Annotated in this window: 98 protein-coding genes, 2 tRNA genes and 3 pseudogenes (2 of these 103 cut by a window edge); 44 read left to right on the top strand and 59 right to left on the bottom strand. The window is 56.7% G+C overall.

What is annotated here, in order from left to right; translation table 11 throughout:
• The 9 genes from RUA4292_RS15750 to RUA4292_RS15710 all read right to left on the bottom strand — a co-directional run.
• Window positions 1-1,301 carry the 5' portion of an adenylate/guanylate cyclase domain-containing protein gene (locus RUA4292_RS15750; protein ID WP_058278464.1) on the bottom strand. 436 nt of this gene lie to the left of the window's left edge, so only the first 1,301 of its 1,737 coding nucleotides appear in the window; the start codon lies at window positions 1,299-1,301; the stop codon falls past the left edge of the window.
• Between the two features lie 347 nt (window positions 1,302-1,648).
• Entirely contained in the window at window positions 1,649-2,911 is a 1,263-nt protein-coding gene (locus RUA4292_RS15745) for a carbohydrate porin (protein WP_058278463.1), read from the bottom strand.
• Window positions 2,893-3,816: an HlyD family secretion protein gene (locus RUA4292_RS15740; RefSeq protein ID WP_058278462.1), complete on the bottom strand. Its 924-nt coding sequence runs from the start codon at window positions 3,814-3,816 to the stop codon at window positions 2,893-2,895. Before RUA4292_RS15740 ends, RUA4292_RS15745 begins: the two co-directional genes overlap by 19 nt.
• Window positions 3,813-4,076, bottom strand: a complete 264-nt coding sequence (locus RUA4292_RS15735; protein WP_058272161.1) for a DUF3302 domain-containing protein — start codon at window positions 4,074-4,076, stop codon at window positions 3,813-3,815. Before RUA4292_RS15735 ends, RUA4292_RS15740 begins: the two co-directional genes overlap by 4 nt.
• Window positions 4,077-4,136: 60 nt before the next feature.
• Window positions 4,137-5,513, bottom strand: coding sequence for a metal-dependent hydrolase family protein (locus tag RUA4292_RS15730; protein WP_158507044.1), 1,377 nt, complete (start codon window positions 5,511-5,513; stop codon window positions 4,137-4,139).
• A 43-nt stretch (window positions 5,514-5,556) separates the two neighbouring features.
• Complete coding sequence (locus RUA4292_RS15725) at window positions 5,557-5,952, bottom strand: GYD domain-containing protein (RefSeq protein ID WP_058272163.1); 396 nt, start codon at window positions 5,950-5,952, stop codon at window positions 5,557-5,559.
• Window positions 5,953-5,967: 15 nt separating this feature from the next.
• Window positions 5,968-7,140 carry a cytochrome-c peroxidase gene (locus tag RUA4292_RS15720; protein WP_058278461.1) on the bottom strand — a complete coding sequence of 391 codons (1,173 nt, stop codon included), beginning with the start codon at window positions 7,138-7,140 and terminating at the stop codon, window positions 5,968-5,970.
• Entirely contained in the window at window positions 7,130-7,615 is a 486-nt protein-coding gene (locus RUA4292_RS15715; RefSeq protein ID WP_058272165.1) for a FixH family protein, read from the bottom strand. The genes RUA4292_RS15720 and RUA4292_RS15715 overlap by 11 nt, the downstream gene beginning before the upstream one ends.
• A gap of 52 nt (window positions 7,616-7,667) precedes the next feature.
• A complete protein-coding gene (locus RUA4292_RS15710; protein ID WP_058278460.1) occupies window positions 7,668-8,909 on the bottom strand; it encodes a dipeptidase in 1,242 nt (413 codons plus the stop codon).
• A gap of 241 nt (window positions 8,910-9,150) precedes the next feature.
• On the opposite strand from RUA4292_RS15710, the gene RUA4292_RS15705 reads away from it, so the two are divergent.
• A complete protein-coding gene (locus RUA4292_RS15705; RefSeq protein WP_058278459.1) occupies window positions 9,151-10,140 on the top strand; it encodes an AraC family transcriptional regulator in 990 nt (329 codons plus the stop codon).
• 1,673 nt (window positions 10,141-11,813) lie between these two features.
• Here RUA4292_RS15705 and RUA4292_RS15690 read toward each other — a convergent pair.
• The gene (locus RUA4292_RS15690) at window positions 11,814-12,317 is read right to left on the bottom strand and encodes a hypothetical protein (RefSeq protein WP_058278456.1); all 504 of its coding nucleotides are present in this window, start codon (window positions 12,315-12,317) and stop codon (window positions 11,814-11,816) included.
• Window positions 12,318-12,703: 386 nt separating this feature from the next.
• Window positions 12,704-13,654, bottom strand: coding sequence for a GlxA family transcriptional regulator (locus RUA4292_RS15685; RefSeq protein ID WP_058278455.1), 951 nt, complete (start codon window positions 13,652-13,654; stop codon window positions 12,704-12,706).
• A 137-nt stretch (window positions 13,655-13,791) separates the two neighbouring features.
• Here RUA4292_RS15685 and RUA4292_RS15680 point away from each other — a divergent pair, with 137 nt between their 5' ends.
• Genes RUA4292_RS15680 through RUA4292_RS15665 form a run of 4 tightly spaced genes read left to right on the top strand, consistent with a single transcriptional unit; the run spans window position 13,792 to window position 18,264 of the window.
• Entirely contained in the window at window positions 13,792-14,502 is a 711-nt protein-coding gene (locus RUA4292_RS15680) for a GntR family transcriptional regulator (protein WP_058278454.1), read from the top strand.
• A gap of 7 nt (window positions 14,503-14,509) precedes the next feature.
• Complete coding sequence (locus RUA4292_RS15675) at window positions 14,510-15,427, top strand: dihydrodipicolinate synthase family protein (protein WP_058278453.1); 918 nt, start codon at window positions 14,510-14,512, stop codon at window positions 15,425-15,427.
• A gap of 3 nt (window positions 15,428-15,430) precedes the next feature.
• Window positions 15,431-16,927: an aldehyde dehydrogenase gene (locus RUA4292_RS15670; protein WP_058278452.1), complete on the top strand. Its 1,497-nt coding sequence runs from the start codon at window positions 15,431-15,433 to the stop codon at window positions 16,925-16,927.
• On the top strand, window positions 16,924-18,264 hold the full coding sequence (locus RUA4292_RS15665; protein WP_058278451.1) for an NAD(P)/FAD-dependent oxidoreductase: 1,341 nt from the start codon (window positions 16,924-16,926) through the stop codon (window positions 18,262-18,264). Before RUA4292_RS15670 ends, RUA4292_RS15665 begins: the two co-directional genes overlap by 4 nt.
• A 4-nt stretch (window positions 18,265-18,268) precedes the next feature.
• Here RUA4292_RS15665 and RUA4292_RS15660 read toward each other — a convergent pair whose 3' ends face one another.
• From RUA4292_RS15660 to RUA4292_RS24830, 6 genes are all read right to left on the bottom strand, one after another.
• A complete protein-coding gene (locus RUA4292_RS15660) occupies window positions 18,269-19,003 on the bottom strand; it encodes an SDR family NAD(P)-dependent oxidoreductase (RefSeq protein WP_058278450.1) in 735 nt (244 codons plus the stop codon).
• Window positions 19,000-19,731 carry an SDR family NAD(P)-dependent oxidoreductase gene (locus tag RUA4292_RS15655; protein WP_058278477.1) on the bottom strand — a complete coding sequence of 244 codons (732 nt, stop codon included), beginning with the start codon at window positions 19,729-19,731 and terminating at the stop codon, window positions 19,000-19,002. The genes RUA4292_RS15660 and RUA4292_RS15655 overlap by 4 nt, the downstream gene beginning before the upstream one ends.
• A gap of 11 nt (window positions 19,732-19,742) precedes the next feature.
• Window positions 19,743-20,846: a mandelate racemase/muconate lactonizing enzyme family protein gene (locus RUA4292_RS15650; protein ID WP_058278449.1), complete on the bottom strand. Its 1,104-nt coding sequence runs from the start codon at window positions 20,844-20,846 to the stop codon at window positions 19,743-19,745.
• A gap of 76 nt (window positions 20,847-20,922) precedes the next feature.
• On the bottom strand, window positions 20,923-22,470 hold the full coding sequence (locus tag RUA4292_RS15645) for a trimethylamine methyltransferase family protein (RefSeq protein WP_058278448.1): 1,548 nt from the start codon (window positions 22,468-22,470) through the stop codon (window positions 20,923-20,925).
• A gap of 156 nt (window positions 22,471-22,626) precedes the next feature.
• A complete protein-coding gene (locus tag RUA4292_RS15640) occupies window positions 22,627-24,453 on the bottom strand; it encodes a BCCT family transporter (protein ID WP_058278447.1) in 1,827 nt (608 codons plus the stop codon).
• A gap of 275 nt (window positions 24,454-24,728) precedes the next feature.
• The gene (locus RUA4292_RS24830) at window positions 24,729-24,914 is read right to left on the bottom strand and encodes a hypothetical protein (protein ID WP_058278446.1); all 186 of its coding nucleotides are present in this window, start codon (window positions 24,912-24,914) and stop codon (window positions 24,729-24,731) included.
• 95 nt (window positions 24,915-25,009) lie between these two features.
• Between RUA4292_RS24830 and RUA4292_RS15630 the strand changes: the two genes are divergently transcribed.
• The 7 genes from RUA4292_RS15630 (at window position 25,010) to RUA4292_RS15600 (ending at window position 32,709) form a co-directional block, all read left to right on the top strand.
• Complete coding sequence (locus RUA4292_RS15630) at window positions 25,010-25,915, top strand: LysR substrate-binding domain-containing protein (RefSeq protein WP_058278445.1); 906 nt, start codon at window positions 25,010-25,012, stop codon at window positions 25,913-25,915.
• A gap of 99 nt (window positions 25,916-26,014) precedes the next feature.
• Window positions 26,015-27,169, top strand: coding sequence for an aromatic ring-hydroxylating oxygenase subunit alpha (locus RUA4292_RS15625; RefSeq protein WP_058278444.1), 1,155 nt, complete (start codon window positions 26,015-26,017; stop codon window positions 27,167-27,169).
• A gap of 59 nt (window positions 27,170-27,228) precedes the next feature.
• Window positions 27,229-27,468: a hypothetical protein gene (locus RUA4292_RS15620; RefSeq protein WP_058278443.1), complete on the top strand. Its 240-nt coding sequence runs from the start codon at window positions 27,229-27,231 to the stop codon at window positions 27,466-27,468.
• Window positions 27,469-27,578: 110 nt separating this feature from the next.
• Window positions 27,579-29,999, top strand: coding sequence for a GcvT family protein (locus RUA4292_RS15615; RefSeq protein ID WP_058278442.1), 2,421 nt, complete (start codon window positions 27,579-27,581; stop codon window positions 29,997-29,999).
• Window positions 30,000-30,102: 103 nt separating this feature from the next.
• Window positions 30,103-31,572: a flavin-containing monooxygenase gene (locus tag RUA4292_RS15610; RefSeq protein WP_058278441.1), complete on the top strand. Its 1,470-nt coding sequence runs from the start codon at window positions 30,103-30,105 to the stop codon at window positions 31,570-31,572.
• A gap of 4 nt (window positions 31,573-31,576) precedes the next feature.
• The gene (locus tag RUA4292_RS15605; protein ID WP_058278440.1) at window positions 31,577-32,551 is read left to right on the top strand and encodes an alpha/beta fold hydrolase; all 975 of its coding nucleotides are present in this window, start codon (window positions 31,577-31,579) and stop codon (window positions 32,549-32,551) included.
• An 81-nt stretch (window positions 32,552-32,632) separates the two neighbouring features.
• Window positions 32,633-32,709 (top strand) — tRNA-Met (locus RUA4292_RS15600).
• 75 nt (window positions 32,710-32,784) lie between these two features.
• Here the strand turns inward: RUA4292_RS15600 and RUA4292_RS15595 are convergent.
• The 5 genes and pseudogenes from RUA4292_RS15595 to RUA4292_RS24120 all read right to left on the bottom strand — a co-directional run.
• Window positions 32,785-33,087, bottom strand: a complete 303-nt coding sequence (locus RUA4292_RS15595) for a hypothetical protein (protein ID WP_058278439.1) — start codon at window positions 33,085-33,087, stop codon at window positions 32,785-32,787.
• The gene (locus RUA4292_RS15590; protein ID WP_058278438.1) at window positions 33,071-33,415 is read right to left on the bottom strand and encodes a hypothetical protein; all 345 of its coding nucleotides are present in this window, start codon (window positions 33,413-33,415) and stop codon (window positions 33,071-33,073) included. The genes RUA4292_RS15595 and RUA4292_RS15590 overlap by 17 nt, the downstream gene beginning before the upstream one ends.
• A complete protein-coding gene (locus RUA4292_RS15585) occupies window positions 33,415-34,020 on the bottom strand; it encodes a hypothetical protein (protein ID WP_058278437.1) in 606 nt (201 codons plus the stop codon). The genes RUA4292_RS15590 and RUA4292_RS15585 overlap by 1 nt, the downstream gene beginning before the upstream one ends.
• A 153-nt stretch (window positions 34,021-34,173) precedes the next feature.
• Complete coding sequence (locus RUA4292_RS15580) at window positions 34,174-34,422, bottom strand: hypothetical protein (RefSeq protein WP_233493462.1); 249 nt, start codon at window positions 34,420-34,422, stop codon at window positions 34,174-34,176.
• A gap of 659 nt (window positions 34,423-35,081) precedes the next feature.
• A pseudogene (locus tag RUA4292_RS24120) lies at window positions 35,082-35,457 on the bottom strand (IS5 family transposase); the annotation flags it as partial.
• A 339-nt stretch (window positions 35,458-35,796) separates the two neighbouring features.
• Here RUA4292_RS24120 and RUA4292_RS15570 point away from each other — a divergent pair.
• The 3 genes from RUA4292_RS15570 (at window position 35,797) to RUA4292_RS15560 (ending at window position 40,958) form a co-directional block, all read left to right on the top strand.
• Complete coding sequence (locus RUA4292_RS15570; protein WP_058278434.1) at window positions 35,797-36,096, top strand: hypothetical protein; 300 nt, start codon at window positions 35,797-35,799, stop codon at window positions 36,094-36,096.
• A 161-nt stretch (window positions 36,097-36,257) separates the two neighbouring features.
• Entirely contained in the window at window positions 36,258-36,875 is a 618-nt protein-coding gene (locus tag RUA4292_RS15565; RefSeq protein WP_058278433.1) for a hypothetical protein, read from the top strand.
• Window positions 36,876-37,685: 810 nt separating this feature from the next.
• Entirely contained in the window at window positions 37,686-40,958 is a 3,273-nt protein-coding gene (locus tag RUA4292_RS15560; protein ID WP_082637143.1) for an autotransporter outer membrane beta-barrel domain-containing protein, read from the top strand.
• A 117-nt stretch (window positions 40,959-41,075) separates the two neighbouring features.
• On the opposite strand, the gene RUA4292_RS15555 is transcribed toward RUA4292_RS15560, so the two are convergent.
• The 6 genes from RUA4292_RS15555 to RUA4292_RS15540 form a co-directional block, all read right to left on the bottom strand.
• Window positions 41,076-41,309, bottom strand: coding sequence for a hypothetical protein (locus RUA4292_RS15555; RefSeq protein WP_058278431.1), 234 nt, complete (start codon window positions 41,307-41,309; stop codon window positions 41,076-41,078).
• 128 nt (window positions 41,310-41,437) lie between these two features.
• Complete coding sequence (locus RUA4292_RS25335; RefSeq protein ID WP_058278430.1) at window positions 41,438-41,683, bottom strand: hypothetical protein; 246 nt, start codon at window positions 41,681-41,683, stop codon at window positions 41,438-41,440.
• A 631-nt stretch (window positions 41,684-42,314) separates the two neighbouring features.
• Window positions 42,315-44,891, bottom strand: a complete 2,577-nt coding sequence (locus tag RUA4292_RS15545; RefSeq protein WP_058278429.1) for a DUF3987 domain-containing protein — start codon at window positions 44,889-44,891, stop codon at window positions 42,315-42,317.
• 129 nt (window positions 44,892-45,020) lie between these two features.
• Complete coding sequence (locus tag RUA4292_RS24820; protein ID WP_158507042.1) at window positions 45,021-45,167, bottom strand: hypothetical protein; 147 nt, start codon at window positions 45,165-45,167, stop codon at window positions 45,021-45,023.
• 64 nt (window positions 45,168-45,231) lie between these two features.
• Window positions 45,232-45,465 carry a hypothetical protein gene (locus RUA4292_RS24535; protein WP_145974975.1) on the bottom strand — a complete coding sequence of 78 codons (234 nt, stop codon included), beginning with the start codon at window positions 45,463-45,465 and terminating at the stop codon, window positions 45,232-45,234.
• Between the two features lie 138 nt (window positions 45,466-45,603).
• Complete coding sequence (locus RUA4292_RS15540; RefSeq protein ID WP_058278428.1) at window positions 45,604-46,776, bottom strand: tyrosine-type recombinase/integrase; 1,173 nt, start codon at window positions 46,774-46,776, stop codon at window positions 45,604-45,606.
• Window positions 46,777-47,598: 822 nt separating this feature from the next.
• Between RUA4292_RS15540 and RUA4292_RS15535 the strand changes: the two genes are divergently transcribed.
• Both RUA4292_RS15535 and RUA4292_RS15530 read left to right on the top strand, forming a co-directional pair.
• Window positions 47,599-49,386: an FAD-dependent oxidoreductase gene (locus RUA4292_RS15535; protein ID WP_158507041.1), complete on the top strand. Its 1,788-nt coding sequence runs from the start codon at window positions 47,599-47,601 to the stop codon at window positions 49,384-49,386.
• A gap of 33 nt (window positions 49,387-49,419) precedes the next feature.
• On the top strand, window positions 49,420-52,701 hold the full coding sequence (locus RUA4292_RS15530) for an adenylate/guanylate cyclase domain-containing protein (protein WP_058278426.1): 3,282 nt from the start codon (window positions 49,420-49,422) through the stop codon (window positions 52,699-52,701).
• On the opposite strand, the gene RUA4292_RS15525 is transcribed toward RUA4292_RS15530, so the two are convergent.
• From RUA4292_RS15525 to RUA4292_RS15510, 4 genes are all read right to left on the bottom strand, one after another.
• Window positions 52,702-53,637 (bottom strand): polyprenyl synthetase family protein, encoded by a 936-nt coding sequence (locus RUA4292_RS15525; RefSeq protein ID WP_058278425.1) that lies wholly within the window; start codon window positions 53,635-53,637, stop codon window positions 52,702-52,704.
• Window positions 53,634-54,110, bottom strand: coding sequence for a hypothetical protein (locus RUA4292_RS15520; RefSeq protein WP_058278424.1), 477 nt, complete (start codon window positions 54,108-54,110; stop codon window positions 53,634-53,636). The genes RUA4292_RS15525 and RUA4292_RS15520 overlap by 4 nt, the downstream gene beginning before the upstream one ends.
• Before the next feature lie 473 nt (window positions 54,111-54,583).
• Window positions 54,584-55,708, bottom strand: coding sequence for a M20 aminoacylase family protein (locus RUA4292_RS15515; RefSeq protein WP_058278423.1), 1,125 nt, complete (start codon window positions 55,706-55,708; stop codon window positions 54,584-54,586).
• Window positions 55,701-56,711, bottom strand: a complete 1,011-nt coding sequence (locus RUA4292_RS15510) for a pyridoxal-phosphate dependent enzyme (protein ID WP_058278422.1) — start codon at window positions 56,709-56,711, stop codon at window positions 55,701-55,703. Before RUA4292_RS15510 ends, RUA4292_RS15515 begins: the two co-directional genes overlap by 8 nt.
• An 87-nt stretch (window positions 56,712-56,798) precedes the next feature.
• On the opposite strand from RUA4292_RS15510, the gene RUA4292_RS15505 reads away from it, so the two are divergent.
• Complete coding sequence (locus RUA4292_RS15505; RefSeq protein ID WP_058278421.1) at window positions 56,799-57,278, top strand: Lrp/AsnC family transcriptional regulator; 480 nt, start codon at window positions 56,799-56,801, stop codon at window positions 57,276-57,278.
• Window positions 57,279-57,395: 117 nt separating this feature from the next.
• On the opposite strand, the gene RUA4292_RS15500 is transcribed toward RUA4292_RS15505, so the two are convergent.
• Genes RUA4292_RS15500 through RUA4292_RS15490 form a run of 3 tightly spaced genes read right to left on the bottom strand, consistent with a single transcriptional unit; the run spans window position 57,396 to window position 59,764 of the window.
• Window positions 57,396-58,307 (bottom strand): NAD(P)-dependent oxidoreductase, encoded by a 912-nt coding sequence (locus tag RUA4292_RS15500; protein WP_082637142.1) that lies wholly within the window; start codon window positions 58,305-58,307, stop codon window positions 57,396-57,398.
• 30 nt (window positions 58,308-58,337) lie between these two features.
• A complete protein-coding gene (locus RUA4292_RS15495) occupies window positions 58,338-58,886 on the bottom strand; it encodes an isochorismatase family protein (protein ID WP_058278419.1) in 549 nt (182 codons plus the stop codon).
• An 11-nt stretch (window positions 58,887-58,897) separates the two neighbouring features.
• Complete coding sequence (locus RUA4292_RS15490) at window positions 58,898-59,764, bottom strand: HalD/BesD family halogenase (RefSeq protein ID WP_058278418.1); 867 nt, start codon at window positions 59,762-59,764, stop codon at window positions 58,898-58,900.
• 119 nt (window positions 59,765-59,883) lie between these two features.
• On the opposite strand from RUA4292_RS15490, the gene RUA4292_RS15485 reads away from it, so the two are divergent.
• Window positions 59,884-60,753 carry a LysR family transcriptional regulator gene (locus RUA4292_RS15485; RefSeq protein ID WP_058278417.1) on the top strand — a complete coding sequence of 290 codons (870 nt, stop codon included), beginning with the start codon at window positions 59,884-59,886 and terminating at the stop codon, window positions 60,751-60,753.
• Window positions 60,754-60,843: 90 nt separating this feature from the next.
• Here the strand turns inward: RUA4292_RS15485 and RUA4292_RS15480 are convergent, their stop codons facing one another.
• Window positions 60,844-61,119 carry a hypothetical protein gene (locus tag RUA4292_RS15480; protein ID WP_145974974.1) on the bottom strand — a complete coding sequence of 92 codons (276 nt, stop codon included), beginning with the start codon at window positions 61,117-61,119 and terminating at the stop codon, window positions 60,844-60,846.
• A gap of 16 nt (window positions 61,120-61,135) precedes the next feature.
• Window positions 61,136-62,101, bottom strand: a complete 966-nt coding sequence (locus RUA4292_RS15475; RefSeq protein WP_058278476.1) for an NAD(P)-dependent oxidoreductase — start codon at window positions 62,099-62,101, stop codon at window positions 61,136-61,138.
• Window positions 62,102-62,235: 134 nt separating this feature from the next.
• On the opposite strand from RUA4292_RS15475, the gene RUA4292_RS15470 reads away from it, so the two are divergent.
• Window positions 62,236-63,129, top strand: a complete 894-nt coding sequence (locus RUA4292_RS15470) for a LysR family transcriptional regulator (protein ID WP_058278415.1) — start codon at window positions 62,236-62,238, stop codon at window positions 63,127-63,129.
• 537 nt (window positions 63,130-63,666) lie between these two features.
• Window positions 63,667-63,864 (top strand): hypothetical protein, encoded by a 198-nt coding sequence (locus tag RUA4292_RS15460; RefSeq protein WP_058278413.1) that lies wholly within the window; start codon window positions 63,667-63,669, stop codon window positions 63,862-63,864.
• An 84-nt stretch (window positions 63,865-63,948) separates the two neighbouring features.
• Here the strand turns inward: RUA4292_RS15460 and RUA4292_RS15455 are convergent, their stop codons facing one another.
• Window positions 63,949-64,818, bottom strand: coding sequence for a LysR family transcriptional regulator (locus tag RUA4292_RS15455; protein WP_058278412.1), 870 nt, complete (start codon window positions 64,816-64,818; stop codon window positions 63,949-63,951).
• Window positions 64,819-64,915: 97 nt separating this feature from the next.
• On the opposite strand from RUA4292_RS15455, the gene glyA reads away from it, so the two are divergent.
• Window positions 64,916-66,223 carry a serine hydroxymethyltransferase gene (gene glyA / locus RUA4292_RS15450; RefSeq protein ID WP_058278411.1) on the top strand — a complete coding sequence of 436 codons (1,308 nt, stop codon included), beginning with the start codon at window positions 64,916-64,918 and terminating at the stop codon, window positions 66,221-66,223.
• A gap of 106 nt (window positions 66,224-66,329) precedes the next feature.
• On the opposite strand, the gene RUA4292_RS15445 is transcribed toward glyA, so the two are convergent.
• Complete coding sequence (locus RUA4292_RS15445) at window positions 66,330-66,857, bottom strand: ZrgA family zinc uptake protein (protein WP_058278410.1); 528 nt, start codon at window positions 66,855-66,857, stop codon at window positions 66,330-66,332.
• A gap of 231 nt (window positions 66,858-67,088) precedes the next feature.
• Between RUA4292_RS15445 and RUA4292_RS15440 the strand changes: the two genes are divergently transcribed.
• The 10 genes and pseudogenes from RUA4292_RS15440 (at window position 67,089) to speB (ending at window position 78,155) form a co-directional block, all read left to right on the top strand.
• Window positions 67,089-68,357 (top strand): imelysin family protein, encoded by a 1,269-nt coding sequence (locus RUA4292_RS15440; protein WP_058278409.1) that lies wholly within the window; start codon window positions 67,089-67,091, stop codon window positions 68,355-68,357.
• A 140-nt stretch (window positions 68,358-68,497) separates the two neighbouring features.
• Window positions 68,498-68,791: a (2Fe-2S)-binding protein gene (locus RUA4292_RS24115; protein WP_082637141.1), complete on the top strand. Its 294-nt coding sequence runs from the start codon at window positions 68,498-68,500 to the stop codon at window positions 68,789-68,791.
• Window positions 68,739-69,224 (top strand): annotated as a pseudogene (gene bfr / locus RUA4292_RS15435) (bacterioferritin). The gene RUA4292_RS24115 and the pseudogene bfr overlap by 53 nt, the downstream one beginning before the upstream one ends.
• Window positions 69,184-70,731: a di-heme oxidoreductase family protein gene (locus RUA4292_RS15430; RefSeq protein ID WP_199520016.1), complete on the top strand. Its 1,548-nt coding sequence runs from the start codon at window positions 69,184-69,186 to the stop codon at window positions 70,729-70,731. Before bfr ends, RUA4292_RS15430 begins: the two are co-directional and overlap by 41 nt.
• A 3-nt stretch (window positions 70,732-70,734) precedes the next feature.
• The gene (locus tag RUA4292_RS15425; protein WP_058278408.1) at window positions 70,735-71,745 is read left to right on the top strand and encodes an imelysin family protein; all 1,011 of its coding nucleotides are present in this window, start codon (window positions 70,735-70,737) and stop codon (window positions 71,743-71,745) included.
• A 3-nt stretch (window positions 71,746-71,748) separates the two neighbouring features.
• The gene (locus RUA4292_RS15420) at window positions 71,749-72,834 is read left to right on the top strand and encodes a DUF1513 domain-containing protein (protein ID WP_058278407.1); all 1,086 of its coding nucleotides are present in this window, start codon (window positions 71,749-71,751) and stop codon (window positions 72,832-72,834) included.
• Window positions 72,835-72,935: 101 nt separating this feature from the next.
• On the top strand, window positions 72,936-74,825 hold the full coding sequence (gene speA, locus RUA4292_RS15415) for a biosynthetic arginine decarboxylase (RefSeq protein ID WP_058278406.1): 1,890 nt from the start codon (window positions 72,936-72,938) through the stop codon (window positions 74,823-74,825).
• A 22-nt stretch (window positions 74,826-74,847) separates the two neighbouring features.
• Complete coding sequence (locus RUA4292_RS15410) at window positions 74,848-76,071, top strand: saccharopine dehydrogenase family protein (RefSeq protein WP_058278405.1); 1,224 nt, start codon at window positions 74,848-74,850, stop codon at window positions 76,069-76,071.
• 75 nt (window positions 76,072-76,146) lie between these two features.
• The gene (gene nspC, locus RUA4292_RS15405; protein ID WP_058278404.1) at window positions 76,147-77,316 is read left to right on the top strand and encodes a carboxynorspermidine decarboxylase; all 1,170 of its coding nucleotides are present in this window, start codon (window positions 76,147-76,149) and stop codon (window positions 77,314-77,316) included.
• Window positions 77,313-78,155, top strand: coding sequence for an agmatinase (speB, locus tag RUA4292_RS15400; protein ID WP_058278403.1), 843 nt, complete (start codon window positions 77,313-77,315; stop codon window positions 78,153-78,155). The genes nspC and speB overlap by 4 nt, the downstream gene beginning before the upstream one ends.
• On the opposite strand, the gene RUA4292_RS15395 is transcribed toward speB, so the two are convergent.
• Window positions 78,152-78,742, bottom strand: a complete 591-nt coding sequence (locus RUA4292_RS15395) for an HD domain-containing protein (RefSeq protein ID WP_058278402.1) — start codon at window positions 78,740-78,742, stop codon at window positions 78,152-78,154. The genes speB and RUA4292_RS15395 overlap by 4 nt on opposite strands.
• A 100-nt stretch (window positions 78,743-78,842) precedes the next feature.
• On the opposite strand from RUA4292_RS15395, the gene RUA4292_RS15390 reads away from it, so the two are divergent.
• Window positions 78,843-79,673: a LysR family transcriptional regulator gene (locus RUA4292_RS15390; RefSeq protein ID WP_158507040.1), complete on the top strand. Its 831-nt coding sequence runs from the start codon at window positions 78,843-78,845 to the stop codon at window positions 79,671-79,673.
• Here the strand turns inward: RUA4292_RS15390 and lptF are convergent.
• Both lptF and RUA4292_RS15375 read right to left on the bottom strand, forming a co-directional pair.
• Complete coding sequence (gene lptF / locus RUA4292_RS15385) at window positions 79,670-80,809, bottom strand: LPS export ABC transporter permease LptF (protein ID WP_058278400.1); 1,140 nt, start codon at window positions 80,807-80,809, stop codon at window positions 79,670-79,672. The genes RUA4292_RS15390 and lptF overlap by 4 nt on opposite strands.
• An 806-nt stretch (window positions 80,810-81,615) precedes the next feature.
• Window positions 81,616-81,691 (bottom strand) — tRNA-Trp (locus tag RUA4292_RS15375).
• A 143-nt stretch (window positions 81,692-81,834) separates the two neighbouring features.
• Between RUA4292_RS15375 and RUA4292_RS15370 the strand changes: the two genes are divergently transcribed.
• Complete coding sequence (locus tag RUA4292_RS15370) at window positions 81,835-82,542, top strand: lysophospholipid acyltransferase family protein (protein ID WP_058278398.1); 708 nt, start codon at window positions 81,835-81,837, stop codon at window positions 82,540-82,542.
• On the opposite strand, the gene RUA4292_RS15365 is transcribed toward RUA4292_RS15370, so the two are convergent.
• From RUA4292_RS15365 to RUA4292_RS15345, 5 genes are all read right to left on the bottom strand, one after another.
• Window positions 82,539-82,784, bottom strand: coding sequence for a MoaD/ThiS family protein (locus RUA4292_RS15365; RefSeq protein ID WP_058278397.1), 246 nt, complete (start codon window positions 82,782-82,784; stop codon window positions 82,539-82,541). The two genes, RUA4292_RS15370 and RUA4292_RS15365, sit on opposite strands and share 4 nt — an antisense overlap.
• Entirely contained in the window at window positions 82,777-85,032 is a 2,256-nt protein-coding gene (locus tag RUA4292_RS15360; RefSeq protein WP_058278396.1) for a xanthine dehydrogenase family protein molybdopterin-binding subunit, read from the bottom strand. Before RUA4292_RS15360 ends, RUA4292_RS15365 begins: the two co-directional genes overlap by 8 nt.
• A complete protein-coding gene (locus tag RUA4292_RS15355; protein WP_058278395.1) occupies window positions 85,032-85,511 on the bottom strand; it encodes a (2Fe-2S)-binding protein in 480 nt (159 codons plus the stop codon). Before RUA4292_RS15355 ends, RUA4292_RS15360 begins: the two co-directional genes overlap by 1 nt.
• Window positions 85,508-86,374, bottom strand: a complete 867-nt coding sequence (locus RUA4292_RS15350; RefSeq protein WP_058278394.1) for an FAD binding domain-containing protein — start codon at window positions 86,372-86,374, stop codon at window positions 85,508-85,510. The genes RUA4292_RS15355 and RUA4292_RS15350 overlap by 4 nt, the downstream gene beginning before the upstream one ends.
• 129 nt (window positions 86,375-86,503) lie before the next feature.
• On the bottom strand, window positions 86,504-89,716 hold the full coding sequence (locus tag RUA4292_RS15345; protein WP_058278393.1) for a reductive dehalogenase: 3,213 nt from the start codon (window positions 89,714-89,716) through the stop codon (window positions 86,504-86,506).
• A 76-nt stretch (window positions 89,717-89,792) separates the two neighbouring features.
• Between RUA4292_RS15345 and RUA4292_RS15340 the strand changes: the two genes are divergently transcribed.
• On the top strand, window positions 89,793-90,695 hold the full coding sequence (locus tag RUA4292_RS15340) for a LysR family transcriptional regulator (RefSeq protein ID WP_058278392.1): 903 nt from the start codon (window positions 89,793-89,795) through the stop codon (window positions 90,693-90,695).
• On the opposite strand, the gene RUA4292_RS15335 is transcribed toward RUA4292_RS15340, so the two are convergent.
• A complete protein-coding gene (locus tag RUA4292_RS15335) occupies window positions 90,686-91,537 on the bottom strand; it encodes a LysR substrate-binding domain-containing protein (RefSeq protein ID WP_058278391.1) in 852 nt (283 codons plus the stop codon). The genes RUA4292_RS15340 and RUA4292_RS15335 overlap by 10 nt on opposite strands.
• Window positions 91,538-91,640: 103 nt before the next feature.
• Between RUA4292_RS15335 and RUA4292_RS15330 the strand changes: the two genes are divergently transcribed.
• Window positions 91,641-92,342: an SDR family oxidoreductase gene (locus RUA4292_RS15330; protein ID WP_058278474.1), complete on the top strand. Its 702-nt coding sequence runs from the start codon at window positions 91,641-91,643 to the stop codon at window positions 92,340-92,342.
• Between the two features lie 2 nt (window positions 92,343-92,344).
• Here the strand turns inward: RUA4292_RS15330 and RUA4292_RS15325 are convergent, their stop codons facing one another.
• From RUA4292_RS15325 to RUA4292_RS15310, 4 genes are read right to left on the bottom strand one after another with little or no spacing between them, the layout of a single operon-like run.
• A complete protein-coding gene (locus RUA4292_RS15325; protein WP_058278390.1) occupies window positions 92,345-93,616 on the bottom strand; it encodes an NAD(P)/FAD-dependent oxidoreductase in 1,272 nt (423 codons plus the stop codon).
• A gap of 39 nt (window positions 93,617-93,655) precedes the next feature.
• Window positions 93,656-94,690 (bottom strand): hypothetical protein, encoded by a 1,035-nt coding sequence (locus RUA4292_RS15320; RefSeq protein WP_058278389.1) that lies wholly within the window; start codon window positions 94,688-94,690, stop codon window positions 93,656-93,658.
• Window positions 94,687-96,879: a dehydrogenase E1 component subunit alpha/beta gene (locus RUA4292_RS15315; protein WP_058278388.1), complete on the bottom strand. Its 2,193-nt coding sequence runs from the start codon at window positions 96,877-96,879 to the stop codon at window positions 94,687-94,689. Before RUA4292_RS15315 ends, RUA4292_RS15320 begins: the two co-directional genes overlap by 4 nt.
• Before the next feature lie 24 nt (window positions 96,880-96,903).
• Window positions 96,904-98,070 (bottom strand): pyridoxal phosphate-dependent aminotransferase, encoded by a 1,167-nt coding sequence (locus RUA4292_RS15310; protein ID WP_058278387.1) that lies wholly within the window; start codon window positions 98,068-98,070, stop codon window positions 96,904-96,906.
• A gap of 96 nt (window positions 98,071-98,166) precedes the next feature.
• Here RUA4292_RS15310 and RUA4292_RS15305 point away from each other — a divergent pair, with 96 nt between their 5' ends.
• Window positions 98,167-99,057 carry a LysR substrate-binding domain-containing protein gene (locus RUA4292_RS15305; RefSeq protein ID WP_058278386.1) on the top strand — a complete coding sequence of 297 codons (891 nt, stop codon included), beginning with the start codon at window positions 98,167-98,169 and terminating at the stop codon, window positions 99,055-99,057.
• 159 nt (window positions 99,058-99,216) lie between these two features.
• Here the strand turns inward: RUA4292_RS15305 and RUA4292_RS15300 are convergent, their stop codons facing one another.
• Both RUA4292_RS15300 and RUA4292_RS15295 read right to left on the bottom strand, forming a co-directional pair.
• A complete protein-coding gene (locus RUA4292_RS15300) occupies window positions 99,217-100,374 on the bottom strand; it encodes an acyl-CoA dehydrogenase family protein (RefSeq protein WP_058278385.1) in 1,158 nt (385 codons plus the stop codon).
• A gap of 126 nt (window positions 100,375-100,500) precedes the next feature.
• Entirely contained in the window at window positions 100,501-101,064 is a 564-nt protein-coding gene (locus tag RUA4292_RS15295; RefSeq protein ID WP_058278384.1) for a TetR/AcrR family transcriptional regulator, read from the bottom strand.
• 301 nt (window positions 101,065-101,365) lie between these two features.
• On the opposite strand from RUA4292_RS15295, the gene RUA4292_RS15290 reads away from it, so the two are divergent.
• From RUA4292_RS15290 to RUA4292_RS15265, 6 genes and pseudogenes are all read left to right on the top strand, one after another.
• Window positions 101,366-101,830: a nuclear transport factor 2 family protein gene (locus RUA4292_RS15290; RefSeq protein WP_058278383.1), complete on the top strand. Its 465-nt coding sequence runs from the start codon at window positions 101,366-101,368 to the stop codon at window positions 101,828-101,830.
• Between the two features lie 11 nt (window positions 101,831-101,841).
• Window positions 101,842-102,462, top strand: coding sequence for a pyridoxamine 5'-phosphate oxidase family protein (locus RUA4292_RS15285; protein WP_058278382.1), 621 nt, complete (start codon window positions 101,842-101,844; stop codon window positions 102,460-102,462).
• A 307-nt stretch (window positions 102,463-102,769) separates the two neighbouring features.
• Window positions 102,770-105,250, top strand: a complete 2,481-nt coding sequence (locus RUA4292_RS15280; protein WP_058278381.1) for a heavy metal translocating P-type ATPase — start codon at window positions 102,770-102,772, stop codon at window positions 105,248-105,250.
• On the top strand, window positions 105,247-105,636 hold the full coding sequence (gene cueR / locus RUA4292_RS15275) for a Cu(I)-responsive transcriptional regulator (RefSeq protein ID WP_058278380.1): 390 nt from the start codon (window positions 105,247-105,249) through the stop codon (window positions 105,634-105,636). Before RUA4292_RS15280 ends, cueR begins: the two co-directional genes overlap by 4 nt.
• A 94-nt stretch (window positions 105,637-105,730) precedes the next feature.
• Window positions 105,731-106,606, top strand: a pseudogene (locus tag RUA4292_RS15270) (NAD(P)-dependent oxidoreductase); the annotation flags it as partial.
• Window positions 106,607-106,621: 15 nt separating this feature from the next.
• The gene (locus RUA4292_RS15265) at window positions 106,622-109,687 is read left to right on the top strand and encodes an aminotransferase class III-fold pyridoxal phosphate-dependent enzyme (protein ID WP_058278378.1); all 3,066 of its coding nucleotides are present in this window, start codon (window positions 106,622-106,624) and stop codon (window positions 109,685-109,687) included.
• A gap of 51 nt (window positions 109,688-109,738) precedes the next feature.
• Here the strand turns inward: RUA4292_RS15265 and RUA4292_RS15260 are convergent, their stop codons facing one another.
• Together RUA4292_RS15260 and hemP are read right to left on the bottom strand one after the other, a co-directional pair.
• Window positions 109,739-110,215 (bottom strand): hypothetical protein, encoded by a 477-nt coding sequence (locus RUA4292_RS15260; RefSeq protein ID WP_058278377.1) that lies wholly within the window; start codon window positions 110,213-110,215, stop codon window positions 109,739-109,741.
• Window positions 110,212-110,379: a hemin uptake protein HemP gene (gene hemP, locus RUA4292_RS24110; protein ID WP_082637147.1), complete on the bottom strand. Its 168-nt coding sequence runs from the start codon at window positions 110,377-110,379 to the stop codon at window positions 110,212-110,214. Before hemP ends, RUA4292_RS15260 begins: the two co-directional genes overlap by 4 nt.
• A gap of 225 nt (window positions 110,380-110,604) precedes the next feature.
• On the opposite strand from hemP, the gene gph reads away from it, so the two are divergent.
• Complete coding sequence (gene gph / locus RUA4292_RS15255; RefSeq protein WP_058278376.1) at window positions 110,605-111,264, top strand: phosphoglycolate phosphatase; 660 nt, start codon at window positions 110,605-110,607, stop codon at window positions 111,262-111,264.
• A 615-nt stretch (window positions 111,265-111,879) separates the two neighbouring features.
• Here gph and RUA4292_RS15250 read toward each other — a convergent pair.
• The 3 genes in view from RUA4292_RS15250 to RUA4292_RS15240 are tightly spaced (at most 33 nt apart) and all read right to left on the bottom strand, a layout consistent with a single transcriptional unit that may run on beyond the window.
• Window positions 111,880-113,400, bottom strand: a complete 1,521-nt coding sequence (locus tag RUA4292_RS15250; protein ID WP_158507039.1) for an adenylate/guanylate cyclase domain-containing protein — start codon at window positions 113,398-113,400, stop codon at window positions 111,880-111,882.
• A gap of 33 nt (window positions 113,401-113,433) precedes the next feature.
• A complete protein-coding gene (locus RUA4292_RS15245) occupies window positions 113,434-113,799 on the bottom strand; it encodes a response regulator (protein ID WP_058278374.1) in 366 nt (121 codons plus the stop codon).
• Window positions 113,800-113,817: 18 nt separating this feature from the next.
• Window positions 113,818-115,343 carry the 3' portion of a hybrid sensor histidine kinase/response regulator gene (locus RUA4292_RS15240; protein WP_058278373.1) on the bottom strand. The gene runs 1,180 nt beyond the window's last position, so 1,526 of the gene's 2,706 nt are visible here — the last part of the coding sequence; the start codon falls outside the window, past its right edge; the stop codon is at window positions 113,818-113,820.

Below are 115,343 nucleotides of genomic sequence, written 5' to 3'. Positions count from 1 at the left end.
ACGCCTTTTGCGTAATCACTTTCGAAATAGCGCAGGCGGCTCATAAGCCGGTGAATGTGAGCAGAACGCGGATAGCGGTGCATTAGATCGATCATTTCGTTGAGGGTGAACTCGAGTGCATCTGCTCGCGTTGACGGCCAGCCACCGGCCAGTTCTATGGCATATGTCCAGCAAAGGCAGAGCTTGGGCCAAAGCCCCTTGGGATCTGATTGCAATACGTTCTCGAAGTGGCCTCTGGCGACTTCGTTGTCTTTGGGATTGACCCGGTGAAGGAGCTGAAGACCGCGCACAACCTGCTCATGAGGCGAGAGCTCGGAATCCGGTTTCTCGGCAATCGCCTTCGCCTGCTCCTCACCGACCGCATCGCTCATTGTGGATGCGACCAACGCGGTGATGTCATCCTGAAGCTCAAAGACATCATCAAGGCTGCGGTCGAGTGTGTCGGACCAAACCCGTTGACCATTGGAGACTTTCACAAGCTGCACACTTATGCGTGCCTTTTGAACCGCAACCTGTACCATGCCTTCTAGCGCGAATTCGGCTCCAAGCCGTCGACCGACTTCTAGAGCTCCGGAGTTTGCGATGGCCTGCTTAGCACTACTGGGATCTATGAGTTCGAACTCCTCAAAATGGGCAAGCGCCGAGCCCAGGGTTTCAGTCAGCCCTGAGGCCAGGCTTTCTGCGTCAATGCTGGCACCCTGGTGTCGAAACGGTGAAAGGAGAACGGTGGGAGGCTTCCAGGTCGAATTTGAATCGTTGCGTCGTGCTGCCATTTGCAGTTCATCGGGGAAAGCGCGCACACCGGATGTCAGGCGATACACACGCACTGGTTCAGCTATATTTTTTAGGTGCTTGGCACCAAGATCCTCAAACTGTGCCTCAACTTTTCCTTTCGATTGACGCCATGCATCCTCGGAAAGACAAATTCCACCCGGTTCCGCAAGTGACTCCAGGCGGGCAGCGACGTTGATCCCTTCACCAAACAAGTCATTATCTTCGACAATTACGTCACCCAAGTTGATGCCTATGCGAAACACCAGCGGGCCTTCCATTTGGTCCTGCCATTCAATCGCGCATTGCACGGCTGAAACAACGCTCGGAAATTCAACGAGATATCCATCTCCCATCTTCTTGACGATGCTTCCGAGGTAATTGGCGACGGTGGGTTGGATCAGCTTTCTCTCGCAATCCTTCAGATGAGCAAGCGTACCTGCTTCGTCTTCGCCCATCATTTTCGAATAGCCAATGACGTCAGCGGCCAGAATGGCCGCAAGTCGCCGCTTCGGTTTGCTGTATTCCATGAACCTCAGATTAGCCCAGGGTTAATTTCAAAGCTATGTCTCAGACGACAAGCGGACGCCACAATCTCAGGAGCGATGAAGCGAGCCTGCTAAGCAATCAAATATCGCATCGGGTTGAACGCATGCTTTGGGTCCACTATAGCCGTTTTCTTCCACTCGCGTCAGCAAAAGGTCGCAGCCCCGAAGCGGACCTTCAAAACTAGTCTTTGCAGTTTCCGAGACGCGGGACAAAACGGCCGTTCTCATAAGGCACGGGAACGACTGGTAGCAGACCCTTTCGGACGCTCCCGCCCATAGCGTCGAACGGCTTTCTGATTTTCGCTGCGCTCGCCGACTAGGTCCGCTTTTCAAAGGTTGAACCTCAACCTCAAACCAAACACCAACGGGTTTTCGGTATTGAGCCCAGGGTTTTTGAGGTATTGAACGTCAGCCGTCAGCGCCAGGTTGTCGGAGACGTCCAGGCGGTAGAAGGCTTCGAATGTGGTTTGATTCTCCAACCCGGCAGTCACTGGTTCTGCCCATGTTACAGCGACGCCGATCAGATCATCATAGAACCCCGGTCGCCAGATCAACCCGCCGGTCGCCCCCTTTTTGGCAATAGGGTCATTGCCGTCGGACCATCCAAGCCGCCCAAACACCATCAGATCGTTTTCAAACGTGTAGTTGCCCGACAGGACGAGCCCTGAACTGGACGGCAGGCCTTTGTCCTCTCGGGCGTCGATGTGATATGCGCCGAGGTGGATATTGGTTAGGTAGCGTTGGTTCCGGGCCGGCGTCCAGCCGATCTCGGCGTATTTGTAGAACTCGGCGCCTCCCGGAAACCAGTCAACATCCGTCAAGGAACCGTTCGCATCCGAGACGATCCCAAGCACATAGATTTGATCCGTCAAGTGAACACCACCACCAATCCCGAAGCCGGGGTCCGGGATCGTCAGCACCGGATTGTAGTTGATGGCGAAGTTCTGGAAGCCGGTGCGAGGGTTCACATAGCCCAGGATGTCGGTGTAATCACCGGGATCAATCCGGCCCGCAACTATGCCGCCTCGCCCACCCATGATCGCCTGAGACCAGTAAGCTACGGACAAGCTGTAGCCGGTGTCTCCGAAAGTCAGGCCGGTGAGCCCGACATAGCCGATTTCTCCTGCCAGACCGGTAGGTGTCTGGTCCAGACCCAGCTTGTGACGGTTCTCCAGGATGAAGACAAAGCTGCCGGGATTGCTCCCGCCGCGATCTGCGAGCGTCCATGTCCCCAGAATCCTAGCCTGTCCCGATGCGCCTTCATCGACACCGGAAACGGTGGTGTCGGATCTCTGGAAAAGCGCCTGATAGTCAAACGACAGGGCAAGGTCGGTGTCCTTCCGCAGCCTCTCTTTCCAGGATTCGACGGGATCGATAGTTCGATCAAATCCGGGCCATCGTGAGGTTTGTAACCTGCGCAACCGGTCCTGTTCTTGCTGCGCTTCTGCGTTGGCGGGGCCGCCAATTGAGGTTGTCGCAGCGGCTTCAAGCCGATCACGAGGACCGAATTCCTGAGCAACCACAGATGAAGCAAGACTTGCCATCGAGGCAGCCGATAAGATGCGACGCCACATCAGAAAAAGTTCATCCATGTGGTCATGCGCAGGGTCAGCTGATTGATGAACTGGAACTTTGTCCCTTGGTCCGTCAGCACCAGCCCCTGGCCGGATGATCCTGGCGGCAGGGCTTCCCCTTGGGTGTCCAGTTCCAGCACCACAACATAGGTCGTATCGGTGATCGTGGGTACTTCGGGGGTGGCCCCATCCAGATCATATTCGGCATCCGGTGAGGAAAGGAACAATCCCGACACGGTTCCCTGGAACGTCTGCCCGGGGAAGGCTTTGAACACCGCTTCGGCCTTCTGCCCCGTCTTCACGTTGCGGATCTGGTTTTGGCTGAGAACCAGGTTGATAACGGGGTTGTTCACATCGAGGAACGCCAGCACCGGCACATTGGGACTGACCCGGTTGCCCGATAGAAGAGTCATGGCGGGAACCATGCCGTCAAAGGGGGCTCGCACGGTTGTGTTGGAAAGATCGACTTCGGCGAGGGTCACGGCAGCTTCGGCCACAGCTACATTGGCACGCAAGGCTTCGACCTCTGCTACCGCGACCGTGTCGCGCGATAGCAGTTCCTCTTTTCGCGCCAATTGGTCCTGCGCCAGCGCCAGTTGTGCCTGAGCTTGCTGCAAGGCAGCGGTGTAAGGCGTCTTGTCGATCTCGAACAGAACCTCACCTTCGGAGATCGGCGTGCGCGACTTGGCGACAACCTCGGTCACCGGCCCCGCAACCGCTGGCTTGATTCCGACAGAGCCCACCGTGACCATGGAGCCGCCCATGGGGGCATTCCAATTGAGCGGGAGAAAGATGCTCATGAAAGCGATCATCCAAACAGCAACTGGCGAGACTTTCATCCAGCCGTACCATTTCGGGAAGACGCCGACCTTGACCAACACCCAAAGCAGCCCGACGTAGCCTCCAACCAGCACCATGATCATGCGGCACCGCCTTTTGCGACATCCGCCGCAGCTACTTCAGCATCAGTGGAGCCTGCATAGGCCCAGATCAACACCAAGGGAAACAGGACACCTCCGGCTATCAGGGTGACCCATCCACCGATGGAAACCGCTGATCGATAGGGATGCCGGCGCTTTGCAGCCACCCGACCGGGCCACCCCCCGAGAAAGACTAGGACCCCTATACCGAGGCCCGCCATGAACAGAATCATGCCGATAGCTATGTAGTCGAGTGCGGTCATGAGAACTCCCTTACTTCAAAGTTCGCCACCAGACGGCGTGAGACACCTGCTTTTTTGGTATCAGTTCAGCGTATTTTTGTAGATCACGCCGTCTTTCATGATCACGACAAGGTTCTTGCCCGGGTCAGTCAATAGTGCGAGGTCTTCCAAAACGTTACCGTCGACCAAAAGTAGATCAGCATATGCACCTTCGGCGACGACACCTTTTGCACCTTCCTGATAGGGATCATTTGGCCCCATAAGGTCGATGACTTCTGCTGCCGTTGACGTTGCCGCGCGTAGCGCGCCAGCCGCACCAAGATATTTCTCCAATTGCAGCAATTCGAGGGCCGCAGTCTTGTCGAACGCGAGTGTTTGGTTCCATTGAGACAGAAGGTCGGTGCCAAACACGATCTTCACCCCATGCTTGATCGCCGCCTCCATGGCCACAGGGTATTCATCGTAGATCGATTTCCACTTTGCAAAGGATGCTGGCGACAAGAATGCGGCTGCGTTCTCTTCGGTAAGCCCGAGAACCGCTTCCAGATTTGGTTGCATATAGACACCCTTTTCCCCCATCAGCTTAGCGGTGTCTTCGGTGATCAGTGGCGCGTGAAGGATATGGGGAACACCGGCTTCAACTGCCATACGAACGGATTCATCGGTGTATGCGTGCACAGTAACAAAGGTCTTCATGTTTCGCGCCACTTCCACAGCTGCCGCAATTTCCTCGGGTGAGCCTTGCAAACCATGCAGTGGATCAAACCGGCTGGAAACACCGCCGCCGACCATCATCTTTAAATGGGTCGCACCTTTGCGAAAATTCTCTCTGCCACAGCGCCGGATTTCGGTTACGCCGTCGGCAATGCAAGCCGTGTAGTATTCATACCAACTTCTAATACCTCCGGAATTGTTGGGGTTGTACTCCATCCGCGTGCGAAAATCCCCATGTCCGTTAGTTTGCGTAATGAAGGCCTCGGCGGAATAGATGCGCGGCCCAAAAAAACCAGCGTCTCCGTCGATCAGGTCCTTTAGATAAATCGCCGGCCCGCCGACGTCCATGACAGTGGTAAACCCATTCATGAGCATGCCTTCAGCCCGCTTCATCGCAATTGCGCCATGTGCAAGAGGGCTAAGCTCGTGACGCGCCGTTGATAATTCCCGCACAATAGACAAATGCGTATGCATATCCATCAGGCCGGGCATCAATGTGCGTCCCTCTCCGTTGATGACAGTCGCCCCGCCTGCGCTAATTGCAGCGGTCGAGACGGTCTTGATCAGGTTTCCCTCAACCAACACGTTTGCGTTTTCGAGCAACCCGTCATTGACACCATCGAACACATTGACATTCGTAAACAATGTCTGCGCAGGAGCCTCATCGGCTACTGCCGTTGTCCCCGAAACACCGACCACGGCGAACGCAATGAACAACATCCTGATGAATGCAATTGTACTCATTTTCTCATTCGTCCTCTCTGTTTTCTCTGCCCAGGATGCAAGGTCACTCGCTGGGGCCCCCATAGGCACCCGAAATCTTTTGGGCCGCCTTAGCCACGTCAACCATTTCTGCTGTGGTCACAATTGGTGTTGCTGTGGCCGTGTCGACTGTGCCAGCCCCGAACATGATAATTTGAATTGGGCTGATATCGACTGACTTGGGGCACTGGATGACAACGTAACTCTTGTAGTTGAACATACCAAAGTAATAGTCGATCAGCTCGCATCCTGCGGCGTTCATGAGCGCCTCAGCATTGGCGCCACGATCCTGAGGATTTGCAAGAACTGCACCCCAAGTCGAAGGCTCTGCGATACCTTCCAGCATATAGCGGGTCGTTTCTTCGGCATGTGCCGTGGTCGCAAGTATTGAGAATGCAGTCACCAGAGCCGTAATTTTCATCGAGTTTCCCCTGAGCTAGTTGTGAACATCGTTGGAGTTTGACGACAAGGTTCCCAAGAAAGCCTCAAGATCGTTCAGATCCCGATCCGTCAGGTCACCGTGGGAAACCTCGTCCGCGAGCGTCGACCCAGACACGGCACGGTAGTTGTTCAGGACCTGTGCCAGCGAGGTAAAAGTGCCGTTGTGCATATACGGAGGACGATCCGACGCGCCACGCAAAGTAGGTGTCTTGAATGTACCGACGTACTTGCGCGTATCCCGGTCCAGAAACCGGATATGATCACCGTCTGCTTCCGGGTCCGCGTCGCTCCATTTACCAAAGAACCCGAACTCCGTGGCCTCAAGCTCTAGAAATGCAGTGCCGCGCCCCGGATCCAGTTCTCCGGCATCCGGGGTTCCTGAGTGGTGAAACTCTCCGTTCGTGAACATGGGGCCATTGTGGCAATTGATACATTTGGCCTTTCCGACAAACAGCCTCAGACCACGCGTTTCCGCTTCTGTCAGGATACCGGTTTCTTTGCTGTCACTCTGCAATGCGTGGGCATACAAATCAAACCGGGTCTTTTCTGGCAGCAATGTGCGAACATGTGCTGCCAGCGCCTTTCCTGTGTTTGCAAAGACTTGGTCCACCGGCTGGTTTGTGGCGTCGTCTTCAAAAACCTGCTGATAGGGCTGAGAGTAATGCGCCAGCACAAGCTGCTGCACCTGATGCCGGTCAATCCCGTGCTCAACGGGGTTTTCCAGCGGGCCAAGCGTTTGCGACCAGAGCGAATCCGCCCGACCGTCCCAAAAGAACCATTTCTGATAGGCCATTCCGACAATTGGCATGGTCCGGCGACTGGCGAGGCCAATACCAAGACCTTTGGGAAGATCATCGGTGAACCCATAGTCCTGCCGGTGGCAAGTCGCACAGCTTACCTCGCCGTTGGCACTGAACCGGCTGTCGTGGAAAATCGCACGACCCAAAGCCGCTGCCTCCGGGTCATCGGCGTATTTGTTCGAGGGTGAGGACGGTGGAGGTAGCAATTGGGATAAAGAAAGGGATTGGATCAGAGCCAGTTCTCGAGCGCTCCAATCAAAGAGATCAGCGTCAGCACCTTTGCTCGGGTTGGAAAGAACAACGCAAAAGCTGAAAGCGGTCAGCAATAGGCCGATTGCTTTTGACGAGCCGAGTGGTTCAGCTTTCATCCGCTTTCCTCCCCTCCGGGGCGCGTTGGCTTTCACCGACAATCAGGTTGAAACGCAAAAGATGGCGGCTGCCTGCTCCTGAGATGTCAAGAGTGACCTCCCAATACCCCGGCATGTGGAAATTCATTCCACGAACAAGATACAAACCCGGTGTATCAGACTCCTGAATTAGCGGTGTGGTGGTCATGCCGTGCAGATGCTCGGGCATGTCCGCTGTCAGATCTATGTCCGCGCCGACAACCGGCAGGCCGTTCTTGTCCTGCAAGGACAATCGCCAAGTGTGCACGCTATTCAGAGGAAGTTCTGGAAAATCGGTCTCATAAGACGCTTGGAGCGTTCCATATCGCGTGGCCACAGTCGTTGAAGCGTCCAGATCCGCTGGGCGTTCCCGGCGCACCTTGCCAATCGCATCCATTGCGCCTGCCGTATCCGGCAGGGCGAAGATTGAGAGCAATACCAAGAGCAACCAATGCATGATGTTGTGCCAGCCAGAGGCGTATGATGCTTCCGGCTTCCTTTCCGCTGGTCTAGCCGATGGTGTCTTTGATCACCCGTAGGAAGTTTCCACCCATGATCTTGGCGATGTCCTCATCCGAATAGCCACGCTGGATCAGACCGCGGGTCATGTTCGGATAGGCCGAGTTATTTTCCCAGCCCACATGCCCGTCGGACCAAGGCCAAACCTCGAACTCTCCGATGTTTGCAACAACTTCCTCGTCCCATTCCGGAGCAGACAAAATTTGTTCGAATGTCGCGGGGATAATGAAATCAGAGCCAAATCCCACACCATCAATACCTGCAATGTTAACCGCGTGATCGACGTTATCGAGCATATCCTCGACTGTGCATTTATCGCTTCCGGCAATGGCTGTTGGCGTGCTGATAACCCCCATCACGCCGCCTTTGTCAGCAACTGCCCTGATGGCCTCATCCGTTGTCGCCCGTGTCTGATTGACCTTTGACAACATCCCGGCATGGGAAATGACGATGGGCTTGGTCGAGACTTCCGCTGCACGCATCTGAGTTTCGGGCGAGCTGTGGCCAGTATCGACCAACAATCCGACTTCGTTCATCCGCTCAACCACCATGTGACCCAAGCGGCTGAGACCAAAGCGATTTTCCGGTGCTTCTGCACTGCCGGCACCTACGGCGTTGGTGGCATTATAGGTTATCTGGATAATCCGCAGCCCTTTACGATGCATCTCGTCCAGGCGATTTACAGCGTCATCCAGAAACTTGGTGTTCTGCGTTCCCGGCATAAAACCGACCTTTCCGGTCTTCTTTGCCTCCAGAATGTCAGCATGGTTCAATGTCATCATCGCGTCATCCCGGAACAGGTGCATCATGCGATAAAGCGCATCCAGATCCCTGTTCAGCGCTTCCCAACTCCACCATTCCTGCGGTTTGAACACAGTGTCCGGGGTCCAACGCAACATGTCCGAGATCCCAATCGAGAAATTGCCCGATGTTCCACTGCCGCGTTTCATGTTGGCGATGAACTCAGGGTAAAACGTACATTCGGACAGACCGTCAAAGATGATCAGGGACTCGTGCAGTTCCTTGGCGTGATCTTCCTGTTCCGGTGTCAGGCCAAAATCATAGACCGTTGCCGGGGCGCTGATGTATTTGAAATTCTTGTTGCCGCTGAACCCACCATATTCATCCAGTTCACGGGCTAAGACCGGGGTGCCGAGAAGCGGAAGGGCAGCGGCAGATTGCGCCGCCATGGCCATCATTTCGCGGCGGGAAAACTTGTTCTTGTTTGACATGGTGTGTCCTCTTCAATGACGACGCCCGGATTGCGTGGGCGATCCGTAGCTGCGGCTGGCGATAAAATTCTCTAATCCGCGAAGCCTTTGCGCGTGTTGGAGAAAATAAGGCGAAGGCAGCTTATCTATGTTCGAAGCTAGTTTGGAAAAATGTGGCTGTCTTATCCCCTGAATACAAAAACATCATATTGCTGTCCTTGAATGAATGACAACACCAAGCTGATTGATCTAGATTAGGAGGATGCCCGATAGCTCACCCCCACTGGTTCGCACTGCGCTCCTGATGCCGCTCATACATCACTTCGAAGAGCATGGAGGGGATGTCGACCTCTTGTTGGCCGACATGCAGATTTCCAATGCCATCAGAACGGATTTTGATCGGCTCATTCCAGTAAAAGCCATCTACGAGACCATTGATGAGATCGCCACTCGGCTTGGTGATCCGTTTTTAGGGGCCACAGTCGGGCGCGACATGGCACGAAATGCGATGGGTCCGGTGACAAAGCATCTGACCCGCGAGCAAACGGTGGGTAACCTGCTGGATCGTTTTCTGATTTCTGTCGGATCCTATGGAAATTCCACCAACTACAGGCTGGAGAATGATGGGCAAAACGCTACTCTGAAAATGACTCGAAAAGCCCAACCCGACGCCAATCCGGCCCACCCGGATGCCCTTACGCTGGCACTTCTTGTAGAGCAAATTCGGCCACGTGTAGGCCAAAGCTGGGATCCAAAGAATGTGCTTGCCGTGGTCGTAGACGAAACTGTCGTGCCCGATTGGTTGCTCCCCCGTTCTTCTTTGATAACCGGCTCAAAGATGGGTCTGACATTGCGTTTTCCCTCGCTATGGATGGTTCTGAACCAGGCGTATTCGCCCGGCGACACTCCTTTGGGTGAGACGAACAAGGAGTATGGCACCCTAGCGGAAGCGGTTCGGAGCTTCTGCAAAGAACATATGAGTGACCCCAAGCTCGACATCACAAAAACCGCCCGCGCTTGCCGCCTTCATCCCAAGGCGCTGAGCCGAAAGCTGTCCAACGAAGACACATCCTTCAAAGCAATTCTGGATGACCAACGGCGGCAATTCGCAATCGCAGCAATCGGCCAAGGTAAGATGACGGTGACAGAAATTGCCCTTCGCACCGGCTTTACTCAAGCATCTAATTTTACACGGGCTTACCGACGCTGGACGGGTGAAGCGCCCTCGGACGCCCGGTCGAAACAAAGATGAATTGAATCCGGTTTCACGCTCTGGGCGTAGTCGAAGCTGGGAGGATAGGCGTCTTCCGCAATTTGATGTGACTTCATCCGGAGTAGGCCACCCACTCGATTTGAATTCGCCGTGTCTAGTCGATCCTGCCCGTTCGCGTCCTTTGAAATTTGGCCGGGCTTGATCCAGACCAGCACTTGGCCTTTTGCTCACCTTGCTCGCCTGCGAATTCTCATCAAAAGCAATGAAAGTATATAGCGAGCTGGTCACGGCCTGTACGCATTGGTTGGTTTAGGACAAAGCAGACATTGCGACGGGAGCAACCGAAGCTCAACGTAGGTCCATTCACTCGACTTCGCAAAGTCGGGTTGCCATTCGGTAGCGAGGCAGGTCTCTTTTATGTACCTAGAGGATCAGGAGGACGGGCATTCCGGGAATGGATTTCCCAGCTGAACTGTGATCGCCTTCCCAGCTGCCACCAAAGTCACTTGCATTCTTCGAGTTCGGAAAGCATTCCCTCCCACCGGCTCTGGGCTTCAATCCTTCGTTCAAGGATCGTGGATTTGTCGTAGATCCCAGAAAGACCGGGGCGCTTGTGCGCGATCAGAGGTTCGGCGTTTCCCAACCTGTTTCGTTCGACCTCAACGTTTAACAGATGCCGCATGGCTTCCGCAGGAATCGTGTTGGAGTACAGATTGCACATAATTTGGACGGTAAGGGGCAATATCTGTTTGGACAAGCCTACTATGTTCTGTATTTGTTCTCATCGACTGATTGGCCTAACCGAATCCCATTTGACCTTCACGCGGACTTGGAATCCCACTCCGAGGGCGAATGGGAAACTGTCCTTCGCGCTTGGGCCAAGCGTCATGGCATTAAACTTAAGATTCAGTGGTATCTGCCTTTGCAACAAACGATTGAGGATCTGCACTCACGTAGATATGTCGCCAAACCTCAGGATCATTGGGCAGCCATAAAGGAATGGTCGGAGCGACATGACGTTCCTGCGCCAGACAAGCTACCTAAGGGCCAGAACAAGATTAGAGGTTGGCAGAGGGGGTACAGGCCAACCCCTATTCTTGTCTCGGAGGGGGGGGGGTAAAGTAATTCTTAATTTAGAATACGTATTCGCGATTTCGTTACCATTATGAAAATCCCGTTAAAATGCAAGTTTTTTTGGAAACCGACTATTTCCTATTCGAAAACGAAGGGGCTCAAGAAGAAATGTGGACACATTTTTTCTAAAATGCGCTACGTTTAATGTGGGTGGCGCGTCTTGTTACTAGTATATTCTAGTTTTTACTGGATTTGAGGGGGTTACTTAGTGCGGCGTGTCGCCTCACGAATTCCAAGTCAACTACAAAGAACCACGCATTACGGTAATTAAGTGTCAGGGCAGCACGTTGTCAGACAGGTGGCAGTGGCTGGCCGCGTAGAGGGGTGGACGTATCAAGCCCCGGTGGTGCGGTTCGAATTGCGCGTGACGTATTGAGTTTACTTTGGACCATTCAGCTCAACGCCTTGTTCGCGGAGTATGAATACAACCATCCTGAAACGGGGGGACTTGACGTTTGTAAGCCCCACTTGCCGGGATAAACTTGAATTTGTCGATCCACTCTCCCACTGAGAGACCGACAGTGCGTTGAATTATTTTTTGTCGAAATTACCCAGCGCGTGTGGGATCTCTGGTCGCGTCAAATACGCCGTTCCGACGCTGACAATGCGCCCGCAAGCGAGCTCTTGATCTCTGACGGGATGCCCCGACCTTGCTGATTCAGCTTTGCGGCGATCCAGCCCGCAGAATGTCCACGGCATCCGATCTTGTTCAAGCGCGCCGCGGCCGGTGTTGTCACTTCACCCTGAACCAGGGCCATGGATGCCTCAACCTCTGTTTCCGGCAGGACCATTCTAACGGCGCTGAACACGTCCATCGAGACCTGTAAAGTCTGACGCTCTAGCCGATGGGCGGCGTTGGTCAGCAATCGCGTGCAATAAGCCGACAAGAAATACCAACGGAACACCTGAAAAACCTGACCGTTGGGCGCCGCCATATCCGGCGCGCGACCCGCAACAGCGGTCAGTTCGGAAAAAGCAGCTTCGGCCAATTTGGCCGCATCGCAAATCTGACGCTCGCGACTGGCACGAGAAACCGCGCCGTTGGCGAAGCGGGAGCCAGATTTACCGATTTCCAAGTGCATTGATATCCTCCACCGTCAATTTGTGATGAAGATGTAAAATCTGACAGCATCGCCGGCATGGGAATTGCGGTCAGAATTTCCCGATTTGTCGTCTTTTTTGGCCAACTTCAGAGTCTGTCTATACATTTCACCCTATCAGTTGGCCTGTTTTGAGCCATTTGGTCAACTGGTGAACACCGCAAACGTTAATGTTTTAAACAAAAAAGCACACATATCTGACACGATCTTGTAATAGTTATGCCCACTTCGATATGTATGAATACTCAATCCTGCTGACCAGTTTACCAGTAAAGTTTTAACGAGGGGGTACGAAGCAGGATCAGGGGGTGAGCGCCTGTTCAGCATGGCTCGCCTTAGGACAGAGACGCTCCCCCCGTCCTTATCACTTAGTCTATCTTGTTCTTTTGGGCATGTGGCGTCACACCAAAACTCGACCGGTAAACGCGCGAAAAATGTCCCGGATTTTCGAACCCGCAGGCCATTGCCACTTCGGTCACGGATGCCTCGGTTTGCAATAACAGCTTCTGGGCGCGCTCCAGCCGAAGCTCCATAAAGTACTTCTTGGGCGACGTGTTGAGGTATTTGCCGAACAACCGTTCCAACTGGCGCGTTGAAATCCCCAGGTCCCCGGCAATATCAGACGGGGAAACCGGTGCCTCAATGCAGTCCTGCATGATATGAATTGCCTTGGCGAGATGCGCGTTTCGCATCCCGTTGCGCGATTGAAGGGATACGCGCTGTTTGGCCGTGGCATTGCGAACGGCGTTGTAGACCATCTGGTCAGCAACCGCGATGGACAACTCTTCGCCGTGGTCCCTTTCAATCAGGTGCAACATCAGGTCGGCGGTCGCCGTGCCACCCGAGGCGGTGATGTGCTTTTCATCGGCGACAAAGACACTGCGCACCAGATTCACCTCGGGAAAGGCCTCCATAAAGGCATCGTGGTACTCCCAGTGAATGGCGGCCTGCATCCCGTCCAGAAATCCTGCCTCGGCAAGCAACCACGCGCCCGAACACAAGGCCCCGATGGCCGTACCTCTCGCTCGCTCGCGCCGCAGGGTTGCAAGCAAAGGGCGCGAGACATGGTTGCGCATATGAATACCTGACAGCACGAACAGTTGGTCGGTTTTTGGCAGCGCGTCCAGTCCCCCATGAACCAAAGTCACCGACCCGTTGGAACAGACGGCCTGCTTGCTGTGTTCGGATACAAAAGACCACTCATACAGATCTTGATCGCTGACGAGGTTGGCAATGCGCAGCGGCTCGACTGCGCAGGAAAAAGCGAGATGCGAGAATTCCTCGATCAGGATGAAAGTGATGTGGCGGGGTTGGCGCATAGACGTCCGATTCAGTTTGACGTGGTCGACGGCCTATGCTGCACGATTCTTTTCTGTATACAACTTGTATTTTTTTGGAATACGGAGAATGAACGAAATAGCCGGCACGATTCGCGCAGCGACTGTTGGAGGAACGGATGAAAGACGACGCCAAATCCCGAAAGGCCGAGTTGATGGAGCACCTGAAGGTGTCGATCCTGACGCTGCGCCTGCAACCAGGCACAGATCTGGACGAGGCGCATCTGTCCGACGATTTTGGCTTGTCCCGGACACCGTTGCGCGAAGTGTTCCGGCAACTGGCGGGCGAAGGCTATCTGGACTTGCGCACCAACCGCAGTGCCCGGGTGTCCGAGATGTCTTACACCACCCTACGTGATTTTTTTCTGGCTGCACCCATGGTCTATGGCGCGGTTTTGCGACTTGCCGCGCAGAACGCCACGCGGACGCAGATCAACGACCTGAAAGACGCGCAACAGGCATTCAAGGCCGCGTTGCAGTCCGGATCTGCCGAAGATCGGGCGCTGGCCAATAACCGCTTTCATGATGCGACCGGAGAGATGTCAGGCAATGTATACTTGCGGCCATCATTCAACCGGTTGCTGATCGACCATGCCCGGATCGGGATGACCTTCTATAAACCCCAATCCGCGCACAAGACTGAGAACCTGTCCGAGGCAAGTCGCCAGCATGACGCCATCATCGCCGCCATCGAGGCGGGCGATGAGGCGGCTGCTGCGCAGCTGGCCGAGGATCACTGGAACCTGTCACGCGACCAAATCGAACTGTTCGTGATGCCTGCTGCGCTGGATATCCCGATGGGTATCCCGCCCCTTTCGAAACCTGCATGAGGACGGAATGAACCCGATTTTCAGATTTGAGGGGATCTATACCCCGGTGGTCACACCCTATCACCAAGATGGCGGCGTAAACTGGGATGCCCTGTCCCACGTGATCGAACACCTGATTGAGAATGGTGTGCACGGGCTGATATCGGGTGGGTCAACGGGTGAGAACTATGCCCAGACTGTCGAAGAAAGACTGGAACTGGCGTCGTTCACGCATAAACAGTTGAAAGGCCGGTTGCCTCTGGTTGTCGGAACCGGCGCGATGCTGACGCCGGATTCCATCGCGCTGGCCTCGGGCGCGCGAGAGATTGGCGCAGACGCAATCCTACTGGCAAGCCCACCCTATTCTGTGCCGACCGATCGGGAAAACGCCCTGAACGCGCTGGCTATCGACAAGGCCGCTGACTTGCCGGTGATGTTGTACAACTACCCGCACCGCACCGGTACAATGATGGGGGAAGAATTCCTTGACCGCGTGGGGCGCAGCCGAAACTTCTGCGGCATCAAGGAAAGCTCGGGGGATATCAACCGGGTGCATTTGTTGGCGCGGGATTACCCGCATATCCAGCTTGGCTGCGGTATGGATGATCAGGCGCTGGAATTCTTCGCCTGGGGCGCACCGTTCTGGGTCTGCGGTGGGTCGAACTTCCTGCCAGCCGAACATGTAGCACTATATCAAGCCTGCGTTGTCGAAGGGAACTTCGCAAAGGGCCGCCGCATCATGTCCGCCATGATGCCGTTGATGCGGGTGCTGGAACAGGGCGGCAAGTTCATCCAGACCATCAAGCATGGCGTCACCATGAACGGGATCAACGCAGGCGCGATGCGGCCCCCGCTTAAGGGGCTGAACAAGGATGACAAACGCGCTTTGGAACAGGTGACGCGCGTGCTGAAGAAAACAATCGCAGATATCGTGGCGGAGGGCTAAGGCATGGAATTGCTGACACAGGACGAATACAAATCCATCGCTGCGGGCCTGACCTTGCCCACCGGGGCCTTCATCGACGGCGCTTTCCGCCCGGCTGTCTCTGGCAAGACTTTTGAGACGGTGAACCCCGCTACAGGCGAGAAACTGGCCGATATTGCCGCTTGCGACGCGGCGGATGTGGATTTTGCCGTCGAAAAAGCGCGCGAGGCGTTTGACGATGGACGCTGGTCCAGGATGCACCCCTCGGATCGCAAGGGCATACTGATCCGACTGGCCAAGTTGATGACTCGCAATGCCCGTGAATTGGCAGTGATGGAGAGTATCGACAGCGGCAAGACCATCTATGACTGCGAAACCGTGGATATCCCCGAAACGATCCACTGCCTGAAATGGCATGCCGAGGCGATCGACAAAATCTATGATCAGGTCTCGCCCGCCAGCGACGACCACATCGCCATGGTGGTGCGCGAACCCATCGGAGTTGTGGGGTTGGTGCTGCCGTGGAACTTCCCGCTGCTGATGCTGGCGTGGAAGATCGGGCCAGCGCTGGCGGCGGGCTGTTCCGTCGTGGTGAAACCGGCGACCGAAACCACGCTGACCGCCCTGCGCCTCGCGGAACTGGCGATGGAGGCGGGCCTGCCGCGCGGCGTTTTGAACATCGTGCCCGGTGGCGGCGCTGATGTCGGTGAGCCGATTGGTCGACACATGGATATCGACATGGTCTCTTTCACCGGCTCGACCGTCACTGGCAAACGGTTCCTGACTTATTCGGCGGAAAGCAACGCCAAAGAGGTTGTGTTGGAGATGGGCGGCAAGAACCCGGCCATCGTGATGGATGACGCCGAGAACCTTGACCGCGTAGCGGCCCATGTCGTGAATGGCGCGTTCTGGAATATGGGTGAGAATTGTTCCGCCTCGTCCCGTCTGATCGTGCACAAGGACGTAAAGGCCGAGTTGCTGGAGCGGATCGCCCATCACGCGAAGCAGTGGAACATCGGTGATCCGCTGGACCCGGAAACCCGAATGGGTGCGTTGGTCAGCGAAGGCCACTACAACAAGGTCTGCGGCTACTTAGAACAAGCCGAAAACGTGGTGATTGGTGGCAATGCCAACAAGGGTTTTGTCGAAGCGACCGTGGTCGAAGTACCCGGCAATCACAGCACTCTGGCGCGCGAAGAGATCTTTGGTCCCGTTCTGTCGGTGATCGAAGTGTCTGGCTTTGACGAGGCCATCAAGATTGCCAATGACACCGACTATGGCCTGTGTGCTTCGATCTTTACGGCTAACGCCAAGCGAGCCATCCGCGGCGCGCGGGCGATCCGCGCCGGAACCGTGACGGTGAACAGCTTTGGCGAGGGTGACATCACCACCCCCTTCGGCGGCTACAAACAATCCGGTTTTGGTGGCCGCGACAACTCGGTCCATGCCCACGACCAGTACACCCAGTTGAAAACCATCTGGATTGATCTGGCCGATGACGCGGACGAGGCGATCGATTGACGGCCTATACTGCAAAACGGGTGCCACGACAGACCGGGCCGGCGGGGTGGAACGCCATCCTGCCGCCCCAAACATCGCGACCCCGACTTGAACAGAACACCTCAGCCGACGTCACAATTGTCGGTGGCGGGTTTGCCGGGCTGAGCGCCGCGCGCAGGCTGCGCCAGCTTGACCCAGCGCTCAAGGTTGTTCTGCTAGAGGCTGGTCGCTTTGCCGAAGGTTCCGCTGGCCGCAATTCGGGCTTCATGATCGATCTGCCCCATGATCTGGCCTCGGACAATTACGCCGGAGGCGGGCTGGAAGCGGACCGCGCAACCATAGCCCTAAACCGCCGCGCAATAAGATTTGCAACGAACGTGGCTGAAGAATGCGAGCTGCCGCAGGAAATGTTCGACCCCTGCGGTAAGTTCAACGCAGCCGCCACACGAGCCGGGGACAGGCACAACCGCGAATTCGCCGCACATCTGGATCGGTTGGGAGAGCCTAGCACGCTTTTTGACCGCCAACAGATGCAAGAGATCACGGGCAGCCCGCACTACAGCTCGGGCCTCTACGCACCCGGCACAGTGATGATCCAGCCCGCCGGCTACATTCGCGCTCTGTCCTCTCACCTATCGCCACATATTGATCTGTTCGAAAACTCTCCTGTTACCGGCTTTGAAAAACAAGGCGTGGGTTGGTTTGTGAAAACACCTGAAGCGCAGGTTTCGACGGGCCGCATAATTCTGGCCAATAACGGCCATCTGGAGAGCTTTGGCTTTTACGAACGCCGACTGATGCACATCTGCCTTTACGCGTCGATCACCGAGCGTTTGACGCCTGAACAGATCACGACATTGGGCGGTCAATCCCGCTGGTCGGTCACTCCGGCCGATCCGATGGGCACCTCAGTCCGGCGGGTCTCAGGCAGCTATGGCGACCGGATTTTGATCCGGTCCTGTTCAACTTTTCATCCGACAATCGAGACCAGCCCAATGCGCCTGCGCAATGCAGGCTGGGTGCACGACCGCAAATTTCGCGAACGGTTCCCGCATCTGCCCCAGGTGCAAATGGAGCATCGTTGGGCCGGAATGCTTTGCCTTAGCCGAAACGGATCAGCAGCATTCGGAGAGTTGGACGACGGCATCTTCTCGGCCTGTTGTCAGAACGGCTTGGGAATTGCCCGAGGGACATTGCAGGGCATGGCAGTGGCGGAATTGGTCACGCAAGGCGGATCGGACATAGCGGATCATTTCCTGGCCCAACCGATGCCGCCGCGCCTGCCGCCAGAGCCGTTCGCATCATTGGGTGCAAATAGCTATCTGATTTGGAAAGAGTGGCGTTCAGGAAAGGAATGACCTGTCAGGGCAGGCTGAGCTTGGACATGCGACCGCCGTCCACGGTGTAGACCTGACCGGTGACAAAACTGGCCTCTTCAGACGCAAGAAACGCTACCACTGCCGCAACCTCCTCTGGTCGGCCAGTCCGGGCGACGGGATGAATGCGGCCAATGTCGCGGCGAAATGCATCCGGATCCGGCTGAACGTCGATGAAACCCATGTTCAGTTCAGTGTCGATCCAGCCGGGCGCCACCGCGTTGCACCGGACCCCCTCCGCCCCGTGATCCACGGCGACGGCGCGGGTCAAACCGTGCAACCCGGCTTTGGTCGCACAATAGGCCACATGGCCAGGATTACAGCCCAATCCCTCGATTGAGCCGATATTGACGATGTTCCCTTGCGTCTGCCGCAGATGGGGCAACGCCGCCTTGATCAGCAGAAAAGGAGCCGTCAGGTTGACTGTCAGGTTGCGCTGCCATTCCTCTAGGCTCATGTCTTCGACAAGGACTTCCTGCATCATGCCCGCGTTGTTGACGAGGATATCCAGACGCCCTGCCCGCTCAACGATCTGATTTACCACAGATTGCGGGCTGCTCGGATCACCAAAATCTGCCTCGATCCCTTCGAACCTGGGATCTTGCCCGCGTTGCGCGGTAAATACTTGCGCCCCGTCCTGACGCAACCGTTCAGCAATGGCCCGACCGATCCCGCTGCGTCCGCCGGTGACTAGGGCGGTTTTGCCTTCAAATCGGGTCATGATACTGGCTTGCCTCCGTTCACCTCAAGCACCGCGCCGCAGATATAGCGCGACGCATCCGAGGCCAGAAACAGGATTACATCAGCAATGTCTTCGGGTTCAGCAATTCGCCCCAAGGGAACAGTCTGCCCCAGCTTGGCGACAGCTGTGTCCGGGTCGAAGCCACGCTTGGCAAAACCGGATCGCAACATAGGCGTGTTCACCTCGTTCGGGCAAACCGCGTTGATGCGGATGCCCTGATGGGAGTGGTCCATCCCCATGCATTGAGTCAGAGAGGCAATCGCGGCCTTGGTCATGCAATAGACAGCGTGGTTTGGACCGGGGCGCAGGCCCCAGCAGGATGCGGTGTTTACGATCGCACCGGCTCCGTTGGCAGCCATAATCGGGATCGCAGCGCGGCAAATGCGAAAGGGGGCTTCGACGTTCACGCCCAGAGACAGAGACCAATCCTGATCCGAGGTTTCAGTGACGGCACCCCGCGTAATGACACCTGCGTTGTTAACAACAATGTCCAACCCGCCCAGCGCATCTGCTGCCCTTTGCGGAAGTGCATCGGCATAGGTCGGGTCCAGCAGATCACCAGGCAGATGGGCCTCGGCCTCGATCCCGTCAGTCAGGCGGTCAGCAACGGCAACCTGCGCGCCGGCGGCACGTAGGCGGCGCACCAGAGTGGTTCCGATCCCCCCTGCAGCGCCCGTGACCAAAGCTGATTTTCCCGCAAACTCCATGATATGCTCCATCAGAAAGATGCGACCGGCGCGCCAAAGCGGGTTTCGTCGGGAACGACGCCCAACCCCGGCCCGGTTGGAACTTGGATATGCCCGCCTTCAATGCGAATTCCATTCTGGGCATCGTAATTGCCTTCGATGTATGGCGCTGCCAGCCAAACACCTTCCAGCAGATCGGGTCGAACAGTCGCGCCGAAATGTGTGCATGCTGCGGCAATAATGTCCCCTCCCCAACTGTCGTCGCAGGTATGGGGCAGATTCCGCGCTTCGCAGAGATCTCGGAACGCGCGCATGGGCTGCAGGCCACCGATCCGCGTGACTTTCATGCCGAACCCATCCACCAGACCAGTGCCCACCGCAGTGATAACCGTATTCAGATTGGTGGCATTTTCGTCCATGTAGATCGGGTGGCTCACTTGTGACCGAATCTTTTGCAGATCTTCGATCGTATCGCAGGGTTGTTCCATGACAAACGGAATGTCCGGGCATTCGCGGCTGACACGCAACGCATCACGGGTTGTCCAGCCGCGGTTTCCGTCCACGGCCAGCCGCATGCCTGACCCGCCGATTGCCTCCCACACTTTGCGGATGGTTTCGATATCGATTTCAACCGGTCGACCACCAACTTTGATTTGCAGGCGCAGGTAACCTTCGGCCAATTTTTCCCTAGCCAGAACGGCTATATCGTCGGGTGCCCCAACCCCCGTCGCATAATATGACGGAACCTTGTCTACTTCTGCACCGCCAAGAAGTTCCGACACGCTGATCCCAAACTGCTTGCCCAGCAGATCATGTGCCGCGATGTCGATAGCCGCCTTGGCATAGTTATGTCCGTTCAAAAGGCCGCCCATTCGTCGGTGCAGTCCTAGCGGAGAGATCTCAGCACCCCATAATTCTTCGGCCATCTGAGCCAACGCAGCCCGAGCACCAGCGGCGTGGGCCTCGGCGTAAGTGGGGCCAACCGGGCAGGTCTCGCCCCATCCGACCAACCCGTTGTCGGCCACCAGTTTGACCAATGTGGTGTCTAGCGCCCAGACCTCGGCATTGGCCATTGTGTAGGGGCCGTTTTTGACAGGCAGATCGTGGCTATAGATGTGAATTTCAGCGATTTTCACGGCTTGTGTTCCGTACTGCTATTGAAGGGACAAACCCGCCCAACTGGCCGGACGGGTGGAATGCGGGGGAGTAACTTCAGTAACTTTGGTTCAGCTCATCAGCGGCCGGGATTTCACGCTCACGTCGGGCGATGTAGTCCAGCAAGGCCTCGTTTTTCGCCTCATCGAGTTTGGGTTCTTCATACTTGGCCAGCAACGCGCGCGCGCGGTTCAGGGCGCGCGCGGTGATTTCAATGCTGCCTTCTGCCTGCCATTGTTCGATCGAGTTGTTGTCGAACAGCTCGGGCATGAAGAATGCACTCTGGAAATTGTCCTGTGTATGGGGGTGACCAAGATAGTGACCACCAGGTCCAACATCCGGAACCGCTGCGAGGGCCTGATCGAAATCGTGCCATTTCGGCCCCTCAGCCATGCGATGGGCCATCGCGCATTGTTCGGCGTCGACGATAAACTTGGCGACGGAACAGTGCATCCCGGCCTCATTCCATCCGGCTGAATGCCAGATGTAGTTAGCGCCCGCATGCATGACTGCCTGCAAGGTGGTGGCAGATTCATATCCGGCCTGCGCGTCAAAAGTCTTGGCCCCACCCAACGTATTCGAAGTACGCCACGGGACCCCATAATGCCGTGCCATCTGACCAATCATGAAATTCATCAGGCTGATCTCGGGTGTACCCGCCATCGGCGCACCGGATTTCATCGACACGGTCGACAGGTAGTGGCCATAGATCGCCGGAGCCCCCTTGCGAATTACCTGTGTGTAGGCCAGTGCGCTCAGCGCCTCGGCATTCAGCTGCGCCACAGTGGCCGGAACAGATGCGGGCGTGTTGGCCCCCCCCAGAACGAAGGGTGAGCAGAGCACTGGTTGATTGCGACGGCAAAAGGCCCGCAACGCACCCAGCATGGTTTCGTCCCACACCAGTGGTGAATTGCCGTTGCAGTTACCGGTAGTCACCGGGTGATCTTCAAGGAATTCCTCGCCAAACAGGATCGCGCACATGTCCATCACATCTTCGGCGTTCTTGGGTGAGGTGGTCATGCCCATGAACGTTTTGTCCGAGTGTTTCATCGAAGAATAGGTGATGCGCAGGTGGCGTTGACTGATCGGATGGTCGTAGGGTTCCACGATGTGATGCGCCGAGGAATGCAGCGCGGGCATCATGTGGCTGAGTTTGTGGAACATCGCCAGATCTTCCAGCAACGGATTTCGGCGCACGTCGTCCAGATCGCGCAGAAATGGGGCGCCGGTCATAGGCACAAAGATCGAGTGCTTACCGCCCAGCCGCACATTCTTTTTCGGGTCCCGCGCGTGATAAGTGAAATCGCTGGGTATGGTGGCAATCAACTCGCGCACCAAACCACGGTCGAGGTAAACCAGCTCGCCATCGACCTTGGCACCGGCCTTCTTCCAGTCTTCCAGCGCGATGGGGTCTCGGAACTGAACGCCAACGTTCTCAAGGATGTCCATCGAGGCACTGTCTGTACGTTCGACTTGAGCGCCATCCATCACTTCACACAAGGGGATGCCTCTAGTCAGGCCAGGCAGCATTTCAAAGTTCGGGGCAGTGCGCAGGGCGCGGCGGGCAGAGCGTCCGCCCGAGCGTGTCGCAGTACGAATGTTCACGGGGCAATCCTCCAATCTTGCTGATCAGACTGACGGATTCGGCACCGGCGCACCTCACTGATTGCGATATCTGTTTGCAGGAAACGACACGGAAACCCGGAACGAAAAACGCCGCCCCAACTGGGGCGGCGTCTGTTTTGGCACTAAGACTTGCGCTTATTCAGCCGCCTGCGTGCTTGCATCAGCATGCTTGTCGCGCCGACCATCACGATAGAGCGCCTTGGTCAGCGAAACCATCATCAGGCCCATCACGATGGTAAACGGCAGAGCACCGATGATCATCGCATTGCGCAACGCGTCCATCGGGTTGTTTTCACCAGCGGCTAAGATCAGCGCACCGATCACGGCGGTCAGGATAACACCCCAGATAATACGGTGCTTGACCCCGGTTTCCTGGCTGCCACCGGACATGATGGTATTCATAACCAGAATGCCTGAGTCCGCAGAAGTCACCAAGAAGGTCATGATCAGGATCACGCACATGACGTTCAGCATGGACAGAAGTCCACCGTCGATCATGTAAGACAGCGTCACGAACAACTTGTTGGTGTTCGACGCACCGATGATCGCGCCTTCAGCTGCACCAGCCAATTCCAGATCAATCGCAGTACCACCCAGAACAGTCATCCAGGCAAAGCAAACCAGCGCCGGCGCCAATACGCAGCCCAGAATGAACTCACGCACAGACCGACCCTTGGAGATGCGCGCCAGGAACAGGCCCACAAACGGCGAGAACGCAATCCACCAAGCCCAGTAGAAGGTGGTCCAGCCCGACTGCCAGCCAAACTGACGGCCTTGCTCACCTGCTGCATAAACAGCCGCCAGCGTCTCGTCACTCAACTCAGCCGCAGCACCTTCAAGACCGCTCTTAAAGCCGTCAAAGCTGCCCCATGCGTTGGTTGCGCCACCCACCAGATCAGCCGCATGCGCCTGCGCTTCTGCAGGCAGAGCCGCTGCAAACGCTTCGGTCGACAACGGACCGTATGCACCAAAGCTCAGCGAGAGGAAGTGCAGAAGGTAGTCAAACAGTGCTGTGCCATAAGTTGTCATGGCGAATACGAACGAGCCGAAGATCACAAAGGTGCCCAGCAGGATAATCGACAGAACAAGGTTCAGGTTCGACAGGTATTTAACACCGCGACCAACACCCGAGACCGCCGAAATAATCGACAGACCCATGATGACAACCAGACCCGCGATCAGACCAACTTTGCTTGGCGTGGGTACTTCACCGCCAAAATCCATGATCCATTCCATGCCGGTGATTGCATACAGACCGTCGATGAACTGGCTGACACCAAACCCGATCGTAACGGACACACCCAGGATCGTTGCAACAACGCCCAGAACGTCAACGACGTGGCCGAGAAAACCGTTCATCAGACGACCGAAAAGCGGGGTAAGAGCAGCGCGAATGGTAAGAGGCATGTCACGAGTATAGGCGTAGTAGGCCAGTGACAGGCCGGTCACCACGTAAATTGCCCAGGCATGAAAGCCATAATGCAGGAAAGTATACCGATACGCGGATTGAACGGACTCTGGATCATTGCCTGCAACTGCACCGGCCACGACTTCGGGGTTCGATCCCCACAGGCCCAACGGTTCAGCGGTGGCAAAAACCATCAGGCCGACACCCAGACCCGCTCCGAACATCATCGAGAACCAGGAGAAGTTCGAAAACTCGGGTTTTTCGCCCGCTGTTCCCATAACCCGCTTTCCGGTCGTTGGAAGGATGGCAACAATGACGAGGAAGATGACAAACAGGCCGACAATGACCACGTAGAAGCTGTTGAAGACTTCCAGCAGCTTTCCATTCCAGCTGCCAAGTGTGCTGTTGGCATTGGCCGGAAAGACAAGTGCCCATAGCACAAGGGCAACCATGATGCCCTTACTGATTAGGGCGATTGGGACGCTGTAATTTTCATAGAATCCGGCATCGGCCGTTTCTATCTCCAGATCCGTAAAGGGTTCGGGTATCGACATGTTGCTCCTCCGTGGTGCTGTATCAATTGCGAAACTGCCTCTGCATTTCACGCAATTCGCCCAATCGCCTCGAACGATGGGGAAGGTGCTGCAGCAGACGTATCGGCTCTTTCTTGTTTCGTTTCTGTGTTTCAGAAATGCGGCACCGCCGCATTGTCTTGCGCCTTCTGAGTTGCATTGAATTCAACACACCGTGCAATCAGGCGATACTCGGTCTTACCAACTGGGAATGGGTTCGCGCCTCCTTCACGTCCCCTTTCGACCTTTCCCGTTTGTCAGTTCGGGACATCATTGTGTCGCAGTACCGTCTTGCGACGCCCGGTAAATTCTCTCAAAAAGTCCGAAAAACACAACATTTGTTGGTAGAACTGACTATAGTGGCGCTCCGTTCTGAATTCGGCCAGAACCGACGCATTGACGAAAAATGCGACATCCGCCTTTAACTTGAGCCAGAAAAACATCAAATCATCAAAAGCGCTATAGCTTTCACCTTCAAAAAAACTAAAACTGAGTTGATAAAAACTAAACTAACCCAAAAAACGATTCACCAGCTTCCATGTCCAGACGCCACTACAACCTGCCGCCGCTGACAACCTTGTCAGCTTTTGAGGCCGCCGCCCGCCACCTGAGCTTTAAGAACGCCGCCGTTGAACTGTCTGTCACACCCGGCGCGGTCAGCCACCAGATCAAGGCGCTAGAAGGCGATCTGGACACACCGTTGTTTCAACGCAAGCATCGCGGCGTTGATCTGACCGAGGATGGCAAGGCGCTTTATGACGCGCTGTCCACGTCCTTCGGCCGCATCTCGAAAACGCTGAGCATGATCCGCGACCGATCGACAGCCGGAAAGGTGACCGTAGGATCGACAACCGCGGTCGCCGCGTTGTGGTTGTCTCCAGCTGTCATTCGGTTCTGGCGGGACATGCCCGAAGTCAATGTTGATCAACTGTCACAGGATCGCCCCTTTCGCGATCGGCCTGACGTCGACTTTTTCATTCGCTATGGTCGGGACAGCGATCCCAACCTGTCACACACTCCGCTGTTTCGCGACCAGCTAGTCCCGGTCGGAAGCCCAGAGATGGCAGAAAGGCTTGTGGATGCCGGTCTTGAGGATCTGACCTCTGAACGGCTGATCCATCTGGAGTCAGAAGATCGCACCTGGACCACCTGGCCCGAATGGTTCCAGCAGTTGGGATATAATGGCACAGTGCCCATTGAATCCCGCGTCAACAGCTATTCCGTCGCGCTGCAGCTTGCGCGCAAGGGTGCCGGGCTGGCGCTGGGTTGGCAGCGGCTGATCCAACCCATGCTGCAATCAGGCAAACTGGTTCCTATCGGCACACACCAAGTCCCCGCTCCGAACCAGTTTTACCTGGTCGGACGCCCGGACGAAGAACTCTCAGAAAGCGCCCGCGCCCTGAAGAACTGGATCGTTCAAGAGGTTCAGGAGGGTTCGGTTTAGGTGAAATCACTCTCTGATGAGCTTTTCTGATATTGAGACCAACAGGTTCAATCCGCCAATAGGGATTAATAGCATCCAGCAAAACCTCAGGAGAGCCCGATGAACAAGCATAGCGCGCTGTCTTCCGTTCTGGCCGATGTAAACGTCGCAAATGGCCTGCCGAACGAACATTACATCGATCCGACCGTTTTTGACGAAGAAAAGCGTTCTGTGCTGTATGCCAACTGGTCCGGGATCGGCTTCGGCAAGGATGTTCCGGAAGAAGGCGATGCAAAACCAGTCGATTTTCTGGGCATGCCGCTGCTGATTGTCCGGGACAAAGACGGCGAGGTTGGCGTTTTTCAAAACACCTGCCGCCACCGCGGGATGATTCTGATAGACACGCCGCGCAAAATCGGCGGCGCAATCCGCTGCCCCTATCATAGTTGGTGCTACAGCCTGAAAGGTGAGCTGCGCGCAACCCCGCATGTGGGTGGTCCCGGCCAGAACAAGCACGAAGACGTCAATCGCGAAGACTTGGGTCTGATCCGCGTGCGGTCCTACGTCTGGCGCGACGTGATCTTTGTGAATGTTGACGGCACAGCGCCGGAATTCGAAGAGGTTCACGGCGCCCTGCTGGAGCGATGGGGAGAGTTTGACAAACCCGTCTTTCACGGCGGTGAAACCTCGTCGTTCAAGCTTGAGGTCAAGACCAACTGGAAGCTGGCGGTCGAGAATTATTGCGAAAGCTATCACCTGCCGTGGGTGCATCCCGGTCTGAACAGCTATTCCAGGCTGGAGGATCACTATAACATCGAGGTACGCGGCCAGTATTCCGGACAAGGCACAATGGTCTATCGCCAGTTGACAGATCAGGACGGAGCAACGTTCCCGGACTTCGATGGGCTAAGCGACAAATGGGACGAAGGCGCAGAGTACATAGCGCTGTACCCGAACGTTCTGTTGGGCGTTCAGCGGGACCATGCATTCGCTATCGTGTTGGAGCCGGTCGATCAGGAAAACACGGTAGAACACATCGAGTTATACTACGCAAAAAGCGTCGAAGACACGCCCCAACATGACGGGCTACGCGCCTCAAATGCGCAGCTGTGGAAAACCGTGTTCGAAGAGGATGTCTTTGTGGTCGAAGGCATGCAAAAGGGCCGGCATGGAATGCTATTCGATGGCGGTCGGTTCTCGCCCGCGATGGATGGCCCGACGCATAACTTTCACCATTGGGTCGCGACGCAAGTTGAAAACGGCCGCGTGGAGTAACCCTTTAGGATTGGTCAGCCGCTGGGTGGCTGACCAGTTGCCCGTAGAAGGGGACGCCCATGGACAAAAAGGAGCTGGATCGCCTCTTGCTGGACGCGCATGATCGAAATGATAATGCCGATCTGATCCGATGCTATACGATAGCGGCGGATGAGCATGAAGCGATGCAAGACATCGACGCCGCCTGTTTCTACCTGACACATGCCTTCATTTTCGCGCTGGAATCCGGCGCGCCCGAAGCTGATGCGCTGAACCAACGGCTGGTCGCATATGGCCGGGCGCATAAGCTGGATTTCTGAGTTTAGCCTCAGATTAAACTCACTCAACCCAACATGAAATTTATGTCCGTTGCCGATGCCATCGCGATGATGACACATGGCGGTGGGACCAACTTTGATACGGCAGGCTCATGAAAACGAATGCACAGGCGGTGGTGATTGGCGGCGGGGTGATCGGGTGTTCGATCCTCTATCATTTGACCAAACTGGGATGGTCGGATGTGGTTCTGCTGGAACGGGATGAACTGACATCCGGGTCCACTTGGCACGCCGCGGCGAACATCCACGGGCTGCACGACAGCACCAATATAAGCCGCATTCAGCACTATACGATGAACCTGTACAAAGAGCTTGAAGCCGAAACCGGCCAAAGCTGTGGCGTGTTCCAGCCCGGTTCGCTGTATCTGGCGCAGACCGAAGAACGCGAACATCAACTGAAGTTGCAGGCCGCTAAGGCTAAGCTTTACGGCATGAACTTTTATGAGATCAGCATCGAAGAGGCTCAGCGTCTGAACCCGCTGGTCAACTACGATGGCATCCGCTGCGTGATGTACGAACCTGACGGCGGCAATGTGGACCCTTCGGGCGTCACAAATGCCTATGCGGTAGGCGCCCGACAGCGCGGGGCCGAGATTCATCGCTTCACTCCGGTCACCGCAACCGACCAGCAAGAAGATGGTACCTGGATTGTGCGGACTCCCAAAGGCGATATCCGCACCCCTTGGGTCGTCAATGCCGCCGGTCTGTGGGGTCGCGAAGTCGCCAAATTGGCTGGCATCGAGCTGCCCCTGCAACCGACCGAACATCAGTACTTCTTGACCGAAACCATGGCGGACGTGGCCGCGCACGGCACGCGCTTGCCTTCGGTTAGTGATCGCGACGGCGAATACTACCTGCGGCAGGAAGGTCAGGGCCTGCTGGTTGGCGCCTATGAAAAGGACATGAAATTCTGGGCCGAGGACAGCACGCCACTCGACTTCGCGCATGATCTCTTCCCCGACGATCTGGAACGGATCGAAGAGAATATGATGAACGCCATCGAACGTCTGCCCGCCGTGGGTGAAGCCGGTATCAAACGGGTTATCAACGGGCCGATGATCTGGTCGCCCGACAGCAACGTGCTGATGGGACCAGTGCCCGAGGTCGACGGCTATTTCTGTTGCAACGGTATCATCCCCGGCTTCTCGCAATCCGGCGGCATGGGCCTGATGGCGGCGCAATGGATCATCGAGGGTGAAACGCAGTACGATATGTTCGCCTGGGATATGGCTCGGTTCGATGACTGGGCGACGAAAGAGTTCACAATGGCCCGCGTTCAGGACCAGTACGCCCACCGGTTCGCCATTCACTTCCCCAACGAAGAGCGCAGCGCAGGTCGTCCGGCGCGTACGCGCCCTGTCTACGACACGCAGGCTCAAATGGGTGCCGTCTTCGGCCTGAATGCTGGCTGGGAACATCCGCTATGGTTCGCAGACACTCCGGGCGCCAAAGACACCAATGGTTTTACGCGTCAGAACTGGTGGGGACCAGTTGGCGAGGAATGCTGTATGCTGCGTGACCGCGCAGGAATCATCGACATCTCGAACTTTGCCAAATATGTCTGCAAAGGCCCCGGGGGCGAGGGTTGGCTCAACGCAGTTTTCGCCAACACTATGCCTAAGGCTGAAGGTCGGTCCTGCCTGACGCCGCTGATCTCGAAACGCGGAGGAATCGCTGGGGACTTCACCGTTACCCGCGTGGCCGAGAACGAATTCTGGATCATCGGTTCAGGCATGGCGGAACGCTATCACAAGCGGTTCTTCAAGCAGGTTCCTCTGCCCAAGGGCACCACTTTCGAAAGCAAGACCCAAGCTGTGTGCGGGTTCAACGTCGCGGGCCCAAAATCGCGCGAGATTTTGCAACGACTCACTAATACCCCACTCGCCACCGAGGATTTTCCGTTCATGCGGTCGGCGAAAATCGAACTGGCCGGGATCGAGGTGCTGGCCCTGCGGGTCTCGTTCACAGGTGATCTGGGTTGGGAGGTGCACTGCGCCACCGAAGATCAGGCCAACCTGTACGACGCGCTGCTTCAAGCCGGGCAGGAGTTCGGCGCGGGGCCGGTTGGCAGCCGGGCGTTGATGTCTTTGCGCGTCGAAAAGGGGTATGGATCGTGGAGCCGCGAATACAGCCCCGAATACTGGCCGCATGAAGTAGGTCTGGATCGGTTGTGCAAGTTTAGCAAAGGCTTTCTGAACAAGAACGCAGCCGAGGCCGTTTTAGCCAACCTTGCCCGCGAACAGCTTGTCCTTTTGCATCTGGATGAGGCTGACACCAGCGCGTCGAACGCCGACGCGACCGGCGGTGAGCCAATCTTCAAAAATGGTAAGGGTATCGGCCGCGTGACGTCAGGCGCTTATGGTTATTCCGTCGGCATGTCTCTGGCGCTTAGCTTTGTGACCGATGCCAAAGCAGGGGATAAGGTCGAGGTGATGGTATTGGGACATCCGCACAAGGCGACCATTCTGTCCGAGCCGCCCTTTGATCCAAATGGTGAAATTCTGCGCGGCTGAATAAACCGTGAACGGCGCCTGACCCTACGAGAGGCTGTTCTCACGCATTCCAGCGCCTATAGTCTGACCCAACCATATCGGTCGTTTTGGGAGGGACGGGCGCATGGAACATCAAACCGATATGCTGATCGTCGGCGCTGGATTTTCCGGCCTGACGATGGCGATTGAGGCCCGAAAACGCGGCATCAAGAATATTGCGATCCTTGAAAAAGCGAATGAGATTGGCGGGACGTGGCGTGAGAACACCTATCCCGGTGTCGCGTGTGATATCCCATCGCACCTCTATTCCATGGCAACGCATCTGAACCCGGACTGGAGTCGGGCCTATGCGGGCGGCGCTGAAATTCAGGCCTATCTGAAAAAGGTCTGCCTTGATGAGGGGATTTACGAGCTATGCCATTTCGGTCAGCAGCTGAAATCTGCCCGCTGGGACGGCATGCGCTGGCAGGTGGAAACCGAAAGTGGGCAGCGTTGGTCGGCGCTGTTTCTGGTCTCGGCCATAGGCGCACTGCATCTGCCCAGCATCCCCGATTTACCCGGTGCGGACAGTTTTCCCGGGCCTTGCTTTCACTCTGCCGAGTGGGATCACGACACGCCGCTTGAGGAAAAATGCGTCGCAGTTGTCGGAACCGGCGCATCCGCTGTCCAGTTTGTTCCAGAAATTGCGAAAACTGCTGCACACGTCACAATCTTTCAACGCAGCGCGCCCTATGTCCTGCCCCGCCCGGATGGCCCAATCGCGCCCTGGTTACGCCGCCTTTACCGCAGCATCCCGGTGTTACCTTGGGCACGCCGGAAACTGATTTACATGGTCTTCGAGTATCGCCACCGCGTGTTCCGCGGCGAAAAACGGATGGTAAATTTTGCCATGAAGATGTGGCGCAAATCGTTGGAAAGCGCGATCGCAGACCCGGGTCTGCGCAAACAGCTGACGCCGGACTATCGTATCGGCTGCAAACGCATCCTCAGCTCAAACGATTGGTACCCGGCGCTGGCGCGTGAAAACGTGACGGTGCTCCCGCACGGTGTGGCATCAATTGAGGGCGATCAGATCATTTCATCTGACGGAAGCCGTACACCGGCCGACGTCCTGATCTGGGGCACCGGGTTTCATGTCACAGATGTTGTTGAGCGTCTCGACATATCTGGATCCGATGGGCTGACATTGCGCCAGGCATGGTCGGACGGAATGAAAGCGCATCTGGGTACTGCCATCGCAGGTTTCCCCAATTTCTTCATTTTACTCGGGCCACATACCGGCCTCGGTCACAACTCGGTTGTGTTGATGATCGAAGCACAGGTTCGCCACATCGGCCGGGTGCTGGACCAGATGAACCTCGACGGGTTGCAGATGATAACTCCGCGCCCGGACTACCAGGAAGCCTTCGAGCAGGAGATGCGCGAACGGCACGAAGGCAGCGTATGGCAGGTGGGTGGCTGCGCCTCGTGGTATCAGGATGCACAGGGCCGGAACACGACGCTTTGGCCCGGGACCGTTTCAGAGTATGAAAAGCGCATGGCGCAATCCGGGTTGGAACAATACCAACCTGCCCCTTCCTCAGGCGGAGAGTGATGAGATGACCACAATTCTAGTTATCGCCCTTTTGGTCGGCGGCTTCTTTGTCGGCATGAACCTGTGGACCCGGCGACTGACCCGGCAGGGATTGAAGCGCGTCCCGCAACCTGGACAGATTGTCCCGGTGCGCGGCGGCAGCATTCATTACGTGGAAAAGGGCGACCCCACTAAGCAGACAGTCATCATGATCCACGGGCTTGCGGGGCAGCTGCAGCATTTTACGTATTCTCTGATGGACCTGTTGGCGGATGACTATCACGTCATCGCAGTCGACCGCCCTGGCTGCGGATACTCAACCCGCGATAGCGCCGATCTTGGGCGCCTGCCCGAACAGGCCCGCATGATTCAAGAGTTTCTGGACACCAAAGGCATTTCCAACGCCGTTCTGGTCGGGCACTCATTGGGCGGGGCCGTATCGCTGGCCATGGCGTTGGAACACCCGGAGAAAACCAAAGCGCTCGCTTTGCTCGCCCCGTTGACGCAAAAGCTGTCGAACACGCCGCAAGTTTTCAAACCGCTGGAAATACGTACCGAGTGGTTGCGCAACTTTATCGGCAACACGATCGCTGTCCCCATATCGGCTAAGACCGCCCCGCATACATTGGGAGCCGTTTTCTATCCGGAACCCGCGCCAGATGACTTTCTGGACCGCGCCGGCGGTGCGCTGGGGTTGCGCCCTTCGGCCTTCGTTACCGCGTCGCAGGATGTTGTAGGGGTGGATGAAAGTATCGGAGCCCAGGTAGATCGCTATACCGACTTGTCCGTACCCGGCGGCATTCTGTACGGCGCACAAGACACCATACTTTCACCCACCGCCAACGGTGCCCCCATGACCCGGTTCGGGCTGAGCGACGAAAAGATCGAAGGGTTGGGCCATATGATCCCGATCACCGCACCCGACGCCTGCGCGGCCTTCATTCGTAGAATTGCTGATACTGCTGGGGTCGCTGCACAACGGGCAACCAAAGCAGATTGATCGGGGCAAAAATAATCTCTGTAAGGCGGTGTTTCCCCCTTGACCCTTTCCGGCCCCTCGCTTAAATCGCCTCTCACTCATGGCGGAGTAGCTCAGTTGGTTAGAGCAGCGGAATCATAATCCGCGTGTCGGGGGTTCAAGTCCCTCCTCCGCTACCACCCATCTCATGTGTTGTTGTTTGTTATCAGGCCGTTACGGGCCGGTCAGGGCATAGCGTGCCCTGCATTGTGCCCTTATTGGGTCGTCACGGTAAGCAGACCACCACCCGCCTCATATTCACATGTCACGGTCTCGGCACGACCGACCGCACCAAGCGACGTGCCGGTGATGTCGATGATGGGCCGCTCGGGCTTGCCTGCGACCCTTCTCAGGCCGTAGGGGTCCGCGCGTAGCATAAGGCCCGTATCGGTCTGCACGAGAGCACAGCGGGTGCCGTGCGCCAGTCCGGCAGCTTGCAGGTGCTTACCCTCTATCCAGAGGCGCGGTTGCGGCCTATGCGGCGGGTGAAGATGGTGGTCATCACTCAGCTCCGACAATCCCAAACGATACCGTCCGTGCGACCCGGTCAATCTGGATATTGTCCACGACATATACGGTCGCCACGTTGCGGGTGCTGCTGGTTCCGCCCACGTAGCCGAGGCACTTCAGATCATCGTCGGATGCGTCGATCTGCAGGATCATCCGCTTTGTTGCTTCCAGCGCGTCCATCTGTGCGTCGAACTGCGGTGAGGCCTTGGCATCGTGCTGATAGTTGAATGCTGCATTGTGACGCTTGTGGAATACCGGCACGGTGCCGATGCCCTCCACGTTTGCGGTCCATGCAAACGGCTTGCGGGTGAACTTCATCGGCGTTGGTCGTTTCATCACACGCCCCGGATACTTATGCTGATGCGGTCCGCATCAATGCCGAGTTCTTCGGCCAGCATGGCAATTGCATCGTCAATCGGTGTCGATACGTCCGCCTGTGCCAATTCTGCTGATGCGCCCGGCTCCAGCGGTACGTCGACAGCAAGAGGCAGAACACCCTTCACCATGCCGCTGCCCGCAACGTGATGGTCATCGGACGCCAATGGATATGCCGAGACCCAGACACCCATTCCGGCGCGCAACGTCTGACCGCGTTCGGTCATAACGGCAGCACGTTCATTGAAGCAGTCGCGCACCTTGTCCGCATCCAGCAACCATGTCGTCGCCTTTGTTGGGTTGTCGTAATCGTCATTGATGGCCAGCAGGACGGTGTCCACATCATCCAGTGTCTTCCATCCACCGTTACCATCAGGCGGAAAGGCCACCCAGAAATCACGGCTTGTCCGCAGGGCTGCGGTTTTTGTCTTACCGTCCTCTTCCAGCACCAGACGCTGGTTGGGGCCGCGACCGACGCCGGTCTGACGCGATACGGTATAACCGGCAGCTTCGGCGGCTTTTACGGCTGCGTCACGCAGTGCACGAGTAATAGTTCTGTCTGACATTGGCCTATTCCTTTTATTGCATTTTAAGTCTGACAAGCTAATTGCGAACTAATTCATTCTAATTCAATACTAATTCAGATTGACGTGGCGTAAGGCAGCCGCGCACAGCTAAAAAGCCGTGCGGATCAAAGGATTTTACGAGATACTAGGTAGCTAGATACAGGCGTTGAATGCCCGTGTGGCGTAAGTACTATCTGCACTGTTGTTGCCCAGATATAGCTGCGCCTGCGTGCTGTTCGGGGACTTTTCGATCAGCCTGATCACGTGTCCGTACCATGTACCGGTATAAGCGGATGACGACGATGTGCGAACTTCAACATACCCGGCTCCGGGTACAACTGCTGTGGTCGGGCGTAATGATTGCGGGATGCCTGCACCACCTTCGGAGTATGCCGAACGCATTGCCGTTTCGATACAGCCAGCCATCGCGAGATTGTTTTTGCTGACCGACACATCCGCTGCTGGTGGTTTGGCATAAATGGAATCGAGCGATGTACTTTGCGGCGTCCCGCCATCGTGATCGGCAGGATGTAAAGCCAGATCAAGACAATCAGCAAGACGAACATGAAGACAAGTTGGATGATAGGTGCGTCCATGGCTTGTTACCTTTTGTTTCGCTCTGTCACGTGTAGCACACCACTGCAGGGAGTGTAGCTGACCGTTACGACCGAGCCGGACGGCCACGGAACGCTTGAGCCGACAGTATCGATAATTGGGCTAGTTGAGACAAGATTGGTCATCGGGCTGTACCGCGATGGCGCATCCGGCATCAAGAGAGCGAGCGTCGAGGTTGTACCTTGGGATTGAAGCCGCATCACAAAGCATTTGTGAAGCCGACGTTGAACAGTGTTTTGTTGTAGCTAAAGGCGTCAATTCCGTTGTTCACTCGATTATACTCCAGCTCTGCAAATGGAACGAAGCCATTCCCAACGATGTAGTTTTCGTTTTTCGACCCTTAGCATTGCGCCGTATTGATCTTCGTCGGGGTTACCAACAAACAAAGGGTTAATGTCTTGGAACGCCTTCTGAGCAAAATACACCCTAGGTTCAACTAAGTATCCGCGCCCTTTGCTGTCACAGATGGCATGCAGTTTGGTATTCATGCCGCCCTTGGTTCTACCAATCAGGCGGCCACGCCCCCCTTTTCACGCCCAAACTAGACGCCGTGCGATGGGCCTTCAGGTAAGTGGCGTCAATCATGACTGTCCTCTCTTCACCGTGCTCGGCGGCCAGGCCTGCCATAATCCATTCGAAGATGCCTTTCTCGCTCCAACGCTTTCACCGGCTGTAGAGCGTCTTGTGTGGTCCGTATTCTTTGGGGGCATCTCGCCAGCGCAACTCTTTACGATTGATGAAAATAATCCCACTCAAGACGCGCCTATCATCGACCCGAGGCTTGCCGTGCGGCTTCGGGATAAAAGGGGCGATCTTGGCCATCTGCTCGTCGGTAAGCCTATAAAGGTCGCTCTGGTCATCGCTCCGTTTTTGGAGCCGTGAATCACGCCGCGCCGCGAAAATCAATGCGTCCTGACCCTAGGCTCTGGGTTTATGATTTGGTCCCAGTTTCAACGGCTGCTTTCACACAGAACAGGCAGTGGCAAAAAACATGGCGATCGCAGGGATGCGGACAAAGCTGTCACTCGTAAGTAGACCGACCGGCGTGATCGATACATGCCCAACGCTTTCGCAATGTATTCATTGACATGTTCGAATAAGATATTTCAACTTCGCCTACCTATATCCTGAGATTTGCAGAGCTAAAGAAGGAAGATTTATATGACTAAATTCGGCGTGTTTACTTTGTTCGGAGCAAGTGTTCTCGCACTTTCTGCGTGCGATGATACCGGCGGTACAAGCGTTTCCACCGAAGTTACACCGGCACAACAAGCCTGCTTGCGCGACGTGGCTGCCGCTACCAACAACACGCAAGTCGCTGTTCTTTCTTCTGCGTTCAGCGAAGCCGGAACACAGGTTCGAGTTGGCGTAGGTCCAGAGCAAGCGCCATGGAATTGCATAGCATACAGCGATGGCACAACGGCGGGTATTGAGTCTCTCAGCAATGAAGGGGCGCTTTAAGCCTTAGTATGTTCGTAGCAATTGTGCCCCTCCGCATCGCGGAGTTTAAGAACAACACGTGCTTCTTAAAGAATTCGGATGAATTTTGGCTCCGCTGATTTGGCACCCAACCTTATTAATGCGCTGTCACAGCGCCTTTATTGACCAGTAGGATATATGTGATGCTAAAGAAGTACTTATGGGCACTTGCTATTTTTCCCGCGCCTGCGTTTTCAGATATTTCTGACGAGGCAAACGCTTGTATTGACGAGTTGGTATCCCGCTTCGGAAACGTAGGGGGTGAAGTGCTCGACCAAGAATTCAGCGAAGCCGCAATTATGGTCCGGCTTCGCGATGGAAGTGGTGTTGAATACGAGTGCATCGTTTGGTCTGGACCCGAAGTTGCTGATCTGCGGCGTGTAGGTGAAAGTACCGATATGGCGGATGATGGCGCTGGAGCTATGGACGGCGCATCTGCGCCAACAGTTTCTGGGGATCAGGTCGTAAAGTTCAATGCAGGTGAGAGCGGAACCGCCATGAGCGCCACGCTTCAACCGGGTGCTTCGGTGCGCTACATCCTCGGCGCAAACGATGGTCAGTTTCTTAACGTAGATGTTGGATCGCACGGAGGTGCACTGGATTACAAGATTTTCAATCCAGACGGCTCTCTTCTGTTAGATTTGATTTCTTCTGATACACCGTATCAAGGCCAGCTATGGCAGTCTGGCGAGCATGTGGTTGAAGTCGTAAACGCTGGTACGCAACCTGTTACATTTGACATTGGGATTGGCATCAACTGACGCTGTCTGAATACGCAACTGCGGCAACTGTTGAACCATCCGGTCCGACCCTGGTCGAAGTTAACTGGCCGAACCTAAAGTGAGCTTGAACGATGGACCGTACGATTGAATGCTTAGGGCGGTGGTTTCATTAAATCGACGCAACAAACACATAATTCGTTCTGGTGGTGCTTCTTATCCCTGCGTATTCTGCGGTCGCTCGTTGAATCGTCGCGCGACGACACCCAGCTTTTCCTGACTAAGTACCAACAAATCCATGCCTTTTGGAAATTCCTGACACAAGAGACGGTTGGTTTTTTCATTCGTGCCGCGTTGTCGAGGACTGTGTGGCCCGCCATTACGGCTCGACGCCTCCAAGTAATCGTAACGAACAAGTTGGGTTCCTATGGCGCAAAGATGAAAGTCATCAGCAACGCACCGATACGGGCAATAGGCCGTTGAATTAACTACCGGGCAGAGAATTCTCACCTGCCGTTTCGGCGACGAGAACGTGCCACGTTCCAATTTGGGCAAATGCGATGTTTGTACAACATTCTCCGCCGTTCGTCCTTCCGTCTATAGCCATGTCAACCGCAAACGACACCTTTACTCACGCCACAATTTCAAACTAAACCAAAAGACCGCTCTGTCTGAGTGACGTCAGCTTTGTACTGGGTATGTCCTTGCATTTGGCGGCATACAGAGATTGGTTCGATTTGGTCTTGGGGCACCAATCCTCAGCCTTCTTGGGGTTAGCCGCAAAAAAGATGTTGGATTTCATGAATGTGTCTGATGAGATGGCGGCACCAACAATGAACGAGTGAGGACAGAATGTTACACTATCATTTTTTCTCCGATCGGCGTGGCAAAGTCATCCTCAAGAGTTCTGTGTGCGCAGGGGCGATGTTGCTGGCACTCGCTGCGACGCCGAAGGCGGATGCGGCCTGCACCGTGACCCCGAGCAGTACCGATGCCGGCAACGGTGTTATCACCGTTCCGGTAGGCGGCGTTGTGGATTGCGCCAGCGGGAGCGCGACCACAGCGTCCTTCGACGGGCGCGACGGCAGCGGTAAAACGATCGGTTTTGGCGTGATCCTGCGATCCGGTGCCACGCTGACGGCCCCCCCGCCGATCCCAGCCACGGGTGTCGGGCCTGGTCTGGGAGAAAAGCAGCTCGCCCCGATCTTTGTTGGCTCGGATGGCAATGCGGGTGCCGTGTCACTATCGCCAGGAGCGACGATCGAAGCAACTGGGGACAAAAATCAAGGGATCGTTGCGGTTGGTAACAACGTCATAATTGCGAATGGCGGAACGATCACCGCATTTGCGGAGGCCATTCAGGGGCAGACGCCCGGAAATAGAGCGTCGAACATCCTCGTGAGGAATGCGGGAGAAATCGTGTCGATTGGGCGGCAGGGCGATTCCACGATCAAGCTGGGCGACGACGGTAGACTGATAAATACAGGTCGGATCCTGCGTCAAACGACTGTGGGGACGACCACTTCAACGGGCAAGACCCTGGTCGAGGCGATCCAAATGGATGGGGGAGTTCTTACCAATGAAGGGATTATCTCGCTTGACGTGACAGGCACACAAAACACGGGCACTGCGGTTAATTTATTCGGTGGCGCGACTGTCGAAAACAGCGGCACTATTAACGCCACGGTGCCGGGCGGTGTCCTCGGGTCCGCGATAACACTAGGTGCCGGGGGGGGCACGGTTAATAATGCGGCCACGGGCGTCATTGATGGCCGCAACGTTGCCAGCGCGATAGATGGAACACTTAGCGCCGGTACCATCGACAATGCCGGACAGATCCTTGGGTCGACCGCAACGGGTTTTGCGATCGACGGAGGCACATCTACGGATGATTTCAAACTGATCTGGCGGCCCGGATCTGTTGTTGAGGGCGAGGTGCGGGTGACCGCTACAACGTCGCGGCCCTCCACGCCGGCTGATGTGGGGCTGGATCCGAATGATCCGGCCGATCAAGCGTTTTTCGATAGTGTTTGCGGCCCTGGCGGCAGTGCCGCGCCTTGCACCACATCTCAGAAAACACTGCCGCAACAGGCGACAGTTGAATTTGCGATCGACGGACCGGTGACAATTGATCCGGCTGTTACACAGTTCACGGGTATCAATACTTTCGTTGTCAACGGAAACGGGATTCTTAATCTGTCCCAAGACCTGCAGGCAGTTGACGCGCCGGTTGATACCAGCACCGGAAACGTGCCAGCGGGCGACTTCGGAGGCAATCTGACGTTCAACACCATGGGCGCAGGTAGCCGCATCGAGTATTCCGGGGCAATCTCGGATGCGGCAGACGGCAGCAATCCAGGAAATGTGGTCAAGCAGGGACCCGGAACACTTGAACTGAACGGCAATTCCACTTTCTCCGGATCGTTATCTTTGGAAGACGGAACCACCGTTGTCAACGGCACACTGACCCCCTCATTCACGTCAGTTCAATCAGCAGCAACCTTGGCGGGGACAGGCACCACCCGAAACCTTACAGTTAACGGTGGGACGGTCGCGCCCGGCAACTCCATCGGTACATTGAACATCACCGGGGATGCTGATTTCACCAGTGGTGGTACTTTGCGCGCAGAGGTCGACCCGAACGCCGCCCAAAACGCCGACCTTTTGGCTGTTTCAGGAGGCCTTACTGGGACCGATGCGATGACAATCGAGGTGCAGCCAGTTCAAACGGGACTGTCCGCGCAGGATTACGTGGCGGGCAACAACTATACAGTTGTTACAGCGGCTTCGATCGACGGCAACGCGCCAACCCTAGTCGAAGGTGGAAATCTACCGGCAATCGTATCACCATTCATTGTCGGCACGCCAACAACATCGGGTCAGATTGACATTGGGTTTCAGCAACTGAACCCAACGCAACTCGGAAACAAAGCGCTGGGTCAAACCGGATCTCCTAACCATGCAAGTTTCACGACCGCTATTGGTACTGCTGCACAGCAAAACCCAAACACGGCTCTGACTTCCGGAGCGGTGCTTGGTTCAACCATTACCAATCTGAACAACAACCAACTTGCACAACTCAACTCAGTTCACGGTGAGGCGTACTCCTCCTATCTCACCGTTGGCTTGGAGCAACTGGACCTCGTATCAAAACTCATATTGGACCGTGCCAGCGGCGAGCGCGCCAACAGTTGGGGTGGTACCGTTCCCGGGTTTGGTCAGGGTCCGGAAGTAAGCCAAGGTTTGTCTGCACCGTTAACGATCCAAGACACAAATTCCTCTCGTCTGTGGTTTGACGCTGTTTACGTCACTGGTCAGGTCGATGGTGACAATGGATTGGGAAATTTTGACTATGACCTTAGTGCCTTCTTGTTTGGTGGCGATATATACGAGGATGGCCCTGTGACGGCAGGCTTGTATGCCGGATTCGGTAATATCGAAATGGACGAACACGATGTGATCGATCAGGATTTCGATGGTGACACCTACCACATAGGCGCTTATGGCAGCTACTTTGCAAACAACGGTTGGACCTTCAGTGGCGTCATTGGTTACTCGTACACCGACAATGATACCTCGCGTGATAATGATGATGTAGGTGGCTTTACGGGTGGAGAGGCAGAGGCCAGCTTTGACAGCCAAGGTGTTTTCGCCGGAGTGCGTGCAAATACTCAGTACAAACTGGCGAACGGGCTAACGTTGACGCCACTGTTTGATGCCGTCTATGCCTATGTTGACCAGGATGAAGTCACCGAAACCGGCGGCGGCGACTTTAACTATACGATCAATGATGCCGATGCCGAAGCGTTCATCACATCCGTTGGCCTGAACGCCACTCATGAATTTCAGTCGGGTAGCACTCGAATGGCAGCAACAGGCTTTGCTCGCTATCACTATGACTGGATCGCCGCATCCGATGATGAAAACGAAGTTACAGTTTCGAGTCCTATTTTTGGTAGCTTTGACCAATTCGGCCAAAACCGCGGCAAGCAAGCAGTGACGCTGGGACTCGGCCTCGCTGCCCAAGTGGCCGATAACGTGCAGATTGCAGCAAACTACGGGTACACATGGAACTCAAACGGCGAAGAGCAAGGGTTTGGCGCTTTCCTCACGGCCCGTTGGTGATTAGTGCCGGTCGAAACTCGGGCGGCGCACACAAGCGCTTCACTGATGGTCCTGTCAGTATAGATTCTCTTCAGCGATGCATCGCCAGGTCGTGGTGTGTGATCCGGTGTCGAGCGTTCAGGCGAACTGAGTGACGGTCAGTCTGCCCTTAACCGCAGGACAGGCCGCGACCGGATCAATCGCGGCCTCTGTGACGGCCCCAATCCATCCAAACGCGGATCGCAGGTCGTCGGCTTTCAAGTGACTGGCCACAGCGGCACAGGTCAGCGGTATGGGGTCAAAGCCGTTTGTTGCGGCCTGCTGACGTGCCTCCAGACAGGCGTTCCGATCGTCCAAATCCGCGTCGTTCAAGAAGTCGAGACGCGCCTGTCGGTATCAGGATGGTGGTTTGGTCAGGAAGTCGACCCAGCCATCAACGGTTGTCGGTATCTCTGGCAAGTCAGCGTCGCTCCAGTTCTTTGCGTAACAGGCCCAGTGCTTCAGCTTCTTTGGTCATACTCAACCTTCCAAAGTTCGAACACGTGTTTGCTGGAGCGGCAATCCAGCGGCAATTGCAGGCACACGCCGTGACAAATTATTCGATGGTCCTCATCGCCGGTGGTTTCGTACGTGGTCGGGTGGCCCGCATGCTTTGCAATCATCTGCCGGGCTTTGAAAATAAACGCTTTGGTTTGCGTTATCTGGATGTCACGTGTGAGCGTTTCGCTAAAATCGTAAATTTTCATCAGGAACCACCAAGGACACGCTGGGGCAGGCACGCGATGCCAACGATCTTATAAAAGCGGCACGCTCAGAGCAATAGCCTTAGATTGTGGGTATGCTCAAAACCCATAGTCTCAGGTTATTTTAGGGTCATTTTTTGTCTTTTCTCTACAAGAAGCCTCCCCATCGCGGTGACGTTCCCCAACGGAAAAGTTTCATACTATCCCCCCGCCTTAGCTGGTACCCACCCAACCAGCCGTCACCACACGCAGCACACAGCGCAGCCAACACGTGGCAATGCGTAGCGATGGGGGCGGTATGGGCGGTGGGGTGCTGGTCTCTCGTATCCGTACTGTCTCGTGTGTTGCGTTCCGTTGCGGTCCGAGCGTGACGGGTGTGACCATACCCGTACCTGTACTGTCGCGTGCTGCTTGGTTGAATGTATGTCCCTCCATAGATTGATATGTGCCGTGATAGTTTCGTTGGTGTTAACGGTACATCTCCACAGAGTTGCGTTGGTTGTTCACACGTTGACCCTTGGTGGATTTGTCGACAATGTCGCTCGCGTACGAAAAGACAAATTTTTTAACCTCTTCTTCTTATTATTACGACACACGATACGCGCGCGCATGAGCGACATTGTCGACAAACCTCTCAACTCCTAATCTTGGCAACGATCTCAGCTCTACGTTCTTTCTCGCGCTTGGCATCGTCAACGAACAACGTGTGAACAGCTGGATTAACGTTCCAGTTGCGTGACAGAAAATTTGCGTCAGTGGGAGATACCCAATTACTATCTTCCATATAGCGCATCAAACGCAGCTTTGTGGTGTCGTCCATAGCACGCCACGCCCGATAGTTCCGTTGCAGGTCACGCAGCGCCAATGTCTCGCATTGGGTGCTCAGGATGTAACCAGCAATCCACCGGACGTGTTCAACATCACCACCGTCACCGAGGATGTCGTCATACAAGGCGAACACGCTCGGCAGAAAGTAACTCGTGTGCAGGTCTGCCACGATACGCGCCGTCTGTGCCGTTACGGGATATGCGGTCGGTTCGTGCTCATAGCTTGCCGCTTCGATTGCGTGCATCACGAGCGCCCAGCGGAACAGGCCACCTTCCCATTTGGACAAATGACTGGTGAGACGCCCTGACAGCCCACCACCCGCCACAAGGCTGTGCACAGTGCCCCAACACTCATCAAGTATTGCCACAGCCTCTGGTGACAGCTCTACGGTCCCGTTGCGGCTGTTGTGGACCTTGCGGACCACCGCGTCGAACATGTGCATGTTGTTGGGGTTTGTGGGTGTGTTCGTGGCTCTGGGGGCACGGCTGGCAAAAATTGGATAGAACCGTTGCAGCAAACCGTCATCGGGCGAATACTTCATCGCTACGGCCAGCGCGCTTGGCTGGATACCGCCTATGATCGATGCGGACCATGAATCGATTATCAGAGTACCGCGACCGATGCGGTCGACCGGATAAGAACCGCCGTTATACAGCGACAGAAAAGCGGCCCGTGATGTAGCGGCACCGCCTCGACCTTCCACACTGGCGAACCAGCCAGACAACTCGTCACGCAGCATGGTAACGCCACGTGGATTGTGTTGCAGGATGTCGCCCAGCTTTTCGACCGTAGCATCCCCAACCAGCAACCGATCCGTATTTGGGTGTTGTGGAGCAAAGCCTTCGGGTTGTTCGGCACCATCTTTGCCGTCGGTATATCTCTTGAGCGCGGTGTTGTACCGCTTCAGCTCGACCTGCCATCTTGCGATGCTTTGACCATCGGTTTCGGCATTGTCCCGGTCAATTCGTTTCGCGGGCTTCATGCCGAGATTCAGGCCGGGCGTTTTCTTGACCGAGGCATCCCCAATCATAGCCAACCACAGACGCGGGCTTTCCCGCCAAACAGATCCTGCATGCGGAATGATCTCCATACGGTCGTCCATCGCCGCCACAACGCTACCGATACAGGCGCAGAATATAATTTCGGGAGGAACGCCCATTGACGGCCCGTCGTCGGACATGAGCGGGCGCAGGACGGGCGGAACGCATTGCTCGGGCAGTCTCGGTGCCAAAACGGGCCGCATCAAGTCCACAGGCTGCGTATCGCCCCACTGGTCCACAGTCACACCCGTCGGCATGGGGTGTGACACGCCGGGCACCGCAGGCACGGGTGCAACAACAGTGAGCGCCGCACTCAGGGACGCGGCGGCATCGGGCAGCAGAGGGGCGTGGCGCTGCTGCAGGGTGCGGCTGTGCATCATGGCCGCTACGTGCGGCGGGTAAATCCCGCCATGGGCATTACGTACCAGGTAGCAGAGTTTACCGAACGTGAGACGTCCATCGGGCTTTAACCCTTTCCATTCTCGGGCGTGCTCTTTGGCGCTGAACTTTTTACTCTTGCTGCTCCACGCCTCAAACAGCGGTCCACCTTCCTCGTGCCCAAGGCTGTGACAGACCGCAAAGCCCACGTCGCGCCAATCGTCATAGCTCAGTCCACGGTGCTTACTCTTGCCTGACGGTGGCGCGTCATTCGGCAGCATCTCAAGCATCGCCTTTACCAGCTCGACAGGCACGTCATCGTCACCCTCGTAGGACTGGCGTTCCGTCCCGGGTGCTATGTGCCCACGTCGAGCCAATACGGCCTGTTTGATGGACGGAGCGGCTGTCGGCTGCACGTTGTGCCCATCCAGAGCATTGAACGTCAGAGCGGCTGCAATCCTGCTGTTTGCGAAGAACCCGCACCCGTTGGCCTCCACATGTGATTGTTCAGCATCGCCCGGCTCGCGGGTCATGACGATACGCAGGCCCGTGCCCGATGCGGACACCTCAACATAGGTCTCTTCCAGCGATATGATGTCTTGTGCCCATTGGTCGATGACACCCGTTACCGGATCCCGGCAACCGTCCAAGTCAGCAAATGTCAGCAAACTATCCGGTCGCGGCAGGTATCCGTAGGTGATGCTAACTATTGGGTCGTCGTAGCAGGTCACCATGTCGCCAGATCGCGGCACGGACAGAAACCGCTGCACCTCGGAATAGGTGTATCTGGCGGCGTCCTCTTTGCTATGTGGGTATCTTACCGCGTTCGGCTTGGTCGGGAACTTGCCGAGCTTGGGATTATCGGCACCCTGACTGAACACAACAAACGTCAGCCAATTGTGCTCATATCCGGCCTGCTCCCAAACGGTTGCATTTGTAACTGTGGGTGGGTTATCTTTTGCCATGGCACCGTCTGTCCTTTGTATGGGGTTGGGTGTTGTTGTTCCCCCGGCCCGTAAAAAGGCCGGGGGTTTTGCGTCGCAGCAACCGTTGCCATGGCTTGGAGTGGCCGGAATTACGCTCTGACGGTATGCTTAGGCAGCTTCCAGCTCTTCAAGACGCTTTACCGCCCGTTTGAGCAATTGTTCGTTGTGCCAGCCACCGTACTGTTCAAAACGGGTCGCTCTGTAATGAACGTCACCTTGCGCTTCCAGCAGTTCGTCTTCTCGGTCGCGTTTCATATTGTCATCCTCATGGACCGAGTTGTCCCGATACTCACGCACGGTCCGTTGCGTGGCAGGTGTGTCACGCAGCAGACTCCAGCGACGCAAAATACGCCAGTTGCTCGGCACGGGTGCGACCGTCCATCCAGTACAACACCAGCTCTGGCGACAGTTGTTGGAATGCCGGGCCGGTATTGTTCCGGCGGTGCTTTGCGAGCGCCGGTGTGTTGACGTCAAGCTGGTGGGCTTTTAGGGCCACGCGGACCGTTGCGGGCTGTGTCCAGTCCCATTGGGTGTATGTCTTATCAGGTGTCATGTCGTTACTCCGTTGACTAACTGAGTATAACCTGACAACTCCGATCTAGTCTTGCAAGTCTTTGATAACGTTACGTATTATCTATATGAGCAGTCATATACGTATTGTGACATATGTCCGCGCAACCTGTTGATGACGCTACGTCACCTTGTCAGGAATTACGTTGCGTAAACCGTCCAGCAGGTCGGCATAATCCTGCATCATCTGGCGTCGTTCAGACAGGTGAAGCGTTCGGTTATAGGCCCGTCCGTGCGCCTCTGGAACAGTGTGGCTCAGCTGCTGTTCGATGATTCTCGGGTCGGTGCCAAGATCCTCCGCAATCCGCGTGCGGGCCGTTGCGCGCCATCCATGCGCCGTGTGTCGACCGCGCCAACCGAGCTTGTCCGCTATCTTGCTGCTGATGACCGTGCTGGTGTGGCCTGCTGATGCGGTTCGGCTGTAGAACACGAAAGGCAGGGCATGCGTGTCCATGGCGCGCAAAATATCAACCACCTGGTAGCTCAGGGGCACGGCGTGATCGATGTCGACTTTGCCGACACGATAGGTCCACAGTGCTGCATCCAGATCGATGTCGGCCCACCGCATGGCGCATATTTCACCGGGCCGCTGGAACGTGTAGGCACAAAGCTGGTGGATGGTCTTGCCGTATGACCCGCCCGGCCACGCCCACAGGTCACGTAACAGCTCACCAACACCCGCACGGTCCGTAACGGCTGCCATGTGACGCACGGGCGGTGGTCGGTCCATTCCACCCCTCAGATCGGCTGTCACGTCCCGGTCGGCCTGTCCTCGGGCCACAGCATAGCGCAGCACCTGCCCTATCATCCCCAGCACCCGCACAGCCGTATCCTGCGCGCCTCGGTTGGATATGGGCTGGACCGCGCGTATGGCGTCGACAGGCTGGATGTCACGCGGATGCATGCCGCCCAATATGGGCCACACGTCGCCGGTCATCCTGTTTCTAAATCGCTTGTAGTGGCCGGGTGCCCAATGTGGCTGTTCTCGGGCCATGTAAGCCTCGGTCACACTCTGGAACGTGACGGCCTGTGCGGCCCGTTGACGGGCTTGTGCCAGTGCAGGGTCCGCACCCTGTCGTTTGAGGTCCAATGCGGCCTGTCTGGCGTCCAGCAGGCTCATGGCGGGCCACTGCCCCAACGTGACGGTGCGGTCTTTCCCGTCCGTCTGCAGGCGATACCGCCACACCTTCGATCCGGCGGGTGTTACATCCATCACCAAACCGCCACCATCGGACAGACGATATCGTTTGGTGCGTGGTTTTGCTGTTCGAATCTGACTGTCGGAAAGTGCCATGCTGTGTCCTGATTGTGCCCTGATTTAACGTTACCGTCCGTAACTACAGGTTTTGTCAGGTTAGGTATATGGCTTTACATATATGACCTAAATGCATGTGTGATTATGGCACGTTAGGGTGGTTGCGTAGTCTCCTCCGCTACCAAATTCCCCTTAAAAAGCAAGGATGCTGCGTTTAGTGACCAAAGTCCTCCCTGTAGGTATCCGCTGGGACTGCAAACACTAGCCAAGCTAATGCTATAGCTTTCTCTCCTCTCTGTAATGTAGGTGATGTCTAATTCGTGGGTTCTCGGCTTATCATGCGCACGTGGCTATTTCGTAAGGTTGAACACCGTAGAACCGCTCGACTTTGTCCGTCGTCAGAGTATTTGTTTCGATAACCACAAGCAAACTGCGAAATCGGCCGTCTTTCTGGCATCCAGCAGTTCAGATTACACGGACTGAAACGAAGTGTCGCAATCTTGTTGGCTTGGGGCAACAAATTCTGGTCCTCGAAACTTCACACTCAGCACAGACAGTTCTTCTTGTTTTAATAAAAAGGTATTCGATTGGGCCTTAACGGCTCAATGTGCGGATTTCGAGCCAGCGCCCCGGCTGGCGGTCACTTTTGCGATTTCACGAGCGCAGCCAAAACAAAGGGTGCACCACGGAACGCGAACCAAGGCCCCTTAATCTAGGAATGAGTGATTCGGCACAGTTCATTTCCCTGCAACACTCTGAAACAGTTTCCTTTGTTGCCCCAAGCAGCGTAACCTTAGATATGTTTTGACGGCGCCGGTCTGGGATTGCAGGCTTGTGACGCAGAAAACCGGGGGAATGAGCATGCATAAGGTAACTATCGTCGGGGCCGGGATTGCTGGGCTCACCGCGGCGCTTCGTTTGTTGGAGCGGGGATACCACGTCACACTGTATGAGCAGGACAATTTCATTGGTGGAATGTTGCGATCCCATAAGGAGCACGACCACGGTGATTATCCGCGCGAGCACAGCTATCACATGCTGTGCAATTGGTATTACAACTTCTGGTCGGTCGCAGAAGATTTGGGGATCGAAGACAACTTTACACCGCGTGAAGCCTTCAAGTTCCTCTATGACGGTGATCTCGACAACATGCCGGAAATGGTGAACCCGGGCGGCATTCAGGATTTCTATCGCAATCTCACCGGCGGCGCGGCGCCGCCTGCTGAACTCTTCCTGTTCATGTATTCGATGGTCGATCTGCTTTCGATCCCGGACAGTGAAGATGACAAGCTTGACCGAATGTCGTTCAACGGCTGGTTGCGTGGACGGCCCTATTGCACCGATGAGGTCGCCCAACTTCATGAGAAGATCTGGCAGACCGTCTGGGCCATCGACAGCTGGCAAGCCTCAGCGCGCAGCTACAAAACATTCCTGAAGTACGGCAACCGCGTTCCGGTTCCGCAGCTCTGGCTGTTTGATGGGTCCAAGAAGGACACCCTGATTGATCCTTTCCATGCCAAGCTCAAGCAGTTTGGTGACCGGTTCGAACTCAAGTACCGTCACCGACTTCGCGAAGTTCATCCCAGTGAGGATGGAACTCGGATCGAGCGGCTGGTGTTCGACAAGGTGACCAAGTCGCCATCGGTTAATCCCGATTGGAAGGTCGCAAAGAAAGACATCGTCGACGATGTAAGCGATGAGAACGTAATCATCAGCATTACACCTGGTGGGATGGCATCGATGGTGACCGATGATTTGTACAATGCCGACCCTGACCTGGGCCAGTTGCGATATCTGGAAGCCGAGCCGATGGCGTCGGTGGAGCTTTATCTCAAGCGGAAACTACCCGGCATCCCTACGGAAGTGGTGGTTTTCATGGATACGCCCTATGAGATGACGTTCCTAAACTACTCGGCGACATGGGGCCTCAAAAACACATTCCTTTATGTGACGGTATCGGATTTCAAATCGCTGTTGTCTGTAAAACCCGAACGCCGAGACGAAAACCAGAACCTCATTCTGGATCTCAAAAGCCCCAAAACCGCAATCGACTATATTCTGCGAGAAATCACTGCCAAGTTAGAGATAACCGAGGCCGATATCGATCTGTTCCAGACCTCTGTCGACACAAATACGGGCGAAGAGCTTTTTGCCAATCTAACCGGCAGCTGGGAACATCGCCCCGAGGTCAACACCAAGTTCGAGAACCTGTTTCTTGCCGGGACTTACGTCAGAAATTTCGCAGATGTTTCGACCGTCGAAGGAGCTTGTGCAACAGGGCTGATCGCAGCAGAAGGCGTCCGTCAGGCCGCGCAAAGAGAACCGGACAAAGGCGATGCGGGTAAACCAGTCGAAGTAATCACACCCGATTTCTATCCCAGTCAGATGTTTCAGACGCTCAAGATCGCCTGGGCACCTTATGCCGCCAGTGCCAAAGCCTGGACGCTTGCGGACAAAGCGCTGGGGATCAATAAGCTATGGCCACCGAAAGACTTCAAGTTTCCGAAGTCAAAATTCACACCGAACCCCGAGAATCTTGGTTCGCTGTTTACGGATTGGCTGCCTGCAAGTAAGTGGAACGAAAAGACTTTGGGCCTGGGTCCAATGTTCTGGAACTATACAGAAGACGGCAAGCCCCGTAAAAAGTAACCAAGAATACCTCGCACGAATAAGAGACGACTGATGACTACTAAATCAATTGCGGCATGGCTGAACGAAATTGGCCTGCCACAATACACCACACTATTTGATGAGAACGGTATCGACCTGGACATTCTTGAAGATGTGACCGGTGACCATCTCAGAGAAATGGGTGTCACGGTGTTGGGTCATCGGCTCAAGATCAGCAAGGCGATCGCGGCGATGAAGCCGGACGCGGCACAGCCCAGACCCAGCGGAGCTATGACGGGTGAGGAAAGCGCCGAACGGCGGCACCTTACAATCATGTTTTGTGATCTGGTTGGCTCGACCGCCCTGTCGGCGCGGCTTGATCCCGAAGACTATCGCGATCTTATGGCGTTGTATCAGGATACTGTTTCGCAGTTGGTCAAAGATGCCAGGGGGCACGTGGCCCAATACCTTGGTGATGGCGTTGTGGTCTATTTTGGCTATCCGGTCGCCCAGGAGGACGCGGCTGAACGCGCATGCCGCGCGGCTTTGGAGATTGTCGAGGCCGTCGCCGGGCTGGATACTGCAGCAGGTGACCGCCTGCAGGCCCGCATCGGCATTGCAAGTGGCTTGGTTGTGGCCGGTGATCTCGACCAGATCGGAGTGAACTCAACCTCTGCCGTGGCTGGGGATACGCCAAATCTTGCCGCCCGACTACAGGGGTTGGCAAAGCCAGGGCAGATCGTAATCGGCAACAAGACGCACTCGCTGTTAGGGGATATGTTCGTCTATGAAGCGCTAGAGAACATCCACCTGAAGGGGTTTGACCCCGGTCAGGTAGCTTGGCGTGTAATATCCACGGCACAGCGTCAGGACCGGTTCACCGTCAACTCGGCACGGCGGCAACTTACACCACTGGTCGGTCGCATGCCCGAGCGGACGCACTTGATGTCAGCCTGGGAGGATGCCAAGTCAGGCAAGGGGCGTGTCTGCCTTGTCTCTGGTGAGGCCGGCATTGGCAAAAGCCGCCTAACATATGAGGTGGTTGATCAGGCCAAGGGCGAAGGCGCCACCGTCCTTCACCTGCAATCCGCGCACTACTTCGAGAACACGGCCCTGTATCCCATCCGCCGTCAGATCGAGACCTTGCTTGGGTTCACTGAAGAGGATGATAGTAACGCCAGGTTAGACAAGCTGGAAAAACTGGTAGTCGCCGAAGATAATCTGAACGAAGCGCGCGCCCTAATGGCGTCGTTGTTTTCTCTGCCCTGTGACAGGTATCCACCGCTGAACCTGTCGCCCGAACTGCAAAAAACCCGTACGATCGACATGCTAATCGAACAGGTCATCGTGCAGGCTAAGCGGGCACCTCTTATGGTGCATTTCGAAGACCTGCACTGGATCGACCCCACATCGCTGGATTTGCTGACCAAATTCGCCGCCAAACTCGCCGATCATCAGATCTTGTTGCTTGTGACCTGCAGGCCGGAATTCACCCATGACTGGCAGGCAGATCACCTGATCACCTGCGAACTGGCGCGCCTCAAACCCGCAGAAGTCGAAGAGCTTTTGGACAGCATGACAGGGTCGGATACGTTTTCTCCTGAACAGCGCCAGCAACTGCTGGAACGATCGGACGGCGTGCCGCTATTTGCCGAAGAGCTGACCCGCTCTGCGATGGAATTCAGAAACAGTGCGGATTTGGTGCCTGAAACCCTGCAAGACAGTTTGATGGCGCGTCTCGACAAGCTGGGGGCTGCCCGCGAATACGCCCAGATCGGCGCTGTGATCGGCCGGGAATTCGATGTCGACCTGCTGTCTCAGGTGACCGGAACTCCGCTGCCCGAGCTCTCGGATTCGCTTTCGCAACTGGGTGACGCAGACCTCGCATACCCGGACCAAACCGGCCAAAGCCTGATGTTCCGCCATGCCTTGATTCAGGAGGCTGCGTATCGATCTATATTGCGGCGGCGGCGGCAGCAATTACATGGAAAGATTGCCGAAACGCTGGAAGAAAAATTCCCTGAACGTTGCAAGTCCGGTCCGGAACAGGTGGCAAACCACTTTGTTGCCGCCGGACTTGGTGACCGGTCAGTCCCCTATTGGCTGACGGCAGGTAAATCCGCGTGGGGCCGGGCTTCGATGAAAGAAGCGCTCGCTCAACTCAGCAATGGTTTGGAATATGTTGGAGAGGTCGATGACCTGACGGATCGCGCAAAGCTGGAGCTGCAACTGCAGTCGACCATTGGCGTGGTGCATTTTGCGGCGACCAGCTACGCCTCGCCACAGGCGCAGACCGCATTTGAGCGCGCCCGCGAGCTATTTTTGGATGTTGACGATCCAGACCTGCGCGTCGCGGTTCTATACGGGATCGGGGCCTTCGAAACCATGCGTGGCGACGTAAGCTCAGGGCATGATACCTTTGCGGCGCTTGCTGACGAGGCGACGCGCAGCGGCAACACCCGTTATGAAGTCTATTCCGCCTCGATGCAGGCATGGTCGCATTTCAACCGTGGCGACTACGCCGAGTCGGTGCGTTATGGCGAACGGGTACTGCAGCTTTATGAAGAAGGCATTTGGGACCAGCCCGGGCCACGCCTGTCGGCCGCAGAACCCAAAGTGATCTCAGAATGTTTCCGGGCAGCGGCGCTTTGGTCTCTGGGCCGCCCGGATCAGGCGGTGAAGGCTGGTAATGACATCCTGAATTACACCCGGTCGCTGCCAGACCCCTACTCGCTTGTATATGCCCTTTCGAACGGTGTGATCCGCATTCACGACTGGAATGGTGACTGGGAACAGGTCATGGACCTGACCGAAGAATGCAGCGCAGTTGCCGGAGAATATGGCTATAGGTTCCTGGGTGTCTGGGCATCATTCTGGCGCGCCCGGGCCATGGCAAAACTCGGTCAACTGGAAGAGGCCGAAAAGATCACGGCCACCGCCGTTGCTGCCTGTAAGAATGCCGGTGTCCATTACCACCGCGTCTGCTTTGAAGCCAATCACGCGCGCCTGCTGCTGGCGCAGGATCGGATCGAGGACGCCGCCCGTGTTCTGGACGATCTTGACCAACCACTGCAAGTTGGCGGCGAACTGAACCACCTACTTGACCTGAGTCTGGTCAAAGGGGAACTGGCGCAGAAACGTGGCGATACCAGTGACGCAGAGCGGCATTATCGCGCTGCATTTGACGCTGCCGAAAGCCGTTCCGCGTTGGCATGGCAACTGCGCGCAGCTTTGGGGTTGGCATCTTTGCAGCCCGCGAAAGACGCGCAACGCGCGCTTATCGAACCGCTGGTGGCGCAGTTCGAAGAAGGGCTCGACAACCAATATCTGACAGCGGCACAGGCCTATTTGTGATCAGCGGGCTTCGCCTAAAGCCCGCGTGCGATCCACAAGTGTGATCAGCTTTTTGGGGTTCCGGGCAAATCGATTTGCCTCAGCTATCGCGCTTGCAGCGATCCGGTCCAACTCTGCCTCGGCTTCTGGCAAAGCGGCGCGAAAGGCCTCGGCCAGCGCGTCGTAATTGCCCGGGTTCGGATCGCGGAACATTTCGGCAATTGCAGGTTCGCGTACAGCTATCGCGGCCGGCAGGGTTAGAATTCCGTCGCGGATATCCTCTTCACCGCCGCCACCCAGGGCTTCGGTTCCACGCACGTCGGACACGTCATCGCAGGCGTGATACAAGGTGCCCAACAGACCTCCGAAATGGCGCAAACCCTCGCTACGGTCGCCGAGACAAGCAGCCACCTCAAACATCGAACCGGTGTCTTCCTGCGCCAGCTTGCGCCAATCCTCGACCCCCCGCGGCATCGTGCGGCTGTCCCACTGCGCGATCTCAGCCGCGCCAAGTCGGGACATCAACTCGGACAACAACCCGACCACCTGCGGCTCGGTCGCCATCATCCGATAGCCTTCCGCAACCATGAACCCAGACGTCATCAGCGCCGCAAGTTGCCCAAAAGCCGTGTGCATGGTCGGTTTGCCACGCCGCTCGTCCGACTGGTCCAAAATGTCGTCCACAACCAGCGTCATGTTGTGAAACAGTTCAAGCGTTACGGCCGACTGGATGGTCTCATCCGTGATCTCTTCGCTGCCCACAGCCGTCTGGCAGGCAAATATGGTCAACGGGCGAAAGTACTTTGAGCCGGCCAGAAACTGTTCTTCCAACTGCGGCCGCATCTCTTCGGGTGTGGATTCAACCCACGCGCCGATGGCAGTGCGCAACCGTTCGGTCTCAGACTCAAATCCCAGTTCCGGTATCACCCAATCGGCGCGGGCACCTTCGTTATTCATGGTTTGGATTTTGCATAGCGATGGGGGCCTTCCCGGTCATTACCCACGGGGCCGACTGACTTGCGAAGCTCGGCCTCGATTTCCATTAGATCACGTTGCAACAGTTTTGCCTCACTCAGCGACAGATCCGATATTTCGCGCAACACGGCACGGGCCTTGTCCAACACGATCAGTTGTCTGGCTTCCAGCGACGGGCCATCCGTGTTGGGTATGGTTGCTTCGATCGCGTCCGTCCCTTGGGTCGAGACGATGGTCGCGATTTGCCGCCAGTACCGCAAAGCCGAGCTAAGCCAACGCGCTTGTGCCTGCGCAAGCAGAAACATCACGTCGGGTTCGACCCGTGCACCCTTTTCGCTGTAGTCCCGCAGCGAGCCCAGAACACCCTCAAGCGCCTCCAGATACATCGCCACCATATCGTCAATCGAGCCGGGGTTCCCAAACTCATTGCGTGATGATCCGTCGTCTTGATCCATCTTGCTACTCCATTGCCCGCATCGTCATAAAGTTCTGTAGATTCAGAGTTTTGGTACCGAATGTCACTGTATATTCACACCGCGTTTGGGCATGGGTTGATTTGATTTTCAGTAAAACAAGAAGATCGCCGCGCAATCAAGTACCGAGATATGTTAACCATCTATTAACCTTTGGGAACTGCCGTCGGCATAAGACAAAAGCACCCGCCCAGTGGTTTTGGTTCACATGGCGCAGACGGCGGTACGAAACAGACTTGCCGCGATCTGCCGGGGCGAAGTTCGTGATCATGAGGCTTTGCGCCTACGGCTTCCCGCAATGTATCTGGGTCTCGATGCGGCCCTAGCGGTGGTCACCCAACGAAGTGGCCCAGCAAAAAAAACACTGGCCGCATGAAATCGGTGGAAGGTTCGATCGGGAACTGCGGGGAGGATAAACTGCCCGCCGTTAAGGCTTATTCAGGCATCAATTGCCATCAAAATTCCCGCTGCGCAGTGCTGGTCCAGAACGCGATCCCATGTCTGATCGCCTCGTCGTTGAAATCATACGATGGGTTATGAAGCGGCATTGAATTGTTCCCCTCCACTCCGTTGCCCATCAAGATGAAGGCCCCGGGGCGGTGAGCAAGAAACTCTGCAAAATCCTCAGAGAATCCTACCCGACCGTAATCCGCATCAACGCTACCAACATCACGAGCGGCACCCGCGATCATGTCTGTGGCTCTGGCATCGTTCACCAATGGCCGGAAGGAAGTTGAGTAATCAACCTCCGCCTCAGCGCCTTGTGCTGCACATACACCGGCGACTATGGCGCGCATTCTTCGCTCGATATTCTCGGACACATCTCTGGAAAAGCCCCGGCAATCCCCCCGTAGAGTTACGTTGCTAGGCAGAATGTTGCGCGCGCCGTCTGTCAGGAACTCCGTAACGGAAACCACTGCATGCTCGCTCGCCGGAACCGAGCGAGAGACGATCGATTGCAACTGCTGCACAATTGCGGCACCTGTCACAATCGGATCAACGCCTTTTTCCGGCATCGACGCGTGCCCGCCCTGACCCTGAACGCGTATCTCAAAATTATCCTCGAACGCGCAGAATGAGCCCCTTTGCGTGGCAAAGCGACCAAGCTCCATTCCGGGCATGTTGTGAAGGCCGAAGATCGCGGCCATCGGGAAACGTTCGAACAATCCGTCCGCGATCATCGCGGCAGCCCCGTTTCCGTTCTCTTCGTCCGGCTGAAAGATGAAGTGAATGGTGCGGTCAAAAGACGGGTCCGCCGAAAGCTCCAGCGCGGCACCCAGCAGCATGGTGCTGTGGCCATCATGGCCACATCCATGAAACTTGCCTTCCGTTCCCGAGCGGTACGGCGAGTTGGTGGCCTCGTGTATCGGCAGCGCGTCCATGTCGGCTCGAAAACCGATTGCGGTTTCGTCCGGACCACGGCGCAGGGTGGCCACAATACCCGTGCGGCCTACACCCCGGGTGACCTCAAGCCCCGCGCGTTCCAACTCGGTCGCGATCAGATCCGAGGTCCGATCAAGGTCGAAGCCTGTTTCAGGGTGGGCATGCAGATCACGGCGAAACGCAACGAGATCAAGCATCGGGAACGTCTCCTTCGGATAGCACGATCAACGGCAATTTAGCCTCGTCCATCAACAAGGCTGCAAGCCCCGCTGCGCCAGATGGCGTGGTGGAAAAGCCCAGATCGCGCGCATGTTTTACAGCGTCCAAGGCCTGCAGGTCAGTGACCGTTACCCAGTCGTCGGCGCACCGTTCCAGAATTTCGAAAGCCAACATAGAAGGCGTTTTGCAATCCAAGCGCCCCATATTGGACACCGGGCCCTCAACCGTTACGATCTGTCCTGCCCGGGCGCTTTCGGCAAGGCAAGGGGCCGCATCAGGTTCGACCACTATGATCTTTGGCTGAACCGCCCAGGTGGACCGGATCATGTAAGCGATCCCCGCAGCCAGCCCACCAACGCCTGCCTGCAAGTAAACGTGGCTTGGCCAATTTCCGGAGCTTTGCAACCCTGTCCGCATTTCTTCGGCGATTACGGTATAGCCTTCCATTACCAACTTCGGAGGTTCCGTATAGCCAGGCCAAGATCCATCGGCGAGGTGGATTGCGCCGGACGCCTCGGCGTCGGCTATGGCTGCCGCAACGCTCGCCTCGTAATCGTCACCCGATCGGACAACTTCCGCGCCTTTGTCCCGCAGGCGAATTGCAAAATCCTCTGGCACTGTCTCAGAAAGGTGAATGCGGGCCTTTGCGCCAAACAGCCGCGCTCCGGCCGCCACGGCCATGCCATGATTACCTGCACTGGCACAGACAAAAGTCATCGTGCGTGCGATGGTTTTTATGGAATCATCCAAATAGGCGTTTGCTTCCAAAGGGCGGCCGACGCGCGCTTCTATCAGCTTGGCAACAGCGTAAACGCCTCCGAGCGCTTTGAAAGCGCCCAATCCCATCCTGTTGGTTTCATCCTTGATCAGGATAGGTCTGTCTTGGAGACTGCGTGTCTCCAACGGACTTGGTTTATAGGTGGGGCATGCAGCCAGGAGAGCCAGCGGTTTTGCGACATCGAGTATCGTTGGATTTTTCATACCGAAAGTTGTACACGCGAAAGGTGATCTTTTATGGTCAATGTTTACTAATTTTCGGGAAATTTTCTCGCCACAAAGGAAATTCTCATGAAACTCGATCAGTTTGACCAAAATCTGCTTCAGTTGATGCAAACCGATGCCAAGATAGGCCTCGAAGCGCTTGCGTCCGAGACAGGCTTGTCTGTGGCCTCCGTTCAGCGGCGGTTAAAGGCGCTCAGAACCTCGGGCGCAATTCTTTCGGAAGTCGCGATCGTTGACCCGAAAAAGCTGGGTGTCGCGATGAGTTTCATTGTCATGGTCGAATTGGAGCGTGAGCGTCAGGATCAGATCGACGCATTCTCACGTCAGGCGCAATCAGAGCCTATGGTACAGCAGTGCTATTACATCACCGGAGACGCCGACTTCTGTCTCGTCTGCACCGCAAAGGATATGGACGATTTTCAGGAACTCACGAAACGACTGTTCTTCGACAACTCAAACGTCCGTCGCTTTCGCACATCTGTTGTCATGGGAAGAAAGAAAGTCGGTTTGAGTGTTCCTGTTCAGGATGTTGGGTTGGAACGATAAGGATCAACATTTACGTCAGCTACCGCGTCAAAGCGGGCCCTCGAATGCTGGGCAGCAGATGCGCTCATGAACCAGCGTCACCTGTCCTCGGGGTTAGGGCCCAGAATGGGCCCCTCGTTACTTTTCCCAGTGCGGGATCCAATCCCCGTCAAGGCGAAGTGACACGCCAGCATTGTCTTCTTCAAGCTTCACCACATGCAATTCGCCCTTGTCACCGCCGTATTTTTCGCGGGCCGCTTCGAACAGCGTGCACACCAGCCGTGTGGCCGGGGCGGCGGTGCCGGCGTCGTTGCAGGCCTCAACGATCAGGCCCAGATCCTTTTGGCACAGATCCAGTGTGAAGGACGGATCATAATGTCCGGCAAAAACGGACGGGGCGTCGTGATGCATGCACCAGCTTTCGCTGGCCCCGATCTTAAGCGCGTCCCAGGCTCGTGACAGATCGACACCTGATTTCACCGCCATGACAAGTGCTTCACCCATGGCTGTCGCGTGGATGGCCCAAAGCTGATTGCTGGCCAGTTTCGTCACGGACCCGCTGCCGCTGGGACCCATGTAATGAAGCGGACCCATCAGTTCCATCACGGGGCGAATACGCGCGACGGTCGCCTCATCCCCACCTGCAAATTGGGGCATGTTGCCGGTGCGTGCACCATCGACGGCACCTGTGACCGGCGCATCAATCAACTGTACACCGTTTTCAGCAAAGGTGGCGGCAAGCTCGCGCACAAAGGCGGGTTTGTTTGTTGTCATATCCACCCAAACCTGCCCCGCGGACATGGCGGATCGCAGCCCATCGTCGCCACCTGCCACTTGTTCGATTTGTTTTGGTCCAAAGACCATGGTGAACACGATGTCCGCCGCTTGCGCTGCTGCCGCAGGGGTCTCTGCCCACTTCGCCCCAAGCGCCAGGTGCTCTTCTGCCCGGTTCCGATCAAGGTCGCAGACCGTCAGGTCATGCCCGCCCTTGATCAGGTTCAGGGCCGCCGGGCCGCCCATGGTGCCAAGCCCAATAAATCCAATGCGCATCTTCGCCGTCCTCGGGGTTAGTTATATTGCTTACGCGTTCAGGATGGTGTCGGTCGAACATACCTCACCAAACTCACCCTGCAGGTTGGCAAGCGTGACGGAATGGATCTGTTCGGCGCTGTGGGTCACCCCGTCCGGCCCGGTCGCGTCATAAGCCCAGACGGCGTCAGAGGCATAGACCATCTCAAAGCCCAGACTGCTTGCAGAGCGCGCGGCGGACTCGGCACAGTGATTTGCTGTGGCCCCGCAGATGACCACACGCTCAATATTGTCGGCACGCAGATCAGCTTCGAGCGAGGTTCCGGCGAAGGCGCTGGAGACGTTTTTGATGATCACCGACTCGTCCCCCTGCGGTGCCGCAAAGGGTTGAACAGCCGCACCAGGCGCATCCGCATGAAATGGATCGCCGGGGTCAAGCCCGTGGTGATGCACATGGACGATCTTGTCACCGTGCGCGCGAAACCGGCTGAGAAGCCGGCCGATATTGTCGCCTGCCTCGGGGCAAGATCGCACGGCACCGGCGGCATCCTCATGAGCCAGTGCCATTTGCACATCGATGACGAGTAGAGCAGTTTTCATGGCTTGGTCCTTTATGCGTTGATGCTGGAGGCTGCGCGTTCCGCGAGGATATTTTTGACACGATCACCATAGATCCGGATGTTGATGTCGTCGCTGATCACACGGCCTTCCTGTTCGTCATAGGTCATGATCGCGGTGACACGGGGGGTCGACCCTTCGACCTCTGTCACCCCGTGCAATGAATAGCCACCGCGAAACAGGGTAAAAGTACCGGCACCCCGGTCAAACTTCTGCGCATGGGACATATCACCAGCAAGCAAACGATCCACCGCTTCGCGGTCTTCGGCTTCGTCGGTGCGCGAGTTTGGCAAGAAGGCAAAATCACCCCCGGTTTCAGCGGCCTGCAACAGCAGCGTCACGGTACATTCCGTCGTATCATAATGCCAGGCGTGCCAGCTTCCTGGATGCAGGGCGACGACATTCAGCGCTTGAAACTCATCGGCGCAGCGATGCAGCACCTCTTTCTTTTGGACGCGGCGCACAAAATCCGTCAAACGCGGCGACTGATAAAGCCGCTGAATAAGCGTTTCATTCGGCAGCTGATCATCCGCCAATTGCGTCGCCACATGCGTATATTCCTTACGACGCGGATCATCCATGGGCAGCGACGGGTCAATTGCGCCCTGATAGATGTTGCGCTTGATGGTCAGCACGTCAGCGGTCGGTAGTAAGGCGTTGGATTCATCGGCCAGCGCTGCCAGTGCCTCGGGACGGATAAATCCATCCAGATTGCACCAGCCATGTTCCTCCATCTGATCCTGACAGGTCTTGAGAAACGCAGCGCCTTCGGCACTTTCCAGATCCGCAAGGGGATAGCGCTCCAGATCCACAAGGCTCAAAACCAGGTCGGTGGCTGCATCTTGATTGATCTCCGGCATAGATCGCTCCCTTTTGTCTGGTCGACTTCGTCGTCAGTTGCTTTTGTCTAACTGCCGGCCGAAATGAAGGAAAATGAAACAATTTGCGTCCATGCACATAAAAAACTTATGAATGGGCAATGAAAAGCAATCTCAACCTGAACTGGCTTCGCACTTTCGAGGCCGCCGCCCGTCATTTAAGCTTTACCGCCGCCAGCCGAGAGCTGGGGCTGACACAAACGGCTGTCAGTCAGCACATGAAGGCGCTGGAAGGTCAGCTGGGGCAGAAACTGTTCATTCGCAAGGCCAAAAGCCTGCAACTGACGGAAATCGGCCGGGCCTATTTGATATCGGTCCGGGACTCACTGGAGCACATCGCATTTTCCACAAACGGGCTGTTTGGGCCTGCCTTGGAGACGACGATCGTTGTGCGGGCGTCGGCGGCTATGATCATTTGGCTGGCGCCGCAACTTGCGACCTTTCAGACAGCCCATCCCGGTATCGGGATCAAACTTGTCACCTCTCTGTGGCAGAGCGGCGAGGAAGGGCATCCCGTGGACATTGACATCCTGCTGGCTCCGCAATCCCATTCCGACACGCGCATGGTCAAGCTTTCCGATGAGTTCATCGTTCCAGTTTGCGGTGCGCGCACCGCGCCAATGATCAAAACACCCGAGGACCTGACGGCGCACGCTGCCATCCACGTTCTGGGGTTTGACGACCATTGGGCGCGGTATCTGTCGGCCCGTGGTCTGCCCAATACTGAAATATCCCCGCGCCTTATCGTCGATACCTCAGTTGCCGCCTGCGAATTGGTGGCCGCGGAAAGCGGCTGCACTATTATGATCAACCGGTTCGCGCAGCAGGCCATCGCAAGCGGCCGCCAGATCAGAATTGTCGGTGCCCCCGTTGTTACAGGCCAAGCCCACTACATCCTGCAACACAAAACAGGTACGGCAAGATTACACGTTTCGACTGCTTTTTGCGAATGGTTACAAACCCGTTTTTAAGCTGACCTTCTGTCTGGCTCCAACGCAATGAGACAGTCTAAATTGATACAATTGGAGAGGGTTGCTGCTACATCGTAAGGGCCAAAGAGATTATGTACCGGCACGCAGGGTGTCCTCTTGGTTCTTATAGTCGCTGGCCATCAGCGCGGCAGTGGTGAACCTATCAGGTGCACGCACTCGCGCTTCGACCAGATCGCGATCGACTCCTGATAGATGATCAATGCACGCGGCCTGAGCCGCAGCAGCCTCGGTGCGGCTCACGGCGGTCGTCTGCACGAATTTACGCCTGCCCTTGCCTGCCTTGATATCCGCCACCGTCAAGTTACGCGTCGCCGGATGCCCACCAAAAGTATAGATCCGTTTCAAAACCGCTGTCCTTTTTTTATTCAGCGGCTTTGCGTTCAGAGCCTTGCGGGATCACCTCGTAACCGGGTTCTTCCGGCTCATCATCCGTCATTTCCGGCGGGAAACCGGGGGCGAGAATGTCCAGACCGGTGGCCTCTTCCAGACGTTTGATGATGTTGGGCGAAAAACAACGCTCGCCATAGCGTTCGATGCCGTCCTCAAAGATCTGAACCAACATAGGCGAGATTTCCAGCGGCACATTGTGACGGTCAGCCACCTGCTGGAAAAGGCCGGCATCCTTTTTGACCAGATCCATGGTGAAAGAAATGTCACGGCTGCCGTTCAGGATCACCTGGCTTTCGGTTTCATGTACGAATGACGTGCCGGAGCTAATCTTCATCGCCTCATAGGTCGTATTGAGGTCCATACCGGCCGCCTTGGCGGTGACAAGCGCTTCGCAGCAAGTGACAAGATTGGCCGTGGCCAGATAGTTCGTCACCACTTTCAAAACCGAAGCCGAGCCCAGATCACCAGTGTGCAGAATGCGTCGACCCATGGTTTTCAGGAAAGGCGCGATGCGATCAAATGTGGCACGGTCGCAGCCCGCAAAGATCGAGATATTGCCCGTCGCTGCGCGGTGGCATCCGCCCGATACCGGGCAATCCACGGCTGCACCACCTGCGTTCATCACCATTGCGCCCAAGCGTTTGACCTCGGCTTCGTCAGTGGTGGACATCTCCATCCAGATTTTGCCCGGTTTCACCTCGGGCAGCATCTGTTGCATGACGGCATCCGAGGCGGCGGGAGTTGGCAGACAGGTGATAACAGCATCGCAATCGCGCATCAGCTGCGCCGGGCTTTCCCCACGGGTTGCCCCGCGCGAGACGAAATCTTCCACAAGCTCAGGATTGAGGTCATGAACCGTCAGATCAATGCCATTCCGCAGCAAACTGCCGCTGAGTTTCCCGCCGACATTTCCAAGACCAATAAACCCAACTTTCATGCGCGTGTTTCCCTGTTCCAGTTCCCGCCGGATGATCGGCAAAGATGTTACTTTGAAAAAAATTACAAACGTTGATGGCAGGGTGTAAAACGAATAATACCGGCAGGTATCAGCGAAAATTTTCGGTGCTAAGAATGCCGCGATCTCCTAACCCTATCTGGCTTCGGTCCTTTGAATGCGCGGCGCGGCATCTGAGCTTTACTGCTGCCGCAGCCGAGCTGGGCATCACGCAATCGGCACTCAGCCTTCATGTCCGCTCGCTGGAAGCGCAACTTGGTTGCCCCTTGTTCTATCGCGCCGCACGCAACCTAAGCCTGACCGAAGTTGGTCAGGCATACGCTTTTTCTGTGCGGCAAGCCCTGAGAGACATCGATCTGTCAACGATCAGCCTTTTCGGATCAAACCAGAAGCACGAGCTTGTCGTGCGCGCGCCAATATCTACAGCGACCTTGTTTCTCGCTCACAGGTTGCCAGAGTTTTTGCGGATTCATCCCGATATTTCCATAAAGCTGATCTCGAACATTTGGGCTGAATCCGCAGGCCGCGAAAATGTCGATGTCGAACTGAGGACAGGAAGTGGCGATTGGAATGAAATCCCCGCTCGGAAAATATCTACTGAACGTATCGTCCCTATTGCCCCCAAGATGGTCGAGGAAAAAGCTCCTTCCATCGAAAATCTGCAACAACGGCCACTCATTCACATTCTGGGCTTCCAGCAAATGTGGGAACGGTATTTTTCCGCAATCGGGGTTCGACAAACCCAATTCGCATCAACCTTTGTGGTCGACACGACAATAGCCGCCGTGGACATCGTGGCCGCAGGTGGCGGCAATGCGATCGTTATCGAGAGGTTTGCCAAAACCGCAGTTGAGACCGGTAGAAAAGTCGCCATAGTTGGTGAAGCAGTTCCAATAATACAAAGCCACTATTTGATTTCAGGGCAAAACACAAAAGCGGATGCGGTAGCCAAACAGCGTTTTGAAGCTTGGCTGGAAGACATCTTTGCAAATCCGTCCGCGCCCCATTGATGGAGGTTTCGTTGCCGTGGTTATGGTTCTTCCTCTGCTGATAAAAAGGTTTAGTCCAATCCCAATTCGATTCTATTTTTCTAATGATCTCAAACTATAGTGGGATACCTATTTTTTCTTCAGGCGTATCTATGGTGAAGGAGTATGTGCCCGCGGCGACAAAGCTACTGATTCCATCAAGTCGCGTAATCAAGTCTGAAAAGGAGCTCCTTTCCTGAGAGACCCAGACTTCTATTGAGGCTTGCTCAGTTCGCAGTCCACCGACCCGCTGGATTTCGCGAACTTTTCCTAGATACAAGAAACCATGTTTGCGCGCGCCGCACAGTTTGCAAAATTTGCCTACTAGCATTCCATGCAGGAATGTTAGTAGGCAAAATATCAATAGCAGTTCACCTCTCGGTGCCTTGAACCCGGAATCTCCTCCATCTTTGTGTAGAGTCGGCCAAATCAAAGGATGGACAATTGAAAACGAGATTCACCGACGAACAAATCATTCAGATGATCTAGGAACAGAAAGCTGGCGAGGAGACGGCCGACGTGTTCAAGCGCTATGGAGTCAGCCAAGACGCCTACAAACACATAAGTAAGTATGGCGGGATGGGACCGTCGGATGCGAAGAAGCTCCAGTTACTGGAAGCCGAAATCGCAATGCTGCGGAATGTGAACTCAAAAAAAGTGGTGACGACCGAAGCCAAGCGGAAGACGTGGCCAAGGATTACGGAGTTTATTGTCTGAAGTTCGCATCCAAATCGGACCTCCGAAACCATCCTCGCAAAGTTCAGTTACTTTTTAGGGGCAGTAGTCATCGCCCTATCGCCGCTAACCTTCCCGCAATAGTTCAACAATTTTTTCAAGTGCCGCGCGTCGTCTCGATGGATGCGGAAGGTTTATCATCAGCGACCGGCCTGTTTCGCAGGCCTGCGCCGATACACGCACCAAATGCCCGGCTTTGAGCGCAGGTTCGATCAGACATCCATGCGCCATCAAGGCACCAGCCCCGGACTTAGCCTCTTCAACTGCAAGACCATAAAGCGAATACTTCGGCCCTTTATTAGGATCGCTGATGAGTGTCCCCGTCTCCTCGGACCACCGCCGCCAGTCATCATGCCATGTCTGATCGTGCAGCAGCGGGGTGGATTCAAAATTGAAACTCTCGGCCAGTTCCGGCGCGCAAACCGGGAAAATGACGTCCTCCGTGATTACAATTTGATCAGCCGTCCCGTCGGGTTCGGAAATGAAGACCGAAAGATCAAACAGATCACGTGATAGGCGAGGCGATGTTTCCATGGCCGTTACCGAGAACTTCATGTCCGGCCAAGTGTTTCGGATTCGCCCCAATCGCGCCGGCAGCCAAAGTTGCGCGACCGAAGGCAGGGCGGCGATATGGATCTCAACGCTCGGGCTCAGGTTCCGCAGGTTCTGCGTTGCGGCCGCAAGCTGATCGAAGGCCAGGGTGAAATCACCAGCCAGTTGGCGCCCGGGCGCGGTCAGCTCAACCCCTTGCGCGTTTCGCCGGAACAGAGGCACATCCGCCCACGCTTCAATTGTCTTTATATGTTGCGAAATCGCACCGGGAGTGACGCTCAGCTCTTCGGCAGCAGCTACGAAACTGCCCAGCCTTGCCGCAGCTTCAAAAGCGCGGAGTGCGTTAAGAGGTGGCCCTTTCGGGCGTCTTGGGAGAACAGCCATTGCCTTAGACTCAGTTTTTCTACGCCAAGAAATAGCAATTCTGATTTGCGATGTCGCCTCAATTGTTCAATCTGGTGGCAAGCAGGAGGTCACAGACATGACAATCACACACCGAAACTGGGTCCCGGATCAGTGCGAAACTCGGGTTCAACAAATCGCCGTTAAGGCGTCTCAGGCCTCGTCTGATGAACTGATCAAACGGATCGATGATCTTGCGACCCGAAACCGCGAGATCCACGAGCGAGAGTGTTTCAACCTAAACCCCGCAACCAACGTGATGAACCCAAAGGCCGAGGCCCTGTTATCGTCGGGCATCGGGTCGCGGCCGTCGCTGGGCTATCCCGGCGACAAATATGAGATGGGGTTGGAGGCCATTGAAGAGATCGAAGTGATCACTGCCCAGCTCTGCGCCGAGGTCTTTGATGCCAAATTCGCCGAAATCCGTGTGCCGTCGGGCGCGATTGCCAACCTTTATGGTTTTATGGCCACCTGCAAACCTGGCGATACAATAATTGCGCCCCCAGCCTCCATCGGTGGGCACGTGACCCATCACTTAGCTGGATGTGCCGGTCTCTTTGGTCTACGTACAATCAAGGCACCGACGGATACTGACGGTTATACCGTCAATCTGGATCAGCTGCGCGCATTGGCTCTGAAAGAACGGCCCAAGCTGATCACCATCGGGGGCAGCCTCAATCTGTTTGAACATCCCGTAAAAGAAGTCCGGCAGATCGCTGATGAGATCGGGGCCAAGGTCATGTTCGACGCTGCGCACCAATGCGGGATCATCGCAGGCAAAGCGTGGTGCAATCCTTTGGCCGAGGGCGCGCATTTCATGACGATGAGCACTTACAAAAGCCTGGGCGGCCCCGCTGGTGGTTTGATCGTCTCCAATGACGCGGAAATTGCGCAAAGGCTCGACGCGATTGCCTTTCCGGGCATGACGGCCAATTTCGACGCGGCCAAGTCCGCAGCGTTGGCCGTAACAATGCTGGACTGGCGTGACTTCGGCCAACAATACGCGGCCGAAATGATCTCGATGGCGCAAGCGCTCGCAGAACGATTGGACACTCGTGGCGTTCCCGTCTTTGCGGGTCGGGAAGGATTTACCAACTCGCACCAGTTTGCTGTGTTGGCAGACTCTTATGGCGGCGGGCAAGCGGCGTCCAAAACGCTGCGCCGCGCTGGGTTTCTTGCCTGCGGAATTGGACTGCCTGCACCCGAAGTAAAAGGGGACATGAACGGCCTTCGGTTCGGGACGCCTGAACTGGTCAGATGGGGGATGACGTCGCAAGACGCTGATCGGTTGGCGGCATTGATCACCTCTGGATTGGCGGGCGCGGATATCGCCCCCGAGGTTGCAGAGTGGCGGCAGAGTTTCTCAAAACTGCATTTCGTGCACTGACGGCACGTTGGGTGCTATCCAAGGCGCTTTCGTCGCGCCCGCACGATTGCGCCCTTTTAATCGTATATGGGCGCGGGCCGACCGTCATGGCCTGCGTTATGGCGTTTCACATTGCCAGATCCGGTTGGTTCCGAGTTATCTCATACGTTCGGGTTTGACCGGATCGGGTAACCTGCAAGATCAACTTCTGGGCATTTTCGAACCGTTCGAAATACGCAAACCGGATATTAGCCAGCGCTGTAATATCCTGGCACTGAATCAGGTAGTTGGCCAAAAAATCGCTATGTTGATCTTGATCAGCAGACTTGGTGGTATTGTCCTGCCCCAATCCTTCACCCGTAAGGGTGACATTGGCTGATGCGGTAACGCATCCGGCCTCTTCCGGTAGCACAAACAGGCCCAAAGGTTTGGACAAGTCGGAGACCGCAACCGCAACCTGCGCGCGATCGTCATCGGTTTCGGCCGGCCCTTCAAAACCAATGATGTCTGCAGAAGGCACGTTGAGGGACAAAGTAAATGCCTGATCAGAAATGGCGATATCCACATATCCTGTACCATGTTCATGGGCAGGGCCTTGCACCTGCGATAGAACAATCGCCGGTGTCAGCATCAAAGCAATGGCTGCACATTTCATAAACAAAGCACCATCCAACAAGGAATCACGTCGTCCATTCTAATGTGATTAATACCCCGTGCAATCGCGGCTTCGGTCCACCTACCCCGCTAATTATGGGGAAAGGGTGCGACATTTATTTCCGACAATAAGACTCAGGTTGACCTAACTTACTAATTCACTCAGTTTTTGGCGCATGCGCGTCGCTGAGGCGGCGCTAGTGAGTTTTTTTGACAGGAAAGTGTCACCTCCATGACCAAATTTTTTGCCGCCACAAGCGTATTGACCCTTGGGATCGCGACTACAGCGTTTGCGGACGCCCCAGCGAAGATCGACGTTCTGACCACCTACGCGAACATCGCCGAAGCCAAATATGACGACAGCCTGATCGCGGCAAAGTCGCTGCAGGCCGCCGTAAATGCGCTGATTGCTGATCCATCAGACGCCACACTCAACGCAGCACGCGCCGCTTGGGTTGCCGCACGTGTTCCTTACCAGCAGACCGAGGTTTACCGTTTCGGCAACGCGATCGTTGACGAATGGGAAGGCAAGGTAAACGCATGGCCGCTGGACGAAGGGCTGATCGACTATGTGGACGCAGCCTATGGCGATCCGACTGACGAGAACGAGTTCGCCGCGCTGAATGTCATCGCCAACCCCAGCTTTGAGCTGTCGGGCAAAACTATCGACGCCAGCGAAATCACCCCGGAATTGCTGGGCGAAACCCTGCACGAAGCCGACGGGATCGAGGCAAACGTTGCCACAGGCTACCACGCAGTCGAGTTCCTGCTGTGGGGTCAGGATCTGAACGGCCATGGCGCGGGCGCAGGCGACCGTCCGTATACCGATTACGTTCAGGGTGAAGACTGCACCAACAGCAATTGCGACCGCCGTGCACAATACCTGAGCGCTGCGACTGATCTGCTGGTCAGCGATCTGGAATGGATGGCCGCGCAATGGGCCGAAGGTGGCGAAGCACGCGCCGCCTTGACGGCTGACGAAACCGCTGGCGTCAGCGCCATTCTGACCGGCATGGGTTCGCTGTCATACGGCGAGCAGGCCGGTGAACGTATGCGTCTGGGCCTGATGCTGAACGACCCCGAAGAAGAGCATGATTGCTTCTCGGACAACACCCACAACAGCCACTACTACGATGGTCTTGGCGTTCAGAACGTCTATCTGGGCAGCTACACCCGCATCGACGGCACTCCGGTTTCCGGCGCATCGCTGTCGGATCTGGTGGTCGCCAGCGACCCATCTCTGGACGCGGAGATGAAGGTGAAACTGGCCAACACCATGCGGGCTCTGGGACGTCTGAAATCAACCGCGGAAGCCGGATTTGCCTATGACCAGATGCTGGAACGCGGCAACGAAGGCGGCGAAGTGCTGATCATGGGCGGCGTTAACGGCCTGGTCGATCAGACCAAGACGATCGAGCGCATTGTGACTTTATTGGAACTTGACCAAATCGCGTTCGAAGGTTCGGACAGCCTGGACAACCCAGACGCGGTCTTCCAGTAAAACACAAGGTTCGCGCCTAGCGGAGGCGGCTGTTCACGCCGCCTCCAAATCTTGTGAGGTACCTTGGATCTGTTGCCTCTGGACGTTTCCAAATTAACTTACTAATACAGTAGGAAATACAACTCAGAGCCCTGATTGCTATGATCGTATGCCACTGCACAAACATCTCGGATCACGATATCCGCGCAGCCATCGATTGGATGCGCACGTCTGATCCTTACGCGGTCATTACCCCTGGTAAAATCTACCATGCCCTTGGAAAATCAGCAGATTGTGGCGGGTGCATGCCGCTTTTCCTAGACTCGATGCGCTCCAGCGATAAGTTGGAGGTCCCGATGCAGCTTCGCGAGCTTCGCAGCGAGGTAACACAGGAGCATGCAGATGAAGGGCGACCCCAAGGTCATAGAATATCTCAACAAATCTCTGCGGCATGAACTGACGGCGGTCAGCCAGTATTGACTGCATTACCGCCTGCAAGAGGATTGGGGCCTCGGCCACATGGCCAAGAAAAGCCGCGAAGAATCCATCGAAGAAATGGAGCACGCGGACAAGCTGATCGAGCGAATCATTTTCCTGGGCGGTCACCCGAATTTGCAGCAACTTGACCCGTTGCGCATCGGCCAGACCCCAAAAGAGACGTTGGAATGTGATCTGGCCGCAGAGGTCGACGCCCGGGCCTTGTACAAGGAAGCGCGCGAATACTGTCAGAGCGCTGGCGACTACGTCACTATGTCTCTCTTTGAAGGATTGCTGGCGGATGAGGAAGGGCATATCGATTTCCTCGAAACGCAGCTGGACCTGTACGAAAGGATTGGCGAAGCCAATTATGCGCAACTCAACGCATCGAAAATGGACGAAGGCGCGTAAGCTTTCGCTGGTGACGGTGGCCGCCCTTGCGGCCACCCAATCCCTGTCGGCAGAGCTGCGGGATCTTCACCTCAACTACCTTCCCAGAACCGAAGACGAACAAGCGAGGATTGCGCGGGTAACTGCCGCACCTGACGATTTCAGCGCGCCGCAGCGCTTTGAAGAGTTGCCCGGTGGTGCCGCAACTGTCCGCGTGCGCACCTACGCAGATGCGTTTTCGCAGCCCTCGGGCAACCTGAGTTTCGAGCAGGAGCTTGACTTCAAAGTCGGCAACGGACTGTTCAAGAAAATCTGGGTGTCATCTCCGTCATCCACACTGGCCTCGGATGGGTTGGGGCCGCTGTACAACGCACGATCCTGTCAACGCTGTCACATCAAAGACGGGCGCGGACATACGCCCAACGGGTCAGATGACAACGCGATTTCGATGTTCCTGCGCGTGTCCATCCCTGGCACATCCGAAGACGGGTACGTCGAGATCGAAGACTACATCGCCACCCTGCCCGAACCGAATTACGGCGGGCAGATGCAGGATCTGGCCCTTCCCGGCCACCCGGCGGAATACAGGCTGGATATCACTTACGAGGACGTTCCCGTCACGTTGGCTGATGGGGAAACCATTACCTTGCGCCGCCCGACCTACGAGGCTGCGGATTTGGGTTATGGCCCGCTGCACCCCGACGCCATGTTAAGCCCACGCGTAGCCCCGCAGATGATCGGTCTGGGTCTACTCGAAGCGATCCCAGTTGAAGACTTGCTGGCGAATGCGGACCCAGAAGATGAGGATGGCGACGGGGTTTCCGGCCGCCCCAACATCGTATGGGCGATTGAATACGGCGCGCCGATGATGGGCCGGTTTGGCCACAAGGCAGGCATGCCCACGATCATGGAGCAATCCGCGGCGGCCTTCGCCGGGGATATAGGCATTTCCAGCCCGCTCTATCCAGCGGCGCACGGCGATTGCACTGATTCGCAAGTCGATTGCGTGAGCGCGCCGCATGGTGATGGCGACGACCGGACCTTCGAAATCGATCAAATCGGCATGGATCTGGTCGCCTTCTACAGCCGGAATCTGGGTGTTCCGGCCCGGCGGAATATGAACGACGCTGACGTGTTGCGCGGCAAGCAGGTGTTCCACGACACCGGGTGTGCATCGTGCCACACGCCCTCGTTCGTGACGCATCGTATGGAAGACCGTCCCGAGCATAGCTTTCAGCTGATCTGGCCCTATTCGGACCTGCTGCTGCACGACATGGGCGAAGGTTTGGCCGATAATCGGCCCGAAGCGCGCGCCACGGGTCGTGAATGGCGCACGCCGCCGCTTTGGGGAATCGGCATGACCCAGCAGGTGTCAGGACATACGCAGTTTCTGCATGACGGGCGCGCGCAGTCGTTACTTGAAGCGATCCTGTGGCACGGCGGTGAGGCACAGGCAGCGCGTGACGCTGTCGTCGAGATGCCAAAACCCGACCGCGATGCCCTTATCCGTTTTCTAGAAAGCCTTTGACCCATGCGCGCCTTCGTACTTGCCCTTTCCCTGACATTGCCGCTTGGCGCCTATGCGCAAGAGCGCGGCCCGATCCTGTCCGACGCCATCGAGGCGCACATCCTGCCCGGCTATGCCAGACTGACGGAGACCACCGACGCATTGGCCGAGGCAGCGCAGACAGATTGCAACCCAACCTCGGTCTCGCTTCGCACTGCTTACCACGCGGCGTTTGACGACTGGGTTTCAGTCAGTCATCTGCGCTTTGGCCCATCTGAGGCAGAAGACCGCGCGTTTGCATTGGCGTTTTGGCCCGACACCAAGGGCTTTACGCCCAAAGCCCTGTCCGGCCTGATCGCTGCCGAAGACACAGCCATCCAGTCACCCGACACGTTCGCGGAAACGTCCGTGGCCGGGCGCGGATTTTTTTCGCTGGAACTGATGCTCTACGATCCACGGTTCACCGACCAAGGCAGCGCCGAGTATCGCTGCGCACTGATGCAGGCAATCACTGCCGATATCAATCGCAACGCGATGGCAATTGACGCGGATTGGGCGGGCTACGCGCCCGCATTGGCAAACCCGGGCGAAAACAGCCCATACCGGTCGGAAGACGAAGCCATGCAAGAGCTTTATAAGGCTCTGATTACCGGTCTGGAATTCACGGCCGATACCCGCCTTGGCCGCCCGATGGGCACGTTCGATCGCCCCCGCCCAAAACGCGCCGAGGCGCGGCGTTCGGATCGTTCACTGCGTCATGTGCAGCTGTCTCTGACCACCTTGTGTGACCTTGCCGCGCGCCTGTCGGCAGATCATCCGGACATCGCGGCAGATCTGGACGGCGCATTCGCTGCAGCCATCGACCGGGCGCAGTCGCTGAACGATCCGGCGTTTGCCGGGGTGGCAAACCTGCAGGGACGGTTCCGCCTTGAGGCATTACAGCAATCCATCAACGATATCCGCGTCATTGCCTCGACCGAGCTTGGCCCCACGCTGGGCATCAATGCCGGGTTCAACTCACTGGACGGGGATTGAACCGTGACAAGCCGTCGAAGCTTTCTCGCTGGGTTGGCTGCTGCCAGCCTTGCGCCCATTCGTGGATGGTCCGCTGTCGGCGCACCGGATTATCTGGCCGCCGCACTGTTCCCGGATGGGACTTTTCGGCTGGCCGGGCTGGATATGGGCGGTGACATCCTGTTTTCTCTGCCGTTGCCCGCGCGCGGGCACGCGGCGGCGGCGCATCCCCACCATGCGCAGGCAGTAGCCTTTGCACGCCGTCCGGGAACATTTGCAATCATTATCGACTGCGCGACCGGCACACAGACCGCTGTGTTAGAAGCCCTAAAAGGCCGCCATTTCTATGGTCACGGCGTGTTCTCAACCGATGGAACACGGCTGCTCACCACTGAAAACGATTTTGAGACTGGTCAGGGCGTGATTGGTGTCTGGAACACAGATGACTACACACGAATTGGCGAGTTCGCTTCGGGCGGTGTCGGTCCCCATGACATGCGTCTCATGCCAGATGGTCGCACATTGGTTGTGGCAAATGGCGGGATCGAAACCCACCCAGAAACAGGAAGAACCAAGCTCAACCTGCCCGTGATGCAACCGCGCCTGACCTATCTGGACCAAAATGGCAGGGTTCTGGAGCAGGTAGAGCTGCCACAAGAGCTGCACAAAAACTCGATCCGCCATCTGGCGGTGCGACCTGACGGTTTGATCGGCTTTGCGATGCAATGGCAGGGCAATACATCGCAACACCCTCCCCTTTTGGGTTTGCATCGCAGTGGCGAAAAGCCCCTTCTACTCAGCGCGCCCGACGCAGAGCAAAGTACGTTGCATGGATATGCGGGCAGCATCGCGTTTTCCGGTGCAGGCGAAACAGTCGCTATCACCTGCCCCCGCGGCAACGCCGTGCACCGTTTTCGGGTCGCGGACGGACAGCTTGATGGCGTCTTCCTGCACGAGGATGTTTGCGGCCTAGGCACCGCATCAAACGGGTTTGTGTTCACATCCGGGACAGGAGTCATCGGGCAATTGTCCACAAACAAGGCCCAAATATCCAACCGGGCTGATTGCCAATGGGACAACCATTTGATCCCAATTCGCACAGCTGCATGAATTCGGAAAATTCCGCCCCATAGATTACACTTGGAAGAATCATATAGCTGCCGTATTGGCGGGCGCGAAACTGGCACCCTGACTTACAAGGACTGACTTGATTGAAACACACGCCCGACGCACCGCATTCCATCTACGGAGTTGAGAAATGGGGCAAAGGTCTCATTGAGGTGACGGAGCTGGGCGAAATCGGTCTGCGCAATCCGATGGCTCCCGAGGCCGAAGCGATCAGCTTACCGGGTATTCTCAGTGATCTAGATGAACGCGGCATCAAAGCGCCGATGATCCTGCGCGTCAGTTCTTATCTGGAACACGAGATTGTCCACATTAACGAGAGCTTTCGCGATGCGATTGCACGCACCGGCTACAAGGGCAGCTATCGCGGTGTCTTCCCGATCAAGGTGAACCAGCAAGCGCAGGTGGTCGACCGGATTGTCGAGTTCGGCAAGAAATACAATTATGGACTTGAGGCCGGGTCAAAGCCTGAGCTGGTAGTGGCCTTGGCGCACCGTCTGGCCAGTGAGGCGTTGATTGTCTGCAACGGCGTCAAAGATGCCGAGTTCATTCAGTTGGCCATCCTCAGCCGCAAGATCGGGTTTAACACGGTCATTGTTCTGGAAAGCCCGAAAGAGGCTGACACGGTGATCGAAGTCTATAACGAGCTGGGCATCGAACCCCTGATCGGCGTGCGGGTAAAACTGACCAACCAGATCAGCGGCAAGTGGGAAGAAAGCTCGGGTGATCGATCGGCCTTTGGCATGAACACCGATCAGCTGGTCGCCACGGTGGACAAGCTGAAAGCGGCGGGCTTGCTGCATTGCCTGAAACTACAGCACTCACACCTTGGTTCGCAGGTGCAGGACGTCAACGATGTGCGCCGCGCGGTGGGCGAAGCCTGCCGGTATTACACCGAACTGACGCGCGAGGGCGTGCCGCTCACCCATCTGGACCTCGGCGGCGGTATGGGCGTGGATTACACAGGTGAGAAGAAGGCCGCCGAGAACTCGATCAACTACACGGTCGAGGAATACTGCGCCAATGTTGTCGAGACTGTCGCCTACGCGATGGATGAGGCAGAAGTGAACCACCCCACGCTGGTCACTGAAAGCGGCCGCGCCGTGGTGGCAACATCGTCGATGCTGGTTTTCAACGTGCTGGAAAGCACTCTGTATGACGCACCCAACGGACCCAAGGTCGAAGCGGACGATCACCATCTGGTCTCAGACTTGGCTGCAATCAACGGCTATCTCAGCAGCGACCGCCTGCAGGAATGCTGGAACGACGCGAATTTCTACCGCAACGAACTGCGCGCGTTGTTCCGCCGCGGCTATGTGGACCTGCGTCAGATGGCCCGGGCTGAGCGGATCTACCTGTCGCTGATGGCCCGTCTCAAGGCGCTGGCCGCAAGCGACGATCTGGACACGGATGTGGATGATCAGCTTGAGAAAGTGGCCGATATCTATCACTGCAACTTCTCACTGTTCCAGTCGCTGCCTGATGTCTGGGCGATCGACCAGCTACACCCAATTGTGCCCCTGCAGGGCCTGAACCAAACGCCTGATCGTCGCGCGGTTCTCTCCGATATCACTTGCGACAGCGACGGGAAGATTGATCGGTTCATCCTGGCCGACGGTGTCTCGCCCAGCTTGCCTGTGCACTCCCTGCCCGAAGATCGGGAATACCTCATGGGTGTTTTCTTTGTCGGGGCCTATCAGGAAACACTGGGCGATTTGCACAACCTGTTCGGCGACACGAACGTCGTCACCATCGACCTGCGCGCGGACGGCGGCTTTGACCTGCTACACGAACAAGAGGGCGACACGATCAGCCAGGTCCTGTCCTATGTGGAATTCGACCCTCACGACTGTGTTGCCGCCTTCCGCAAAATGGTGGACGAGGCGATCTCGACCGGTACTCTGAAAGCCAGCGAACGCAAAACCCTGATGAGCGCCTATCGCGACTCGATCAACGGCTACACCTATTACGAATAACCCCAGAGAGGAGATGACCCCCATGGGAACTTTGAGCGGCAAAACACTGGTTGTAGGCGCGGGCGGCGTATCCCACGCAGCCGTGCACAAGATGGCGATGAATTCGGATATTTTTACCGAAATCACGCTGGCCAGCCGCACCAAATCTAAATGCGATGCCATCGCCAAGGCGGTGAAAGAGCGTGTGGGCGTTGATATCGCGACCGCTGAGCTAGACGCCTACAAGGTCGAAGACACGGTTAAGCTGATTAAGGAAACCGGCGCCGAGTTGCTGGTGAACCTCGCCCTGCCCTATCAGGATCTGGTGCTGATGGATGCGTGTCTTGAGGCGGGCATTCATTATCTCGACACTGCGAACTATGAACCCGAAGACGTGGCCAAGTTTGAATACCACTGGCAATGGGCCTATCAGGACCGGTTCAAAGAGGCTGGCCTGACGGCCATCCTCGGCTCGGGCTTCGATCCGGGTGTAACCAGCGTGTTCGCCAAATGGCTGAAGAAACACAAGCTGGACACCATTCGCCAGATCGACGTTCTGGATGCCAATGGCGGTTCGAACGATCAGGAATTCGCCACCAACTTCAACCCTGAGATTAACCTGCGCGAAGTGCTGGCCGAAGTGCGCCACTGGGAAAACGGCGCATGGCATACCAGCCCGGCGATGACCACAAAAGTCGAATACGATTTCCCCGCCATCGGCCAGAAAAACATGTACCAGATGTACCACGAGGAATTGGAGTCGCTTACGACCCACTTCCCCGAGATTGAGCGCGCCCGCTTCTGGATGACCTTTGGCGATGCCTACATCATGCATGCCAAGGTACTGGAAAACGTCGGCATGACCCGCATCGATCCGGTGATGCATGACGGCAAGGAAATCATCCCGATCCAGTTCCTGAAAACTCTGCTGCCCGATCCCGGCGATCTGGGTGCCGAAACCAAGGGCAAAGCCTGCATCGGCGATATCGCCACGGGTCAGGCCAAGGACGGCTCGGGCGAGAAGACCTATTACATCTATAACATCTGCGATCACGAAGAATGCTACGCGGAGGTCGGATCACAAGCAGTCAGCTACACCACCGGTGTCCCCGCCATGATCGGTGCAGCGCAGGTACTGAAAGGCAACTGGAACGAACCCGGCGTGTGGAACACGGAACAGCTGGATCCGGACAACTTCATGGACATGCTGAACGAACATGGCTTGCCGTGGCAGGTCCACGAACTCGACGGTCCGGTCGAGTTCTAACTTCATCTTTTCCAAAATACTCCGGGGGTCCGGGGGCAGAGCCCCCGGCCTCTCCACAATTCGGAGGCGCCGGACATGTCCGACATGATGACCGCACAGGCCGGAGACGCCGGAGCCTTTCGCAGCTTTGACCTGAGCCGCGTGCCAAGCCCCTGCTTCGTGGTTGATGAAAAGGCCGTCGAGCGGAACCTGACCATTCTCGCCGATATTGGCACCCGATCCGGCGCACATGTGCTGAGCGCGCTTAAGGCATTCTCGATGTTCTCGCTCGCCCCGCTTGTCCGCCAACATCTTGGCGGCACATGCGCGTCTGGCATTTTCGAAGCACGGCTGGGTCGCGAAGACTATGGTGGCGAGGTCGCGACCTTCTGCGCCGGGTACAAGGACGCGGACGTCGATGAAATTCTGTCGTTGTCCGATCACATCATATTCAACTCACCAGCGCAAAAAGACCGGTTTCTTGACAAAGCTCGGAACGCTGGCGTTCAGGTCGGTCTGCGCATCAACCCGGAGCATTCCGAAGGCGAGATCCCAAAATATGACCCCTGTGCGCCCTGCTCTCGCCTTGGCACCCCAATCAGTCAGTTGACGACCGACGAACTGACCGGGGTTGATGGCCTGCACATGCACACGCTCTGCGAACAAGGGTTCGCGCCATTGCAACGCACTTGGGAAGCCGTCCTGCCAAGACTCAAGCCCTTCCTCGGCCAACTCAAATGGCTGAACTTTGGAGGTGGCCATCATATCACGCGCGACGACTATGACCGCGATGGGCTGGTGGCGTTCATCAGGGACATCCGCGAGACATACGGCATCGAAGTCTATCTCGAACCCGGTGAGGCGGTCGCGCTGGACGCAGGTATCTTGGTCGGCGAAATCCTCGACCTGCCTACCAATGGCATGAACCTTGCAATCACCGATATCTCGGCCACCTGCCATATGCCCGACGTGATCGAAGCCCCCTACCGCCCTGCCCTGATGAACGAGGCAGAAACGGGCCACACCTATCGATTGGGTGGCCCCTCCTGCCTGGCGGGCGATGTGATCGGCGACTACACATGGGATCGACCACTGGTAATCGGCCAGCGCTTTGCCTTCCTGGATCAGGCGCATTATTCGATGGTCAAGACCAATACGTTCAACGGCGTACCGCTGCCCACCATTGCCCTGTGGAATAGCGAAACGGACGAGCTGAAGATCATCAAGCAGTTCGGCTATGACGACTTTAAGGACAGACTCTCATGAGCATTTTCCTCGACAGTGAACTGACCACATTTGAGCGCACCGAAGATGCCCGTTTTCGCGTTATCCCGGTGCCGCTGGAGCGCACGGTCTCTTACGGCTCGGGCACGGCCAAAGGGCCTGATGCCATCATCGAGGCCAGCAATGAGCTGGAACGCATTACCGGACATGCCGAGCCATGCGTCGAGGGGATTTTCACCGAAGAACCAGTGGATTGCGACGCCGCCCTGTCCGAGATCATGGAGCGCCTTGCCCAGCGCACCGAAGCCGCTGTTCGCGCTGGCAGGGTTCCAGTGACTTTGGGCGGAGAGCATTCGCTCAGTTACGGCGCCGTCATGGGAGTGGCCCGCGCATTAGGTCAACCAATCGGCATCGTTCAGATCGACGCCCATGCCGACCTGCGCAATGCATATCAGGGGGAAAAACACTCCCATGCTTCGGTCATGCACCTGCTGGCCGAAGAAGACGTTCGATTGGCTCAGTTCGGTGTCCGCGCCTTTTCGACTGAAGAGGCACAGAGCCGCCTGAAAAACCACATCTTCCACGTGGATGCAGAAGATCTGGTCACAGGCAATATCCACGCTGTCGACCTGCCAGAGGATTTTCCCGAGCTGGTCTATGTCAGTTTCGATGTCGACGGGCTGGACCCGGCGATCATGCCCGCCACGGGAACTCCGGTGCCCGGTGGCCTGGGGTATTATCAGGCGTTACGGCTGGTAGAACACACCCTGAAAGGCCGCAAATGCGTAGGCTTCGACGTTGTGGAACTGGCCCCGAACGGCAATGCCGCCTGGGACTTCACCGCCGCGCAGATCGTTTATCGCCTGATGGCTGCCTGTTAACCCTCGGACGTTTCGTTCAGTTCCATATGGCCTTCGCCCTTGTTCAGGACGCGGCGCAGCATGGGTTCAAAGAACTCAAGCGGTTTAGTCGGATACTCGGGATCAAACGCCTTCTGATCGTATTCATGGCAGAAGTAACGGCAATCCTCCCAATAGGGGCTGTCGCGGTACTTGTCGCGGGCGTTACGATCACCACCCAGGTGGTGATTGTAGTAATAGCCTTGGAACACGCAGTGGTGTTTTAATATCCAGTGGGTTTTCTCGCTGACATAAGGTTTCATCATCGCTGCCGACAACTCACCGTGGTTATACGGTGACAAAATATCTCCGGTGTCATGTATCAGTGCCGCGACCACCAGTTCTTCATCCGCACCATCCTCATAAGCACGCGTCGCGGCCTGAAGGCTGTGCTGGTAACGATTGACCGGGTATGGCGTCCACGCCTCGTCCAGGGAACGGATCGCGTCCAGGATTCGGTCTGGAAGGGCGGCGTTGAACGCCTCTTCATACTCCATGACGGCGTCCCAATCGGCTTTGGTCGCCTCTTCAAAACTGGTCCAGGTGGGTTTGTGGCTTTTGTCCAGCATGATGTTTCCTCTGGCTGATCTGCTACGGCCAGCATATCCGAAGGCAGCAGCTGAAAAAAATGAATTGATTTTATCACTTCGATCAAAAAATACTGTCAACATGCAAATCAAAGCTCTTGAGACATTTCTGTGCGTTGCAGACACCGGTGGCTTCCATGCCGCTGCTCGACGCCTCAACATAACACAGACCGCGGTCAGCGCCCGTATCAAACTGATCGAAGAGGAAACCGGAAAGCCGCTGTTCACTCGGGGCGCAGGCGGCACCAACCTGACAGAATTCGGACGGCAGTTTCGACCCTATGCCGAGCAGATGTTGTCATTGTGGTCCTTCGCCTCTCGTGACCTTCCGGGGCAGACACCGCACCGGATCGCCCTTCGCCTTGGTGCACAGCTCAGCGTTTGGGACCCATTACTGGTCGATCTGGCCGTTCGCTATGAACAACGCCATGGCCAGCTATTGCTGACCCTGAACTACGATCATGACCTCAACATGGTCGAAGCCGTGGCGACGCATGTATTGGATGCAGCACTGACCCACGAAAAACCATCTGATCGGCGCGTTCTATATCACGAACTGGCACCGGAACTTTTATTGTTGGTCGAAACCCCCGGCGCGGGCAAAGACCCGGTTTTCGTGAATCTCGAGTTAGGCGAAGTTTATCAGGACCACGTGCGGTCAGCAGCGCGCAAAGCGGCAGGCCAGACGCTTTTTTTGGGCAATTGCATGATGGGCCTGCGGTATGTTTTGCAGCGCGGCGGCACGGGGTATTTCCCCGAATATGTTATTCGGGAACAATTGAACGAAGGCACGTTGGTGCCGGTTGCCGAAGCGATAGACCTGATGTTGCCGCTTTATCTGGTGACCCGGCGGGACAGCGAAGCCTTCGATGACGTGGTGGCCTGCCTGACCGAACTGCGTGCGGCGGATTAAGCTTGAGACAAAGCTCCATTCGCCCCCCGCGTTCGGGTGCGCAGCAATGGCCGCCCGGCGATCAACAGGAACACGCATGAAATCAAGACGCCGACAATCGCGGGAAGATAAAGCAAAATCCACAGGTTTGGATCATCAATCACGACCGGGGACACAAAGCCCCGGACCCCCTCCAACAGGACCAAAATCGTGAAAGCTCCGAATATCTGTGGCCACAGCCCAAAGCGCGAAAAACTGCCCAGCATCAGCGTTGAAAAACCAGCCATCGCCACCGCGATACAAATAGCGATCCATGAAAAACGCTGATGCAGCTCTTCGATCAGTTCCCCTTCCGAGAACTGCTCGGTCGCCAGAATACTTTCCCGGCCCTGCAAAAGCTCGAGCGTTGGGATCGCCTCAAGACTGCGCATGGCGTTGGTGTCTGAATTTGTCAGTTCCGAGATGTCATAAGAAGCATCCGCAAAAAGCGTTGAAGACAGCGTCCTGCCTTCTGGATTCAGGCGCAATGCGATCCCGTCCACCATCACAAGATGAATGCCGGCGCCATTGTTGACCAAATAAGCCGTCTTGCTGGAATAGCTTACCGGTTCCTCTTCATTCCGACGGTCTGAGACAAAGACCTCGGACAAAGTGCCATCCAGATCAATTTTCCCAATATAAACCGTAACGCCTTGCGCGGGGTGCAAAAATTCACCCTCATTCAAAAGCTGGGCGGTGACATCCCCTGCGACCTCGGCTTGGCGCTGTTCCAATTGTTCAACGGACGCGGGGCGCAGGAAGACGCTGATCGCGGCCATCATCAGGCCGGTTACGATGCCAAATACGAACACTGCGCGCGCCAATCTCCAGGGGCTGGTCCCGGTGGCCAGCATCACAGTCATTTCGCTTTCGCGGCTCAGGCGATTGGTGGCATAGACGGCTGCGGCAAACACCGCCATCGGCATCACGGTGCGGATAAGGGTTGGTAGGGTCAGTGCGGTGAATTCCAGAAACACCATCGCGGGTTGGCCGCCGCTGATCACCCGGTCAAAAAGGCTGACGGAACGGGTAATCCAGAACACACCCACCAGAACCAGGGTGAAAAAGCCGAACAGAATCAGCAGCTGCCGCAGGAAGTAACCATCAAAACGCGACATGAATCCTCTTCCGCCTGTCTGTTGTGGGCAGGACCATAGGCCATTCCAAAGGCGTAGGAAACCGGATTGATCGAATTTCGCGGCACCTGGCTAAACCAATGTAAATTCCATCCAAACCCCTGGTTCAACACAGCCGCCAATCTGAGTGGAATGAACAACCGAGCACGCGATGGAGGAGAATAAGATGGCCCACGCAGACTTCATCACCGAAATGGGCGTCTTTTAAAGCCTCGTACAATCGCATGCGGCGTGAAGCCAGTTGGATGCAGAAAATGGATCGGTCAGATTCAGCCGCCTTTAGACCCCCCCGGGATCTCAAAATTCCCGTATGCAACACCGGCAAAGTTTTCTACGCCACATATTTGCCATATTTCCTTTCAGTTGATACGGTCGCAAAAAAGGCGAATGCCGGTGGCCAAAATAGAGCAGCAGTCAAAATATTCTAAGAGCGTCGCAGCGCTCACCGTGCCGGAGTCCTTAAAGGGCAAACGCGGAGGGCTGTTCTATTTGCTTCACGAGATAGAGAGGTCTCGGCTTATGAAGCTGCACGGGCCTAACTTCGAAGACTTCATCTCAAAGTCACCTGCGGGCTGGGACTCAAACAACGGTCGGTTGGTCAGTATGCTCTCCGTCGACGAATTCAAATTTTTCTAGCTATCAATGCCGTGCTGCGGCGTTGTTCGAAAAGTTAGGAATCGCGCCTCGCGTCCGGGTCTCTCCAGACTCAGATTATATTTCAAGCTATTGTAGGATAACCAAATTGGGTTTCGTTCTTTGAATGAACCGGCCGCAGATCAAAAAAGGAATGGCAGGGGCAGCAGGGTTCGAACCCGCGACCTACGGTTTTGGAGACCGTCGCTCTACCAACTGAGCTATACCCCTAAGGTGCGCATCAAATATGCCAGCCGCGCAGCGGACTCAAGAGGCTTTTTTAGATTCCGCGCGACTAATGCACCCGACAAACAAGTTGCGTGCAGCGTTTAGTTCTATAAGACACGGTTTGGTCAGTACGAGGGGCCCAATCCGTGAGTATCCGCAAAAAGATCGCCGACAGCGAAGCCGTTTTGAACTGGGCCGCGCGCCGCATCGCAAGTTATATTCGGATGGTCAATCGCAACACCAAGTGGCAGCGCATCGGATACGAAGAACTGGACCAACTGGCCGAACAAGGTGAGCCGGTGATCGTGGTGCTGTGGCATCAGCGGCTGGCGCAGTCGCCGTATTTCTTTCCGCTGGACAAAGGGCGCATCTGCTCGATCACTTCGTCTGCACGAGCAGGCAGCATGGTAGGTCGGGTGCAGAAACTGTTCGGCATGGATACAATCGCCATGGCCAGCAAACACAAGAGCAACGTCGCCGTGTCGCGAGAGGTGTTCGGCAAGATTAAGAAAGGGGTTTCCATCGGCATCGCCGCCGACGGACCACGCGGCCCCGAGCGTGTGCTGTCCACGGTGCCGCTGGTCTGGGCGCGCACCTCGGGCAAACGGATCTTCGGAATCACCTATTCCGCGCAATATGGCAGCGAAGCGGGTACATGGGATCGCCTGTTGATGCCCCGCCCCTGGCGGAACAGGGGAGTATTTCTGTGCCGCGAGTGGACTGAAACCGTTCCACGCAAAGCATCAGAAGAGCAAATCGAAGAGCTGCGGCAAAGCCTTGAACAACATATGAACGACATCACCGCCGAGGCCGACCGCATGGTCGGACGTGAACCGTGGTCGCCAGAGGCTTAACCGCCCCGCAAACGTTGCATCAGGTAAATCTCGCTGCCCTCAGGGATCGGCTCAGTTAATCCGCTGGCGATGACGCGCCCATCAATGGCGATGGATACGCCCGCATCAATCGGCGCCTGAAGCTGCGGGTGTAGCTTCACCAGTTCCCGCAATAGATCGCCGGTGGTTTTGGCCTCAACCTCGACCACCTGTTGGCCCCCGGTCAAAGACCGGAGGCCGGACCAGAGATGGACCTCAACCATTGTCCTTCAGCGCGGCCAGAATACGCGGCGGTGACATTGGCAGTTGTCGCATACGTACGCCCGCCGCGTGCGACACGGCGTTGGCAATGGCAGCCAAGGGCGGCACGATGCCGGTCTCACCGACGCCACGCACACCGAATGGGTGGCCGGGGTTTGGCACTTCGACAATCACCGTGTCGATCATCGGCAGGTCACTGGCGACGGGGATGCGATAGTCGAGGAAGATCGAGTTCTGCAGGCGACCATCCTCGCCGTAGATATACTCCTCGTTCAAAGCCCAACCAATGCCTTGCGCGGCACCGCCCTGATACTGGCCTTCCACATAGGTCGGATGGATGGCCTTACCGGCATCCTGAACAACCGTGTAGCGAGTGATCGCGGTTTTGCCGGTTTCCGGATCAACCTCGGCATCAACGATATGGGTACCAAAGGACACGCCCGCGCCTTCCGGGGTCGCCTCAAAGTGGCCCGAGATCGGACCGCCGGTCGAACCCATATGGGCCGTGATATCGGCCAGCGGGCGCGGATCGAAGTCACCGGCATTGGGGCCAGAGGGCACCGCACAGCCGTTTTCCCATTTCACCGCGTCGGTCGGAATTCCCCAGCTGGCCGCCGCGCGTTCGCACAGTTTTTCGACCGCGTGATTGGCTGCTTTGATGGTGGCCAGGCCAGAAGCGTAGGTCACGCGAGAGCCGTGGCTGACGTCGTTGTACCCAAGCGTCGCTGTATCGGCGATGGTCACCCGGATGTTTTCGTAGGGAATACCCAGAACCTCAGCCGCCATCAGCGCCATAGATGCACGCGAGCCGCCGATGTCCGGCGTACCAACCATCAACTGGGCCGAGCCGTCCTCAGACAGAGATAGAGACACCGAGGTCTCTCCACCGTGGTTGAACCAGAACCCACAGGAGATCCCGCGTCCCTGCCCCGGTTTCAGCGGCGCTGAATAGTGCGGATGCGCCTTGGCGGCTTCCAACGTCTCAACCAGACCGATGCGTTCATAACGCGGGCCGTAGCTGGCCTTGGTGCCTTCATACGCCGCATTTTTCAGGCGTACATCGACAGGATCAAGGTCCAGCTTTTTGCACAGCTCATCAATCACCGACTCAACGGCAAATGCCCCCATTGGTGCACCGGGTGCACGGTAGGCTGCCTGTTTCGGTCGGTTGGCCATAACGTCATAGCCAACCTGTTTGACGTTGGTCAGATTGTAAGGCGCAAAGGCACACATGGCGGTCATATCGCCCGGCGCACCCGGAAACGCGCCGCCTTGCAGGCGGAACACGCCCTGCGCGGCCGAGATGGTACCGTCCTTCTTCATGCCGATCTTGATGTCCATCGACGCCGACGAAGTGGGGCCGGTTGCCCGGAACACCTCGGACCGGGTCATCACGAGTTTGACCGGACGGTTGGCCTTACGGCTTAGCGCCAGCGCGACGGGTTCGATGAAGACGGTCGTCTTGCCGCCAAAGCCACCACCAATCTCGGATGCCGTGACGCGCAGCTGTGAGGTCTCAATGCCCAACAGCGCTGCACAGGTTTTCTGCGCGATCCAGTGGCCCTGGGTCGTGCACCACAGCTCACCCTTGCCATCATTGCCCAGCATACCCAAACAGGCGTGCGGCTCGATGTAACCCTGATGGGTCGCCTCGGTGACAAAGCTGTCTTCGATGACCAGATCGGCCTCGGCAAAGCCAGCCTCGACATCACCGTGTCCGCTTTCGTGGTACCGCACGACGTTTGGATGCATTCCTTCGGGAACTGAATAGTCCGCGGCACCTTCGCGAATGACTGGAGCATCCGAGGCCATCGCCTTGTCCACATCGGTGACGTGGGGCAACACCTCGTATTCAACCTCGATCAGCTTGAGCGCATCGCGCGCTGCAAGTGCAGACGTAGCTGCTACAGCCGCAACGGCGTGTCCGTCATACAGAGCCTTTTCGCCTGCCATGACGTTTTCCAGAACATTCCAGAATTCGCCCTCCAGTCCCGGTTTGAACGGGACGTCCGCAAAATCCGCGCGGGTCACGACGGCTTTGACATCCTTGTGCGCCTCGGCTTTCGACGTGTCAATTTTCACAATCCGCGCATGGGCGTGAGGCGAGCGCAGGATCGCGCCGTGCAACATACCGGGTGCCGACATATCGGCCCCGAACTTGGCGCGGCCCGTAACCTTGTCCAACCCATCGGGACGGTTCGGTCGCGTGCCAACAAAAGTGAATTCAGATTTGCGATCGTCGAGTGCCATTACGAAGCCTCCCGCAGTTCTTCTGCCGTTTCCATGACGGCGCGAATGATCTTGTCATAACCGGTGCAGCGGCACAGGTTCCCTGCCAACCAATACCGGGTTTCCTCTTCGGTCGGGTTGGGGTTCTTTTCCAGCAGCGACTTGGCCGCGACCAGAATGCCCGGTGTGCAGATGCCGCACTGAAGCGCGGCGTGTTCGATAAACTTCTGCTGCAGCGGGTGCAGAACGTCGCCGTCTGCGATGCCCTCGACCGTTTCGATCTGCTTGCCATCGGCCTCTACCCCCAGCATCAGGCAGGAACAGACCAAGCGCCCATCGACCGAGACGGAACACGCGCCGCAGTCACCAGTACCACAGCCTTCTTTCGCGCCGGTCAGGTTCAGCTTGTCGCGCAGACAGTCCAGCAGGGTTTCGCGCGGGTCGCAGAGGTATTCAACCGAGTCGCCGTTTACAGTGGTGGATACGTGGAACTTGCTCATGCTTGTTCTCCCTTCGCACGGGCATAGGCGATTTTCGCGGCGCGCTTGGCCAGAACGCCAGCGACCTCGGTGCGAAACGCGATGGTGCCGCGCTTGTCGTCAATCGGGTTGCACGCAGCGGATGCCGCAGCAGCCAGCGCATCAAGCGCGGCGTCGTCCAGTGTACTGCCGATGATGGCTTTGGCACAGTCTTCGACCAGCAGAACGGTCGGAGCGACAGCACCCAGCGACACGCGGGCTTCGGTGACAGTGTCGCCATCCAAACGAAGGTTTACACCCACGCCAACGACGGCAATGTCCATTTCGGTCCGTGGTATGAACCGCAGATAGGCGTCGCCGCCATCCTCACCCCGTGCAGGGATATGGACGGCCGAGACCAGCTCTCCCTTGGACAGCGACGTTTTGCCGGGGCCGGTCGGAATTTCTTCGACAGCAACTTCGCGCGTACCTTCGGGTCCTGTGACAGTAACGGTCACTCCGGCGGCGGCCATAGCAGGCACGGAATCAGCCGCCGGAGAGCCATTGCACAGGTTCCCGGTCAGCGTTGCGCGCCCCTGCACTTGGGTTGATCCGATCAGGTCCATCGCCTCGACCACGCCGGGCCAATCGCCGCCCAATTCGGGGTGTTCGCTCATCTCGGCACCGGTGGCGGCGACGCCAATCGTCCAGCTACCGTCGGCATTTTTGGTGATGTCGCTGACGCCCTCAATCTTTTTGATGTCGATCAGCGTGTCGGGGGTCACAAGTTCCGAGCGCAGCTGCACCAGAACATCGGTGCCGCCTGCCAGAAACCGGGTAATGCCCGTCGCGTTCGCGGCCAGAGCCGACGCCTCGGCAAAGCTGGCGGGGCTGTGATAGTCCATGAAAATACCTCGCACCTGTTGATCAGGATTCACTGGGGTTCGCGGGGGACGTTAGTGCAGCAGCCCCACGGCGTCCATGGCTGGAACGACCAATTTTTGTGTTTATCGAAGTCGTTTTCAGACCTCAGATCAGAGGTCGAGTTCAATCACACCGTCAGGTTCAGCCGCGCGGCTTTGACACAAAATGATCGCGCCCTCGCGCTGTTTGTTGGACAGAACGAAATCACGATGCTCAATATCGCCGGAAACCACACTGCATTTGCAGACGCCACATATGCCGTCGGCGCATTTCACATCCACATGAATACCCGCCTCGTTCAAAACCTGAGCGGCATCTTTGTCTTCGGGGACGGTCAGTTCCCTACCCGACTTTGCCAGCTTCAACCTGAAGGAGTGATTTTCATACTCCGGCTGTTCGGGGACCGAAAAATACTCCAAGTGCCGCGCCTCTTCAGGAAATCCCTGCCGGTCGGCCGCTTGTATGACACCGTCCATGTAGCGATCCGGTCCGCAGGTATAGACGTGCCACCCTTCCTGATAACCCGACAGGACTGCATCCAGATCGGCGCGCGTTCCTTCATCCGAGAAATGAAAATGCACGTGGTCGGCCCAGGGCATCGCCGCCAGATCGTCCAGGTACCCGGCCCCAGCACGGGTGCTGGCGGAATAGTGTAGTGCGAACGGCTTGCCCAGCGCATGCAATCGATGAGCAAATGCAATCATCGGGGTGATGCCGATCCCACCACCCATCAGGAAGGTCTTTGTTGCGGTTTCATCCAGTTCGAAATGGTTGATCGGTTTCGAGATGAAGACCTTGCGCCCCTCGCTGAAGATTCGATGCAACAGGGCCGAACCACCACGACCTTCATCCTCGCGCAGGACGCCGATCTGATAGACTGACCCGTCCGATGGGTCCCCCGACATAGAATACTGACGCAGAAACTCAGGCGCGACCAGCACATCCAGATGCGCCCCGGCGGTCCAATCCGGTAACGGCGCGCCATTCAGGGCCGAGAATTCATACTTGGTCACATCCGCCGTCATCTTGTCGACCTTGGTCAGCGCAACTCGCATCACCGGCGCATCGCCCGCGATCGAGTACCGATGCACGATCGACGTATCCCCTGCTGCCTTGCGGTTTTTGTATTCTTCGGCTGACACCATCGCCTGATAGGCCGCAATCCCGGCCTCGCGGTCCATCGCAAAAGGATATGGCCACGGATGGGGGGCCAGATAGGCAGGATAGACGGCTAATGTCTGATCTTCGAATTGCAGGTCCAGATCCGTTTGCAGGTCACGCCGGTTCAGCGGATTTTTCGTCGGGCGGTAAGCTCCATCCGCCTGCAATTCGATATCCCACCACCATTTCTTGGTGTCGTTCAAACCGCCATTACCCACGGCATCGTCCAGTTTCGCCAATGCCGGCGCGGCTTTCGGGATGTTCATCGCGGCCCAGCGGAACGGGCGTTCTTTGAAGATGCCCTCAAGGTTCCACGGGCACGTCTTCATGCAGCGCCCGCACATCGCACCGCCCGGTGTGGTCACGCGGTAGGTTGCGCATTTCTGGCTGTCGGATTTCCAGATCTCATAGCCGTTGAACATGAGTTTCGGCCCCGCGGTGATTGCCCCCGACGGACATTCGCGCGCGCATTTGTTGCAGCTTTCACAGAAAGTCTGCAGGCCAAAATCAATCGGTTTGTCGTGCTCTATCGGCATGTCGGTCGTCACCGCACCGGACTTGAGCCGGGGCCCGAGATAAGGGTTCAGGATGACCTCGCCAATCCGGCTGACCTCGCCCAATCCAGACAGCAGCAAAAGCGGCGGTTGCAGCACTTCGCCATCCATGACCGTATGCGCCTTGGCTTTGTAACCGAGGTTGCGGATCTGCTGCGCGATCACACCGCCCAGTAGCGAAAACCGCAGATAAGCGCGCATCGACTGGGCAACTGCGATCCAGTCATCGCCGCTGGACCCCTCCATCGTTTCATAGCCCTGGTCGATGATCATGCTGATGGCCTGATCGTGGGTCGGGTTGATCTCTTCTCCGGTCGCGTCGTGAGAGTACCACGCCCATTCAGGACAACGGCTGAGGCCCACGGCATCGCCCCCAATGAAATAGGTCGCGGCCTTGATATTCGCGGCATTTCGGGCGGCATCGGTCGGGCGCGGGCCATCCGCGCTGTCGCCATCCTGCAAAAGCACAAATGCGCCCAGTGAACGGCGTTGCGCGAAACTGGGGGCGGCCTTGCGCACGTAGTGCCCCCCCCTGGCTGCATCCTGCAGCGGTTTGCCCATATCCCCGAATTGTGCGCGGGCAAACATGTCGGCGCGTTTGGGAACGCGGGCCACGTTTTCTTCGTCGATGTAGGTCGTCGGGTCCTCGACGCGCTTAAGCTTCTCGAACGGATGCGCTCCGTCCACGTAGCGTCGTTTGGCGTAAGCATCCCGGTTCAGCGCGTTCTTGGCGAACCCCGTTCCCAGCCACCACGCCGGACCCTGAGTGCGAAACCACGGTTGCTGCGCCATGGATTGCAGGGGTTGATCATGCGCAATCTCCATCTCGGTTGTAACAGCCGCCAGACCAAACCGCGTGCCTAGCCACGGCACAACGACGTCGCCATTCTCGACCGAGGCCAAACCAGCCGCCACCGCCAGTTTACCAAGATCAACCTCAGAGGACATCGCGGTATGCGCCCGCGCATCGAACCCCAACAACCGGATGTAATTGGCAATCACCACCGCATTTTCGGTCGCCAGCAAACAGGAACGGTGATCCTGCGCATCCATGATCCAATCAGAGCCGGGCTCATCCGGGTTCGGATCACGGTTGTGTTCATAGACAAAGGCGATGGCATGGCGGTGGGTGTCCATCGGCTTGGGCGCGGCCTCCATGCTTTCTTTCAGGTCGGCCATGATGACATCAATACCCGACGCCAGCGTCTTGGTCTGCCGGGTCTTCAGCGCATGGGCCAGTCGATCTATGTCGGGGTTAATACGCGGCTGGGGCAGCATCGCCTCGGCAGGCAAAGGCCCACATCCCATCATCGACGCGTCATTGAAATAGCCAAAAGCCTTCAAGTGATGGGCGCGCGCGGTCGGATCAGACGGGATTTCAGAGGGCACGGCATTCACGAACCCATCACGAATAGCGTCCATCATCGCCTGAAACTCACCCATGGCGTTGACGATGCTTTCAGGCTGATCCGGCCGATGAAAACTGAGTACGGGCATCGGCGGCACGGCAGATAGGTCCGGCACAACGCTCTGACGTGCCAACCGCTCCAACGGATAAGGCCCCATGTGGACCGGCCGGTTCTTGTCTGAGAAAAAGCGGATCCCCATCGTGCGCCTCCTGATTTCTAGGTCTCACCTAATGCGGCGTGGACAGTAAATCCATTCATGAATAATCATAAGCGGTATGAGCAAAACAGATTTCATGGATCTGGATGGCAAAGTCCTGAGGGTCTTTCTAACCATTCTCGAAGAAAACTCGGTGTCCAAGGCCGCAGATCGGCTTGGCGTGACGCAATCGGCCATCAGCCACACCCTGTCCAAACTTCGGGTGGTTCTGGGCGATCCGTTGTTCATCAGATCAGGGCAGGGTCTGACGCCTACTGAGCGCGCCTTGTCCCTGAAAGACCCTGTGCGGCAGGTTCTGGACAATATGCGCGCGCTGACCGAGGACCGCCCGTTCGACCCGCTGTCCGAAGAGATAGTCTTTTACATCGCCACAAACGACATGCCGAGGGAATTGATTTTCCCGCAATTGCTGCAAAAGGTTCGGACCGAAGGCGTGCGGCTGGGGTTGGGGTTTATCCCATCAGGTGTTCCAGACCCTGAGCTGCTGCGCAGTGACCGGTGTCAATTGATGCTGACGCCTTTGCCGCCGGATGGGCCGGACATCTTTCAAAAGCGCATCCTCAGCAGCCCGTTGATGATCTACTATGATAGCACGCGACGATCTCCTCCGGACAGTTGGGAAACCTATTGCGAAACCGAACATGTCGAAGTGCGCTTTGCGGATGGCCGCAGCTCGCGCGCTGTTATGCGGGGTGTCGATCAAAACCAGATCAGGCCACCGACGGTTACCTTGCCGCATTTCAATGCCATTACCTCATTTGTGAAAGGCGGCGACCTGATTTCAACCGATACGGCGTTGATGAAACACGGGCCGCTACATGCGTTGGATTGTGCACCTCTGCCCTTCGCGTGCGACCCTGTCTCTATCTACATGGTCTGGCACCAAAGATCTTCCAACGACCCGGCACATCGCTGGTTGCGTGACAGGATCGAAGCCATCGCAGCGACGCTTCAGGATTGAGACAGCAACCAGTCTTTCATCACTGCGACCAGCGCGGGTTGGCGTGGCTGTTTGGGTGTTACGATGTAAAAGCCCAAGTCCTCGACCAGCTCGTCCGGGATCGGGCGCACCAACTGACCGGCGGCCAACTGGGCAGAAACAAGCGGTTCGTTAGCAAGCGCAACACCCTGGCCCGACACGGCTGCGTCGATGGCAAGGCTGGTCTGGCTGAAACTCATCATCTTCGGCTTGCCCGTGATCCCTGCACGCTGCAGAAACAAAGGCCACAGCCCATGGGTGTCGTTCAGCAGAGTGTGCTTTGTCATGTCAGCAGGATGCGCAATTCTGGCCGCCATCTCAGGACCGCAAACCGGAACGAAAGTTGTGGAAAACAGAGGCACTGCGACCACCCCGGATCCAAACGGCGCACGCCCTTGCCGAACAGCAATGTCGACACCGTCTGCCTGGAAATCCGCCAGCCGTTCCCGCGCGTCGACCTGCACGGCAATATCAGGGTGGTGCCGCGTAAAGTCCGGAAGTCGTGGAACCAGCCATTTCGAGGCAAAGCTGGGCGTGACAGATATAGTTATTTGTCTGTCCCCAGAAAGATCCTCGACGGCCTCTTCGATCAGTCGGAAGGCCCGGCGCAAGGGCGCATGGAACCTGCGCCCAGCCTCGGTCAGCGCAAGGCCGCGCGGCAGGCGGTCAAAGAGCGTCACAGCCAATCGCGCCTCAAGTCCGCGTACTTGCTGGGCGACAGCACCTTGGGTGACGCCCAGATCCTCGGCAGCCAAGCGAAAGTTCAGATGCCGCGCCGAAGCTTCGAAGGCCCGCAAAGCGTTCAGAGGGGGAAGAGCCGTCATCGTAGCATCCTGTAGTTTTTCTACACCATAAGGCCAGCAGAACTGATTGGTCAATCAGATCGCCAAAGCGCATCTTCATGCCATCAATGAATGGAGAAATCACATGACCAAAGTGGCGCTGATAACAGCGGGCGGCAGCGGAATGGGCGCAGATTCAGCCCGACGTCTGGCCGCAGATGGATTTAAGGTCGGCATCCTGTCGTCTTCTGGCAAGGGTGAGGCACTGGCGAACGAGCTGGGTGGTGTTGGCGTGACCGGGTCAAACCAGTCGACGGATGATCTGCAAAAACTGGTCGATACCGCGATGTCCCATTGGGGGCGTATCGACGTGCTGGTCAACTCGGCCGGTCATGGCCCGCGCGCGCCAGTGCTGGAGCTGTCGGACGAGGATTGGCACACCGGTATGGACGTCTATTTCCTGAACGCCGTCAGACCAACCCGGCTGGTGACACCGATCATGCAGAAACAAGGTAGCGGGTCGATCATCAACATTTCAACCTTTGCCGCTTTCGAACCCGACCCTGTTTTCCCAACCTCGGGTGTTTTTCGCGCGGGTTTGGCGGCCTTCACCAAGCTGTTCTCGGATCATTACGCGGCTGACAACATCCGGATGAACAACGTATTGCCAGGGTTCATCGACAGCCTGCCAGAGAAAGAGGAATTCCGCGCGCGCATCCCGATGGGCCGCTATGGACGCAGCTATGACGAGATCGCCTCGGTCGTGGCGATGCTTGCGTCAGAAGGCGGCGGCTATATCACCGGTCAGAACATCCGGGTGGATGGCGGCATCACCCGCGCGGTCTGAGGTCAGAACCGCGCTTTGACAAAATGGGTCAGCGCCGCGCCGGTTTCAAAATAGGCGCGACGTAGCCCTATCCACTTTTCCTGATACTCGGGGACTGCGGGCACTGGCAAAAGACTTGGGTCGTCCTGCAACAGACTTTGGGCAACAAGGCGGCCAAAGACAGTGCCTGGCCCGATTCCACGCCCCGAAAATCCATGAACGGACAGAGCGTTGGGACCGATCTGCGTAATCTTCGGGATGTGGTCCGACGTCATGGCTATGCGGCCATGCCAACCTTCGACCAACGGCTGATCATTCAGTTGCGGATATAACTGAGCCAGTTTGCACTTGATCCAGCTCTTGTGAATCCCGCCGCCTGCCTGATCCAGATCACCCATGGCACCGATGATAAACCGCCCCTCTTGATCCATTCGGAACGAGGTCATGATTAGGTCTGTGTCCCAGCACCCCTCATCGCCCGGCATAACGCTAGCGCGCAGATTGTCCGACAATGGGGCCGTGGCATATTGGAAATAATAGACCGGCACATAGGCGGGGGCCGATGCGGTCAGATCACGGTGATAGGCATTGGTCGCCTGAATGACCCATTTGGCGCGCACTGTGCGCCGAGCAGTCTTCACCTCCCAGATTCCATCCATTTGCTGCATGGACAGAACCGGATCTTGCGTGGAAACTGACGCGCCAGCCTCGATCCCGGCACGGGCCAATCCACGCACATATGCCAATGGCTGGATGGTCCCGGCGCGCGGATCGAACAGAGCACCGCCAAAGGCCGCGCTGCCCGTTCGCTGCGCTGTCAGTTCTGCAGACAGCAACTCAACCGGTGCACCAGCAGCACTGAGTTGCGCATGGCGGACCTGCAGATCCCGAAGACCCGCAGCCGAATGCGCACAATGCAGAGTTCCGTTGCGCACGGGTTCGCAGTTTATCCCATGCTGGTCGATCAGGTTGAACACCTCTGACGGGGCAGCAGCCAGAAGGTCAATCAACCGGTCCCCAATCGTGTCGCCGAGATGCGCGCGAATCTCAGCGGGCGGCAGCCACAGCCCCGCATTCGCCAGCCCGACATTGCGGCCCGATCCGCCGTGACCGATGTCATGCGCCTCAAGCAGACAGACCGAGGCACCAGCCTTGGCTGCAGTCAGGGCCGCAGAACAGCCGGTGTACCCACCACCGATCACCGCCAGATCAACAGTGATATCACCGGTCGAAACACTGGGTTCGACAAGTTCACGGCATGTGTTCAGCCAAAGGGACTGGTTGTGGTCGCTCACGTCGCGCTCCTTGAAATTGCGCGGATCATCAGGGCAGTGTCAGCCGGTTGCAAGCGCTCTTTGATCCTCGCGCCCCATGGCGATCAGGAAGGGTTGCGCATCCTGTTTCGCTTGAAAATCAGCCTTGTTACCCATGCCACGCCAGTTCGCCAGAACAAGAGATTGCGCCACTGCGCCACCTAAGGTCGCGCCGGGGCCAGTAACAATGAACACGTCTGGCGCGAACTCATGCGCGGCGGTCTGGATCGCTCGGGTAAAGTCATAGGGTTCGGTCACTTGGTGGCCCAGGGTATAATCCCAAAGCGCCTGCGTATCCGTCGCACCCGGCCACCAAACCTTTCCGCGACCGTCGATCAGGGGGCGTTCAGGCTGTCGGAACAAATCCGCGCCCAAGAGCGTACGCCCTTCGGCAGCGACCGGTGCCTGCAAGGATGTGTGAAACGCGGCATGGTTTGGCAAGCGCATCGGGAAACGGTCCTGCACGGTGGGTTGTGACGCCTCGAAAGCCTTCAGCCCCATTTCATTGCCTGCCAGAACCAGCATTCCACCCAGATCAATTGACAAAGCAAGGTCGTGACCTGCCATCGCATTGATGCGTTTTACATCCGCCAGCAGCTCTGCCTTGCGAACAGCGTCGTCCGCCCAACCGTCGTCGGCAAAGGGATAAACCAACTGACCACCGATCAGGTGATCCTGCATCAGTGTTCCCATCGTGTTCACGACGCGAAACCCGTCCTCAGGCGACAACGCCCCGGCAGCGGCCAGCGCAATATACCACCCCATCGAGTTCCCGGTGACCGCGACCACCTCGATATCATCGGCCAACGATTGCGCGTCCGCCAGCGAAGCTGCGTAGATGAGCGGTGAGGCAATATCGCCTTTTGAATACTTTGAAACTGTGAACCGCGCTGCGCCATCCAATGCGGTAACGGCCTCTTGCCCTGCTTCCGCACGTATCGCGTCGAAGCGCCTAAACATCGCAGTCTGCTGCGCGTGATGGCGATGCATATAGCCAAGCTCGGGCTTGTTGTATGTACCCCGACCGGGGCAGATCACGACAGCTGTGCGGGTCATGAGCGGCCCTCCGTCAGTTTTAGCGCAGCGGCGACAATCCCCTCTTTCGACGGCAGCGGAGCGGCATAGGCGGGTCCAGTGGCGATAAAACAATCTTCGGCCACGACGCGTGCAGTTGGGGTCGTGGGACTGTTTTCGGTGAAAAAGGTCATCAGCTCCTCGGACTGGCTGCCGGTCCGGCGACACTCGTCGACGATAAGGACGTGTTTGCAACCCTTTGTGGCCTGACACAGATCCTCAATCGGGAGAGGTGCCAGCCAGCGCATGTCGATGATACGGGTTTTCACGCCTGCTGCCTCCAACTCGGGCAGAGCCTGTTTCGACAAGTAATGCCCGTTTCCATAAGTGACGATGGCCAGATCTTTACCCTCGCCATACACGCCCACCTCACCCAGCGCGATACTCTGGTCAGGCAACGGATACGTCGTCATCCAGCCTGCGTCCTGTGCATCGTGCAGATCGCGCATCGGATAAAGCGCAATAGGTTCCAGAAAGACCACGACCCGCTGTTCTTCGCGCGCCAGCCGTACGCATTCGCGCAGCATCTTCGCCGCATCCGCGCCAGTCGATGGGCAGGCAATGATCACGCCGGGGATGTCGCGCAGGACTGCCAGCGAGTTGTCATTGTGGAAATGGCCGCCGAACCCTTTCTGATACCCAAGCCCCGCGATGCGTAGAACCATCGGGTTGGTGAACTGCCCGTTCGAAAAAAAGGGCAGGGTCGCGGCCTCGCCCCTGATCTGATCCTCGGCATTGTGCAGGTAAGCGAGGAACTGGATTTCGGGGATCGGAAGGAACCCGTTATGCCCCATGCCAATGGCCAGTCCCAGAATGGACTGCTCATCCAACAGCGTGTCGATAACCCGGTCCGGGCCAAAGCGTTGCTGCAGTTTCTGGGTCACGCCATAGACGCCGCCCTTGCGGCCGACATCTTCGCCCATGCAGACGACCTCGCCGTGTTCCAGCATCAGATCGGTCAGCGACCAGTTGATCAGACGGCTCATGGGTTGCGGATCATCCATTGCCCGCGTGTCGCCGCCAAAGGCCTTGGCGCGCGCTTCGGCGCTGGGGCCGTTGTTGGGCTTGCAGGCGCGTTTGGGTGGGATCAGGCTGGCCATGACCTCGGACGCAGTAGTCAGATGCGGGCGGGTTGCGGCCTCCGCCGCAATGCGGTCCGTGCGGGCGCAGGTATCTTCGTAGATTTTCAACGCCTGTTCCGGCGCCAATGCCCCGGCTTGTTCCAGCAAGCGCACCGAGTGCAGCAGGGGATCGTTGGCCTCGTCCGCCTCAACCTCGGACTTCGGCAGGTACGTGGTCGGCACATCTGCGCCCGCATGGCCGTAAAGACGCACGGTTTTCAGATGCAGGAAGGCCGGTTTCCGGCGGGTACGGACATACTCGGCGGCGTCTTGCGCCACCGCGAAGGTCTCATAGATATCCAGACCGTTGGCCTGAAAATACTTGATCCCGGGGCGGTGTTCCATCGACGCCTGTATCCAGCCTTTTGGCGTTTTGACCGAGATTCCGATCCCGTTATCTTCACACACAAACAACAGCGGCAGAGGCGTCGACTGCACGCTGGTCCAGCCTGCGGTGTTGATCGCGCCTTGCGCTGTAGAATGATTGGCCGAGGCATCCCCGAAGGAACACATCGCAATCCCGTCCAAGGGCAGTTCACGGTGTTCAGGATCGTGTCTCCGCGCGGCACCTAGCGAATACGCAGCGCCCACCGCCTTGGGCAAGTGGCTAGCGATAGTCGAGGTCTGCGGTGGGATCGTCAACGCTTTGGACCCCAGTACCTTATGCCGCCCGCCCGAGGTCGGATCCTCTTTCGAACAGGCAAAACTCAGCAGCATGTCCCACGCGATCTGCTGGCCCGGCACCTGCTCAGCCCGCGCGATCTGGAACGCCGCGTCCCGGTAGTGAAGAAAGGCGATATCGGTCGGGCGCAAGGCATGCGCCACGGCGGCCATCCCTTCGTGGCCGGATGATCCGATAGTGTAAAACCCCTGCCCCGCCTTCTGCATCGCCCGGCTTGTCCGGTCCAACGCACGGCTAAGGACCTGTGACCGGAAAAGCGACACCACATCGGTATTGCTCAGACCCTGCCGCGGGTTTACTCCGTCGGGAAAGTCGCGATTGGCGACCCGGGTCAGGAAATTCTCGTGAACGATCTGGGCGCGATCCATTGGGTGTCTTCCGGAGTTATTTGGTTACAATTTGGCGGTAGCTTCCGCGATACGGCGCATACCTTCTTGCAGGCTTTCAGCGGCATAGGCAAAAGAAAGCCGCAAATGCCCCGACATCCCAAACGCACGCCCCGGCACCAGCGCCACACCCGCCTCATCCAGCAGAAAGCGACAGAATTCATGGTCTGTGGCCATTTTCGCGTGAGTTTTGGGAAAGACGTAAAACGCGCCATCCGGCAGGGCACATTCCAGACCAGCGGCGTTTAGCCCTTCGACAACCAGATCGCGGCGCGCTCGCATTGCCTGACAGCGTTCTGCCAGCAAGCCTTGCGGCCCGGTGATGGCCTCCAATGCTGCAGCCTGGGCAATCGAACACGCCCCCGACGTGATTTGCCCCTGCACGGCAACCATCGCCTTGATCAACTCAGCAGGGCCGATACCCCACCCGATGCGCCAGCCTGTCATGGAATAGGCCTTGGACACGCCGTTTACGATCAACGTTCGTTCCGCCAATGCGGGAACAGCCTGCACAAAGGGCGTGAAAGGCACAAATGATAGGTGTTGATAAATCTCGTCAGAAATTACCCAGACCTGAGGATAGTTTTGCAATACCGCGCCCAGCGCCTGCAATTCCGCCTTGGAATAGACCGCGCCAGTTGGATTGGACGGGGAATTCAGCAGCAGCCAACGCGTGCGCGGGGTGATCGCGGCCTCCAACTGATCCGGCGTCAGTTTGAATTTCTGCGTCGCCGGACAGCTGACGACTACGGGGACACCGCCAGCCAAACTGACCATATCCGCATAGCTTGTCCAGAATGGAGCAGCCATAATCACTTCATCACCGGGGTTCAGAGTTGCCATCATTGCGCAGGACAAAACCTGCTTGGCACCCGTCGAAACGACTACGTTCTCGGGATGCGCGCCAGCCTCAGTCGCTATCGCTGATCGCAAAGCGGGCGTTCCTGCCGTTGCGGGGTATCGCGTCTGCCCGTCAATAGCTGCGCGGTTGGCCGCCTCAACGACATGCGACGGCGTTGGGAAATCAGGCTCACCAGTGCTGAGCGCGATTACGTCGACACCCTGCGCCCGAAGGCGCGCGGCCTGTTCGGAAATGCGAACGATCTCTGACAGCTCAATACCGTCCAGCCGGTCGGCGGGCTGAAACTCTTGAATTCTGGTCGTTATGGTCATTGGTCCACATCCACATTGGAATCCACGCCTCTGTATCGGGCTGGTGAACGGCAATTTCCAGTGATATTCCGTGTGAAAGGTATGAGGATATATCATATGATAGCACCACGTCGGTTTCTCCCCTCGATCCCCTCTCTTCTGGCATTGGAGGCAGTTGATCGCCTCGGCAGTGCCTCGGCTGCAGCCGAGGAGCTGTCGCTAACCCAAAGCGCGATCAGCCGACAGCTAAAGTCCATGGAGGACCAACTGGGCGTCGCGCTCATTCAGCGAAACCAGATGCGATTGCACCTGACCCCCGCCGCGAAAGACTATGTTCAGGTGGCGCGCACAGCGTTAAACCAGATTGCGCAGGCGTCACTGAAACTGAAGGCCAACCCAACAGGCGGGTCGCTGAACCTGTCCATCCTGCCCGCCTTTGGAATGCACTGGCTGGCACCACGCCTGCAGGATTTCGCCCGTCGCCACCCCGAAGTGACCGTAAACCTGAGCACATGCCTCAAGCCGTTTGATTTCGAGACCGAACATTTTGATGCCGCCATCCACTTCGGCCAAAAGAACTGGCCGGGCGTCAACTACCTGCCGATTATGCGTGAAGATGTGGTTCCGGTCTGCGCGCCGGGCCTGTTGCCCGATCAGGAGCGGGACTTGAGCTGGCTGATGACAGCCCCTTTGCTGCATCTAGAGACCCGACCGGACGCTTGGGAGCGATGGTTTGCGGCACAAGGGCGTGACACATCGGGGATGCGGGGAATGCTGTTCGATCAGTTCTCGACCATGGTGCAGGCCACGATCCACGGGTTGGGAGCGGCGCTATTGCCCAGCTATCTGATCGAAGACGAGCTGAAAACCGAAAGGTTGGTTCCAGCATGGAACGGGCCCCATATCAGCCTTGGGCAATTCTTTCTGGTCTGGCCACAGTCACGACCGGAATCCGAACCGCTACGGTCGTTTCGAATATGGCTGCAAGGTCAGGTTGGCCCATTCTGATCCTAAACTGCACAGCCGAACACTGCGCAGCCTCCGGCTTTGCGTCCTGCGGACGGCAGAGGGGCCGGGCAGGTGCGGGCTGCGCCCGCACCTGCCCGGCCCAACAGGAGGAGACGTTTTCCAAAAACGTTGACGACAGGCGGGAGCTCTTTGGGTGCGTTACTTGTCCAGCGAACGGGCGATCAGTTCCTTCATGATCTCGTTGGTGCCGCCGTAGATCATCTGCACCCGCGCATCCGCATAAAGCCGTGCAATCGGGTATTCCATCATAAACCCGTACCCACCGAACAACTGAAGGCATTCGTGCATGATCTCGTTCTGCACTTCTGAACCCCAGTATTTCACCATAGAAGCCGTCGCCGCATCCAATGTACCAGCCTCAAGCTGCGCGATGCAGTCATTGACGAAACTGCGCAGAACCTCGGCCTTGGTTTTGCACTCGGCCAGTTTGAAACGCGTGTTCTGAAAGTCCATAACGCGCTGGCCAAAAGCCTTGCGTTCCTGCGTATAACGCACTGTCTCGGCAATTGCGAAGTCGATCGCGCCCAACGCCATGATACCTATGGTCAGGCGTTCCCACGGCAATTGCTTCATCATCTGATAGAAGCCCTGACCTTCCTCGGGTCCGATCAGGTTGGTCATGGGAACCTTGACGTCTTCAAAAAACAGCTCGGCCGTATCGTTGGCCTTCATCCCCAATTTCTTGAGGTTACGGCCGCGGCGAAACCCTTCTGCGCCTTCGGTTTCTACGGCGATCAGCGATACGCCCTTGGATCCCTGCGTCTTGTCCGTCTTTGCGGCTACCAGGATCAAATCGGCGGATTGTCCGTTGGTGATAAAGATCTTGGATCCGTTCAGGCGATAGGAATTTCCGTCTTTGTCCGCCGTGGTGCGAACGGACTGAACGTCCGAACCTGTTCCCGGCTCGGTCATGGCCAAAGCGCCAACCATTTCACCGGATGCCAAACGGGGCAGCCATTTGTGTTTTTGATCCTCGCTGCCATAGGCGTTCAGGTAATGGACAACAATCGACTGAATTCCAAAACCCCAACCCGAGTCACCGCGTGCGGCTTGCCCGTACATCGTGACCGCGTCGAACCCAATCCCGCCGCCAACGCCACCATATTCCTCGGCAATAGCGCCGGCCATCAGCCCCATATCCCCGGCCTTGCTCCAGAATTCGCGATCGACCATGCCATTTTGGTTCCAGCGTTCGATATTGGGTACAAGTTCGTCGTCCATGAACCGGTTTGCCATTTCGGCAAACATCTGATGTTCGTCAGTGACCCAGTTGGCGGTTGGCTTGAATAGCGACATGTAGGCTTCTCCCAAATCGAATTTCGATAAGGGTAGCGTTGGGCACCGCGCAAACCAACCCATCCACCGGATTGCTACGCAACGTCTTTTTCGTACAAGACCTTACGTTCACAGGTTTAAACCCGGTCAAGCCAGAGCATTATCCAGCAGAACCTGTGCCGCTGCCTTTGCATCTCGCGCAGGATCGCAGCTTTTTACCAGGACGGCCGTGACGATTGCGCCCTCTTGCAAGAGCAGCAGCTGGCATCCCAATGCATCGGGATTACGTGCGCCCGCCTTACGGGCCAAATCGGTGAGAAACTCGAGCATCAGATGCTTGTGTTCGGCTGCCTGCGCATGGATTGGGTGATCTTGTTCCTGATACTCTGCGCCCGCTTTGATGAACATGCATCCGCGAAAGCTGTCCTCCAGGAACCATTCGCCCAGCACATCGAAACTGGCGATCAGCCGTTCGGCAGGTGTATCGGCTAGCTCATCTACCCGTTGCAGGAACCATTTGCGAAAGTTCTCATCCCGCAATTGCAAAGCCGCCAGGATCAGCTCTTCCTTGGTACGAAAATGTTTGTACATGGACGTTTTCGACACGCCCGTCTCGACCACCAACTTGTCCATGCCGGTGGCGTGAAATCCGTTACGATAGAAGACCTGCAAAGCCTTGCGGACCAGCTCGTCACGTTTGTTCGGGCGCATCTGACAGCTCCTGTATGTACTGATCGGTACATAATGCACCACAGCGATGGCTGCAACAGACACAGCCTAACCTGCTGTTTTTACTTGCTCCCCCTAGGAGACGAAAATGTGGGATCAAAAAAAACCAACTCAACACTTGAAAAAGGTTACCGATCTGTACACATTCAGGGCACAGTGTACCGATCAGTAAACTCAGGAACGAACATATGAGACCCCGCACCAGACCTCTCTCGCACCAGTACATCCCCCTTCTTTTGACCATCGCCTTGATGGCAGCTTCTCTGACCTGAAAGACCTACAAATGAACCGTCCTCCTCTGCCCCCGTTCACTCAGGAAACCGCAACGCAAAAAGCGCAAATGGCGGAAAACGCCTGGAACAGCCGTGATGCGGATGTCGTGACCCCGGCCTATACCGAAGACAGCCAGTGGAGAAATCGGGCAGAATTCCTTAGCGGCCATGCAGACATCCATGCCTTTCTGACACGCAAGTGGCACAAGGAACTGGACTATCGGTTGATCAAAGAGCTGTGGGCCTTTTCCGGTGACCGCATAGCGGTTCGTTATGCATATGAATGGCGTGACGACAGCGGTCAGTGGTTCCGGTCTTATGGCAACGAAAACTGGCGATTTGCCGAAGATGGTCGAATGGCCGAACGCCACGCATCGCTGAACGACCTGCCGATTGCAGAAACAGAACGTCTGTTTTTCTGGCCGCAAGGCCCCCGTCCCGACGATCACCCCGGCCTGTCCGATCTGGGACTTTGAAAGGAAATCTCATGCCTCGCGCCTTTTCCGAACTGACCTTCACACCTGCCGTCCGAGCCCATCAGGAACGGATGGGATCTGCCAAGACCTATGCCAAATTCATCGAAAGTGGTCCGCAGCAAGGCCACGAAATCGGCGAGCCTGAAAAGGCGTTTATCGAAGCCCGGGACGGGTTCTATCAATCCACCGTGTCCGAAACGGGTTGGCCATATGTGCAATACCGTGGCGGACCGACCGGGTTTCTCAAAGTTCTGGGACCGCAGACAATCGGTTATGCCGACTTTTCGGGCAACAAACAGTATATCTCGCGCGGAAACCTGGATGGTAATGACCGGATTGCAATGATCCTGATGGATTACGCCAATCGGCGGCGCCTGAAAATTCTTGGCCGGGTCGCGTTCACCGAGGGCGAAGATGCCTCTACCAGCCTTTATCCTGACGGTGCCGATGCCCTGGCTGAACGCGCCGTCATCATCCGGGTCGAAGCGCTGGACTGGAACTGCCCGCGCCACATCACGCCCCGCTTTACCGAGGCCGAGCTTCGCCCACATCTGAACTCGCTAGGGCAGCAATTGGCGCAACTTCAGGCAGAAAACGATAGCTTGAAGCAAGAGCTTGCAAAACGGTCCTGACCCAACAGCGCCTGAAGAACCTCTCGTATCAGGACTTTGCCCATGTCGCGATCTTCATTGAATATGGCCGGTTTCATTCTTTTAGGCATTGCGCTGAACACAGCCGCCGTGTCGCTTGCGTTCTTCGCCTCCCCCGAGGCCGTCAGATCGCCGCCGCCGGATAACTACAACTCTCTCTTGCTAGAAATGTTTGCGAACAGGTGACGCCAACGCGCGGGTTGAAAAAAAGAAAATCCGCGATACCTCTTGACCTTCCCGTGACTGGAACCCCCATTTGGAGGGCAGATAACACATCGGGACGAGTCGCATGGCTACGCCGCAAACAACACAACTTAAAATCTCGGGCATGTCCTGCGCGTCCTGCGTGGGGCGTGTAGAAGCCGCATTGCAATCGGTGCCAGAAGTGACCGACGCCTCGGTCAACTTTACGACCGAAACGGCGCAGGTCACACATACCGGGCCGATCAACGCACTGACTGACGCCCTGAGCAATGCCGGGTACCCGGCGGCCAGCAAGCAGACGACCCTGAAAATTGGCGGGATGACCTGCGCCTCGTGCGTGGCAAAGATCGAGAACGCGCTGACCGCTGATCCTGCGGTCGTCGACACACAAGTCAATCTTGCGACCGAAACCGCTGTGGTCACGTTTATCGACGGGGCCACCGACCCGCAAAAGCTGGCCAGTTTGTCTGAGGCAGCAGGATACCCTGCGCGCGTGGCAGACAGCATGACGGCTGACCAAACAGACCACACGAAATCCGACGAAGCGCATGCGCTGACCCGCGCGACGATCTTCGCAGCGGCATTGGCTCTGCCAGTATTCATTCTGGAAATGGGCGGGCATATGATCCCGGCCTTCCACCATTGGGTCCAGGCCACAATCGGCACGCAAACCAGCCACCTCATCCAGTTCGCACTGACCTCGGTCATACTGATTGGCCCGGGGCGCGTGTTCTATGCCAAGGGGATCCCGTCACTGATGCGCGGATCGCCGGATATGAACGCGCTGGTCGCTTTGGGAACGGGGGCCGCCTATTTGTTTTCCGTCACCGCAACCTTCGCCCCGCAGATCCTGCCGCAGGGTAGCGCCAATGTGTATTTCGAGGCCGCCTCGGTCATCGTGGTTCTCATACTGCTGGGCCGGGTCATGGAAGCGCGCGCCAAAGGCAGGACCGGGGCCGCGATCCGCAAGCTGGTTGGGCTGCAGCCCAAAACAGCGCGGGTCGAACAGGACGGAAATTTCATTGATCGCCCCATCGCCGACATAACAGTAGGCGATACCCTGCAGATCCGCCCGGGCGAACGAGTTCCCGTGGATGCCGAGGTTCTGGACGGCACCTCTTATGTGGATGAAAGCATGATCACGGGCGAACCGGTGCCGGTGGGCAAGTCGCCATCGGATCAGGTCGTTGGTGGTACGGTGAATGGCACCGGAGCGCTGCGGGTACGCGCAACACGCGTTGGTGCCGATACGGTGTTGGCGCAGGTGATCCACATGGTCGAACAGGCTCAGGGGGCGAAGCTGCCGATCCAAGGGCTGGTCGACCGGATTACTGCGCGATTTGTGCCCGTTGTGATGGCTGTTGCGCTGCTGACGATTGCCGTTTGGTTGTTCGTTGGCCCAGAACCGGTTTTGCCATTGGCGCTGGTCGCCGGCGTCTCGGTTCTGATTATCGCCTGCCCTTGCGCCATGGGCCTTGCGACACCAACCTCAATCATGGTCGGCACTGGCCGCGCGGCAGAATTGGGTGTGCTGTTCCGCAAAGGCGATGCGTTGCAGCAGTTGCAACAAGCTAAGGTGGTCGCACTGGACAAGACCGGGACACTGACGCGGGGGCGGCCGGAACTGGAGAGTGTTACGACTGCAAACGGCTTTGACCGCGACAGTGTTCTGCGTTTGGCCGCCGCCGTCGAGGCAAGGTCAGAGCATCCCGTTGCCACTGCCATCACTCGTGCCGGACCATCTGAATTGCCCAAGGTATCAGAATTTGAGTCTCTCACGGGGCTGGGAGTTCGGGCTGTGGTCGAGGGGCATAAGTTGCTGATCGGTTCGGCCAGATTGATGGAACAGAACGACATAACCGTCAGGGACCTGATGGCCGAGGCCAACCAGCGCGCCGAAGAAGGCGCAACCCCTTTGTTTGTCGCCATCGACGGTCACGCCGCTGCAATGCTTGCGGTCGCGGACCCGATCAAGCCCGGCACTGTGCAGGCGCTTGGGCGGTTGCACGAAATGGGGCTAACTTTGGCGATGGTGACAGGCGACAACGCCCGGACGGCGCAGGCTCTGGCGGACAAGCTGGGCATTGATCATGTCACAGCCGAAGTGCTGCCCGATGGTAAGCTTGCTGCGATCAATGCGCTGCGCGACACGTTCGGCGCACTGGCCTTTGTCGGGGATGGCATCAACGATGCCCCGGCACTGGCTTCGGCGGATATCGGCATCGCCATCGGAACCGGCACAGACGTAGCGATTGAAACTGCGGATGTGGTGCTGATGTCGGGTGATCTGCGCGGTGTCGCAAACGCGGTCGAGATCAGCCGCAGAACCATGCGCAACATCAAGCAGAACCTCGGTTGGGCGTTTGGCTACAACATCTTGCTCATTCCGGTTGCCGCAGGTGTTCTTTACCCCTTTGGCGGCCATCTGCTGTCCCCCGCCCTCGCGGCTGGGGCCATGGCATTGTCCAGTGTTTTCGTGGTCTCGAATGCACTGCGTTTGCGGCGCGTCCGGGCCAGCCTGCCTGACACCCCGCAAGGCCATGCAACGCAAACGGTGACCTCATGAATATCGGCGATGTTTCAAACCAGACAGGCCTACCCGCCAAGACGATCCGGTATTACGAAGATATCGGCCTGGTAAAGCCCCTGCGCGATGACAACGGATACCGCAGATTTCGCAGTCAGGACGTGCACAAACTGAATTTTCTGGGCCGCGCCCGCGCCTTAGGATTCACGATCGAGGATTGCCGGACGCTGATGGCATTGTACGAGGACGAAACCCGTGCCAGCGCCGATGTCAAAAAGGTGGCCCGCGCGCATATGGCTCAGATCGAAGCCAAGATCGCTGACCTGAACGCCATGCGGGACACTCTGAGCCATCTGATCGACGCTTGCGCAGGGGACGACAGACCCGATTGCCCGATCCTACGGGATTTGGGCGGCAAAGCGTGACGCGGGGTTGCCCTTTAGACGCAGCTTTGCTTTGTCACTGCTAAACAATCCGGCCCGGTGAAAGAAACGGGTACCGAACAGCAGAGAGGATCTCCAAATGGCAAAAGTCGCGTTTCTGGGTCTGGGTGTCATGGGCTATCCCATGGCCGGTCACTTGCAGGCCGCAGGTCATGAGGTGACCGTTTACAACCGTACCGCCACTAAGGCCGAAGCTTGGGTCGCCCAACATGGTGGCGCCATGGCGACAACGCCCCGAGAGGCCGCGCAGGGTGCAGATTTCGTCATGGCCTGTGTCGGTAATGACGACGACCTACTGATGGTTTGTACAGGTGAAGACGGCGCCTTCAGCGGCATGTCCAATGGGGCGACCTTTGTTGATCACACCACTGTTTCCGCCATGGTGACACGCGAGTTATACGAAGCTGGACAAACACAAGGCATCGCTTTTGTGGACGCTCCGATCTCGGGCGGACAGGCAGGGGCAGAAAACGCGGTTCTGTCGATTATGTGCGGTGGGGATCAGGCGGCGTATGACGCGGCTGAACCGGTCATGCAGGTCTATTCCAAAATTTGCCGTCGTATCGGCGACAGCGGTGCAGGCCAGATGACCAAGATGTGCAACCAGATCGCTATTGCCGGTCTGGTGCAGGGCCTCAGCGAAGCGCTGCACTTTGCCGAGAAGGCGGGCCTTGATGGCCGCGCAGTTGTTGAAGTTATCAGTCAGGGCGCGGCAGGCAGTTGGCAGATGGCAAACCGATATGAGACGATGCTGGATGACCATTTCGAACATGGGTTTGCGGTGGACTGGATGCGTAAGGATCTTGGCATTTGTCTGGATACGGCCAATGAAACAGGGGCTTCGCTGCCTGTGACCGCTCTGGTCGATCAGTTTTACAAGGACGTTCAGAAACTGGGCGGCGGACGCTGGGACACATCCTCGCTGATCAAACGCCTGCGCGCGCTGGATTAAAGGACCGTCGCACTGATGACCGAGTTGACCGAATTCTGGGCCCACGCCCTGCGCATCCATTGGGGGCTTGAGGCCAAACTGAACCGGCTGGACGGCGAATATGACTTCAACTTTCTGGTCAGGGCCACCAATGGTCAGGACTACGTACTGAAAGTCATGCGCGCGGGTTGCGAGGCAGAGTTCATTGACCTGCAGATCAAGGCGCTGAAACACGTTGCCGCCGAGGCACCGGGACTGCCCTTTCCCAGTGTTTTTCCGGATATCAACGGTACGCTGCTGCCGGAAATCTTTGATCAGGATGGGCAGCCCCGACTGGTTTGGTTGCTCGAATGCCTGCCCGGCCAATGCTATGCCAAGGCTGCGCCGAAATACGAAGAACTGATCCTGAAACTGGGCCGCGTTCTGGGGGCAACCGACCGGGCACTGAAACGGTTTACCCATGACGGGCTGCACCGCGCGGATTTCAAATGGGATCTGACACAAGCGGGCTGGATTTCGGACAAGCTGGAGGCCTTTGCCGACCCTGCACGGCAGGCGATATTGTCAGAGATTTGCGTTGAATTCGATGCAATCTCGGGCCCTCTGGCGGGCCTGCCGAAACAGGCGATCCACAATGATGCCAACGACTACAACATATTGGTCGACGGTGAACTGGGTCAGCGGCAAGCCGTCTCTGGCTTGATTGATCTTGGTGATATGTGCGCCGCACCGCGTATCTGCGATCTGGCAATTGCCGGGGCGTATATCGTCCTGGACCACCCAAAACCCGAGCGGGCATTGACGGCGTTGGTGCGTGGCTATCACGCGGCCAACCGCCTGCGTGCTGACGAGGTCGATCTGATCTGGCCGCTGCTGCGGATGAGGCTGGCCGTGTCCGTGGTGAACTCGACCTTGATGGCCGCGGACAATCCGGACGATCCTTATGTGACCATCAGTCAGGCCCCTGCGTGGCGCTTCCTAGAGAACGATACGGTGAATGGCGGCTTGATGTCCGCCCGGCTGCGCGCCGCCTGCGGGTTTCCCGTGACTGACGGAGCTGAACGCATCCACGCTTATCTGGCCGAGCATCGCGGTCAATTCGCGCAGATGTTCGAACAGGATCTGAGCGATATTCCAATGGGATCTCTGTCGGTTGAAAGCTCGACCTGGCCCCAGAATCCGTTTCACATGCCGCTAGACGAAGCCGCGCGCGTCGGCGAGGAGTTCGGAGAAGGCCTTTGGCTGGGTTACTACAACGAACCGCGCCTGATCTATGTCGAGCCGGCGTTCCGCAAAGGACCGTGGAAGGCCTCTGACAGGCGAACGGTGCATTTGGCCGTAGACGTATTCGCCTCTGCCGGAACTGTTTTGCATGCACCGATGAGTGGCCGGGTCGAGGCAGTCGAAAACCGCGATACGCATCTGGATTATGGCGGCGTAGTGATCCTGCACCATGAAACACCCGAGGGTGATCCGTTCTATACGCTCTACGGTCATCTCGACCCCGAGGTCTGTGGTCGGCTGAAACCGGGCGATCCGGTCGCGCAGGGTGCGGCCTTTGCACGGCTGGGGGACGCCACACAGAATGGCGGCTGGGCCACGCATGTGCATTTCCAACTGGCCCTGACAACTGACGGGATGCAGAACGACTGGCCCGGTGTCGGCGATCCTGATGAAATGGAGTTGTGGCACGCCGTTTGCCCGAACCCGGCGGCGCTGTTGAACCTGCCGGACGACAAAGTGTTCTATCGCCCGACCGACAAGCAGGCGATCCTGCAAGCGCGGCATGACCATTTCGGTGGCAACCTTAGCCTGACCTATGATGATCCGGTCATGCTGGTCCGCGGTTGGAAGCATCATCTGTTCGACGAATGGGGCCGTCCTTATCTGGACGCCTATAACAACGTCCCCCATGTGGGCCACGCGCATCCGCGCATTCAAGTGGTCGCAGCAGATCAGCTTAAGCGGATGAATTCCAACACTCGCTACCTGCACCCGGCGCAGACAGCCTTCGCTGACAAAATCCTGTCCAAGCTACCGGATCATTTCAAGGTGTGCTTTTTCGTCAACTCGGGCACCGAGGCCAACGAGCTGGCCTTGCGTCTGGCGCTCGCGCATACCGGGGCCAAAGGCATCGTAACGCCTGACCACGGGTACCACGGAAATACGAATGCGGCGGTGGCGATCTCTGCCTACAAGTTCAACAAACCGGGCGGGATTGGCCAGGCCGATTGGGTCGAACTGGTCGAGGTTGCAGACGACTACCGGGGCTCATTCAAGCGCGACGATCCTGACCGGGCACAGAAATTCGCCGATCTCGTGGATCCGGCTATTGCCGTGCTACAGGACAAAGGCCAAGGGTTGGCTGGCTTCATCGCCGAGACCTTCCCCTCGGTTGGCGGCCAGATCATCCCACCCAAAGGGTATCTGCCAGCCGTCTACGACAAAATCCGTGCGGCCGGCGGGGTTTGTATTGCTGATGAGGTGCAGACCGGGCTGGGTCGCCTTGGTGACCACTATTTCGGCTTTGAGCACCAGGGAGCGCTGCCGGATATCGTTGTCATGGGCAAACCCATCGGAAACGGCCATCCGCTGGGCGTACTGGTCACGACCAAAGCCATCGCCGACAGTTTCAACAACGGCATCGAGTTCTTTTCGACTTTTGGCGGCTCCACCCTGTCCTGCCGGATCGGAAAAGAGGTACTGGACATCGTCGATGACGAAGGCTTGCAAGACAACGCCCGTGTCATGGGTGGGCAGCTGATGGATGGGCTCCGTCAGATCGAGGCTGATTTCGCCTGTGTCGATGACGTGCGCGGCATGGGCTTGTTTCTTGGCATGGAACTGATCAATCCGGACGGATCCGAAGGCACCGAAATCTGCAGTTACGTCAAGAACCGGATGCGCGATCACCGTATCCTGATCGGCAGCGAAGGGCCCAAGGATAATATCCTGAAAATCCGCCCGCCTTTAACTATCGAGGCGGAGGACGTCGAAATGATCCTTTGGGCGCTGCGCGAGGTTTTGTCCGAGGTGGGTGGCTTTGCACCTGCCCCGACTTGCGATCATGATCATCATCACGCGGGCTGCGGGTGCTGCTGAAACAACAAAACCCCGGCTCGCCAGAGTCGGGGTTTTGAAGCCGCCTGCCGCTTAATGCAGCACGGCCGAGGGGTTTTTGTGGCCGGTTGTTGGCAAGGGCACTGACGCAGTCATCCGGCGCAGCACCATACCCATCTCTTCGGACAGTGACGCCAGTGCCGGGGCAAAGTCTGGTCGAACGATCAGCGTTGCCATCATCATCGCGTCTTCACGCGCACCTTCCGAGGCGGCAGCAATCATCTGGGCGAAACAGTTTTCATCTGCACCAAGGCAGGAACAGCCAAGCCCGTGCCGCACCAACGGGCGGCGGCCGTGATGGGCACACAGCCCGCACAAACGATCCAGCGTCATCATTGCAGCCCGCCCCTGATCCAGACCAAGCGCAATCTCGAAATCGCTTGCAGCATCCGCACGGCCCTCGGAACTTTCGCTCCACAATCGCAGATACATCACAGCACCGGCTTCGATTGGGCTGAGGTCGGACAGACGCCCAACCGCAGCGCCACCGCGCGAGGAATGCCTGCTCATTTTGTCAGGATCAGCTTGCCTGCGCGTGTGATACGCAAGGTATATAGTTGATCGCCCAGTTCGATATGGGCCAGGTTGCCACCCTTGGTCAGATCTTCGGCCTTATGTGCCGGAAGCATGGACACCGCATAGGACTGGCTGGGATTCGGGTTCTGCACATTCATCATGACAACTCCAGTAGGTTCTCGGGCGAAGGGCCTTAATTTGTTCGCGCTTTCAACAATATGGCTGACCCGCACTGGGTTGGCTGAAGGGATCTTGTCGTTAATCTGATTATTTTAGTCAGGTATGTCAACCCTATTCGATAGAAACCGCGGATGTGGGGTGATTGCGCAAGGATTACAAGCAGGTTAGGTCTGGCTCACGCGCATTAACCGACGGGGAAACTGATGACCGCAACAATCATGTTCGACCTGGATGGAACGCTGATCGACAGCCTTCCGGATATTGCAGCGGCCGCCAACCGGACATTACTGGATATCGGCATCGCCCCGTTGCCGGAAAGCACGATCAAGCAATTTGTGGGCAACGGTCTGCCAAAACTGGTCGAACGCATGATCCGCCATCACGACCTGCCGATCGAGCAGCATAGCGAATTGACCAAACTCACACTGGCCCATTACTCTGCCGCCTCAAGCGACAAAACAATCCCTTACCCAGGCGTCCCGCAGGCACTGACACAACTGCGCGAAATGGGCTGCGTTCTGGGCGTATGCACAAACAAACCTGAGGCACCCGCACGTCATATTCTGGACGCACTGGATCTGGCACATCACTTCGAAACAGTGTTTGGCGGCGACACACTAACCGTTCGCAAACCAGACCCCGTGCACCTTGAGGCAAGCTTCAACGCGGTCGCCAACGCTGGACCCCGGCTCTATGTCGGAGACAGCGAAGTGGATGCCGAAACTGCGCGCCGTGCAAACGTGCCCTTTCTTTTGTTTTCGGAAGGTTACCGAAAAACTCCGGTGGAAGAGATCCCACACAAGTTGAGCTACGATGACACGCATAAACTACCCGCACTCGTCCAGGAGGCATTGCAGGGATAGGGGAGAAATTTGCTGGCAGGGGGACTTGGGAAGGCGGTTGAGGGGCCGGCCGAGGGGGTAAGTAGCCAGCCCCTCATCGGGGAAAAGTGGTATTGTCCGCAGTAACTCTTTGAATGATTTAACATTAACGAATCGACCTGCATTCAGAAATTGGGGGTTTCCCGTAGACGGTAGTAACAAATTGAAATTAAATGTCTTAATATGAAAAAACGATACAAAATGACCTAAAATTCACGTTTCGACACTCGGCTGACCCCAAGAATCCTCCGCCTGTGGGGCGAAAAAATCTACCCTGAGCGTAGCGTGCCAAGAAAAATTGGACAGGCCTCCCTCAGAAAACGATCCGAGTCCGCAGGCCGATCAGCGTGACGTTAGATTGCGCCAGATTTAGCAATGTGTTTTCGATGAACTGAAAAGACGGTGTGACCTGCAGGCCCGGTGAGACCAAGAACGGTAGAACGCATCAAGCGTGAACTGAGCCCAAAGCGGCCGCAGTTAGGTTTCTGGAACGCAATCACCGACTTTTAGCAACGCAAATTGGGTTGAATGGCCAAGTTCCAATTCGATGTTATCAATTGCCCAAACTGATTAAGGCTCAAAACCGCATCACAAGCCTTAGGCTACGAAGTAGGAGGTTATCTCTCCCACCCCTTTAACAAAATGAGTTTGCGCTTCCGCGTTGGGCAAATGGTCACCCAGCGCATCCTTGGTTTCGGCAGAGATGTGGATGTGCCCTGATTTTCCCGTGGCCTCGAGACGACTGGCGAGATTCACGGTTTCTCCCCAAACATCATAAATTGACCGTTTTCGACCAATCAGACCAGCAATGACTGGTCCGGAATGGATACCTATGCGGATTTGCAAACCCGCGATACTTACTGTGCTGTCGGACATCGTTCTCAGGATGTCACGTGCAAAGCTTACTGCCGCGTGTGCGTGGTCCTCGCGATGCAACGGGATACCCGATGCCGCCATGTAGGCGTCTCCAATCGTCTTGATCTTTTCGATACCATGCAGGGTGGCCAGGTCATCAAATGCAGTGAACAAGTTTGACAATTCCAGGATCAAGTCACCGGCGTCCATGCGGGCTACCAGTGGTGTAAATTCCACGATATCCGCGAATATTATGGTGGCGCCGACGAAGCGATCAGCGATGTTTGTCTCGCCATCGTTTAGTCGTTTGATAACCGGCGCGGGCAGCATCGAGTGCAGCAATTTGTCTGCCCTGTCACGTTCGTATGTGATCTCATTTGTGAACGCCAATTCCTTAGCGCGCCAGCGACTGCGCTCCATGCAAGCATCCACGCGCGCGTGCAGTAACACCGGGTCGATAGGTTTTGGCAAATAGTCTTCAGCGCCGACACTGATGCATTTGGCGATAGCGTTTGTCTCGTTCAGACCTGAAACCATGACCACGGGTATTTCGCGCCAAGACGGATCTTTTTTAATTCTTTCGAGGACATCGATACCATTCACCTCTGGCATAAGAATGTCCAACAGAACAAGGTCAAACTCTTCGCGCTTCAGTGACTCGTAAGTTTCCTTAGCCGACCCGACCGACCGCACACTGTGTCCTCGTCGTTCCAGCAATCGGGTCAGGATTTCCCGATTGGCCGCCTCGTCATCAATCACCAATAGGTGACCAGTCAGGATTTCGCGACCGTCGTCTGGTGTGGCTAAGCTGCGTTCAAGACTAGCTGCAATTTTCTGATCCCGGTCACTTTCCTCAGCGCTATTCCGAATATCTTCATCACTGATTGTGCTGTCAATCTGTAGCGCCAGCTTACGCGCTTCGCTCAGGATCGCGTTTATGTCGCTGCGAGCGGAAGGCTTCAGATCTGCCTCGAAATCGTCCAGCACCATTTCCGAATACCCAATGATCGCGTTAATCGGTGAGCGTAAATCATGCCGTAATTTTGCCTGAGCGTCTTTGTCGGCCGAGATTTGGTGCGCACTTCTCCCCAACAATTCGATCATCTGAACAAGGTTGCTGGCGGCGGCGCCAATCTTTTGCAGGTCCTCCAACGCGGCTTCTGGCCCAGTTTTGCGCACCTCCTCGATCAGCAGGTTATGAAACCCTACGATCGCTTCTGACGGCCCATTGAGGTTTTGGGAAATGCGGGTTGCTAGTGCCAACTTGTCTTTTCGGGTCTTTGAAACCATGCTGCGCTACCCGTCCAGCAGTTTTTTAATAATTTCTAGCAACCCAGGCAGTTCGATCGGCTTGGTATAGAATTCGTCGCAACCTGCCTCCATGGCTTTGTCACGATCACTCTGCATCGCATGGGCAGTCAAAGCGACAACTGGGATAGTTTTTGTGTCTGGGTTTGCTTTTATCTGTCTGGTCGCCTCCCACCCGTCGATTACGGGCAGGCTCATGTCCATTAAAATCAGATCTGGTTTATCCGATAGGGCTTGTTCGACGCCAGCCTGACCATCGCGGGCCGATGCGGTTTCGTATCCTTTTCTCTGCAGCCGACGCGACAGCATATCGAGGTTCATATCGTTGTCTTCCACAATAAGTATCTTTGCCATCGCCTTAAACTTCCCGACTTATGAATAGTCCTGTAACTGACGTTTCAGCGCCGCAATCAGATCACCTCGACCGGTATCTCCTTTGCGGATGACCTCATCTGAATGGGCTTTCAACCAATCCAGTTCGTCCCGCGTCAGGTCCTTAGACGTGGCTACGATAACCGGCAAATCGGCAAGCCCATCAGTTGTGCGAACCGTTTTGAGAACATCGAAACCGTCCACATTAGGCATCATAATGTCCAATACCATCAGAGTCGGCCTTTTGGATTTCAACTGGCTGAGCGCGCCGTGACCGTCTGCCGCCTCGCGCACTGTCCAACCATTGCGCGTCAAAATACGGCGAAACAGGTTCCGCGTTGACATATCGTCGTCAACGATCAGCACGTCTTTGTCGCCACCCGAGGCGATTGAATCTAGCGTTGCGATCAGCCGAGCTGGATCAATCGGCTTGATCAGGTGCTCGATCGCCCCAAAAGCAAGGCCCATGTCGCGATCCGCGACAATTGTTGCCAAGACGACGGGTGTCTCGCACAGCTTCGAGTCTGCCTTGAGTTCTTTCAACATAGACCAGCCGTCGCGTTCGGGCATAATAACGTCCAGTAGAATGACGTCAGGCTTTTGCGCGCGTGCCATTTCCATGCCCGCCTCCGCATTTGATGCCATCAAGACATCATACCCTTCCTCGCGTACGATTTGTGCAACCGCGTTTCGAGCGTCTTCTTCATCATCCACGATCAGAACGCGGCCCAAAGCAGTGTCCGGTGACGCTTCACTGTGATCGTCAACCAATGTGGACACAGCAGCATAGCGCGCCGGAATTTCAAAAGAGAAGGTCGATCCAACACCCTCTTTGCTATAGACTGTGATGTGCCCGCCCATCATACGCGTAAATTCCTGCGCAATGGCGAGCCCGAGCCCGGTACCTCCGAAATTCCGCGTAGTAGACTGATCAGCTTGCACGAACGCCTGGAACAGCTTGTCGCGTTGCTGCGGCGTCATTCCGATACCTTCATCTCGCACCGCAAATCGAAAGAAATCCGTATCATTCTTCCGGAGTTTAGAGACGAGAAGCTCAATCTTACCACCTTCGGTAAACTTCGCCGCGTTGGACAACAGGTTGAAAAGGTTCTGCCGGAGCTTGGTTTTATCGGTTTCGATCTCGTCAGTGTCTGCGAGATGACAAGAGAGAACCAGTTCATTTCTATTCTTGCTCACCAAGGGAACCACCGTCGACGCGACTTCGTCCAACAAGGGTCGGAGCGCGAAGCGTTCCGGGTACATTTCCATTTTGCCCGCTTCGATCTTGGACAGGTCAAGAACGTCGTTGATGAGCGAGAGCAGATGTCGCCCGGATGCCATGATCTTCTCCAGATCATCCGTCGCAGTCTCGAATCCCATGTCCTGCGCATCTTCGGACAGCATTTCGCTATAACCGATGATCGCGTTCAAAGGAGTGCGCAACTCGTGGCTCATGGAAGCCAGGAACTGGCTTTTTGCGGAACTGGCGGCGATCGCCTGCGCGTTGGCTTCTTCAAGTTGTTCCT

This window comes from Ruegeria atlantica (genome assembly GCF_001458195.1).
Lineage (GTDB): Bacteria > Pseudomonadota > Alphaproteobacteria > Rhodobacterales > Rhodobacteraceae > Ruegeria > Ruegeria atlantica.
The sequence above is the reverse complement of the archived record's forward strand: the minus strand, read 5'-3'. Positions and strand labels throughout refer to the sequence as shown.

Coding starts and splice junctions, on each gene's coding strand:
- RUA4292_RS15590 (WP_058278438.1), bottom strand. CDS start 33,415: ATGAAACGACCAACGCCGATGAAGTTCACCCGCAAGCCGTTTGCATGG.
- RUA4292_RS24830 (WP_058278446.1), bottom strand. CDS start 24,914: ATGTTTTTCTGGCTCAAGTTAAAGGCGGATGTCGCATTTTTCGTCAAT.
- RUA4292_RS15610 (WP_058278441.1), top strand. CDS start 30,103: ATGGAACATCAAACCGATATGCTGATCGTCGGCGCTGGATTTTCCGGC.
- RUA4292_RS15335 (WP_058278391.1), bottom strand. CDS start 91,537: ATGACGGCTCTTCCCCCTCTGAACGCTTTGCGGGCCTTCGAAGCTTCG.
- RUA4292_RS15640 (WP_058278447.1), bottom strand. CDS start 24,453: ATGTCGATACCCGAACCCTTTACGGATCTGGAGATAGAAACGGCCGAT.
- glyA (WP_058278411.1), top strand. CDS start 64,916: ATGACAATCACACACCGAAACTGGGTCCCGGATCAGTGCGAAACTCGG.
- RUA4292_RS15690 (WP_058278456.1), bottom strand. CDS start 12,317: ATGCACTTGGAAATCGGTAAATCTGGCTCCCGCTTCGCCAACGGCGCG.
- RUA4292_RS15685 (WP_058278455.1), bottom strand. CDS start 13,654: ATGCGCCAACCCCGCCACATCACTTTCATCCTGATCGAGGAATTCTCG.
- RUA4292_RS15720 (WP_058278461.1), bottom strand. CDS start 7,140: ATGAAAGCTGAACCACTCGGCTCGTCAAAAGCAATCGGCCTATTGCTG.
- hemP (WP_082637147.1), bottom strand. CDS start 110,379: ATGAATGTGCAGAACCCGAATCCCAGCCAGTCCTATGCGGTGTCCATG.
- RUA4292_RS15605 (WP_058278440.1), top strand. CDS start 31,577: ATGACCACAATTCTAGTTATCGCCCTTTTGGTCGGCGGCTTCTTTGTC.
- RUA4292_RS15290 (WP_058278383.1), top strand. CDS start 101,366: ATGAACCGTCCTCCTCTGCCCCCGTTCACTCAGGAAACCGCAACGCAA.
- RUA4292_RS15475 (WP_058278476.1), bottom strand. CDS start 62,101: ATGAAAGTTGGGTTTATTGGTCTTGGAAATGTCGGCGGGAAACTCAGC.
- RUA4292_RS15425 (WP_058278408.1), top strand. CDS start 70,735: ATGCGCGCCTTCGTACTTGCCCTTTCCCTGACATTGCCGCTTGGCGCC.
- RUA4292_RS15540 (WP_058278428.1), bottom strand. CDS start 46,776: ATGGCACTTTCCGACAGTCAGATTCGAACAGCAAAACCACGCACCAAA.
- RUA4292_RS15410 (WP_058278405.1), top strand. CDS start 74,848: ATGGGAACTTTGAGCGGCAAAACACTGGTTGTAGGCGCGGGCGGCGTA.
- RUA4292_RS15285 (WP_058278382.1), top strand. CDS start 101,842: ATGCCTCGCGCCTTTTCCGAACTGACCTTCACACCTGCCGTCCGAGCC.
- RUA4292_RS15545 (WP_058278429.1), bottom strand. CDS start 44,891: ATGGCAAAAGATAACCCACCCACAGTTACAAATGCAACCGTTTGGGAG.
- RUA4292_RS15445 (WP_058278410.1), bottom strand. CDS start 66,857: ATGAAATGTGCAGCCATTGCTTTGATGCTGACACCGGCGATTGTTCTA.
- RUA4292_RS15345 (WP_058278393.1), bottom strand. CDS start 89,716: ATGGGGATCCGCTTTTTCTCAGACAAGAACCGGCCGGTCCACATGGGG.
- RUA4292_RS15680 (WP_058278454.1), top strand. CDS start 13,792: ATGAAAGACGACGCCAAATCCCGAAAGGCCGAGTTGATGGAGCACCTG.
- RUA4292_RS15670 (WP_058278452.1), top strand. CDS start 15,431: ATGGAATTGCTGACACAGGACGAATACAAATCCATCGCTGCGGGCCTG.
- RUA4292_RS15560 (WP_082637143.1), top strand. CDS start 37,686: ATGTTACACTATCATTTTTTCTCCGATCGGCGTGGCAAAGTCATCCTC.
- RUA4292_RS15715 (WP_058272165.1), bottom strand. CDS start 7,615: ATGCATTGGTTGCTCTTGGTATTGCTCTCAATCTTCGCCCTGCCGGAT.
- RUA4292_RS15660 (WP_058278450.1), bottom strand. CDS start 19,003: ATGACCCGATTTGAAGGCAAAACCGCCCTAGTCACCGGCGGACGCAGC.
- RUA4292_RS15705 (WP_058278459.1), top strand. CDS start 9,151: ATGCCCGATAGCTCACCCCCACTGGTTCGCACTGCGCTCCTGATGCCG.
- RUA4292_RS15300 (WP_058278385.1), bottom strand. CDS start 100,374: ATGTCGCTATTCAAGCCAACCGCCAACTGGGTCACTGACGAACATCAG.
- RUA4292_RS15655 (WP_058278477.1), bottom strand. CDS start 19,731: ATGGAGTTTGCGGGAAAATCAGCTTTGGTCACGGGCGCTGCAGGGGGG.
- RUA4292_RS15355 (WP_058278395.1), bottom strand. CDS start 85,511: ATGAGCAAGTTCCACGTATCCACCACTGTAAACGGCGACTCGGTTGAA.
- RUA4292_RS15330 (WP_058278474.1), top strand. CDS start 91,641: ATGACCAAAGTGGCGCTGATAACAGCGGGCGGCAGCGGAATGGGCGCA.
- RUA4292_RS15500 (WP_082637142.1), bottom strand. CDS start 58,307: ATGCGCATTGGATTTATTGGGCTTGGCACCATGGGCGGCCCGGCGGCC.
- RUA4292_RS15430 (WP_199520016.1), top strand. CDS start 69,184: ATGCGCAACTCAACGCATCGAAAATGGACGAAGGCGCGTAAGCTTTCG.
- RUA4292_RS15745 (WP_058278463.1), bottom strand. CDS start 2,911: ATGGATGAACTTTTTCTGATGTGGCGTCGCATCTTATCGGCTGCCTCG.
- RUA4292_RS15455 (WP_058278412.1), bottom strand. CDS start 64,818: ATGGCTGTTCTCCCAAGACGCCCGAAAGGGCCACCTCTTAACGCACTC.
- RUA4292_RS15495 (WP_058278419.1), bottom strand. CDS start 58,886: ATGAAAACTGCTCTACTCGTCATCGATGTGCAAATGGCACTGGCTCAT.
- RUA4292_RS15710 (WP_058278460.1), bottom strand. CDS start 8,909: ATGTCAAACAAGAACAAGTTTTCCCGCCGCGAAATGATGGCCATGGCG.
- RUA4292_RS15615 (WP_058278442.1), top strand. CDS start 27,579: ATGAAAACGAATGCACAGGCGGTGGTGATTGGCGGCGGGGTGATCGGG.
- RUA4292_RS15580 (WP_233493462.1), bottom strand. CDS start 34,422: ATGCGTTCGGCATACTCCGAAGGTGGTGCAGGCATCCCGCAATCATTA.
- RUA4292_RS15295 (WP_058278384.1), bottom strand. CDS start 101,064: ATGCGCCCGAACAAACGTGACGAGCTGGTCCGCAAGGCTTTGCAGGTC.
- RUA4292_RS15440 (WP_058278409.1), top strand. CDS start 67,089: ATGACCAAATTTTTTGCCGCCACAAGCGTATTGACCCTTGGGATCGCG.
- RUA4292_RS15625 (WP_058278444.1), top strand. CDS start 26,015: ATGAACAAGCATAGCGCGCTGTCTTCCGTTCTGGCCGATGTAAACGTC.
- RUA4292_RS15395 (WP_058278402.1), bottom strand. CDS start 78,742: ATGCTGGACAAAAGCCACAAACCCACCTGGACCAGTTTTGAAGAGGCG.
- RUA4292_RS15565 (WP_058278433.1), top strand. CDS start 36,258: ATGCTAAAGAAGTACTTATGGGCACTTGCTATTTTTCCCGCGCCTGCG.
- speB (WP_058278403.1), top strand. CDS start 77,313: ATGAGCATTTTCCTCGACAGTGAACTGACCACATTTGAGCGCACCGAA.
- gph (WP_058278376.1), top strand. CDS start 110,605: ATGACCGCAACAATCATGTTCGACCTGGATGGAACGCTGATCGACAGC.
- RUA4292_RS15470 (WP_058278415.1), top strand. CDS start 62,236: ATGCCGCGATCTCCTAACCCTATCTGGCTTCGGTCCTTTGAATGCGCG.
- nspC (WP_058278404.1), top strand. CDS start 76,147: ATGTCCGACATGATGACCGCACAGGCCGGAGACGCCGGAGCCTTTCGC.
- RUA4292_RS15725 (WP_058272163.1), bottom strand. CDS start 5,952: ATGAAAATTACGGCTCTGGTGACTGCATTCTCAATACTTGCGACCACG.
- RUA4292_RS15535 (WP_158507041.1), top strand. CDS start 47,599: ATGCATAAGGTAACTATCGTCGGGGCCGGGATTGCTGGGCTCACCGCG.
- RUA4292_RS15525 (WP_058278425.1), bottom strand. CDS start 53,637: ATGAATAACGAAGGTGCCCGCGCCGATTGGGTGATACCGGAACTGGGA.
- RUA4292_RS15320 (WP_058278389.1), bottom strand. CDS start 94,690: ATGACCCGCACAGCTGTCGTGATCTGCCCCGGTCGGGGTACATACAAC.
- cueR (WP_058278380.1), top strand. CDS start 105,247: ATGAATATCGGCGATGTTTCAAACCAGACAGGCCTACCCGCCAAGACG.
- RUA4292_RS15245 (WP_058278374.1), bottom strand. CDS start 113,799: ATGGCAAAGATACTTATTGTGGAAGACAACGATATGAACCTCGATATG.
- RUA4292_RS15310 (WP_058278387.1), bottom strand. CDS start 98,070: ATGACCATAACGACCAGAATTCAAGAGTTTCAGCCCGCCGACCGGCTG.
- RUA4292_RS15530 (WP_058278426.1), top strand. CDS start 49,420: ATGACTACTAAATCAATTGCGGCATGGCTGAACGAAATTGGCCTGCCA.
- RUA4292_RS24535 (WP_145974975.1), bottom strand. CDS start 45,465: ATGACACCTGATAAGACATACACCCAATGGGACTGGACACAGCCCGCA.
- RUA4292_RS15570 (WP_058278434.1), top strand. CDS start 35,797: ATGACTAAATTCGGCGTGTTTACTTTGTTCGGAGCAAGTGTTCTCGCA.
- RUA4292_RS15365 (WP_058278397.1), bottom strand. CDS start 82,784: ATGGTTGAGGTCCATCTCTGGTCCGGCCTCCGGTCTTTGACCGGGGGC.
- RUA4292_RS15260 (WP_058278377.1), bottom strand. CDS start 110,215: ATGAGCAGGCATTCCTCGCGCGGTGGCGCTGCGGTTGGGCGTCTGTCC.
- lptF (WP_058278400.1), bottom strand. CDS start 80,809: ATGTCGCGTTTTGATGGTTACTTCCTGCGGCAGCTGCTGATTCTGTTC.
- RUA4292_RS15280 (WP_058278381.1), top strand. CDS start 102,770: ATGGCTACGCCGCAAACAACACAACTTAAAATCTCGGGCATGTCCTGC.
- RUA4292_RS15675 (WP_058278453.1), top strand. CDS start 14,510: ATGAACCCGATTTTCAGATTTGAGGGGATCTATACCCCGGTGGTCACA.
- RUA4292_RS15490 (WP_058278418.1), bottom strand. CDS start 59,764: ATGCCGGAGATCAATCAAGATGCAGCCACCGACCTGGTTTTGAGCCTT.
- RUA4292_RS15505 (WP_058278421.1), top strand. CDS start 56,799: ATGAAACTCGATCAGTTTGACCAAAATCTGCTTCAGTTGATGCAAACC.
- RUA4292_RS24820 (WP_158507042.1), bottom strand. CDS start 45,167: ATGAAACGCGACCGAGAAGACGAACTGCTGGAAGCGCAAGGTGACGTT.
- RUA4292_RS15630 (WP_058278445.1), top strand. CDS start 25,010: ATGTCCAGACGCCACTACAACCTGCCGCCGCTGACAACCTTGTCAGCT.
- RUA4292_RS15735 (WP_058272161.1), bottom strand. CDS start 4,076: ATGACCGCACTCGACTACATAGCTATCGGCATGATTCTGTTCATGGCG.
- RUA4292_RS15585 (WP_058278437.1), bottom strand. CDS start 34,020: ATGTCAGACAGAACTATTACTCGTGCACTGCGTGACGCAGCCGTAAAA.
- RUA4292_RS15510 (WP_058278422.1), bottom strand. CDS start 56,711: ATGAAAAATCCAACGATACTCGATGTCGCAAAACCGCTGGCTCTCCTG.
- RUA4292_RS15730 (WP_158507044.1), bottom strand. CDS start 5,513: ATGAGTACAATTGCATTCATCAGGATGTTGTTCATTGCGTTCGCCGTG.
- RUA4292_RS24115 (WP_082637141.1), top strand. CDS start 68,498: ATGATCGTATGCCACTGCACAAACATCTCGGATCACGATATCCGCGCA.
- RUA4292_RS15305 (WP_058278386.1), top strand. CDS start 98,167: ATGATAGCACCACGTCGGTTTCTCCCCTCGATCCCCTCTCTTCTGGCA.
- RUA4292_RS15350 (WP_058278394.1), bottom strand. CDS start 86,374: ATGGACTATCACAGCCCCGCCAGCTTTGCCGAGGCGTCGGCTCTGGCC.
- RUA4292_RS15360 (WP_058278396.1), bottom strand. CDS start 85,032: ATGGCACTCGACGATCGCAAATCTGAATTCACTTTTGTTGGCACGCGA.
- RUA4292_RS15520 (WP_058278424.1), bottom strand. CDS start 54,110: ATGGATCAAGACGACGGATCATCACGCAATGAGTTTGGGAACCCCGGC.
- RUA4292_RS15620 (WP_058278443.1), top strand. CDS start 27,229: ATGGACAAAAAGGAGCTGGATCGCCTCTTGCTGGACGCGCATGATCGA.
- RUA4292_RS15515 (WP_058278423.1), bottom strand. CDS start 55,708: ATGCTTGATCTCGTTGCGTTTCGCCGTGATCTGCATGCCCACCCTGAA.
- RUA4292_RS15265 (WP_058278378.1), top strand. CDS start 106,622: ATGACCGAGTTGACCGAATTCTGGGCCCACGCCCTGCGCATCCATTGG.
- RUA4292_RS25335 (WP_058278430.1), bottom strand. CDS start 41,683: ATGAAAATTTACGATTTTAGCGAAACGCTCACACGTGACATCCAGATA.
- RUA4292_RS15390 (WP_158507040.1), top strand. CDS start 78,843: ATGCAAATCAAAGCTCTTGAGACATTTCTGTGCGTTGCAGACACCGGT.
- RUA4292_RS15485 (WP_058278417.1), top strand. CDS start 59,884: ATGAAAAGCAATCTCAACCTGAACTGGCTTCGCACTTTCGAGGCCGCC.
- RUA4292_RS15740 (WP_058278462.1), bottom strand. CDS start 3,816: ATGATCATGGTGCTGGTTGGAGGCTACGTCGGGCTGCTTTGGGTGTTG.
- RUA4292_RS15315 (WP_058278388.1), bottom strand. CDS start 96,879: ATGGATCGCGCCCAGATCGTTCACGAGAATTTCCTGACCCGGGTCGCC.
- RUA4292_RS15340 (WP_058278392.1), top strand. CDS start 89,793: ATGAGCAAAACAGATTTCATGGATCTGGATGGCAAAGTCCTGAGGGTC.